Source organism: Kitasatospora sp. NPDC056651 (genome assembly GCF_042792155.1).
Lineage (GTDB): Bacteria > Actinomycetota > Actinomycetes > Streptomycetales > Streptomycetaceae > Kitasatospora.
Window position 1 is genome coordinate 1 of the sequence record NZ_JBHTWX010000013.1, and the last position, 104645, is coordinate 104645.

72 protein-coding genes are annotated in these 104645 nt (G+C 73.7%); 35 read left to right on the forward strand and 37 right to left on the reverse strand.

The annotated features are described in order from the left end of the window. Nucleotides 1-40: 40 nt before the first annotated feature. The gene (locus ACFRAR_RS07950; RefSeq protein ID WP_380695992.1) at nt 41-2674 is read right to left on the reverse strand and encodes an NACHT domain-containing protein; all 2634 of its coding nucleotides are present in this window, start codon (nt 2672-2674) and stop codon (nt 41-43) included. A 245-nt stretch (nt 2675-2919) separates the two neighbouring features. Between ACFRAR_RS07950 and ACFRAR_RS07955 the strand changes: the two genes are divergently transcribed. Together ACFRAR_RS07955 and ACFRAR_RS07960 are read left to right on the forward strand one after the other, a co-directional pair. After that, nucleotides 2920-3750 (forward strand): isocitrate lyase/phosphoenolpyruvate mutase family protein, encoded by an 831-nt coding sequence (locus ACFRAR_RS07955; RefSeq protein ID WP_380695994.1) that lies wholly within the window; start codon nt 2920-2922, stop codon nt 3748-3750. Nucleotides 3751-3951: 201 nt separating this feature from the next. Next, on the forward strand, nt 3952-5160 hold the full coding sequence (locus ACFRAR_RS07960) for an alpha/beta hydrolase family protein (RefSeq protein ID WP_380695996.1): 1209 nt from the start codon (nt 3952-3954) through the stop codon (nt 5158-5160). A 130-nt stretch (nt 5161-5290) separates the two neighbouring features. Here ACFRAR_RS07960 and ACFRAR_RS07965 read toward each other — a convergent pair whose 3' ends face one another. The 3 genes from ACFRAR_RS07965 to ACFRAR_RS07975 form a co-directional block, all read right to left on the reverse strand. After that, nucleotides 5291-5977, reverse strand: coding sequence for a response regulator (locus ACFRAR_RS07965; protein ID WP_380695998.1), 687 nt, complete (start codon nt 5975-5977; stop codon nt 5291-5293). Then, entirely contained in the window at nt 5974-7140 is a 1167-nt protein-coding gene (locus ACFRAR_RS07970; protein WP_380696000.1) for a sensor histidine kinase, read from the reverse strand. The genes ACFRAR_RS07965 and ACFRAR_RS07970 overlap by 4 nt, the downstream gene beginning before the upstream one ends. A gap of 590 nt (nt 7141-7730) precedes the next feature. Next, nucleotides 7731-8366 carry an NAD(P)H-binding protein gene (locus ACFRAR_RS07975; RefSeq protein ID WP_366335994.1) on the reverse strand — a complete coding sequence of 212 codons (636 nt, stop codon included), beginning with the start codon at nt 8364-8366 and terminating at the stop codon, nt 7731-7733. Nucleotides 8367-8468: 102 nt separating this feature from the next. On the opposite strand from ACFRAR_RS07975, the gene ACFRAR_RS07980 reads away from it, so the two are divergent. Beyond that, a complete protein-coding gene (locus tag ACFRAR_RS07980) occupies nt 8469-8846 on the forward strand; it encodes a winged helix-turn-helix transcriptional regulator (RefSeq protein ID WP_380696002.1) in 378 nt (125 codons plus the stop codon). A gap of 557 nt (nt 8847-9403) precedes the next feature. On the opposite strand, the gene ACFRAR_RS07985 is transcribed toward ACFRAR_RS07980, so the two are convergent. Continuing rightward, nucleotides 9404-12055 (reverse strand): ABC transporter permease, encoded by a 2652-nt coding sequence (locus ACFRAR_RS07985; RefSeq protein ID WP_380696004.1) that lies wholly within the window; start codon nt 12053-12055, stop codon nt 9404-9406. A 172-nt stretch (nt 12056-12227) separates the two neighbouring features. Here ACFRAR_RS07985 and ACFRAR_RS07990 point away from each other — a divergent pair, with 172 nt between their 5' ends. Beyond that, a complete protein-coding gene (locus tag ACFRAR_RS07990; RefSeq protein ID WP_380696006.1) occupies nt 12228-13442 on the forward strand; it encodes a sensor histidine kinase in 1215 nt (404 codons plus the stop codon). A gap of 11 nt (nt 13443-13453) precedes the next feature. Beyond that, nucleotides 13454-14119, forward strand: coding sequence for a response regulator (locus ACFRAR_RS07995; RefSeq protein ID WP_380696008.1), 666 nt, complete (start codon nt 13454-13456; stop codon nt 14117-14119). Nucleotides 14120-14199: 80 nt separating this feature from the next. Here the strand turns inward: ACFRAR_RS07995 and ACFRAR_RS08000 are convergent, their stop codons facing one another. Beyond that, on the reverse strand, nt 14200-14394 hold the full coding sequence (locus ACFRAR_RS08000; protein ID WP_380696010.1) for a hypothetical protein: 195 nt from the start codon (nt 14392-14394) through the stop codon (nt 14200-14202). Between the two features lie 236 nt (nt 14395-14630). On the opposite strand from ACFRAR_RS08000, the gene ACFRAR_RS08005 reads away from it, so the two are divergent. Both ACFRAR_RS08005 and ACFRAR_RS08010 read left to right on the forward strand, forming a co-directional pair. Beyond that, entirely contained in the window at nt 14631-14918 is a 288-nt protein-coding gene (locus tag ACFRAR_RS08005; protein WP_380696012.1) for a hypothetical protein, read from the forward strand. 108 nt (nt 14919-15026) lie between these two features. Next, entirely contained in the window at nt 15027-16361 is a 1335-nt protein-coding gene (locus ACFRAR_RS08010) for a M14 family zinc carboxypeptidase (RefSeq protein ID WP_380696014.1), read from the forward strand. 115 nt (nt 16362-16476) lie between these two features. Here ACFRAR_RS08010 and ACFRAR_RS08015 read toward each other — a convergent pair whose 3' ends face one another. Next, nucleotides 16477-17316 (reverse strand): SDR family oxidoreductase, encoded by an 840-nt coding sequence (locus ACFRAR_RS08015; RefSeq protein ID WP_380696016.1) that lies wholly within the window; start codon nt 17314-17316, stop codon nt 16477-16479. A 92-nt stretch (nt 17317-17408) separates the two neighbouring features. On the opposite strand from ACFRAR_RS08015, the gene ACFRAR_RS08020 reads away from it, so the two are divergent. After that, nucleotides 17409-17783: a winged helix-turn-helix transcriptional regulator gene (locus ACFRAR_RS08020; RefSeq protein ID WP_380696018.1), complete on the forward strand. Its 375-nt coding sequence runs from the start codon at nt 17409-17411 to the stop codon at nt 17781-17783. Here ACFRAR_RS08020 and ACFRAR_RS08025 read toward each other — a convergent pair. Next, on the reverse strand, nt 17780-17980 hold the full coding sequence (locus ACFRAR_RS08025) for a hypothetical protein (RefSeq protein ID WP_380696020.1): 201 nt from the start codon (nt 17978-17980) through the stop codon (nt 17780-17782). The genes ACFRAR_RS08020 and ACFRAR_RS08025 overlap by 4 nt on opposite strands. 152 nt (nt 17981-18132) lie before the next feature. Between ACFRAR_RS08025 and ACFRAR_RS08030 the strand changes: the two genes are divergently transcribed. From ACFRAR_RS08030 to ACFRAR_RS08060, 7 genes are all read left to right on the forward strand, one after another. Then, nucleotides 18133-18603 (forward strand): hypothetical protein, encoded by a 471-nt coding sequence (locus ACFRAR_RS08030; RefSeq protein ID WP_380696022.1) that lies wholly within the window; start codon nt 18133-18135, stop codon nt 18601-18603. Beyond that, nucleotides 18573-19991, forward strand: coding sequence for a hypothetical protein (locus ACFRAR_RS08035; RefSeq protein ID WP_380696125.1), 1419 nt, complete (start codon nt 18573-18575; stop codon nt 19989-19991). The genes ACFRAR_RS08030 and ACFRAR_RS08035 overlap by 31 nt, the downstream gene beginning before the upstream one ends. Next, nucleotides 19988-21451, forward strand: a complete 1464-nt coding sequence (locus tag ACFRAR_RS08040) for a VWA domain-containing protein (RefSeq protein WP_380696024.1) — start codon at nt 19988-19990, stop codon at nt 21449-21451. Before ACFRAR_RS08035 ends, ACFRAR_RS08040 begins: the two co-directional genes overlap by 4 nt. Before the next feature lie 73 nt (nt 21452-21524). Then, complete coding sequence (locus ACFRAR_RS08045; RefSeq protein WP_380696026.1) at nt 21525-22640, forward strand: AAA family ATPase; 1116 nt, start codon at nt 21525-21527, stop codon at nt 22638-22640. A 5-nt stretch (nt 22641-22645) separates the two neighbouring features. Then, a complete protein-coding gene (locus tag ACFRAR_RS08050; protein ID WP_380696127.1) occupies nt 22646-25468 on the forward strand; it encodes a hypothetical protein in 2823 nt (940 codons plus the stop codon). A gap of 354 nt (nt 25469-25822) precedes the next feature. Continuing rightward, nucleotides 25823-26833 (forward strand): AmmeMemoRadiSam system radical SAM enzyme, encoded by a 1011-nt coding sequence (gene amrS, locus ACFRAR_RS08055; protein WP_380696028.1) that lies wholly within the window; start codon nt 25823-25825, stop codon nt 26831-26833. Further along, nucleotides 26827-27060, forward strand: a complete 234-nt coding sequence (locus ACFRAR_RS08060) for a radical SAM-modified peptide, FtsH ternary system-associated (protein WP_380696030.1) — start codon at nt 26827-26829, stop codon at nt 27058-27060. The genes amrS and ACFRAR_RS08060 overlap by 7 nt, the downstream gene beginning before the upstream one ends. A 25-nt stretch (nt 27061-27085) precedes the next feature. On the opposite strand, the gene ACFRAR_RS08065 is transcribed toward ACFRAR_RS08060, so the two are convergent. From ACFRAR_RS08065 to ACFRAR_RS08125, 13 genes are all read right to left on the reverse strand, one after another. Then, the gene (locus ACFRAR_RS08065) at nt 27086-30232 is read right to left on the reverse strand and encodes a hypothetical protein (RefSeq protein ID WP_380696032.1); all 3147 of its coding nucleotides are present in this window, start codon (nt 30230-30232) and stop codon (nt 27086-27088) included. Then, entirely contained in the window at nt 30229-31872 is a 1644-nt protein-coding gene (locus ACFRAR_RS08070; RefSeq protein WP_380696034.1) for a hypothetical protein, read from the reverse strand. The genes ACFRAR_RS08065 and ACFRAR_RS08070 overlap by 4 nt, the downstream gene beginning before the upstream one ends. Beyond that, nucleotides 31865-32551 carry a hypothetical protein gene (locus ACFRAR_RS08075; protein ID WP_380696036.1) on the reverse strand — a complete coding sequence of 229 codons (687 nt, stop codon included), beginning with the start codon at nt 32549-32551 and terminating at the stop codon, nt 31865-31867. Before ACFRAR_RS08075 ends, ACFRAR_RS08070 begins: the two co-directional genes overlap by 8 nt. Then, entirely contained in the window at nt 32548-32826 is a 279-nt protein-coding gene (locus tag ACFRAR_RS08080; protein ID WP_380696038.1) for a hypothetical protein, read from the reverse strand. Before ACFRAR_RS08080 ends, ACFRAR_RS08075 begins: the two co-directional genes overlap by 4 nt. 7 nt (nt 32827-32833) lie before the next feature. After that, complete coding sequence (locus ACFRAR_RS08085) at nt 32834-33571, reverse strand: hypothetical protein (protein WP_380696040.1); 738 nt, start codon at nt 33569-33571, stop codon at nt 32834-32836. A gap of 90 nt (nt 33572-33661) precedes the next feature. Continuing rightward, nucleotides 33662-34837, reverse strand: a complete 1176-nt coding sequence (locus ACFRAR_RS08090; RefSeq protein ID WP_380696042.1) for an AAA family ATPase — start codon at nt 34835-34837, stop codon at nt 33662-33664. Beyond that, nucleotides 34834-36696: an ATP-binding protein gene (locus tag ACFRAR_RS08095; protein WP_380696044.1), complete on the reverse strand. Its 1863-nt coding sequence runs from the start codon at nt 36694-36696 to the stop codon at nt 34834-34836. The genes ACFRAR_RS08090 and ACFRAR_RS08095 overlap by 4 nt, the downstream gene beginning before the upstream one ends. After that, nucleotides 36693-37532 carry a hypothetical protein gene (locus tag ACFRAR_RS08100; protein ID WP_380696046.1) on the reverse strand — a complete coding sequence of 280 codons (840 nt, stop codon included), beginning with the start codon at nt 37530-37532 and terminating at the stop codon, nt 36693-36695. Before ACFRAR_RS08100 ends, ACFRAR_RS08095 begins: the two co-directional genes overlap by 4 nt. Next, nucleotides 37489-38544, reverse strand: coding sequence for a JAB N-terminal domain-containing protein (locus tag ACFRAR_RS08105; protein ID WP_380696048.1), 1056 nt, complete (start codon nt 38542-38544; stop codon nt 37489-37491). Before ACFRAR_RS08105 ends, ACFRAR_RS08100 begins: the two co-directional genes overlap by 44 nt. Beyond that, nucleotides 38534-40024 carry an effector-associated domain EAD1-containing protein gene (locus tag ACFRAR_RS08110; protein ID WP_380696050.1) on the reverse strand — a complete coding sequence of 497 codons (1491 nt, stop codon included), beginning with the start codon at nt 40022-40024 and terminating at the stop codon, nt 38534-38536. The genes ACFRAR_RS08105 and ACFRAR_RS08110 overlap by 11 nt, the downstream gene beginning before the upstream one ends. Then, complete coding sequence (locus ACFRAR_RS08115; RefSeq protein ID WP_380696052.1) at nt 40021-41097, reverse strand: ThiF family adenylyltransferase; 1077 nt, start codon at nt 41095-41097, stop codon at nt 40021-40023. Before ACFRAR_RS08115 ends, ACFRAR_RS08110 begins: the two co-directional genes overlap by 4 nt. Then, the gene (locus tag ACFRAR_RS08120) at nt 41097-41882 is read right to left on the reverse strand and encodes a hypothetical protein (protein ID WP_380696054.1); all 786 of its coding nucleotides are present in this window, start codon (nt 41880-41882) and stop codon (nt 41097-41099) included. Before ACFRAR_RS08120 ends, ACFRAR_RS08115 begins: the two co-directional genes overlap by 1 nt. Beyond that, on the reverse strand, nt 41879-42730 hold the full coding sequence (locus tag ACFRAR_RS08125; RefSeq protein WP_380696056.1) for an effector-associated domain EAD1-containing protein: 852 nt from the start codon (nt 42728-42730) through the stop codon (nt 41879-41881). The genes ACFRAR_RS08120 and ACFRAR_RS08125 overlap by 4 nt, the downstream gene beginning before the upstream one ends. 185 nt (nt 42731-42915) lie before the next feature. Here ACFRAR_RS08125 and ACFRAR_RS08130 point away from each other — a divergent pair, with 185 nt between their 5' ends. The 6 genes from ACFRAR_RS08130 to ACFRAR_RS08155 all read left to right on the forward strand — a co-directional run bounded on the left by ACFRAR_RS08130 (nt 42916) and on the right by ACFRAR_RS08155 (nt 49559). Further along, on the forward strand, nt 42916-43917 hold the full coding sequence (locus ACFRAR_RS08130; RefSeq protein ID WP_380696058.1) for a hypothetical protein: 1002 nt from the start codon (nt 42916-42918) through the stop codon (nt 43915-43917). Further along, a complete protein-coding gene (locus ACFRAR_RS08135; protein WP_380696060.1) occupies nt 43914-45062 on the forward strand; it encodes a hypothetical protein in 1149 nt (382 codons plus the stop codon). Before ACFRAR_RS08130 ends, ACFRAR_RS08135 begins: the two co-directional genes overlap by 4 nt. Beyond that, nucleotides 45059-46918: a hypothetical protein gene (locus ACFRAR_RS08140; protein WP_380696062.1), complete on the forward strand. Its 1860-nt coding sequence runs from the start codon at nt 45059-45061 to the stop codon at nt 46916-46918. Before ACFRAR_RS08135 ends, ACFRAR_RS08140 begins: the two co-directional genes overlap by 4 nt. Continuing rightward, nucleotides 46915-48069 (forward strand): hypothetical protein, encoded by a 1155-nt coding sequence (locus tag ACFRAR_RS08145; RefSeq protein ID WP_380696064.1) that lies wholly within the window; start codon nt 46915-46917, stop codon nt 48067-48069. The genes ACFRAR_RS08140 and ACFRAR_RS08145 overlap by 4 nt, the downstream gene beginning before the upstream one ends. Before the next feature lie 35 nt (nt 48070-48104). Next, a complete protein-coding gene (locus ACFRAR_RS08150) occupies nt 48105-48704 on the forward strand; it encodes a hypothetical protein (RefSeq protein ID WP_380696066.1) in 600 nt (199 codons plus the stop codon). A 210-nt stretch (nt 48705-48914) separates the two neighbouring features. Then, the gene (locus ACFRAR_RS08155) at nt 48915-49559 is read left to right on the forward strand and encodes a hypothetical protein (protein WP_380696068.1); all 645 of its coding nucleotides are present in this window, start codon (nt 48915-48917) and stop codon (nt 49557-49559) included. Nucleotides 49560-49607: 48 nt separating this feature from the next. On the opposite strand, the gene ACFRAR_RS08160 is transcribed toward ACFRAR_RS08155, so the two are convergent. The 5 genes from ACFRAR_RS08160 to ACFRAR_RS08180 all read right to left on the reverse strand — a co-directional run bounded on the left by ACFRAR_RS08160 (nt 49608) and on the right by ACFRAR_RS08180 (nt 54859). After that, nucleotides 49608-51095 carry a GMC family oxidoreductase N-terminal domain-containing protein gene (locus ACFRAR_RS08160; RefSeq protein ID WP_380696070.1) on the reverse strand — a complete coding sequence of 496 codons (1488 nt, stop codon included), beginning with the start codon at nt 51093-51095 and terminating at the stop codon, nt 49608-49610. Next, nucleotides 51092-51463: a hypothetical protein gene (locus ACFRAR_RS08165; RefSeq protein ID WP_380696072.1), complete on the reverse strand. Its 372-nt coding sequence runs from the start codon at nt 51461-51463 to the stop codon at nt 51092-51094. Before ACFRAR_RS08165 ends, ACFRAR_RS08160 begins: the two co-directional genes overlap by 4 nt. 86 nt (nt 51464-51549) lie before the next feature. After that, nucleotides 51550-52968, reverse strand: coding sequence for an aspartate aminotransferase family protein (locus ACFRAR_RS08170; RefSeq protein WP_380696074.1), 1419 nt, complete (start codon nt 52966-52968; stop codon nt 51550-51552). Next, complete coding sequence (locus tag ACFRAR_RS08175; protein WP_380696076.1) at nt 52965-54479, reverse strand: NAD(P)/FAD-dependent oxidoreductase; 1515 nt, start codon at nt 54477-54479, stop codon at nt 52965-52967. The genes ACFRAR_RS08170 and ACFRAR_RS08175 overlap by 4 nt, the downstream gene beginning before the upstream one ends. After that, nucleotides 54476-54859, reverse strand: coding sequence for a glycosyltransferase (locus tag ACFRAR_RS08180; RefSeq protein ID WP_380696078.1), 384 nt, complete (start codon nt 54857-54859; stop codon nt 54476-54478). Before ACFRAR_RS08180 ends, ACFRAR_RS08175 begins: the two co-directional genes overlap by 4 nt. A gap of 479 nt (nt 54860-55338) precedes the next feature. On the opposite strand from ACFRAR_RS08180, the gene ACFRAR_RS08185 reads away from it, so the two are divergent. Continuing rightward, nucleotides 55339-56220, forward strand: a complete 882-nt coding sequence (locus tag ACFRAR_RS08185) for an LLM class flavin-dependent oxidoreductase (RefSeq protein WP_380696080.1) — start codon at nt 55339-55341, stop codon at nt 56218-56220. On the opposite strand, the gene ACFRAR_RS08190 is transcribed toward ACFRAR_RS08185, so the two are convergent. The 5 genes from ACFRAR_RS08190 to ACFRAR_RS08210 all read right to left on the reverse strand — a co-directional run bounded on the left by ACFRAR_RS08190 (nt 56214) and on the right by ACFRAR_RS08210 (nt 63698). Next, the gene (locus ACFRAR_RS08190; protein WP_380696082.1) at nt 56214-57719 is read right to left on the reverse strand and encodes a phytoene desaturase family protein; all 1506 of its coding nucleotides are present in this window, start codon (nt 57717-57719) and stop codon (nt 56214-56216) included. The genes ACFRAR_RS08185 and ACFRAR_RS08190 overlap by 7 nt on opposite strands. A 94-nt stretch (nt 57720-57813) precedes the next feature. Beyond that, on the reverse strand, nt 57814-60957 hold the full coding sequence (locus tag ACFRAR_RS08195) for an amino acid adenylation domain-containing protein (RefSeq protein WP_380696083.1): 3144 nt from the start codon (nt 60955-60957) through the stop codon (nt 57814-57816). 29 nt (nt 60958-60986) lie between these two features. After that, nucleotides 60987-62234: an MFS transporter gene (locus tag ACFRAR_RS08200; protein ID WP_380696085.1), complete on the reverse strand. Its 1248-nt coding sequence runs from the start codon at nt 62232-62234 to the stop codon at nt 60987-60989. Beyond that, a complete protein-coding gene (locus ACFRAR_RS08205) occupies nt 62231-63466 on the reverse strand; it encodes an ATP-grasp domain-containing protein (protein WP_380696087.1) in 1236 nt (411 codons plus the stop codon). Before ACFRAR_RS08205 ends, ACFRAR_RS08200 begins: the two co-directional genes overlap by 4 nt. A 10-nt stretch (nt 63467-63476) precedes the next feature. Beyond that, nucleotides 63477-63698, reverse strand: coding sequence for a hypothetical protein (locus tag ACFRAR_RS08210; RefSeq protein ID WP_380696089.1), 222 nt, complete (start codon nt 63696-63698; stop codon nt 63477-63479). Nucleotides 63699-64163: 465 nt separating this feature from the next. Here ACFRAR_RS08210 and ACFRAR_RS08215 point away from each other — a divergent pair, with 465 nt between their 5' ends. The 8 genes from ACFRAR_RS08215 (at nt 64164) to ACFRAR_RS08250 (ending at nt 85599) form a co-directional block, all read left to right on the forward strand. Further along, nucleotides 64164-69815, forward strand: a complete 5652-nt coding sequence (locus ACFRAR_RS08215) for a condensation domain-containing protein (RefSeq protein ID WP_380696091.1) — start codon at nt 64164-64166, stop codon at nt 69813-69815. Continuing rightward, a complete protein-coding gene (locus ACFRAR_RS08220; protein WP_380696093.1) occupies nt 69796-70566 on the forward strand; it encodes a hypothetical protein in 771 nt (256 codons plus the stop codon). The genes ACFRAR_RS08215 and ACFRAR_RS08220 overlap by 20 nt, the downstream gene beginning before the upstream one ends. A 205-nt stretch (nt 70567-70771) precedes the next feature. Further along, nucleotides 70772-72565, forward strand: coding sequence for a non-ribosomal peptide synthetase (locus ACFRAR_RS08225; protein ID WP_380696095.1), 1794 nt, complete (start codon nt 70772-70774; stop codon nt 72563-72565). Then, nucleotides 72562-75750 (forward strand): amino acid adenylation domain-containing protein, encoded by a 3189-nt coding sequence (locus ACFRAR_RS08230; RefSeq protein WP_380696097.1) that lies wholly within the window; start codon nt 72562-72564, stop codon nt 75748-75750. The genes ACFRAR_RS08225 and ACFRAR_RS08230 overlap by 4 nt, the downstream gene beginning before the upstream one ends. After that, a complete protein-coding gene (locus ACFRAR_RS08235; RefSeq protein ID WP_380696099.1) occupies nt 75747-76568 on the forward strand; it encodes a thioesterase II family protein in 822 nt (273 codons plus the stop codon). The genes ACFRAR_RS08230 and ACFRAR_RS08235 overlap by 4 nt, the downstream gene beginning before the upstream one ends. After that, nucleotides 76565-78055 carry a hypothetical protein gene (locus ACFRAR_RS08240; RefSeq protein WP_380696101.1) on the forward strand — a complete coding sequence of 497 codons (1491 nt, stop codon included), beginning with the start codon at nt 76565-76567 and terminating at the stop codon, nt 78053-78055. Before ACFRAR_RS08235 ends, ACFRAR_RS08240 begins: the two co-directional genes overlap by 4 nt. A 5-nt stretch (nt 78056-78060) precedes the next feature. Next, the gene (locus tag ACFRAR_RS08245) at nt 78061-84528 is read left to right on the forward strand and encodes an amino acid adenylation domain-containing protein (RefSeq protein WP_380696103.1); all 6468 of its coding nucleotides are present in this window, start codon (nt 78061-78063) and stop codon (nt 84526-84528) included. A 105-nt stretch (nt 84529-84633) separates the two neighbouring features. After that, complete coding sequence (locus ACFRAR_RS08250) at nt 84634-85599, forward strand: TauD/TfdA family dioxygenase (RefSeq protein WP_380696105.1); 966 nt, start codon at nt 84634-84636, stop codon at nt 85597-85599. Nucleotides 85600-85663: 64 nt separating this feature from the next. Here ACFRAR_RS08250 and ACFRAR_RS08255 read toward each other — a convergent pair whose 3' ends face one another. Continuing rightward, a complete protein-coding gene (locus ACFRAR_RS08255) occupies nt 85664-86755 on the reverse strand; it encodes a methyltransferase domain-containing protein (RefSeq protein WP_380696107.1) in 1092 nt (363 codons plus the stop codon). Between the two features lie 39 nt (nt 86756-86794). Between ACFRAR_RS08255 and ACFRAR_RS08260 the strand changes: the two genes are divergently transcribed. Next, nucleotides 86795-86899, forward strand: coding sequence for a hypothetical protein (locus ACFRAR_RS08260; RefSeq protein ID WP_380696129.1), 105 nt, complete (start codon nt 86795-86797; stop codon nt 86897-86899). Between the two features lie 89 nt (nt 86900-86988). Here the strand turns inward: ACFRAR_RS08260 and ACFRAR_RS08265 are convergent, their stop codons facing one another. From ACFRAR_RS08265 to ACFRAR_RS08275, 3 genes are all read right to left on the reverse strand, one after another. Continuing rightward, nucleotides 86989-87444: a DUF6082 family protein gene (locus ACFRAR_RS08265; protein ID WP_380696109.1), complete on the reverse strand. Its 456-nt coding sequence runs from the start codon at nt 87442-87444 to the stop codon at nt 86989-86991. Between the two features lie 258 nt (nt 87445-87702). After that, complete coding sequence (locus tag ACFRAR_RS08270) at nt 87703-88044, reverse strand: hypothetical protein (RefSeq protein ID WP_380696111.1); 342 nt, start codon at nt 88042-88044, stop codon at nt 87703-87705. A 95-nt stretch (nt 88045-88139) separates the two neighbouring features. Then, on the reverse strand, nt 88140-88688 hold the full coding sequence (locus tag ACFRAR_RS08275; RefSeq protein WP_380696113.1) for a hypothetical protein: 549 nt from the start codon (nt 88686-88688) through the stop codon (nt 88140-88142). A gap of 108 nt (nt 88689-88796) precedes the next feature. Here ACFRAR_RS08275 and ACFRAR_RS08280 point away from each other — a divergent pair, with 108 nt between their 5' ends. Together ACFRAR_RS08280 and ACFRAR_RS08285 are read left to right on the forward strand one after the other, a co-directional pair. Beyond that, a complete protein-coding gene (locus ACFRAR_RS08280; RefSeq protein ID WP_380696115.1) occupies nt 88797-89624 on the forward strand; it encodes a Scr1 family TA system antitoxin-like transcriptional regulator in 828 nt (275 codons plus the stop codon). Beyond that, a complete protein-coding gene (locus ACFRAR_RS08285) occupies nt 89617-89817 on the forward strand; it encodes a DUF397 domain-containing protein (protein WP_380696117.1) in 201 nt (66 codons plus the stop codon). The genes ACFRAR_RS08280 and ACFRAR_RS08285 overlap by 8 nt, the downstream gene beginning before the upstream one ends. A 77-nt stretch (nt 89818-89894) precedes the next feature. Here ACFRAR_RS08285 and ACFRAR_RS08290 read toward each other — a convergent pair whose 3' ends face one another. Continuing rightward, complete coding sequence (locus ACFRAR_RS08290) at nt 89895-90305, reverse strand: hypothetical protein (protein ID WP_380696119.1); 411 nt, start codon at nt 90303-90305, stop codon at nt 89895-89897. Continuing rightward, nucleotides 90302-97609 (reverse strand): RHS repeat-associated core domain-containing protein, encoded by a 7308-nt coding sequence (locus tag ACFRAR_RS08295; protein ID WP_380696121.1) that lies wholly within the window; start codon nt 97607-97609, stop codon nt 90302-90304. The genes ACFRAR_RS08290 and ACFRAR_RS08295 overlap by 4 nt, the downstream gene beginning before the upstream one ends. 338 nt (nt 97610-97947) lie before the next feature. On the opposite strand from ACFRAR_RS08295, the gene ACFRAR_RS08300 reads away from it, so the two are divergent. Further along, entirely contained in the window at nt 97948-102945 is a 4998-nt protein-coding gene (locus ACFRAR_RS08300) for a LamG-like jellyroll fold domain-containing protein (RefSeq protein ID WP_380696123.1), read from the forward strand. Between the two features lie 505 nt (nt 102946-103450). Then, nucleotides 103451-104554 carry a serine hydrolase domain-containing protein gene (locus ACFRAR_RS08305; protein WP_380696131.1) on the forward strand — a complete coding sequence of 368 codons (1104 nt, stop codon included), beginning with the start codon at nt 103451-103453 and terminating at the stop codon, nt 104552-104554. The last annotated feature ends 91 nt before the right edge of the window (nt 104555-104645 follow it).

Genomic DNA, 104645 nt, shown 5'->3' on the forward strand with positions numbered 1-104645 from the left:
GGGCCTTCGCGGGGCCGGGCCCCCCCCCCCCCGGCCCGCGCTACGGACGCCAGCGGCCGCCGGCGAGCTCGGCCAGCGCCTGGGCGAGGTCCGAGGGCAACGCCCGGCCGATGCCCATGGACCGCACCAGGTACCACCCGTCCTTCCCCCGGTACCGCGCCGGGGGAAGGGGCGCGCCCGGCCGCAACCGGACGTGGATGCCGTGGGTGCGGACGTCCCGGCCGCGGACGTGCACCCGGCGGACGGCCACCTCGTCCACGTCGCGCCACTCGTAGCGGCACCGGTACCGGCCTTGCCGGGCGGCGATGAAGGTGTCGGTGACGTGGAGTTCGATCCGCCGCCGGGGCAGGAGGCTGATCAGCATCACCAGCACGCCGAGGGCGGGCAGCGCGGCCATCGGGCTCCAGGACACCGGCCGGTCCCAGGTGCCGGTCACCGTGGTCCGCACCAGGTGGAGGCCCAGCAGGGCGCCGATCGGGCCCCAGTGCGCCAGCATGACCGTGCGGACCCGGCCGCTGAGCAGGTACGAGCCGGGCTCGCGCCGCACGGTGAGACCGCGCCAGGTCGAGGCCGGGGGCAGGGGCGGCGGAGCGAGCGGATCGGTCGCGGCCGGCGCCCGCGGTGCGGGGATCCCCGCGCCCCCGGGGCCGGCGGAAGCTCCCGCGCCGGACTTGGCGGCCAGGTGCTGCTGGAGCCGCAGGTTGCGGAAGCGGTACGTCCCGGCGGTCCGCTGGAGCAGGCCGGCCCGGTGGGCGTCCCGCAGGAAGGTCATCAGCGGCCAGGGCAGCCGGCCCGCCAGCGCCAGCGAGCACCGCGCCAGCAGCCACCGGCTCCACGGGCTGAGCAGCAGGAACGTCGCGCCGGCCCCGCACCAGGCCGCCAGCGCGTAGGTCCAGTCCGCCTCGGCGTACCGGTAGCTCCGGGCCCGCGACCAGTCCATCAGCCCGACCCCCGCGCCGAGCAGCGGCGCGAGGACGACCGTCGTCACCAGGACCGAGGTCCGCTCCGAGCGCAGCAGCACGTCGGGGGTCGCGGCGTCCACGGTGTCCGAGGGGGCCGCCAGCACGATCATCAGGTAGGCGGCCAGCAGCACGGCCCCCGCCAGCGCGATGCCCGCCGTCGCCGGTGCCAGGAACTGGAACAGGCCCAGGGCGAGGATCACCGGCGGCCCGCCGATCACCACCGTGAGCCGCCAGGCCCGGCCCAGTCTCCCGGTGCGGCCGGCCGATCGCAGGGCCCTCGCGAAGCGCAGCGGATCGGCCCGCCGCCGGGGCGTCGAGGTCTCGTCCCCGAACCAGGCCCGCTGGACCGTCCGGACCGAACCCGCGAGGGCCACGCCGAGGCCCACGCCGGTGCCGAGGCCGAAGGGGTGGCGGGAGCCCGCGACGGACCGCAGCAGCAGGTCGAACAGCACCGACAGGGCGATGCCCACCACGATCAGCGCGGGCGCCGCCAGCGCCCGCGGCAGCGGCGCGCCGAACAGCCGCCACCAGGCGAGTTCGGCCGTCTCCTGGCGGTTCATCAGCCGGGCGAGGAAGGAGAGCCAGACCCGCGCCCGGTCCGGTTCCCAGCGCCGGGGCGGGTGCAGGCGGTCGGGCGCCGGCGGCAGTGGCGGGAACGACGCGGGCACGATCCGGTCGAGGAGGTGCTGTTCCACCTGCCAGGCGGTCGCGAAGCGCACGCGGTCCAGCAGCTCGCCCGGGTCGGCCGGCGCCCGCTCGTAGCCGCGCCGCAGCAGCCACACCATCAGCGGTGTCGACAGCGCCCGGCTCACCGGGCTGCCGGGCGCCGAGCGGAGCTCGGCCAGCAGCGGCGCCCACTGCGCGGCGCGCGAGGGCTGCCGGGCGCGGTGCAGGTAGGACGCGACGTCGGCGGGGTCGAGCGGCAGCGCCTCGATCGCCGAGTCCACCCGCAGCACGTCCCGCTGGGTCGCCACCAGCTCGCGGTAGGGCTCGGTCCGGCAGATCAGCACCACCCCGCCCTCCTGGCCCAGTTGGCGTCCGAGGGCGCCGAGCACGGCGATCCGTCGGTGCTCGGGCAGTTCGTCGAGGCTGTCCAGGACGGGCAGCAGGCGGCGCTCGCTCACCAGCCGGCGGGCGGGGTGGAGCCCGTCCACCCGCGGCAGACCGGGGTGTTCCTCGGTGATCCGGCCGATCAGCCAGTCGTGGAAGTTGACCCGCTCGGCCTCCCAGGACTCCAGCGAGAGCAGGACGGGCACCGGGACGTCCTCGCCGCGGGTGAGCCGGCGGGCGAGCAGCTCCAGGGTGAGCAGCACGGCGAGGGTCGTCTTGCCCGCGCCGGCCCCGCCGAGGATCAGCAGGCGGCGGCGGTCGAGCCCCAGCAGGGCCCCCGCCATCGTGCCGACCCGGTCGCCGCGCCCGCCGAGGTCCGCCCCCGGCCCGAGCGCGGTGCGGCTGTGCACCCAGCGGACGGCCAGCGGTTCGGGCTCGGCCATGTCCCAGGCGTCGGCCTCGGCCCGCCACTGGTACAGCAGGCTGCGGGCGAGCCGCTCCTCGGCGAGGCCGAGCGGGGTCCGGGGCTCCTCGGCTCGGGGCGGCACGGTGAGGTGCAGCTCGCCGTTGAGCACGCCGATCTGCACCAGGTAGTGGACCGTGCTGTCGGTGACGACGTTGCGGATGTTCGTGGGCCCGTGGCCGTGTTCGGATTCCGTCACTCCCCCGTTCCACCCCCGTGTCGACTGCTTCCCTCCCGGCTTCCTTTCTACCAGCGACGCCCTGATTCATTCGACGGACCGTCAGTTCCCGCCCACGATCGGCACCGTACGCTCACGACGACGGACGGCCTCCCACCCGTGCGAGCGCCGGCACCGCACACCTCGGTCGCGGGAGGGGATCGGCGGTGGCCGGCGGATCACGGCACCGACGGGGCCGTGATCGCTCCTCTGGCTCTCGTGGTGCAATGTTGCCCATGACAACACTTCTCGATGTCGCGCAGAGGTTCCGTTCCCTGCATGTACCGGGCACGCCGCTGGTCCTGCCCAATGTCTGGGACGGGACTTCCGCCCGTGTGGTGGCGGACGCGGGTGCTGCCGCGATCGCGACCACCAGCGCCGGGGTCGCCTGGTCACTCGGCCGCGGCGACGGCGATCACCTGACCCGCGACCAGGCGCTCGGTGTGATCGCCCGGATCACGGCCGCTGTCGACGTACCGGTCACCGCCGACATCGAACGCGGCTACGCGACCGACCCCGACGGCGTGGCCGAGACCGTCCGGGGCGTCCTCGCGGCCGGAGCCGTGGGCATCAACCTGGAGGACACCTTGCGTCCCGTCGCCGAGCAGGCCGAACGGATCGCAGCCGCCCGCGAGGCCGCGGACGAGACCGGTGTCCCTCTGTTCATCAACGCCCGCATCGACACCCACCGCCTTCCGCCCGGCGACCGCACGACCTGGCTGGACGAAACCCTCACCCGCGCCCGCGCCTACGCGGAAGCCGGCGCGGACGGCGTCTTCGTCCTCGGCACACCGGACGCCGAGACGGTCAGGACACTCGTGGGCTCCCAGCCGCTGCCGGTGAACGTCCTGGCCGGCCCCGGCACGCTGTCGGTGTCCGAGCTCGCGGAGGCGGGAGCCGCCCGCATCAGCGCGGGATCCTCCATCGCCGAGGCCGCGTACGGCCTGGTCCACCGGGCAGCCCGCGAACTGCTGGAGAACGGCACGACGACCACCCTGGAGGGCGGATTCGACCACCCCACCCTCAACGCGCTGCTCCTGGCCGATCCCACGCGCTGACACATGGTCAGGAGCGCGGGCCACGATCGGATCGCCGCCACGGTGACGTGGCGCTCGACGATGCCGGCGAAGGGAACCCCGCGCCGCACGGCATACTCCCGGCGGATTACTCCAGTACGTCGCGGGGGCTACGAACACCACCGGAACGTTTGCATCCACGGGCCGATTCGATACGGAGCCGCGGACCCTAGCGTCGATCCCATGAAACGCAATCGCCGCACAAGCGCCGTCGCGGTGCTGACGCTCGCCGCCCTCGTCACCGGAACCGGCGCCGGGTTCGCCGCCACGACCACACCGTCGGCCACACCGGTGGCCACGCACGCGTTCGGCACCGCACCGGCCACGGCCACGGCGCCCACGCAGTCCTTCCACGGCGCGCTCCCAGCGCCGACCGGCCCCTACGCCGCCGGCGAGGACGTCATCCACCTCACCGACGAGAGCCGTCCCGACCCGTGGGTGCCGTCATCCGGCCCCCGCCAACTGACCGTCACGATGGTCTACCCGGCCGTCCCCGGGACCGGAACCCCGGCCCCTTACATGACCCTCGGCGAGGCAGCCGGAATCCTCCAGCGCCGGAACGTGCCGGCGAGCTCCGGCGTCACCCCGGAGAGCCTTTCCGCCGTCACCACTCACGCCTTCGGCGGCGCGCGGCCGCAGCGCGGCAAGCATCCGCTGGTGGTCCTCTCGCCCTCGTCCGAGAACCCGCGCATGACGCTCACCTCGCTCGCGACCGACCTGGCCAGTCACGGCTACGTCGTCGCGCTCGTCGGCCACACCTACGAGGACAGCGGCGAGACGCTGGCGAACGGCCAGACGCCGCCGTGCGCGATCTGCGACGACCCGACGCTCGACTTCGACGCCGAAGCCGTCAACCGCGCGCGGGACGAGTCCTTCGTGATCGACCAGTTGACGCACGGCAATACCACGTGGCCCCTGGCACACCTCATCGACAAGCACGAGATCGGCACGGCCGGACACTCCCTCGGCGGAGCGGCGGCCGCCGACACGATGATCGCCGACCCGCGAGTACGGGCCGGAGTGAACATGGACGGCACCTTCCACCCGGTCCCGACGCCCGGCCAGATCGACCGGCCGTTCCTCATGCTGGGTATCGCCGACAGCCACACGCCCGGCAGTGGCGACGGCATCGTGTGGGACCGGGCCTGGGCCGCCCTCGGCGGCTACAAGAAGTGGCTGACGGTCACCGGCGCCGACCACTTCATCTTCTCCGACCTGGACCTGCTCCTGGAGCAGGCCGGATTCCCGACGCCGCCCTTCTCTCCGGAACGCGGGGTGGCGATCACCCGTGAGTACGTGACGGCGTTCTTCGACCAGACGCTGAAGGGGATCCACAGTCCGCTGCTGGACGGCCCCTCGCCGAACAATCCGGACGTGGTCTTCCAGCGGTAGGGCTCGGCGTCGTGTCCGTCGTAGGCCGAGACGACGGTGTCGATGGCCGCGGCCCGGGTGCGGGTGGGTGAGCCGGCGCGGCTCCGAACGCGGCGGACTCGTGGTCGGCGATCGTTCTTCTCGTCCTGCCCTACCGTCTACGCGGCACGAGTCCGGCCTCGAAGGCGATGATCGCCAGGTGGACGCGGTCCCGGGCCTCGAGCTTGGCGAACAGACGCGCGACATGGGTCTTCGCCGTCGCCGCGCTGATCACCAGCCGCTCGGCGATCTCACCGTTCGACAGTCCCTGTCCGACCAGTGCCAGCACCTCGCGCTCCCGGTCGGTGATGCCCGCGACGGGACTCGGGTCCGCGGCGGGCTCGGCGTCCGGTGCGGGGGCCGCGGGGGTGGCGGAGGTTCCGGCGAAGTCGGCGATCAGCCGTCGGGTGACGCTCGGCGCGATCAACGCGTCGCCGGCCGCCACCACGCGGATCGCGTCCAGGATCGCGTCCAGGGCCATGCTCTTGAGCAGGAATCCGCTGGCGCCGGCGCGCAGAGCGCCGTAGACGTACTCGTCGTCGTCGAAGGTCGTCAGCACCAGCACCTTGGGCGGGTCCGGCTCGGCGGTCGCCTGCCGGGTCGCCTCGATCCCGTCCATGCCCGGCATCCGGATGTCCATCACCACGACGTCCGGCCGCAGCTCACGTACCAGGCGCACCGCCTCGCGGCCGTCGCCGGCCTCGCCGACCACCTCCAGGTCGGCGGTGCTGCCGATCAGGATCCCGAGCCCGACCAGCATCAGCGGCTGGTCATCGACCAGCAGTATCCGCACGCTCATGCCGGGAGCCTCGCAGCCACCCGGAATCCGCCCTCCGGACGCCGGCCCGCGCTGAACTGGCCGGACAGCAGCGACACCCGCTCGCGCATGCCGAGCAGGCCGAAGCCGCTCCCGCCGGCCGCCGCCGGGGGCCTCGGACGGCCGGGCCCACCGGGACCGTCGTCCCCGTCGTCCACCACCTCGATCGTCACTCCCGTCGGCTCGTAACCCACCGCGACCCGGCACGTCCGCGCACCGGAATGCCGCACCACGTTCGTCACCGACTCCTGGACGATCCGGAACGCCGACAGCTCGATCTCCGGCGGCAGCGGACGCCGCTCGCCCCGCCAGGCCACGTGGACCCGCACCCCGGCGTCGGCCGTGCGTTCGGCGAGCCGCGGGATGTCGGCCAGGCTGCCGGCCGGCGCCAGCGGAGCGGCCCCCGGCATGGCGTCGTCCGGCTCGGCGCGGCGGAGCGCCCCGAGCATGCGCTGCAGTTCGAGCAGCGTCTGGCGGCTGGTGGTCTCGATGCCGGTCAGCGCCTGCCGCGTCTGCTCGGGCTTGGTGTCCACGACCCGCGCCGCCGCTCCCGACAGCACCGTGATGATCCCGATGCTGTGCGCGACGCTGTCGTGCAGTTCGCGGGCGATCCGCAGCCGCTCGGTGACGACGGCGCGGGCCGCCTTCTGCTCGTGCAGGGCTCCGAGGTATTCACGGCGTTTGCGGTACACCCCTCCGAAGACCCACGCGACCGCGAACCCCAACGCGATCCCCCCGGCCCACTGGACCGCGTCGCCGACGGACTGCTCGCGGTCGTGGATGTCGTTGACGAACGCGGCCGCCACGCCCGCGACGGAGGCGACGGCGGCGGCCTTCGGCCGCCGGACGGCGAGGTACCCGCCCAAGGCGACGAGCAGGACGAACATGACGGCGGGCCGGGCGCCGAAGGCGTCGCCGAGGACCGATTCGCCCAGGATCACCGCGAAGACGGTCGCCGGCAGGCGGCGCGCCAGCAGGACCGGAAGGGCGAGCACGACGTACAGACCCAGCATCTGGACGGGCTCGAGCTCGGGGAACCGGAACAGGCTGTACTCAGGGTCCGGGTCCCCCATCGTCAAGGGGAGCATCAGCGCGTAGAAGCAGGCGGCGGCCAGCACCACGGCCTGTGACGTCAGCCAGGTCACGCGTTTCGATGTCGAGAGACGCTGGAGAAGCTCTTCCATACGGAGATCGTATGCAGTGGCGTCGGCTCCGCGTGTCGCCCCGGGGATGTAGGGGTCCCGGTAGCAACGGAACGGGAAACCGGTGTTGCTGTCAAACTTTTTGACGGCCGGTGATCTGGTCCGCCAAGGTGCGTGGGTGAGCGATGACCCGACGATCGGTTTCCTGAAGGCGGACGTGGCGCGGTTCTGCGCCGGCCTCGAAGATCTGGCTCCGGCGATCCGGCTGCGGCTGGTCGTCCAGCTGCGGCAGGCGCTGGGCGAGGTAACGGATGCCGCCCTGGACGGCGGGATGGCCGCGGCGAAGGCGGAGGGCTGGGGGGCGGCGCGGACTCGTCGTCGTGTTCCTACTGCTCGCAGGCCCAGGCGTGGCCGGTCTGGCGGTACTGCTCGACGGGAATGGGGTCGACGCCGGTCCGCATCCGTGTGGTGTAGATCAGGCCATCCTCGTCGTGGAAGCCGGCGGAACCTGGAGCCGATACGCCCCCAGTGACCACTCAAAGTGACTCAGCCCTACTCGCTCGGCGACCTCTGGAGCCGCCTGTCCGCTTCTGTCATGCCCCTTCGACGCCGACGTGCATGCGGTGGTGACGAGGGGCGTCGATCTCGTCGAGCAGGGCGAGCGCGAAGTCACTGTGGGAGATGCGGCTGGCCATATTGACGCCGGCCATGGAGTACTGGCCGGAGCCCGCCCCGGCGTTATCAAAGTCACCGGCTGGGCTGACGATCAGCCAGTCCAGAGCGGTCACCGAGGCACGCAGCACAGCTGTCCCGGCCGCATGAGCGAGGCAGAAGGGCCGGTATTCCTGCGGAAAGCCCGGGGTGTCCATCAAAGGCATCCCGTCGCCGGTCTCAAGTGTTGCCGCCAGGCCGACGGCAACCAACCGTCCCACACCCGCTCGCGCCAGCCCATCGACGAGAGCGTGGGCAGCGGCTGTGAAGAAGACATCCGGCTGGGCGCCAGCATCGTAGGCGGCCATGATCGCGGCGTCATGCCCGGCCGCGAGATCGGCAACAGCGTCGGTGTTGGTGACATCACCGGTCAGGATGCGGACTCCCGCGCCTTCAAGGTCCTGGTACTTGGCTGGGTTCCGGACGACAGCAGTGACGTGGTGCCCCCGGTGGAGGGCCTCGCCGACAACTGCCCGCCCGGCGCGCCCGCCTGCCCCGAAAACAATGATCTTGCTCATGGACTACCCGCCTCGCCTCTCAAGAAGCTCTGCCTTTCGACGTGCCTGAGCAAGGTAGCCGCACTCATGGTTACCTCCTGGATACCGCACTACGATGCCTCTGTGACCAAGCCCCTGGACCCGGACATGTTTGACCCGCTCTGCCCCTCTGACCTGGTGCCGATCCGTGTGGGGGACAAATGGGCAGGAATGATCATCCAGTGCCTTGCGGGCGGCCCCCGACGGTTCTCTGAACTACGGGTCCCACTGCGGAGCATCACGCCCAAGGTGCTCACACAGTCACTCCGGGCGCTGGAGCGTGACGGCTTCATCGTCCGAACGGTCCATGCGGGACCTGCCCGGCACGTCGAGTACGAACTGACCTCGCTCGGCCGGAGTCTCCTTGACCTGCTGGACGCGGCACGTGCCTGGGCAGAGGCACACCTGGACGAACTCATCGACGCCCGCGAAGCGAGATCGCCCGCCAACCGCACCAGCTGATTCAGCGTTGCCCCGCCTCACTCACGGTGATCTCATCCGCGACATGGCAACGAATACGCGACACATCAACATGCGACCTCACCAGTCCCGAGGCCGGTGTACCTCCCCTGGTGCGCGGACTCAGCTGACCCAACTGCCCAATCCCGCCGCTGAAGTCCCGCGCCCCGCGCTGCACGCGCCCCTGCCGAGCTGCTGCACGTAACCCGCACCCGGCGGATCTCCATCGGCGGCACCATCGTGATCACGCGGCCCATCAGACCGAGGCGTGATCTGGGGGAACGACTGCGAGGCGATCAGCTGTCAAAAGGTTTGACAGCAACACCGGTTTCCCGTTCCGTTCCTACTGGGACCCCATGTACGCGGGGTACGCTCCCGGGCCGACCTGCCTGGGGAACGGTGACATCCACCGGCCGACGCGATGGACCACGGTCCGTTCCCGGGTTCATGGCCATGACGAACGCACCGGTGATCGCTCTCCGAGACGCGGCGAAGAAGGACGACGAGGGCCCGAGCGGATTGCCGCGGAACGAGACGCACATGCTCCGCCGGGCGGGACCCTAGTCGATCCCGATGGCCGACAGGACCCGGGTGCGGGCCGCGCGGCGGGCCGGCCAGAGGGCGGCCGGCAGGGCGGCGAGCACGGCCAGGGCCGGCAGGGCCGCGAGTCGCGGCACGGGGACGCTGTGGTGGTAGCCGGGCAGGTGGCGGGCGATCAGTTCGCCGCCGGCCCAGCCGAGGAAGAGGCCCAGGGCCGTGCCGAGCAGGCTGCCGAGGACGGCGATGAGGAGGGCTTCGTCCCGCACCATGGCGCGCACGCCCGCCCGGGTCAGGCCGATCGCCCGCAGCATGCCGATCTCGCGCCGGCGCTCGACGACGGACAGGGCCAGGGTGTTGACGATCCCCAGCAGGGCGACCGCGACGGACAGCGCTAGCAGGGCGTAGAGCACGTTCAGCATCCGGGTGGTGCCCTGCGCCGCGGCCCGGGCCAGGTCCTCGCCGCTGTCGACGCGCAGGGCCGGGCTGTCGCCGAGGGCGCGGGTGAGGGCGAGCCGCAGTGCGGGGCCGGGGCGGTCGCGGGTGGTGAGCAGGAGCTTGTCGGCGGAGTCGGTCGTGGCGGGCAGGGCGGCGGTGTCGACGAGGATGCCGGTCAGCAGGGCGTTGGACTCGTACACGCCCGTCACCGTCAGCCGGACGCTCCGACCGTCCGGGAGCCGGGCGTCGATCGGGCTTCCGGTGGTCCAGCCGTGGGCCCGGGCCTCGTCGGTGGTCACCAGGACCCTCAAGTCCCCGAAGGCGTCGGCCGATCCGCTGGTCAGGCGCAGCCGCAGCTTCTCGCGCACGGCCTCGGCGGGCAGGGCCAGGGCGGACTGCGGGGACTGGTCGATCGTCAGCCGGGTCTCGCGGATCGCGGCGGTGGCGGCGACCTCGGGGCCGGCGGCCAGGCGCTGTTCGACCTCGGCGGACAGCGGGCCGAGGTCCTGCATCGAGACGACGTAGTCGGCCTTGAGGACGTCGGCGCTCTGGGCGTCGGCGGCGGCGAGGCCGCCGGCCGCGACCATGGTGAGGGCGGTGACCAGGCTGGTGCCGACGACCAGGGCGGCGGCCGCGGCCGCGGTGCGGCGCGGGGTGCGGGCGCTGTTGCGGGCGGCGAGCCGGGCGCTGACGCCGGCCCGGGCGAGGAGCGGGTGGGCGAGGGCGAGGGCCGGACCGACCAGCATCGGCAGCAGGGTGAGGAGACCGGAGGCGACCAGGACGGCGCCGAGCGCCGTCACCGGTGCACCGTCCGCGATGCGCTCGGCGTTCGTCGCTGCCCACAGGCAGGCCGCGCCGCCGCCGGACAGCAGCAGACCGACGGCCGCCCGGAGCCGTCCGCCGCCCTCCCGCACCGGCGCGTCGGCGGTGCGCAGCGCGGCCAGCGGTGCGATCCGGGCGGCTCGGCGGGCGGGCAGCCAGGCGGCAACCAGCGTGGTCGACACCCCGGCGAGCAGCGGGAGGAGGAGCGCGTACGCGGGCAGGCTCAGCGGCCCGCCCGTGGGCAGCGGGCCGCTCTTCCCGAGGTCACCGGCGACGGGGCGCAGGAGCTCGGCGACGCCGATGCCAGCCGTGGTCCCCGCCAGGGAGGCGAGGATCCCGAGCAGCGACGCCTCGGCCAGCACCAGGCGGGCGACCTGCCGGCGCGAGGCGCCGACGGCCCTCAACAGGCCGGTCTCCCGGGTCCGTTGGGCGACGAGCATGCCGAAGGTGTTCGTGATCAGGAAGCAGGAGACGAACAGCGCGACGGCGGCGAAGGAGAGCAGCGTGGAGCGCAGCGAGGCGACCTGGGTCCGGGCGGCCAGCTCCTGGTCGCGGGCGAGGGACGCCGCCGTGAAGGCGACCGTGCCCGGGAGCGCCCGCTCCGCCGCCTGTCGCAGCCGCTCGACCGGGACGCCGGGGGCGGCCTTCACATGGAACTCGTTGAAGCCGCCGGGGCCGGTGAGGTGTCCCTGGGCGGTCGCGGTGTCGAAGAGCACCAGGCTGCCGCCGGTCGTGGCGGCGGGCTCGGCGCGGGTGGTGAAGACGCCGCTGATCCGCGCGGTGAGGCCGGGCCCGTCCACCGAGATCCGCGCGCTGTCCCCCACGTGGTAGCCGCACCGCGCGGCGCCGGCCCCGTCGACGGCGATCTCGCCGTTCCCGGCGGGCGGGCGGCCGTCGGTGAAGGTGAACCGGGGGTCCCCGGCGTCGTTCGCCGCTCCGCCGTCCGCCACCGTGCCGCCCGCCGCGTAGTTGCCGCCCCGGGTGGGGCCGCCGCGGCCGGCCGGACGGCCGTCCGGACAGCCCAGGGCCGTGAAGCCGGAGACGACGGCGAGGACGCGGCCCGTCTCCGGAAGGCCCCGCACCCTCAGCAGTTCGGCCGTGGTCAGGGACGGCGGCCGGTCGGCGGACGGCGGCCGGTCGGCGGACGGCGGCCGGTCGGCGGTCGCCGTCCGGGAGGTCCTGCCGTCGGGGCGGACCACCAGGTCGGTGTGGGCGAACGCCTGCCGGGAGGAGCCGACGAGCGCGTCGGAGACGGTGGCGGTGAACAGGAGGATCCCGGTGACGAAGGCGACGCCGACGGCGACGGCCAGCGCGGTCAGCGCCATCCGGGACCTGTGGGCGCGTACGTTGCGCCAGGCGGTGCGGATCAGGGGGCTGCGGAACACGGGGGTGCGGAGCATCGGCGTGCGGAACATGGGAGTCGACGTCCTGATTCGGCGGAGGTTCGGCGCGCGGTGGCGGCCCTGGCCGCCGATCCTTCCGGCGCGCACCGGCCGCGCGGATCCACCGGACGACCGGCTTCCCGCGCCGGGGCCTCGGCCGAACGGTGGAGGGGAGGACGCCCGGGCGAACGTACAGTGAACCGCCATGATCACCCTTCCGGCGCGCGCCGCGCTCGCCTCCTGGGCCCCCGCGCACCGCGGCGCGGCCGTCGCCGGCAGCACCCTGGCCCTGGCCGCGGTGACCGTCGAGGCCCTGGACACCGGCTTCCCGCCCACGACCGCCGCCACGATCGCCGTCGGCCTGCTGTGCGTCGCGGCCCTCCTGGCGCCGCCCCGGTACCTGACGTCCGCCGGGTGGGCCGCGGTCACCGCCTCCACCGGCCTGTCCCTGCTCACCTCCCAGCTGCACCACCGGCCGGAGCACTTCCCCGGCATCACCGAGACGGCCGTGTTCCTGCTGCTCGTCAGCCGTGCGGTCCGCCACCAGCCGATCGGCCGGATGATCCCGCTCGCCGGCGCCGCCTGGCTCGCCGCGCCGCTGGTGCTGCTGCGCCTGCCCGGCTCGGATCAGGCCCACGTGGCCCGGTACGTCGGACCCCCCTTGCTGCTCGCCGCACCCGTGATGGTCGTCCTCGGCCTCTACCTGCGGCTGCTCGACGGCACCCGCGAGCGCGAGAAGCAGGCCCGTCTGAACGCCCAGCGCCTCGAATACGCCCGCGAGCTGCACGACTTCGTCGGGCACCATGTCACGGCCATCACCGCGCAGGTCAAGGCCGTGCGCTTCACCACCGCCGCCGGACACCCGCCGACGGCGCGGGCGCTGGACGAGGCACTGGCGAACATCGAGGACGCCGCCGCCCAGGCCACCGACTCCATGCGGGCCATGGTCGCCCTGCTGCGCCGGCCGCACCACACGACCCCGCTGAACGCCCCCAGCGGACTGCGCGACCTCACGGCTCTCGCCGACTCCCTGCGCGCGACCGGCCCCGCCGTCGGCCTCACCGTCGATCCCCGGTTGCTCGCGGCGCCCCCGGCCGACCACATCGCCGCCACCGTGCACCACCTCGTCCGGGAGGCGCTGACCAACGTCCGCAAGCACACGGGCCACGCCGACACCGTCGCCGTCGACGTCCGGCTGTCCGCGGACCGCGGTGTCCTCACCGTCTGCGTCACCGACGACGCCACACCCCCGGACGACCTGTCACCCCGCCGCGGCCCGGAAGGATTCGGCCTCACCGGACTGCGCGAGCGCGTCGACGCCCTGGCCGGAAACCTGACGGCGGGCCCCGGGCCCGTGGGCGGCTGGCAGATCACCGCCGAGATCCCGCTCGGCCGTGACGCCGTCGCACGCCCGTCCTGACGGCTGGCACGATGGGCACCATGCCGATCCGCGTCCTCCTCGCCGACGACCAGCTCACCGTACGCGCCGCGTACCGGATGATCCTCGACTCCCAGCCGGACATCGAGGTCGTCGCCGAGGCCGCGAACGGCACCGCGGCCGTCACCGAGGCCCGTCGGCTGCGCCCTGACGTCTGTCTGCTCGACATCCGGATGCCCGGCATGGACGGGCTGGAGGTCACCCGGCTCCTCGCCGGCCCCGCCGCCGCACAACCGCTCAAGGTGGTCATCGCCACCACCTTCGACCTCGACGAGTACGTCCACACCGCGCTGCGGAACGGGGCCTGCGGCTTCGTCCTCAAGGACTGTTCGCCCGCCCTGCTCATCGAGGCCGTGCGCGCGGCCGCCGTCGGCGACTCGCTCATCTCCCCGTCCGTCACCGTCAGGCTGCTGCGGCACATGGCCGACCGGCCGGCCCGGCCGGGGCCCGACACTCCCCCGCCGTACGAGCCGCTCACCCCGCGTGAGTCGGACGTGGTCGCCATGGTCGCCCGGGGCCTGACCAACGACGAGGTCGCCGCCGCCCTCCACGTCACCCTCTCCACCGTGAAGACCCACCTCGGCAGCATCCAGCGCAAGCTCGGCGCCCGCAACCGCGTCGAAGTCGCCGCCCACGCCTGGCAGCACGGCCTGGCCTGAGCTCAACAGCCTTGACCGGCAGGGCTGTTGCCTGCCGCACGGCCGACCGCCGGGGAGCCCGTGCGGCACGGGTGTACCGGTCAGGCCGGCCCGGCTCCGCCGGAGGGCGCCGGCCGGTCGAGGCCGTGGCGGCGGTCGCCCGCCACCCGCTCACAGACGGCGGCCTCCGCCGCCGAGGTGAAGGCACCCCACGGACCTCCGGTCCGGCGACGGGCGGGCGCCGTGGCGGTGTCGGCCGGCAGCACGGTCCTGGAGTCGTTCGCGATCTCAGTCATGACGGCACCCTCGTCCGGCACCCCCGGCTCCGGCAAGGCCTCATGCCGTTTCAGCAAGAGACCCGGCACCGCTGCGGCCCGCCGCACCGGGCCGCCGTGCCCGCACCGCACCCGCCCCCGACGCGCCGGTCGGGCACACGAGCAGCCGATGCCCTCTTCGCGCCCACCGGGCGTTAGCATCCACACAGCCGCGGCCCGACGGCCCGGTACACGTGGAACGGAAGGCGGAGACTGCCATGGGAATCGAGATCCAGGTCGAGCCCCTGGGCGACCACGAGCACCTGGTCCGGGTCCGCGAGGGAGCCGCCGAGGCCGAGACCCGGATCCGGGTCACCGACGGCATCCTCGACCTGCCGCAGATCGCCGAGGCCGACGAGACCAGGATCATCCACGAGACGGTGGCCTTCCTCGTCGAGCGCCAGCCCGTGATCGACATCCCGCCGATGATCGACCTCGACGACCTCGCGGACGCCTACGGCTCCCCCTACGTGGACTTCCTCAGCCACCGCCTCACCGCCCGGTAGCCCGCAGGGGGCGCCGGGGCCGGCGAGGCGGGCGGGAGGTGCGGTTGACGGCCGGGCCCACGAGGTAGGCGGTACACCAGGACGGACGTACACCCCTGGGAGGCCACCGTGTTCACCGACGCTTCGACCGCCGCCGGCCGAGCCGTACTCGACGGCCGCTACCCCTCCCTGGATGAACTCGCCGACACCGCCCACCACTTGGCGGCACGACACCCGGACCGCTGCGCCGTGCGCACGCTCGGCACCTCCCGCGCCGGGCGCCCCCTGCCGCTGCTGACCGTCGGCCGCGGCGACGACCACGTACTGGTCGTCGCCGGAGCCCACGCCGACGAGTTCTCCGCCCGCGCGAGCGTCCTCGAACTGGCCCACCGCGTCCTCGCCCAGCCTGCCCCGCACTCCGCGATCACCTGGGACTTCCTGCTCTGCCTCGACCCCGACGGCGCGCACCGCGCCGAGGGCAGCCGACACGCCCGCACCCTGCCCGAGTACTTCGCGGCGTTCTTCCGCCCCGCCGCCGAGGAGCAGCCCGAATGGGCCCCGGCGGTCGGCGTCGACCTGCCCGAGAGCCGCGCCCTCCTCGACCTGATCGAGGAACTGCGCCCCCGCCTCCAGTTCTCCCTCCACTCCACCGACGTCGGCGGCGCCTTCGTCCAGGCCACCCGCGACCTGCCCGGCCTCGCCGAACCCTTCGCCGAGTCCGCCGCCGCCCTCGGCATCCCCGTCGACTCCGGCTCCTTCGACACGTTCTGGCTGCGCGAGCCCGGGCCGGGCGTCTTCGTCATGGACCCCGGCGACATCGACCGGCAGGAGAGCACCACCGGCATGCTCACCGCCCCCGGCAGCGCCGACGAGGAGCCGGACTCCGCAGGGGCGGGCATACGGGCCACCCCCTGGTTCACCCCCCGGCGCCACGGCGGCGACACCCTCATCGTCGAGGTCCCCCTCTGGGCCGCCCGTTCCGGCCCGGCCCCGGTCCCCGACGCCCGCGCCCACCTGAGCGCCTGCGCCGACCGGCTGCGCCACCACGGCCACCGGATCACCGAACTCCTCGACGCCTCGGGCCCCCACCTCGCCGACTCGCCCCTGCTGCGCGCCGCCCGTACCCCGCTGACCGCCGTACGCGAACTCGCCGACCAGTGGGACCCCCGGGCGGGTGGAGAACGCCTCCTGCGGTCCGGCCTCATGACCCCGGCCCGCCTCGACGGCATCGAGCTCTGGTCCCACCGCCTGCCGGTACGCACCGCCGCCCTGCTGCACCGCGCCCTCGGATCCGCCGACGGGCGCACCGCCCCGGCCGCCGAGCGGCTCGGCGACCTGCTGCGGGAGTGGACCGACGTGTACGAGCGGCGCTTCCGGCCCGTCTGGATCCCGGTGGCGCACCAGGCGGCCCACCAGGCGAACACCGTCCTCACGGCGGTGGAGCTCGGCCTGCGCGTGGCATGACGGAACACGGGCGGACAGGGCGCCGGCGAGTCCGGGTGGTCCAGGCCGCGTCCCACTCATTCCCGCCGGGCGCCCGACGCCGCGCGGCGATCCGACGCGAATGACGGGACGCGGCCTAGCGGAAGGCGGCGACGTTGCGGGCGGCCCAGGCGGAGAAGGGGCGCGGGGCGCGGCCGAGGACCCGCTGGACGTCCGGGCTGACGCGCAGTTCGGCCGGGTTCGGTGCGCCGAGGATGTCCAGGGTGTCGTCGGCGAGCTCCGCCGGCATGACCTGGCTCATGGCGGCCCTGGCCTCGGCGCGGGTGAGCTGGTGGAACCGCACCGGGGATTCCAGCGCCTCGGCGATCGCGGCGGTCTGCCCGCGCGGGGTGACCACCTCGGGGCCGGTCAGCTGGTAGACGCCGCCGGCGTGCCGGTCGTCCAGCAGGCAGGCCGCCGCGACCGCCGCGATGTCCGCCGGGTCGACGACCGGCACCCCGACGTCGCCGAAGGGCGCGGCGACGAGCCCCTGGGCCCGGACGGACTCGGCCCACCAGAGGGCGTTGGAGGCGAAGCCGCCCGGCTGGAGGATCGTCCAGTCCACACCGGATTCCCGCAGCGTGTCCTCGAGTTCGCGCATCGCGATCCGCGTCGGCCCGAAGGGCCTGGTCACCACGCCCTGGCTGGAGAGCAGCACGATCCGCCGGACCCCGGCGGCCGCGGCCTCGTGGATGAGGTCGGCGGGGCCGCCTTCGGCGGCGTGCTGGTCGCCGGAGAGCAGCAGGAAGAGCGCTGTCGCCCCGGCCAGCGCGGGCCTGAGCTCGGCGGGCCTGGTCAGGTCGGCCGCCAGGTGACGGACGCCGTCCGGTACCGCCGCCGGGTGTCGTGACACCGCCGTCACCCGCTGTCCCGCCTCGGTCAGCGCCCGCGTCAACGGGCGGCCGATGTTCCCGGTCGCCCCGGTCACCACGATCATGGTCGACTCCTCGTCAGATCTCCTCGGTGGCACCGACGTTAGGAGAACGGACTGACTCCCGGTAAGGACATACCTGGAGGTAAGCTCATGGCATGGCGGGAGGCGCGCAGCACAGGGGGACCGAGGCGGGCGGCAGGTATGACGTGTTTCACACCGACTGCCCCGCGCGCGACATGGTCGACCACATCACCAGCAGGTGGGGCGTCTGGGTGCTGATCTCCCTGCGGAGCAACGACCTGCGCTTCTTCGAGCTGCGCGAGAGCATCCACGGCATCAGCGAGAAGATGCTCGCCCAGACCCTGCGGGTGCTGGTCCAGGACGGCATGGTCTGGCGGAAGGTCGAGCCGACGACGCCGCCTCGGGTCACCTACGGCCTGACCGGGTTCGGCCGTGAGGTGAGCGAACCGCTGACGGAACTGTTCGACCTGATCACCCGACGGCTGCCGCCGCGCGACGGCGCGGACTAGGACAGGAAGCCGTCCCGGCAGCCCTGGTTCTCGTCGCCGATCACGAGCCGGTCTCCGCTCTCCACGACGTGGTAGTCCTCGGGTCGGCGAAAGAAGTTCTGCCGGCCGAGCAGCCCGGGGTGCCGCGCGGCGAGGCGGTGGAGGACGCGCAGGGCGGGCGGTACGGATCGCGGCGGCTCGGGCGGCGGCTCCGTCACGGGGCCGCCCCGGGGGCCGCGCCGCGAAACCGGCGGACTGTCAGTGATCACCGCTACGTTCCTCATCAGAAGCGCCGCCGAGCGGCGTTCACCCCCAATCCTGAGGAGACGGTGTGCTTTCGCCTGCCTGGGAGCATTCGAGTACGGTCCGGGTGGTCCCACCCGCGAGACCCCGCAAGCTCGCCAAGGTCCCGTTCGTGGAACTGGCCGACGGGCGCCTGCAGGGCGTGGTCTCCAGCGGTTCGGACATCAGCCGGGTCTACGTGTCGGCCATCGCCGCCGGCAGCCACGACTTCTCGTGCAGCACCAACAACAACCGGCCCTGCGGTGGTCTTCGCGGCGGCTTCTGCAAGCACCTGGTCACGCTGGTGGACGACGCGGTGCTCCAGTTCGGCGGCGAGCGCGTCGCCCGCTACCTGCGGGTCGACCTCGACACCGACGACCCCGGCGCCGGGGACCTCACCCGCGCCATGACCGCCGCCCATCCGGCCAAGGCCGAGACCTCCCCGGCCCCGGCGGTGTTCGCCCGGTTCCTGAACCACCTGCGGTACCTGGAGTTCGAACCGGTCACCACACCCGTCCCGGAGCTGCACTGGTTCCCGACGGCGCGGGCGGTGGCGTGATGCGCTTCGACGTCCTCTCCTCCCCGATCGCCGGCCTCGACGAGGCCCTCGCCGTGGTCGACGCCTTCGACTCGGTGCTGACGGTCGGCCTGCTGCGGCCGCAACCCGCCCAGGCGGGCGCGCTCGGCGAACTCGCGGCGGCCCTCGCGGCCTCCCCCCTGTCCGCCCTCGTCACCGAGGCCGTGGACAAGGCCTGCGCCGGCACCGCGGACGAGGAGCACCTGCTCGTCCTCGCCGCCGCCCGCACCGCGCTGCTCGGGGCCGCCCACGACGCGCTGCGCGACACCGTCGACGAGGCGACCGGCCGGGGCACCGCCCCGTCGCCGGCCACCGCGCCGGGCGAGCCGTACGCGCCGAACCTGCTGGCCGCGGCCCGGTCCTGGCTGGCCGACCTGGCCCGCGCCGGCTGGCACGGCATCGACCACGACCTCGTGTCCGCCTCGGCCCCGGTCGTCTCCGCGATGCTCCCGGATCCGGCGCTGCGCCGGCTCGCCCTCCTCCTCGACGGGTTCGCCGGCGAGCTGGCGGCGTCCTGCCCGGGGGCGAGCCTGGAGCGCGTCCCCGCCCGGCGCTGGGCGGACCTGTGGTCACGGGCCGTGCTGCTGACGGCGCCCGGCGCGACCGGCGCGACCGCCGTGGAGAACGTCACCGGCCGGCTGCTGCCGCTCGGCGTCGACCTGCACGAGCACGCCACCGCCGCGCAGGCACAGGTCCACGCGGTCCTGGAGCCCTCCGACGGGTCGGCGCCGCGGCTGGTCCGGGCCTCGGTATCGGCGCCGAAGCCGGACAGCGTCGTCGGCGCCGGGATCTGGCAGTTGCTCCGCCCGCGCCTGTCCCTGCTCGCCGCGCTCGGCGAGGGCCGCGCGATGGAGCTGACGGACATGCCGCTCACCGCCGGGGGCGACCTGCTGTGGCACGACGACCGCGCCCGGCCGGGCGTGAGCGCCGACCCGTTCGCGACCGCCCGCGTCGTCCTGCCCACCGCCGTCGCGGCGCCGCCCGCGCCGTTGGAGCGCCACCCGGTACGGCTCGCCGAGCCCGTCTTCCTGGAGGGCTACACCGCCCGGGAGGTCGACCGCGTACCGGTCTTCGCCCTGGCCGGGCACGAGGTCGCCGTCGACACCGGCCGCCTCCCGGAGGCCGGGCCGCTCACGCCGAAGGCCGTCGTCGCCTCCACCGCGTGCATCGGCCTGCTCCGCTGGGACGCCGGGGCGTTCGTGCTCCAGCCCCTCGCCGTGGAGACCGCCGTCAAGCGCCAGAGCGTCGCCGTGCACGCCGGGGCGTGGGCCGGGGGCACCACCGACAAGGCGGGTGCCAAGGGCGAGAGCGCCGCCGCCGCGACCGTGGCCGTACTGAGCGAGCGCGCCGGAAAGCTGCTGCGCAAGTGAACGACCCGATAGCCGCGGCCCCCGACGCCGCGAACGACGCCCCCGCCGGGACCACCGGCCCCGACACCACGCACGGCGCTCCCGACGCCGACGAGAACCGTCGGCAACTCCTGTACTGGCGGCTGCTGGCCCGCCTCTTCGACCCGGCCGAGCAGCCCGCCCTGGAGTCGGCCGGCCTGGCCGTCACCGAGGACATCGGCCTGCCCGCGAGCCTGCTGGACCCCCGCGTCTCCGTCGACTCCGTCGTCCAGCGCCACCCCGCGCTGGCCGCCGAGTTCGAGGGCCTGATGGTGCCACAGGCCAACGCCGACGCCGACGCCGCCGACCGCGACCGCGCGGCCGAGGTGCGCCGCGCCGCGCTGGTCTCCAAGGTCCTCCTCAACACCTTCGCCACCGGCTCCGGCATGGTGACGGCCGGACAGCTCGCCGCCTGGCAGTCCGACGCCGCCTGGCTGGAGCGCGCCCTGGGCTGCAAGCCCGGCGAGCTGCGCACCGGACGCGGCGCCGGCGCGGCCGCCGGGACCGGCACCGGCGGCGGCACCGGGAATCCGGACCTGTCGACGCTCATCCCGCAGATCGGCCCGGAACTCGCGGGCCTCGAAGCGGACCTGGTCAAGCGCATGCACCTGCGCGAGGTCCTCGCCGACAACGCGCTCGCCTCCCGGCTCACCCCGAGCATGTCGCTGATCGAACAGCTGCTGCGCGACAAGGACAACCTCGACGGCACCGCGCTCGCCAACGCCAAGGCGCTGATCCGGCGCTTCGTCGACGAGGTCGCCGAGGTGCTGCGCACCGAGGTGGAGAAGGCGAGCGTCGGAGAGCTCGACCGCTCGGTGCCGCCCAAGCGCGTGTTCCGCAACCTCGACCTCAAGCGCACCGTCGAGAAGAACCTCGTCAACTGGAACCCGGAGGACGAGCGCCTCTACGTCGACCGCCTCTACTACCGGCAGACCGCCCGCAGGACCACGCCGCAGCGGCTGATCGTCGTCGTGGACCAGTCCGGATCGATGGTCGACTCCATGGTCAACTGCACCATCCTCGCCTCGATCTTCGCCGGCCTGCCCAAGGTCGACGTCCACCTGATCGCCTACGACACCCGCGCCGTCGACCTCACCCCCTGGGTGGGCGACCCGTTCGAGGCGCTGCTGCGCACCGACCTCGGCGGCGGCACCGACGGCACCGTCGCCATGGCCCTCGCCCAGCCCCGGATCGCCGAACCGCGCAACACCGTCGTGGTGTGGATCTCCGACTTCTACGAGTGGCGCGGCGAGGAGCTGTTCGCCCAGATGGCCGCCGTGCACCGCTCCGGGGCGCGGTTCATCCCGGTCGGGTCGGTGACCAGCTCGGGGCGCGGCAGCGTGAACCCGTGGTTCCGCGAGCGCTTCAAGGACCAGGGCACCCCGGTGATCTCCGGCCACATCCGCAAGCTCGTCCACGAGCTGAAGACCTTCCTCACCTGACCCTCACCCGCCCCCTCGTCCGAACCCGCACGCACGCACATCTGCACGCCCGCACGCCCAGAAAGGCGACCGCATGTCCGACCTGCTCCGCGCCCCCTCCGAGATCAAGTACGCCGACGAGCTCGACTACCTCGAATCGGTCGACACCGGACCCAAGCCGTCCACCTGGCGGCTGTCCCCCAAGATGATCCGCACCTTCGTCCTCGGCTCCGAGCGCTCCGACGGCCTGGACCGCGCCGTCGAGCAGAAGTGGTTCGGCGAGCGCAGCATCGTCGAACGCGCCGTCGTCACCCTGGCCTCCGACCGCGGCCTGCTGCTGATCGGCGACCCCGGCACCGGCAAGAGCTGGCTGGCCGAGCTGCTGGCCGCCGCGGTGTGCCGCAACTCCACCCAGGTCGTGCAGGGCACCGCCGGCACCACCGAGGACCACATCAAGTACTCCTGGAACGTCGCCCAGGTGATCGCCAAGGGCCAGTCCCGGGAGTCGCTGATCCCCTCCCCGATCATGACCGCGATGGAGACCGGCACCATCGGCCGCTTCGAGGAGCTCACCCGCTCCACCAGCGACGTCCAGGACGCGCTGATCTCCATCCTGTCCGAGAAGTACGTGTCCGTGCCCGAACTCAAGGGCCCCGAGGGCACCGTGTTCGCCAAGCCCGGCTTCGCGGTCATCGCCACCGCCAACAGCCGCGACCGCGGCGTCAACGACCTGTCCTCCGCGCTCCAGCGGCGCTTCAACTTCGTCCGCATCCCCGTGGTGACCAACAAGGCCAGCGAGGCGGAGATCGTCCGCTTCCGCACCGAGGAACTGCTGCGCCGCCACCAGCTCGACCTGGACGTGCCGCCCACCCTGCTGGACGTGCTGCTGCGCAGCTTCGGCGACCTGCGCGACGCCGCCCGGCAGGCCGCGAGCGAGGACGAGAAGCTCGGGTCCGCGCTGTCCACCGCCGAGCAGATCGGCGTGCTGGAGGACGCCGTCCTGCACAGCGACTTCTTCGGCGATCGGACGCTGACCGCCCGATCCCTCGGCTCCTCGCTGGTCGGATCGCTCGCCCGCCGCGCCCCCGAGGACTCCGCCATCCTCACCAAGTACTTCACCGGCGTCGTCGGCCCGCGCGGCCGGCAGGAGGGCGGCGACTGGCCGGAGTTCCACCAGGCGGGCCTCGACGCCCTCAAGGCGCTCGCGTGAACGACGTGACCACCCGGGTGCCCGCCGAGGGCGGGCACCCCGCGCACCGGACCTTCGACGTGCTGCGCGCCCAACTCCAGGACGCCGCGGCCGCGTTCGCCGACGGACCCGGCGCCCTGGACGGCATCCTCCACGGCCTCGTCGACGACGTCGACCGCGCGCTGCGCGAACCGCTGGAGATCTTCCCGGTCTGCCACCACTCCCCCGCCTCCGCCACCGCCATGGCCCGCCGGCTGCGCGCCAAGCAGCCGAAGACCGTGTTCCTGGAGCTCTGCGAGGACCTGGCCCCGCTGCTCACCGAGCTGCGCAACTGCCGGCTGCCGGTCGCCGTCCAGGCGTTCGCCACCCGCATCGACGGCTTCCCCGCCGACTGGGCGCCGCTGTCCGTCGTCGCGCCGATCACCGAGGCCTCCGCCGAGTACCAGGCCATCGCGTACGCGCTGGAGACGCCCGGCGTCGAGCTGGTCCTCGTCGACCGCTCCTCCGACCACGTCTTCCAGTGGCAGCCCCGCGAGGACACCGGACCGGCCGAGCCGGGCACGGCGCCCGCCGAGCAGGAGGCCGCGCTGCACGGCGACGCCGTCGGCGTCGAACTCGGCGACCTGCGGCCCCGGTTCGCCGAGCTGGAACGGCACCTGCTGCGCCACGGCAAGGTGCGGCACTGGTCGGAGTGGTGGCACCAGTACGTCGAGCTGCCGCTCGGCGACGCCGACCACGCCACCTACCGGCAGGTCATGTTCCTGATCGGCAGCCTCTTCCGCCGCCTGGCACCCGGCGACGCCGGCCGGGTCCGGGTCGACGAGGACCGCGAGCGGTACATGTGGACCCGCATCCGCGAGCACCTGGCCGCCACCGGCGCCGACCCGGCCGACAGCGTGTACGTCTGCGGCGCCTTCCACGCCGCCAGCCGGGTCGAGGAGTTCGGCGTCCACGGCTCCTCCGGCTCCTTCACCATCCCGGCGCGCACCGCCACCGAGTGGCAGTACGGCCTGATCCCCTCCAGCCACACGGCCATCGAGGCCCAGTTCGGTCTGGAAGGCGGCTCGGTGTCCATCGCCGCCACGCAGTGGGAGAAGAACCTCAAGCGCACCCGGGTGCAGCCGTACCGGCTCAAGGGCCAGGCCGGCGCCAAGACCGGCCGGGGCCGGAAGGCCGCGGCCCCCGCCCCCGCCTCCGCGCCGGCGGCCGAGACGGACACCGCCGACCAGCTCTCCGGGTTCCTCCGGCGCCCACCGGTCCTCGACCGCCTCGACCAGCAGGAACTGCTCGGCTGGTCCGTGGAGATCGTGCGCGCCGCCCGCCGCAACGGCTACCTCGCCTCCACCGCCGACGCCATCGCCGTGTACGAGACGTCCATCCTGCTCGCCGGGATGCGCGACCGCGCCAAGCCGACCCCGTACGACTTCCTGGACGCGGCCGTCACCTGCATCGAGAAGGACCGCGTCCCCGGCCGCCGCGACGTGCGCCGCCTCGTCGAGATCATGATGGGCGGCGACCGGATCGGCCGGGTCGGCTACGAGTCCCTCCCGCCGCTCGCCCGCGACGTCCACGACCGGCTCGCCCCGCTCGGCCTCGACCTCCAGGCCCGGGGCGTCAAGCGGGCCCTGCTGGACATCAGGACGGACCCGCGGCTGAAAGCCTGCTCGGACGTGCTGTGGATGCTGCGCCACCTGCTCCCGCACGGCGCCGCCCGCCCGGTCATGGGCGAGCGCAAGCTCGGCGAACAGCCCGTGCAGGAGTCCTGGGACCTCGCCCTCGGCACCCACCAGCGGGCCCTGATCGAGCTCGGCTACGAGGGCGTCAGCCTGGAGCAGGTCCTCGAACAGCGGCTGCGCCGCGAGGCCAACGCCGCGAACGCGACCACGGCCGTGGTCCTGCGAACCGTCGAGGACGCCACACTCCTCCTCGGCAGCCGCCGCCTCGCCGACGAGCTCGGCACCCGGGCCCTGGACGTGCTGTCCGGCGAGCGAAGCGTCGACGGCGCCCCCGAGGTGCTGCGGCGGGTGCGCAAGCTGCTCGCGTACTACCGCACCAGCGAACCGGCGCTGCCGGAGTGGATCGAACGGTTCGCCAAGACCGGGTACGCGCACTACTGCACCCTGCTGCCGACGGCGTTCACCGAGGAGACGGCCACGGTGCGCCAGGTCGCGGCGATGCTCGGCTTCCTGTTCGGCATGGAGAGCCTGGCCCTCTCCCTGGGCGGCGACCGCGCCCAACTCGAACTCGCCGTCGCCCAGTCCCACCCGGAGGAGCCCGCCAAGACCGCCCTGCTGTGGGGCGCCCAGGTGCACATCGGCCGGCTCTCCCGGCAGGAGCTGCGCGAACGCTGCGACGCGCTGCTCTCCAACCCGCTGATGCTGCCCGCCTACCCGCACTACCTCAGCGGACTGCTGCACGCCCTGGAGCCGGTCCCGGGCCTGGTCGACATCGTCGTGGAGGCCGTCTCCAACGCCTTCGCCCGCCTGCCCGACCCCGTCCTGCTGCCGTGGCTCCCCACCCTGATCGCCACACTGCGCGGCAGCGGAACGGAGCTGGCGCCGCTGCTGACCCGCGAGGCCGGCCGGATCTTCCCCGGCCGCCTGGCCGAACTGGACACCTGGGTCCCGCCCTGGCGCGCCCCGGCCCCCGCACCCGCCCGACCCGCGGCCCCGGCCGCCGGGCGGGGGGCCGCTCTGCTCCTGGCCCACCGGGAGACGGCCGACGCCCTCGCGACCCTCGTGGGCTGCGCGGGCCCCTGGGCAGCGCCGGACGCGCCGCAGGGCTCCGCACTGCTCGGCCGGCACCCGGAGGCGGCCGACGCCCTGGCGGCCCTGCTCGGCGCGGCGTGAGCGCCCGGCCGGAGCCGCCTCCCCGGCGGCCCCGGCCGCCGCTCGGGCCCCGGCCGCCGGTGGACGGCAGCGAAGGGGCGACGTCACGGGTGGGCGTCACGGGTGGACGTGGGAACGGCCCTCGACGACGAGGTGGGGAGGCGCCGTCCCCGTGCCCGTGGGACGAGTCGCCACCGGCACCGGCACCCGCGACGCCCGCACACCGGCCCGCTCCCTGATCCGTCGCTGCCCGGCCCACGGGGAATCCGTGCGAACCGGCCCGGAAACGGTGGGGAGTTGGCAGGATGGGCGTGTCGTGCGGCGGGTGCGCGACGGTGCTCCTGACGGAGCGGAGACCGGAGGTCGGGGAGCGGGATGGAGTGGCGCCCGGCGGCGTTCCACAAGCCGATCGAACATGATCTGATCCAGTGTCATCTCTGCCCGCTGCGCTGCGGCCTGCGGGACGGCGAGGATGGTTCCTGCCGGGTGCGCCGGCGGCGCGGGGGCGGCCTGGAGACGGCCGCGTACAACACGAGTGCGGTCCACGTGCAGGCCGTCGAGCGCAAGCCCCTGTTCCACTTCCGCCCGGGCTCGGAGGTGGTGACGATCGCGCCGCCGGGCTGCACCTTCCGGTGCGACTACTGCGTGAACCACCGGGTGTCACAGTACGGCCGCGATGCCGACGCCATGGTCGAGCACACTCCCGTGCGGCCCGGCGAGATCGTGCGGGACGCCGCCCTGCGCGGTGCCGCCGTGGGCCTGTCGTACACCGAGCCGTCGCTGGCGGCCGAGGTCACGCTCGATCTGGCCGCCGCGGCGGCGCCCCTGGGGGTGCCGCTGGTCTGGAAGTCGAACGGGTTCCTCACCCCTGAGGCCCTGGACGTGCTCGCGCCCGCCCTGGCGGCCGTCAACATCGACCTCAAGGCGGCCGACGACGCGGCGCACCGCCGCCTCACCGGAGCACCGCTCGCCCCGGTGCTGGAGACGGTGCGGGCCCTGCACTCCGCGGGCGTGTGGGTCGAGGTCTCGACCCCGCTGATCCCCGGGGCGAGCGCGGAGCCCGGGGAACTGCGGCGGATCGCCGAGTTCGTGGCCTCCGTCGGCCCCGGGATCCCCTGGCACGTGCTGCGGTTGAGCCCGGCCTACCGGATGCGGTCGGTGTCCCCGTCGTCTCCGCAGGCGCTGGCCGAGGCCGTGCGGATCGGTCGGGCGGCGGGCCTGCGGCACGTCTACGTGGAGCGGGCGCTCGGCGACGGAGGACGCGCGACCCGGTGCCCGGGCTGCGAGGCCGAGGTGGTGCGGCGGGGGCTGTGGCGCCTCGAGGAGAACCGGCTGCTGGACGGCCGCTGCCCTGACTGTGCGATGCGACTGGAGGGACGATGGTGAACGACCGGGAGCCGGCGCGGGGAAGGTACCGGGTGGTTCCGGACCTCCCGGACCTCATCGAGCCCGAGGAGTACCCCGACCATCCCGACGGCCGCCTGGTCCGGCTGCGGATCACCTTCGGCCCCGAAGGCGTCGAGGTCCTCGGCGACGCGTTCCGGCCGGAAGTGTTGGAACGCCTCCTGGAGAGCCTCGGTCCGGACGACATCGAGCAGATGATGTGCGGCTGACGGCCCGCAGCCCGGCGCCGGGGGTTCACAGGGCGGCGAACACCTCGTCGAGTGCCCGGAGCAGTTCCGCCGGGCCGGAGGTCGGCGCCAGCACCCAGCAGCGGTCCTCGCGCACCGGCACCGGCCGGTCCGGGTAGTGCACCCGGACGGCCACGGCGCCGGGGACCGACAGGGCGGGCTCGAAGGGGTGCGTCAGCAGGACCGGCGTGGGCGGTCCGGTCACGGGGTCGTGGAGCTGCCCGGCCAGGACGCCGAGTTCGGCCAGCGCGCGGTCCCGGGCGGGCGGCCCCGGTGCGGACACGGACCACAGGGCGGCCAGATCGCCGGCCTCGTGGAGCCGCCGCGCTCCGGGCGGTCCACCGAGCGTGACCAGGCCGACGCCGCGCCCCGCCAGGATCAGCCGCCGCGCCAGCAGATGGGCGAAGAGACGCAGGGCGGTGCCCACCTGCCCGTGGGCCGCCGGCGTGTCGTCCAGGACCAGGACGGCCGGGCGCAGCCGGTCCGGGGGCTGCGCCCGGCGGGCGCGGTACAGCAGCGCGTCCTGGGCGAGCAGGGCCTCCCAGAGGTCTCCGGGCAGGGCGAGCTGTGACGCGAGCAGCCGCTGCGGCGGGCCGTGCCGGGCGAGCTCGCCCGGTGCCGCCGCTCCGGTGGCGGCGTCGACGCTGTCCCCGGCCCGGCCGGGACCCGGCACCCCCCACCGGGGGAGCCGCCGCCCCGCCGCGTCGACCGATCGCGCCCAGGGCTGCCGGAGCAGCCGACGGGCGAGCCCGGGGTCCTCGCGGACGGCGTCCGGACCCAGCAGCAGCACCAGCGGCAGCAGTTCGCGGTGGAAGTACCGCAGCGCCTCCCCGTACCGCTCCGGTGACACGGACCCGGGTGGGACGGCCGTCCCCTCGCCCCCCAGCCCCCACAGCAGGGCGTCCCGCAGCTCGCGGGGGCCCGCGGTGGTCGGGGCGGCCGTGTTCCGGTGGCCCGGCAGGTACGCGGCGATCATTCCCACCAGCGCGGGGTGGGTGGAGCGCGGCCAGGCGAGGGCCCGCAGGGCGGCCGCGGAGCGGTGCTCCCACAGCGGGCGCAGGTCGGCGGGCGGGTTCGGGCGGAGCAGTCCGCCCAGCGCGGCGAGGTCGGCGAGCGAGGCCCGCGCCCCGGCGGCGGCCGCGGCGACGGCGAGGTCGGCGAGCGCTTCGGCGGGCACGGGCAGTGGGGCGGCCGGCGCGGAGGACCGGCCGTGCCGCAGCGACCAGAGGCGGACCGGCCCCGCAGTGTGGGCGGTGGTGAGCCGTCGGCCGTCAGGGGACCACCGCGCGCTCCACAGGGTGCCCTGCTCGGCGGGCGGGCCGGGGAGGGTCAGCGCGACGGTCCTGGCCGCCACGTCCCACAGGTCGACGGCGGAGCCGTCCGTCCCGGGGGCGGCCAGCAGGGATCCGTCCGGTGACCAGGCGAGCGTCGCCGACCAGCCCAGCCCGCCGGACCGGCCGAGCCGGTACCGCGGCCTCCAGTTCCCGGTCGACCACACCGTCAGCGGTTCGCGGTCGCTCGCCGGCACGGCCGCGAGGTACCGGCCGTCCGGCGACCAGGCGACCCGGGAGACGAGGCCGATCGCTTCGCTCGTCGCGTGGGCGCGGAGTTCGAAGGCCGGCATGTCCCACACGACGACGCCGCCCCCGGTGCCCGCGGCCAGCCACTTCCCGTCGGCGGACCAGGCGAGCCGGCCGACGCCGGAGGCGACCGGCCGGTGCTGCCGGTCCGCCACCGAGCCGTCCGGGTCCAGTCGGTACAGGACGACGGTGGCGGGCCGGCTGCCGCCTTCCGGCACCGCGAGCAGCGGCTCCGTCAGCGGGGACCAGACCGCGCCCTGGCCGCCGTCCAGGCGGGCGGTCTCGCGGCCGTCCCGGGCGCGCAGCACCCGCACGGTCCCGATCTCGTTGCGGGTCGAGACCGCCAGGAGGGCCCCGGTCGGCTGGACGGCGATCTCCAGGCAGCCGGAGGGGATCCGGGCCTCCCAGGGCGGCCCGGGATCCCCGGCCGCGCGACCGGGCTGGTCCGGCGGGACACCGGTGCGCGTGCCGACCGGCCGCCGGACCAGCCGTCCGGGGCCGTCCGCGAGGTAGACGGCCCGGCCGGTCGGCAGCCAGCCGGTGTCCGGGATCCCCGGTACGGTTCCCGCGGCCACCAGGTCCTGATGGCGTTCCACCTGCGGGCGCGGGCCGTCCGGCCCGGGCAGCGCCCGGCCCACCGAGGCGCACATGGCGGCCGACCAGAGGCGCAGCGGTCGGCCGCGCCGCCGGTCCGGAGGGTTCACGCCGGACTCGGTCACCGCCCAGAGCTCGGCGCCGCGCGGACCGTTGAGCAGGAGCCGACCGCACCGCGCCAGCACGGCGTCGCCGCGGGTCCGCGGATCGCCCGCCCATCCGGCGGCCGGGGTGCGTCCGCTCGGGTCGACCACCGACAGGCCTTCGCCCGCCACGGTCGCGGCCACCCGGCCGTCCGGCAGGACGGTCAGGGCGAGGACCCGGCCGGCCGGGCGGGCCACCGGAACGGCCGGGCCGCCGCGCCCGTCGGTGCGGTGGACGCCCTGGTCGTCGGCGACGTACAGCTCCGCCCCGTCCGGGGACCAGGCCGCCGCGGTGATGCCGGACCGGTTCCTCAGGCCGCCCCGGACGAGTCGCCGGCCGTCGACGTCCCACAGCTGCAGGGTGTGCTCGGTGGCCCGGCACAGGACGTCGCCGCCGGGCCGCCAGGCGAGGTCGACGGTCCGGTCGGTCGCCGGGAGGTGGTGGGCGCTCCCGTCGGCGAGGTGGACGACCGCGACGCCGCGCTCGGCCGGGTAGGCCACCCGCGAGCCGTCCGGGGAGATCGCCAGACGGTGGGCCCCGGGCCCGGGCGGCAGCTCCGTGGTGAGCGGCCGGTGGCGCCCGGTGTCGGCGTCGAGGAGGTCGACGGTCCCGGCGCGCAGCAGCAGGATCTCGTCGCCGTCGTGGCTCCACGAGGCGTCGACGACCTGGTCCGGGTAGTCCGGCGCGGGCGGGGGCGCCGTCCACACCGGTCGGTCGTCGTCGTCGCGGCAGCGCAGCGCGTCCCGGTCGCAGAACAGCAGGAGCCTGCCGTCCGGGGCGAGGGCCAGGGCGCGGCCGTGGGCCCGGCCGGCGGAGAGCAGCGGCCGGGCGGTCACGGCTCGGCCACGGCCTCCGCCGCGGCGCGTTCGTAGAGGTGGCCGGCCCGGCGCGGGTCCCCGGCGAGGCGGTAGCACTCGGCGGCCTCGGCGTAGCGGCCCTCGGCGTGCAGCCGGGTGGCCCGGGCCAGCAGGTCGGTCGGGTCCGCCGGTGCCGCACCGGGCGGGGCCTGCACCGAGGCCGCGCCGAGCAGTTGCTCGGCGGCCGCGAGCAGGGCCCGGGCGGTGGGGGACAGGCCCGGTGGGCGCTGCGGCGGGGCGGGCGGCGCCCACAGCGTCCAGGCCGGGACCAGGTGCGTCAGGTCGAAGCGGTGGAAGCCGTCCGGCCGGGCGACCACCACGGTCTCGGCGTCGAGCCCGAGCGTGCGCACCAGCGCGCCGGGCGGCAGGGCCGGGGTGAGCACGTGCCCGGCGTCGACGAAGCAGTTCCCGACGCCGAGCCGGTAGCAGGGGTCGCCGAACGGCAGCGCCGCGATCAACGGGGTGGGTTCGAGCAGGAGGTGGAGCCCGTCCCCGAGGAGCAGGAAGGCCCGTTCGCCGAGCGGACGGCCGGGCAGGTAGCGGCGCAGCAAGTCGAGCCGGCCGTCGTCCAGCAGCACACCCGCCACCCGTTCGTCCGGGGCTCGGCCGGGGAGCACCCGCAGCCGGTCGAACGGGGCCGGTGGCGGCGCGACCGGGGCCGGGGCCGCGGCGTGGGCCGGTAGCGCCGGAACGGGGCCCGCGGGTACGGCGTCCGCGAGGTGCAGTGGTTCGCCGCACACCCGCAGCCGCTGGGGCGGCAGTTCGGTTTCCTCGGTGACCAGCCACAGCTCGCCGTCCGGGACGGCCGCGGGCAGCGGAAGCCGCCTGCCGGGCAGCCGGAGCCGGAGGTCGAGCAGCAGTCGATCGTCCGAGCCGTCCGGGCCGCAGACCGCGGTGCGCGGCAGCCGGGCGAGTGCGCCGACCAGGCGGGCGGGCAGCGCCGCCGCGGTGCCGCCCTCCCCGGGGGCGGACAGCAGGAGGAGGTGCGTCAGGGTTTCGGCGGCCTGCTCCCGGCCGCCGTGCAGCGGGCCGCCCACCACCGGGAGCAGGGATGCGTCGACCCCCGCGGCGGCCGCCCTGCGCAGCGCGGACGGCAGGAGCTGGGGGACGGTCAGGACGGCCACCCGCGCGGGCGCGACCGCCGGGGGGACCGACGAGACCGGGCAGCCGGCCGCCAGCTCCAGCGCGTCCACCGGCACTCCGGCGAGGACCGTCGGGAGCGCGAGGTCCCGGCCCGCCTCGCCGCCGACGATCCATTCCCGGGAGACGGCCGCCGGCCGCCCGCCGGCCGCCCGGATCGGCGCGTCGGCGGCCAACGGCCCCAGGGAGCTGAGCAGCCACCAGCGGGCGGGTTCGGTCCGGTAGCAGGCCCACCGTTCCCCGCCCGCGCCGGCCAGCGCCGATGCGCAGGCCAGCGCACCCGCCGCGGAGCCGAACCGGCCGGCCGTGCGCCACGGCGGGGGCCCGGTCGGTGCGTCGGGTGCGGACGCACCGGGGCCGGGGACGGCCCGGTCGGGGGCCGCCGGCCGGTGGTGCGCCGCGAACGGAGGCTCCTGCGGGGGCGTGGCGGATCCGGAGCGCGACCACGACCATGGGATCCCGGAGGGCCGGTCAGCCACCCGTGCCTCCCGTCCGGGCCGGTGCGGTCTCGGGCGAGGGCAGTCCCCAGGTTCCGCCCAGGTGTTCCCGCGCCCACTCCCGCCACTGGTCGAGCAGTTCAGGATCGGTTCCGGTCCGCTCGGTCCGCCGCCAGACCGCCGCGAAGAGCCGGCCGCCCAGGTCGAGCCGTCCGGTCCGGACGGCGGTCTCCAGGGACCAGGCGAGCAGGGTCTGCCGTTCCTGCCGGTGGTCCGGGCGGGAGAGCCGGTCCTCCGCGAGGGCCAGCGCCCGGACCGCCGGGCCCGGGTCGGCGTGCTCGGTCCACTCCTGGAGTCCGGTGGCGAGGGCGAGCCGTTCGGACGGGGCACCGGCCGCGACGGCCGCGGCGAGGAGGTGTCCGGCGGGCCGGCCGACGAGCAGCAGTTCCCAGGCGGCGTCGAGCGGCCGGTCGTGCTCCGCCCAGCAGGCCGCGGCCCGGTCGGTCAGCCCCAGGGCGCGGAAGCAGCGGGCCGCCTGCTCCGGGTCGCCCGCCAGCCGGTACGCCTCGCCCGCCCGCTCGGTCTCGCCCGCCCGCACGTACACGTCGGCGCTGGTCCGGAGCCGGCCGAGCGCGTCGTAGCAGCGGGCCGCGTCGGTGTACGCGCCCGCCTCGACGAAGCACTCGGCCGCCTTGCGCAGCAGTGCGGTCCGTCCGGTCATCGGTCGCGCTGCCGCTGTGGCTCGACGGAACGGTCGTCAGGCTCCTCGTCGAGCCAGGGCCGGCGCCCGCCCGGAACCGGCGGCGGCTCGTCGGGCAGCACCTCCACGACCCCGGGACTGCGGGCCATGACCCCGCCGAGCTCACCGGCGATCCTGTCGTGCTCGGCCTCGTGGTCGTCGCCCCGGCGCCCGGCGGCGGCGTCGACGTCGTCCACCTGGAAGAGTTCCACCTCACCGGTCCGGGTGTTGAGGCGGACGTTCACACGTACCCGCATGTCCGGATCACCCCTCGATCTCGAACTGGATCTCGATGACGCCGTCGCCCTCGCGCTGGTCGAGGCCGACCGCACCGTGGGCCAGCGCGTAGGCCACGATGGCGCGGCGCTGGGCATCGGCGAGCACCGAGTTGACGGCCAGCAGCGCCTCGTCGCGGAGCTCGTCGAGCCGGGCGCGGTTGCGCTCGTCCAGCTCCTGCCGCCGTCGCTGTTCGGCGGCGCGGTGCTGTTCCCGGGCGGCCCGGTCGGACCGGCTCTGGGCGTCCCCCGCGAGCCGGTCCTCGGCGGTGGTCCGCTCGTCGCGGGCCGCGGCGGCCACCTCGGCGGCCACGGCGGTGAGCCTGGCCGCGAGGTCGGCCTGCGCCGCCTCCTCACCCACGCCGCGGCCGAAGGCGTTCCCGGTGACCGTGCCGGAGTCCTGCAGCCGGGTGGTGACGGTGGTGTCGACGGTGTCGCTGAGCCGGGCGACCACCCGCAGGGTGCCGTCGGCGGGGTGGTAGCGGACCTCGCCGGCGTCGAGCGTCAGGAGGAGTTCGGCGCCCTGGTCGCTCCAGCGGTCGGAGGAGCGCAGCCCGGCCTCGAACGCGGCCCGGGTGGCGCGGGCCAGCGAGCTGCCGAAGGGGATCGTGGCGGCGAGTTCGGAGGTGACGTCACTGCTGAGCCGCGCGGTGCGGGAGACCTCGGCCTCCCAGGCCTCGGCGAGTTGACGTGCGGCGGTGATGATGACCCTGCGTGGATTGCACATGTGTTCCCCCGACGGGTTCCCTCTGTGGTCGGACGATCTGATGTTTCGTCAAGTTTATTGCGAGACAGTCGATGTGGTGGATCCCCGAGGTCACGGAACGGTCCACAGCTCCATCACCCGATCGATCCGCTCCCGCACCTCGGCGGCCCGGTGCCTGACGTCCGGGGCCCCGTTGAGCAGCTCCAGCCGGATCTCGTTCAGGCCGCGCAGCACGCGCTCCATCGCGGCGTCCGTCGAGTCCGGGCCGACCTGGCCCGCCAGGAAGCGGGCCCGGGCGACCAGGACCTCCGCGTCCGGCGCCGTGCGCATCGGGTTGCCGCCGTCCTGCTCCACCCGCTGGTCGACCAGCCGCCGCACCGTCTCCGCCTCGTCCGGGTCGCTCCAGACGTGGGCGAGCGGCCACAGGTCGCGCGGGGAGGCCTCGTCGGCCTCGCGCAGGGTCGCGGCCGAGGCGACCAGTCCCATCCCCCTGACGATCCGCCGGTCGGACAGCCGCACTCCCTCGTCGAGCAGTTCCCGGACCAGCTCCGTGTAGCCGGGCACCACCTTCTCCAGCCGCACACCGAGCCGCCGCCGGTGCAGCCGGTCCAGGTCCTCCACCCGCAGCGGGAAACCGGTCGGCTGCGCGGGCCCGGCCAGGAATCCCTGCTGCGCACCGCGGCCCAGACGGGACTCCACCAGCGCCTCCAGGTGGCGCCCGGCCACCGGGGCGACCTCCGCGCGCAGCAGGAAGCGGTCGGCGAACGCGGCCGTGGACGGGTCCCGGGGCAGCGCGTTGTCGGCGCCGACCAGCGTGACCAGCGGGACCGGCCGCGACTCGCTCCCGTCGTGGAACACCCGCTCGTTGAGCACCGTGAGCAGGGTGTTGAGGATCGGGCTGCCCCCCTGGAAGATCTCGTCGAGGAAGGCGATCGGGGCCTCCGGGAGCATCCCCGCGGTGCGCACCACGTAGGTCCCCGCGCGCAGCTTCGCGACGTCGACCGGGCCGAACACCTCGGCCGGCTCGGTGAACCGGGTCAGCAGCCGCGTGAATACCGGGAGCTGCATGCCCTGGGCGAAGCGGGTCACCAGCTCGGTCTTGCCGGTCCCCGGCGGGCCGAGCAGCAGGACGTGCTCCCGGGCGATCAGCGCGACCTGCAGGATCCGGAGCACCTCGTCCCGGCCCACGAAGTACTGCTCGACGGCGCGGGCCACCCCCCTGAGCCGCAGGAGCGACTGGCGCTCCAACTCCTCGCGGTCCGGCCGGCCCTCGTCCACCACGTTCATCTCCTCGCCGCCTTCTTGTCCCGGTGCGACTGCAGCACCTGTCCCACCAGCGATCCCAGCCGCCACGCGTCCGGCTCCTCCTGGCGGTACACCAGGCCCACGTACGCGTCCCGCACGATCGAGCGCAGCTCGTCGCCGTTGCACAGCTCGGCCGCGTTGGCGACCATGTCGAGCAGTCCGTGCCGCTCCAGCCGGGCATCGAGGCCGTAGCGCTCGGCGTGGTGCCGCAGGATCGCCCGGCGGGCCTCGACGTCCGGCAGGGCGATGGACAGGCTCTGGAAGCGGCTCGGGCGCAGCAGCGCCGGGTCGATCATGTCGATCCGGTTGGTGGTGCCGATCACCAGCATCTGGACGTCCGGCCGGAAGCCGTCCATCTCGGTCAGGATCTGCGCCACGATGCTGTTGCCCGCACGGCTGGCGCCGTCGCTGCGGCCGGAGCGCTCGGTGGCCAGGGCGTCGAACTCGTCGAAGACGATCACCGACGGGGCACTGCGCCGGGCCGCCGCGAACAGCTCGCGGATCTTGCGCTCGCTCTCGCCGACGTACATGTCGGTCATCTCCGGGCCCGACACCACCTGCACGGTCGCCTTCATCTCCCGCGCGATCGCCTTCGCGAAGAGGGTCTTCCCGGTCCCCGGCGGGCCGTGGAAGATGAAGCCGCGCGGAATCAGCTCGCCCTGCACCTCCCGCCGCAGACCGCTGTCGTCCCGCCGACGGTCCTGGATGATCCGCAGCGCCTGGCGGATCTGCGTCTTCACGTCCTCGTAGCCGCCGATGTCGTCCAGCGTGACGTTCGGCAGCTCGAAGTTCTGCGACTGCTGGGCCTTGAACTCCAGCAGGGTCTGCCGCAGGTCGTCGACGGTGGCCGGCTCGGGCCCGGCGTGCCGCTGATGGGCGTACCGCATGGCCTGCCGCAGCCGCACCGGGCTCATCCCGGCCACGTACTTGAAGAACTCCTCGGCGTCGAAGCCGCTGAAGTGACCGGCCTCGGCCTCGGTGACCAGGGCCTCGCAGAGCGGGAGCTCCGTCCCGGGGGAGCGCGACACCTGGGGCGGCATGCCGGACAGGCCCACCCGAACGCTGAACCGCTCGACGAGGACCTCGGGCAGCGGCAGGGCGGTGTGGGCGAACGCCAGCACCAGGCGCTCGGGGAACTCGTACAGGAGCTCCACCAGGTCGCGGCCCTCGGCGTGGACGCTGATGTCGGGTCCGCCGGACAGCAGGTCCAGGTGGGGCAGGACCAGCACCTCGGTGTGCTTCAGCTCGCGCAGCATCTCCCGGAGCCGGGCGAGCCGGCGCTGGCGGGGGTTCATGCCCACGCCGGCCAGCACGTCCTCGGCCGAGGCGGACGCGTCGGGCGTCACGGCCTCCGGCTCCAGCAGGACCGGCCGCAGCTCGGCGAGCAGGCTGATGGCCTCGTGCAGGTGGCGGGTCAGGGTCTTCTCGCAGACCACCAGCACCGGAAGGCGGTTGCGGAGCAGCGAGGCGATCTGCTCGATCTGCTGGGCGTAGGTGAGCCGGACGGCCTCCGCCTCCTCGATCGACTCCGGGTGGCCGCGGGCCGCGAGCCGGACGGCGGGCTTCGGCCCACCGGAGGGAGGGGCGGGCGGGGGTGCGGCGGGCACGACCTCGCCGGGGACCGGGTGGAGCACGGCCGAGGGCGGCAGCTCGTCGAGGGAGCGGAACTCCACGGCGAAGTCCTTCCACCGGCAGCCGTGCAACTCCTCCGGGAAGGGGGCGAGGAGCCGGAGGCCGCGGCCCCGCAGGGCCTCCAGGATCGGCGTGTCGTCCCGGACGCCGTGCAGCGCGGCGCCGCGCCGTTCCGCCGACAGCACGATCGTCAGGGGAAAGAGGCTCACCGGGGCACCCCTCCGGTCGAGTGACGACGGAACAGCCCGATGCCGGGCCGGTGGTCCACCAGCAGCGGGCGCGCCCGGAGCTCCACCACCCGGTTGCGGTGGATCCAGGCCAGCGGCCCCCACCAGGCGCACAGCGCGCGTGCCCAGGGGTCGTCCCCGGCGCGCAGCAGGCCGTCGGCGTCCCGTACCAGCCGCAGTGTCCGCGGGCCGTGCCGGAGCAGTGCGGTCTCGTAGACGTCCAGGACGAGGTGACGGCCCTCGGTGGTGCGCCGGTGGCCCTCCAGCACATCGGCACGCCAACCGACCGTCGCCGCCGAGTCGGGCTCCGGTTCCGCCAGGGTGCGGACGACCAGCCGGCGGGTGTCGGGCCGCAGCAGCAGCCGGTCGAGGAGTGCACCGCATTCGTCGGCGCGGTGCGGCCGCGGGTGCGTCAGGACCTCGGTGAGCGGGGACCGCGCCACCAGCAGGTCGGCCAGCTCCGGGTCCAGGCGCAGCCCGGAGGCCGGGCTCAGCGCCCAGGAGACCAGCCCGTGCCGGGCCAGCAGTTCGGCGCCGCCGGCGGTGGCCCGGACCTCGTTGACCAGCCTGGCCGCCCGCGCCACCGGGTCGGGGCGGGTCAGCGCGGCGGCGAGCAGCAGGACCTCGGCCCCCGGCGGCCGCGGCTCACCGAGCGGCGGGTGCCGCAGGCCGAGCCGGGCCGCGGTGACCGCCGCGAGCCGGGCCGCCGCGGCCGCCGGGTCCTCCTCCGTCGGCGGCCGCCAGGAGACGGCCGCGAGCGACGGTCCCGACGGCTCAGCGCAGGCCGAAGCCAGCAGTCGCGAAACGGACCGCTCCATCACGCTCATCGCGGCGTCCCAGCGGGCACAGCAGCAGCTCCTCGTCCCTGCGCGCGTAGCAGCGCAGCACTCGGGCGTCCTCGGTCAGGTTGATCAACGCGGCCACCTGCCAGGGACGCCGGAAGGTGTCCAGGTGGAGGTCCACGTCCGTGGTGGAGAGCCCGAAGTCGTCGGTGGCCGGGAAGAGATGGGTGTGGTACCAGCCCACCAGCCGCTCCCCGGGGAAGCGCTCCGTCAGCTCACGGCTCATCTCCCGGAAGGAGTCGCCGGTGAAGGTGAAGTGGGTCCGTGAGGCTCCGGAGAAGCGGGCCGGCAGGACGTGGTGCACGACGACGATCCAGCGTTCCGGGTCGTCCGGGTGCCGGAACGGCTGCCCCGACAGGAACCCGCCCTCCTCCAGGTCCCGCGAGAACCGCAGGCCCCGGCCCAGCTGCCGGGCGGCCTCGGGTGCCAGCAGCGCGGTGACCTCCGCGGTCGTCCTGACCGGGTCGATCCCCCAGTCCCCGGGGTCGAAGGGCGGCAGCTCGGGCTCCTCGGCGCGCCGGACGGTGAACGCGGGCGGCGACGCCGTCCCCGGGTCGACGACGACCGCGCCGCTGACCTCGGGGACGTGCCTGGCCGGCGGCTCGGCCCGGGCGGGGACGATCTCGAAGGCCCAGTTCTCCTCGGCCGGGTCGAGCCGGCGCGTCAGCGCGACCAGACCGACGGCCAGGGACTCGTTGACCGACCGGGACTGCTCCAGGACCACCCGCCCGCCCGCGCGGACCCGGACGGCCAGCTCGCCGAGCTCACGCCTGAGGTTGGTGATCCGGGGCGGACCGAGGATCTCCGAGTGGTCCGGGACGGCCCGCAGCGCGACCTCGATCAGCCACGGCTCGCCCGGGACGGCCTGCCCGGACAGGACCGGGGCCAGCGACAGCCTGAGGACGGTCCGCAGCGCGCAGGAGTGGCTCGGCACCAGCCGGGGGCCCTTGAACAGCCGGACGTCGTAGGACCGCTCCTCATCGCTCATCGAGCGCGCCCCTGCGCCGGATCCGGATCGCGGTCGACGTGGCGTCGAGCGACTCGGGCTCGATGTGCGGGACGCCGTCGTCGTCCACCAGGAGGGTCTTCCCGCCGAGCCGGGCGATGTGCGCCTGGCCCCGCGGCGAGCGGGCCCACCCGGCGGCCTCGTCGTTGACCCAGCCGCCGCCGCCCTCGTCCGTGTGGAGCACCTCGTAATTGACGTAGCGGGCCATGTCGACCAGGATCTGGCAGAGCCGTCCGAAGTCCATGGTCGGCTGGTACGCGGCCATCAGCTCGCCCAGGCACACCATGCCCTCCGGCGCGCTGGGGTGGTCCGCTCCCGTCACGTTCGGGTGGAACACCGGGCTCTCCCAGAGCACCAGCGGCGCCCGCAGCGGAAAGTCGTCGCCGAGCACGATCAGCACCCGGTGCTCGCCCGCGGGCAGCGGATCGTCCCCCAGGTAGCGCGGCGGGGCCAGGCCCACGGCGGTGAACTCGACCTCGAACTCGGTGGGGAAGGTGACGTCGTCGATGTGGACGACGGAGAACTCCTCGCTGTGGGCGGCCGCGTAGCGCTCGATCTCCCCCCGGACCCGGTGCACCGCGTCGAACCGCAGGGGGAGGGGCGCGCCCGCGGTGGACTCCGGGAACACGTTGAGCGTGTCACCGTTGCGGACCCCGGAGGAACCGATCGGGAGCGCCGGGTCGAGCCGCACGAAGCTGCCGTCCGGCTGGAGGTGGTCCACCACGGTGCGCCGCCGGCGACCGCGCCGGTCCCGCGACGCGGAGTCCTGGTACTGGCCGAGCACCGCCTGCGCCACCCCGCCGGCGGTCGTGGTGCTCGGCACGTCGGGGAGCTCGAAGGGCGCGTGGTCGGGTCCCTGGATGTTGATGCCGAGCAGGCGGGGCCGGTGGTCGAAGTCGTGCTGCTCGACGGTGCCGTTCCGACCGCCGGGGTGGCAGCCGAGCTCCTTCCTGAGCCGGGCCACCCGCTGCTCGTCCCAGTGATGGGTCAGCGCCATCGCCAGCTGCACCTGCTGCCCCCGGCCGTGGTAGATCAGTTCCGAACCGGGATCCGCCCGCTCCACGGTCTGGGCGAACCAGACGGCCGTCTCCTCCTGGCCGATGTACACGAGGGTGGGGTACGGCGGCTCCGCGGGGACCGCCCGGCGGGGTGACGGCGGAGCGGCCGACGGTGTGCCCGGATCGGGTTCGATCGTGTTGCCCAGGTCGTCCAGGCCGAGCTCCCGGCCGGCCTCCCGGTACACCCGGTTGTCCGGCCATTCCCGTATCAGCATGGCGATCAGCTTCCGGTAGCCGTCCCTCACCCGGCCGCCGTCCACCTGTCGCAGCACGTTGTCCCAGAAGTCCGAGGCCTTGCCGCTCTCCGGGATCTGGCCCTCCGGAAAGCCGATCGCCCTCAGCAGCATGATGCCGTCCTTCACCGACACGTACCGGCACAGCTCGTCGTAGAGCTCGGTGTTCACTGCGCGACGCCTCCCCAGCCCGTTCCGGGCCTCAGTTCCAGATAGCGCGACAGGGTCCTGCCGCGGTCGTCGAGCACGGGGATCAGCTCGCCCGGCGGGATGCCCAGGCTCCCCAACGACGCTCCGGGGTCCGCCGCGCGCAGCCTGGTGGTGGCGGGCACCGGTGATCGCGATCCGGGGGCGCTGAACCCGGCCCAGCTCATCGGCTGCTCCGCCGGGCCGACCAGGTCCAGCAGGGCGGACACCGGATCGTCCACGGTCAACGGCACCGCCCGCACCAGGCCGTCCGGGACCCGCTCGTGCAGGGGGCAGGCGGGCGACGGGTCGCCGCGCCCTCCGACGGTGGTGACCAGCGCGGTGCCGGACAGCGGATCGAGCCGCATCGCGCCCTCGGGAACCGGCAGGCCGAGCAGCAACCGCACCGCCCAGAGGCCCAGTTGGGCGCCGACGAGGGCGGAGACCGGTGCCGACGCGGCCTCGACGCGGGCCGGCCCGGGACTCGGCGCGGTGCAGCTCCACGGGTCGTCCCGGACCGCCAGCTCGCGGGGTGTCGACCCGCAGCCGAAGCAGGGGCCGCCGGGGCGGAAGTGCCGCACCTCCCCGCCCCACGGGTGGGTGCCGCCGTCCAGCATCGGCGCCGCCACCAGATTGACGCGGGAGGCCAGTTGGATCCGGGCGGCCCGGCTGTCCAGGCAGCTGACCACCAGGTCGGCGGCACGCAGTTCGGCCAGCCCGACGCCGGACAGCAGCGGCGCGCGGCGCGCCGTCGTCGCGACGCCGGGCGCCAGCTCCGCCAGTGCCGCCGCGGCGACCTCGGCCTTGGGCCGGCCGAGGTCGGCGGCGCGGAACAGCACCCCGCGGCTGAGGTTGCTCTCCTCGACGCTGTCGGGGTCGCAGAGCAGCAGCCGGCCCACACCGACCGAGGCCAGCAGCCGGGAGACCTCACTGCCGAGTGCGCCCATCCCGACCACCACGCAGCGGGCGGCGGCCAGCCGCTCCTGGTCCCAGCCGGGGACGGCCCGCTGTCGGGAGTACAGCTCCGCGGAGCCCGCGGCGGGGTCGCGGTCCGTCATCAGGGCTGCCCCCCGCGCTCGACGAGGAAGGTGAGACAGGACTTCCGGCCGGGGGTGCGGCTCCAGTGGTCGTAGCACATGAGTCCCTGGGCCGGATCGCGGTGGATGGCGCTCATGCAGGGCTCGGACTGGCCGCAGGGGCAGTGCACCACCACCTCGCCGGTGCGCAGTGTCGCGCCGCACACCCAGCACGCGAAGCGGCGCTGGTTCGCGCCGCCCGGTACGGACTGGTCGAAGCGGGCCAGCAGCGGGTGTCCCGGGTCCAGACGGGACAGCCGCAGGCCGTGCTCCGGCGGGTACGCCGCGTCGAGGCCCTCGTGGAACTCGGCCGCGGCCCGTGCGGCCTCACCGGCCCGCGGGTGCGCGTCCGACTCGGACGTGCAGAAGTCGGCGTCGTGGTGGCGCAGCAGGAACTCCTCGGTGGGGCTGCCGACCAGCGCCACCGCCTCGCCGAGCCGGAACGTGTGGCTGCACTCCTGGCAGGACCGGCCCGCCGCGCCCATCTGCTGCAGCAGCCGGTCGGTGACGGTGATCCGGGTGTTCCCGGCGCCTTCCCCGGTGCCGGAGGCGTCCCCGGCGGCCGCGGCGGGCTCCGGCGCGCCGCCGAGCCCGAGCCGGAACTGCCGCAGTGCCTCCACGGCCTGGGGGTCGGCGGTCTCCTCCGCCGCGCCCTGGGCCGCGGCGGCGGCCAGCCGGCGGCTGCGCCGCTCGCGGGCGGCGGCGGCCGCGCGGCGCTGGTCGGCCGCCGCCGACTCGGTGACCACGATGACTCTGGGCGTCGTCACCCGGATCGGCCCCCGGTCCTGAGTTCGAGCTCGACGGGGCCGGTGGAGTCCAGGTCGACCTGGTGCAGGCCGAGCCGGAACGAGTCGCCGACCGTCCGGGCGTGCCGCAGGCCGGTGTAGAAGCCACGGTCGAAGGAGAGGGCGGCGGGGTCCGGGAGCCGGTTGCGGCAGGCGATCACCGATTCGACCTCGGCCGGCAGCGGTGTGGTGACCGCCCCGAGGTGGCAGGCCGTCATGACCACGGTCCGGATCCCGCCGACGGTCTCGACGATGCCCGCCAGCAGGACCGACGACATCGCCCCGACCCCGCCGTCGTCCTGCTCCAGCATGAAGTAGCCGTTCGGGGAGCCGTGACCGCCCAGGTGCAGGACCTCGGGGCGGTGGCGGAGCAGAGCCGGCAGGATGTCGGCCGGCCTGGCGGCGGGCTGGACGGCGACCTCGATCGACTGCGGGCCGGGCTGCCGGGCGGTCTCCTGGATCAGCCGTGCCTCGGCGCCGAGGCGGAGGCGGTCCTGGCCGGGGCCGGCCGGGTCCGCGAACAGGAACAGCACCCGCAGCGGCGGCCGTTCGGCCGCGACGGAGCCGCCGGCGGTGAGGCCGGGGAGCTCCGCGGCAGCGCGGAAGACGCGGTTGTCCGGCCACTCGCGGACCAGCGCGCCGACCAGGCGGGCCTGTCCGTCCACCAGCCGGCCGCCCTCGATCTGGGTCAGCACGTCGGACCAGAACTGGCCGCTGGTCCCCGAGTTCTGCGGGATCTCCGCGGGCGGGAAGCCGATCGAGCGAAGGATGCGCCTGCCGTCCGCCACCGAGATCCACCGGGCCAGCTCGTCGAAGAGCTCGTTGTTCACCGTATGCCGCCCCCTAGCCGGATCGATGCGACCAACTGATCTTGAAAGTAAGGCAGTTGATCGCACGTCACTATAAGGGAGAAGAGCGGTTCATCGGGTGGAACCGGCGCGTGACGACCCCTCGGTGTGATACATCAGCGGGTGGCAGCGGGGCCCGGCCGGGCCCGGCGCCCGCAGGGGGTGCGATGCAGACAGATTTCTACGGCCGAAGACCACGCGGCCAGGCCGCGGAACCGGCCGCCGTCCGGATCGAGCTCGACGCGGAGGACCCCGCGGGCGCGGCCCGGGACGGCCTCCGGCTGCGGCCCGGCCGGCTGCTCCCCGCGAACGAGGCGGTGATGGTCGTCTCGTCCGCCGACCCGAGGCCGCTGAGCCGGATCATCGACGTCGCCGAGCAGCTGGAACTGTCCTGCCCCGAGGACCGCTACCCGCGGCAACTCGTCCGGGTGCTCCGCTGGGACGACACCCCCGGCGCCCAGCGCCTGCTGTGCTCCTGGCGCGGCCACCGGGCCGACGCGCTGCCGCCCGGAGTGACCCTGGCCGGCCCCCTGCTGCGCGAGGCCGCCCGGGACCTGTTCACCGCACTCGACTGCGTGCACCGGGCCGGGCTCGTCCACGGAGCCGTCACCCTCGACCGGCTGTGGTGGGACGACCTGTCGGGACTCCAGCTCGCCGGCCTCGAACACGCCAGGCCGCGGACCTCCCCCGGCCGGCACCAGGACCTCCGCGCGGCCGGACGGCTGCTGTTCCACCTCGCGACCGGCGAGGACCTGCGCCCCGGTGAACCACGCGGCGAGATCGAGCGGCGGCTGAAGCTGCTGGACGACTGGCCGTCCCGACTGCTGACCGACCTCCTCGTCGCCGACCAGCCGCCCGACGCCGGGAGACTCGTCCGGAAGCTCTCCCCGCGGCCCACGACGCCACTCCCCCGGATCTCGGCCGAGTACCGACGCGCGCTCGCCGACTTCGACGAGCTCCGAGCCGGACAGCGCCGGTTCCGGTCCTCGTCGCCCCCGCCCCGCCCGTGGCGGGCCCCGCAGCGGCGCCGGGCGGACGAGGAGCGGCCCCGGGGTGCCGGGCGGTGGGCGGGCAGTGGCGCGGAGCCCCCGGGCGCGTTCCGCCGCGGCGTGCAGTGGCTGCGCAACCTGGCCGGACTCTCCCTGCTGCTCGCGGCGGTGACGCGATGACGACCCCCGGCGGTACCGGGCTCGCCGGCGAGGTCGGCGTGATCGACTGCCCGATCTGCATCGGACAGCTCGACTGGGAGCAGGCCCCGCTGCTCACGCTCGACGCGGACGGCACCGAGACCCCGCTGGACCTGCGGACGGTGCGCGGCGACGCCAATCGGCAGCGGCTGCTGATGCACGCCTACCGGCGCTGCCCCGGCAACGACGCCCAGCCCTCGCACCTGCTCCCGGAGCGGTTCCCCGGACTGGGCACCCGGCCCGTCACCATCGGACTCGTCGGGGCCTCCGGAACGGGCAAGACGCACCTGCTGGCCGCGATGGTCAGCCGCCTCCACGACGCCGCGCTGATGGCCCGGATGGGCCTGACGGTGCAGGCACTGGACCTTCGGATGCACGCCGCCTACCTCGACGGCCACGTCAGCCGGTTCATCGACCGGCGCGAGCAACTGCCCGCCACCCGGATCGACGCGCCGGTCGAGTTCGCCGTCGGGCTCGTGGTCGAGGAACCCGGGACCGGACGCAGCCACACCGTGGTGATCTTCGACATGTCCGGGGAGCGGCTCCAGCGCAGCGACCGGGACCTCGCGTTCGTCAACCAGCTCAGCGGCCTGCTGTGCGTGGTGGACCCCACGGCCGTGCGCGACCTGACCGGGCCGGGGCTGGGCGGTGACGGCGGCGACCGGGCCTTCGACGCCACGATGGACCGGCTGCGGCAGGCCCGCTGCCGGCCCGGGGCGCCGTACGTCCCGATCCCCGCCGTGACCGTGGTGACCAAGGCCGATCTGCTCACCCGGCGCGGCTACGCGGAGATCAACCGGTGGCTCCCGTACGGACTGCACGAGGACCTCGACCTCGGAACGGTGGAGGAGGAAAGCCGGGCCGTCTACGCCTTCCTCGCCTCCCGCAACGGCAGGCGCTGGCTGGGCCCCACCCACGAGTGCTGGGACTCCACGCTGCACCTCGCCTCCGCCACCGGCACGTCGGCGGTCGTCGCCGAGGAGGGGCCGCGGGCGGTGGGACGCTTCCCCAAGGACTCCTTCCGTCAGCGGCGGGTGCTGCGGCCGCTCCTGACACTGTTCGCGCTGACAGGGGTGCTCGACATGGCGACCGCGCGGAACCTGGGCCGCCCCGAGGCCGCGCGGTGAGCGCCGCCGACGGTGACCTGATCACCTACCGCTGGTCCGAGCGCTCCCTGCTCGGCCGGAACGGCGTGGGGCCCGTGGTGACCTCCCTCGACCCGGACGCACTCGTCCGCTGGGACGACCGGCTTCGCTCGCTCGTCTGGGCGGCCGTGCCCGGCGAGGAGCGACCGGCCCGGCCTGGCCACGTCTACCGCCGCTTCGGCGACCGGGCCGTGCTGCTGCGCAAGGAGTCGGTCCGGGACGCCAAGGGCAGGGTCGGTTCCACCGAGGCCCACGTCCTCATCGCCCCGGCGGACCGGCTGACGCCGCGGGCGGCCCTCGCGATCTGCGCCACCCCCTGGCAGGAGTGGCTGCCCCCGGAGACCGGGGCGGCCGGCCCCGGCGCACCGCCCGCCGACCACCTGCGGCCCGTCCGGCTGGACCGGCTGCTCGCCTTCGCCGAGAGGTTCGAGACCGACGCCCTCGACGAGCTCGACGAGGTGCCGCACCGGCTCGCGGTCCGGCTGGGCGCACTGCTGCTCGCCGAGCCCGACCGCCCGCTCACCGTCATCGGGAGCCCCGCGTCCGGCGAGGCCGTGGTCCGGACGCTCGCCCGGGTGCTCGGCGGATTCGTGGCCCACAGCTGGGAGTTCGCCACCCTGGAGGAGAGCGACACCGCCGCGGAGCTGCCGGCCCTGGTCTTCCTCGACCAGTCGCCGCCGGCGAGCCTGCACGGCGGGCACGGCCGGCTCAGGGTCAGGGCCGACGCCGCGATCGACCCGCCCGCCGGGTCCGCCGGCGGACCCGGGGACCGCGGCGCCCGCGACCTGGCGGAGCGGCTGTTCTCGCTCGCCCACCGGCTCGGACCGCAGATCCTGGACCGACTGCGGCCCGAGCACGCCGCGGCGAGCGGCGCCGAGGTCCTCCGGCTGGGGGAACGGCTGCTCCTCGCCCCGGGCGTGCTCGGCGACGTCGACGTGCTGCTGCGGATGGCGGCTCTCGGCGACCTCACGCCGGAGGAGTCCGGCTACCTGACCGCGCCGCGGTTCATGGCCGGGATCGAGGACGGCCTGCACAGACTTCCGCCCGGCGAGCTCGCGGCGGTCCTCCGACTCTGGGCGCAGCACCCGCGGGCGGTGGCGGGCTTCGCCGACGCGCGCACCCTGCTGCACACCGAGGCGCTCGCCCGCTGCCTCGCCGCGAGGCCCGGCGGGGAGGCGGGGCTGCGCGCGGTCCTCGCCGCCGGCACGCCGGATCCCCGCGCGGTGCGACGGGCGCTGGACGAACGGATCCTGCCCCGGATGCACCAGTGGGACCCTCAGCACGGCCTCCTCGTGCTGGACGTGCTCGCCGAGCTGCGCGCCGAGGACCTGCCGACGGAGCAGCAGGGCGCCCAGCTGGTGGCCCGGCTGGGCCCCGAGAGGCTGCTCGACGGCGCGCTGCGCCGGGTGCGGCACTCGCCGGGCACGGCCCGGATACTGCTACGGGGCCTCGGCCCGAACCCCTCCCGCCGTACCCGGAGCCGGTTGAGCGAGGTGCTGGAGCGCTCCGGCGCGGTGCCGGACCTGCTGGCCCGGCTGTGTGTCGACGTCGAGCGCGGAGACGGGTCACCGACGGCCCGGCACCTGCTGACCACCCTGCTCGACCTCGCCCTGGGGCCCCGCGCCGATGCCGACCGGCTCCGCCGGCTCCTCGCCGCCTGCGGGCCCGTCCCACCGCCCGCGCTCCTGCGCGCCCTGCTGCACCGGGCGGGCTCCCGGCGCGGCCGGGAGGTGGTGAGGTCGGCGGCGGCCGACCTCTACCTGTTCGGCCGGCTCGGCCGAGCCGACGGGCCGCGTGCCCTGACCCACCAGGACCACTCCGAGGAGTCGCCCCGATGACCGAGCCCACGGCCAAGGACAACCTGCCCGGCATCGCGGACGAGCTCCAGCGCCTGGCGGAGCGGTGCCGGAAGCCCCCTCTGCCGGGCCGAGTGCTGGATTCGGTCGCCACGGCCCTGAGGGAGGACCCCGGGGCCCTCGCCGGCATGGACCTGGTCACCGCCTATCCGCCCGACCTGTTGGCCCCTGACGGCACGCCGAGCCAGGGCAAGGTCGCGGACGCCGTCGAGGTGGTCCGGGACGGCCTGGTGTTCCTGCCGATCGCCGTGACCTGGGCCACCCTCTGGATCGACCTCGGTCGCTACCGCGCTTCGAAGACCCAGGCCAACTTCCTGCGCCTGTGGTTCGACGGGGCCGGGCAGGTCGCGGTACCGACGGTGGTCGTCCTCGTCCTGCTGGTGATCCTCCTCAACGCCTGGCTGCACCGCCACGCCTCGGCCCTGAGACGGTCGGCCGACCGCCACGAGCTGCGCCAGAGCATCGCGTACGAGCTGATGCGGGCCACCCACTTCCTCACCGTCTCCGTGTCGGACCGGACGAAGGAGCTCTCCACCAAGGAGCTGGAGCGGACCGCACGGCTGCTCGCCCGCAGTGCGGACCAGCTGGAGAAGGGCCTGGGCGGCCTGACGGACCGGCTGCTGACGGTCCTCAGCCCGGGCCCGGAGGGGCAGTTCTCCACGGCTCTGCGGGAGTGGACGGCCTCCGCCCGGGAACTCGGCGCGCTCGGCCGGTCGATGACCACGCCGCAGGAGGTGCTCCACCACTTCGTCACGCTGCGCAACCAGCTCGCCGAGGACGACCGCGTGCTCCGCGAGGCGGTCCTCCGGCTCACCACCGAGGTGCGGGACACCAGCGCGGTGTCCCAGGTCTCCGCGCAGGCCCACCAGGCGGTGGCGATGGAGGTGATGGAGGACACCCGGCAGCTGGGAGCGGCGATGGAGCGCTTCGTCCGGCACAGCGACGGGCTGCAGGACCTCATGGACGGCCTGATCCGGCTCGTCGAGCACCTCCAGGAGCGGAACGAGGCCGCGATCACCGGTCCCGGGGGAATCCCGCCGGCGCTGAGCAACGCACCGGACCACGGGAGCGACCCGTTCGGCTCCGACGAGACCGGGCGGTCCCGCCGCTCCGAAGGACCGGAGCTCTACTGATGAGACCGCCGCAACGCCCCTCCGGAGAAGGCCGGATGGCTCCCCGCCACCTGGCGGGGTGGCTGTTCGCCGACCTCTTCCTCGTCCTCATGCTGCTGGCCTTCGGGGCGACCACACCCGAGAAGCCGGACGACTCCGCCGCAGACGGGGCGCCATCCGGCGCACCGTCGGGATCGGCGTCCGCCTCCGGGGCGCCGACCGCCTCCGAACCACCGACCGGATCCGGGTCACCCACCGCCTCCGGGCCGTCGGGCAGCGGGCTGACGTCAATGGGCCTCGATCCGCGCTCCGTCACGGTGACCGTCGTGGTCGGCAGCGGGCCGGTGCGCAGCGGCAGCCTGCCCGAGACCGTCGCCGGTACGGTCCTGGGCGAGGTGGGGGCGGCCGTCGAGAAGGACGGTGCGCGGCGGGGCGTGGGACTCGTGATCACCTCGGGGCTGGCGCCCACCGCCGGGCAGGGGCCGGCCCAGCAGCTCGCCGCCGCGGTGAACACCGTGCTCCAGAGCCGGCTCAGGAGCGCCTTCTGCGGACAGAGCGACCAGCAGGTCGTGCTCCGTGACGCCTGGCGCGGAGCCTCGACCTCCGACTCGGTCCAGGTGGAGTTGTTCTTCGTGAACGGCTGTCGGCGCCAGTGAGCCGCTGACATACTCGGCCCATGCCTGAGGAAACGGGAACCGAGGATCCGTCAGAAACACGGCCCGACCCGGTCGAAGGGGACGTCCGGGTGGGGCCGGGGGGCGTCGAGTACTTCGACGGGAGTGCGTGGAAACCGTACGGGGCGGTGCCGGATCCCGGTGGCGGGCCGGTCTTCCGGGACCGGCCCGCGGCCTTCGACGGGAACGCCGATGACTGAACCGCTACCCGACGTCACCCCGGGTCCTCGGACGGGTGCGGTGGTCGACAGCGTCGCGGACATGCGCAGCACCGCCCGCTGGACCATCGGCGCGCTCGGGGCGGTCGGCGGCCTGGTCCTCGGCGGCCTGCCGCTCGCCGGGGTGAGCGAGGTCCACGGCAGCACCGGACTCTGGCTCGCCTTCTCCGGGCTGGCCCTGACCGTCCTCGGCGTGAGCTGGGCGGTGTACTGGACCGGCGACGTGCTGACGCCCCGGCTCACCACCCCGGCCGCCTGGAACTCCCCGGCGGTCCGGCCGCTGCGCGCCGTCGCGGAGGCCGAACCGTCCCTCTTCTTCGGCCCGTTCGGCCGCAGCCCGGCCGACCTGGTCAGGGCCTGCGAGCTGCACGCGACCGTCCTCGCCAACCTCACCTCCGCCCTGGCCGCGCAGCCGGCGGCCGCGGAGGCGGACGAACTCCGGGCGGCACGCGCCATCGCCGAGGCCAACCTCGCCGGCGCCCGGCGCCGACTCACCGATCTGCTGGACCTCATGCACGCCTGGAGCGTGCGCGCGGCACTGGTCACGGCACGCTGGCACACCCTCGCCGGTGGCATCGCGGTCGCGGGCGGGGTGACGCTCTTCCTGCGGGCCCTGTGACCGTGCCGGGCTCCCGCCCCCGAGCCGACAAGGTCGGGCCGCGGCTGCTCAGCGACCACCGGGCCGGTGACCGGTGGGCTGCTCCAGGTACCGGGCCGTCATCAGGTGGGAGAAGCCCATGATGGTCTCCTGCGGGCTGATGCCGGTGGCGCCCGGCAGGACGCTGGCGTCACACAGTCGCAGGTTCGTGAAGCCGTGCGGGCGGCCCTGGGCGTCGCACACCCCGCCCAGGGCGGGTGGGCCCATCCGGCAGGACGCCATGGCGTGGACGGAGATCAGGTCCCAGCTCTCGGGCCGGCCGTGGAGCGCGAAGTCGGCCGCCTGCGCGGCGGTGGTCAGGCCGGCGGGCGCGGGCGGCAGCAGTTCGACCGCGCCGGCCTCCAGGAGGAGTTCGGCGGTGTGCCGGAAGGCTGAGCGGAGGAGGTCCCGGTCGCTCCCGGTCAGGCGGTGCCGCAGGACCGCGCCGAGGCCGGGTACCGCCAGCAGCCGTGCGGTGCCCTGGACGCTCACCTGGGTGGTGTAGACCGCGATCCGGTCCAGCTGGGCCAGCATCCGGTCGACGGTCCCGGCGGGGTGGGCGGCCAGCGCCGCGGCGAGCGACCCCGGGGTGAGGTTCGCGGGCATCACCCGCACCCCCCGGTCGGCGAACTCCTGGAGTTGCGCGGTGAAGATGGTGCCCTCGGTGGCGCGGACGGGCTCGCCGAACCGCGCCACCGTACGGAAGTTGACGTGGAACGCGATGGCCCGGCCCGGGCCGCGTCCACCGATGCCGCTGCGCCGCAGCAGCAGCGCGCTGCCGATCGGACCCGCGGCCAGGAACACGGTCCGCGGGAGGTAGCGCAGTCGGCGGCCGTCGCGCAGGGCGTGCACGGCCGTGACCCGGGTGCCGTCGTGTTCGAGTCGGACGACCCGGGTGTCGGGCTCGATGACCGCCGCGAGCCGTTCGGCGGCGGGCAGGTAGCTCACCAGCATGCTCTGTTTGGCCCCGGTGGGGCAGCCGGTGACGCACCGGTTGGCGTGGCGGCAGCCCCGTACCGCCCGGCGGGCCGGTGCCCAGCTCCAGCCGAGTCGGTCGGCTGCCTGGGCGAGCAGCACCGAGTCGTGGTTCCCCCGTCCGGGCGGCTGGTCGATGACACCGAGGCGACGCTCCGCCTCGGCCAGGTGGGGGGCGAGGTGGTGGGCCCGGAAGCCGTCGACGCCGGCGGACGCCCAGCGTTCCAGCAGGTGTTCGGAAGGACGCCAGAGCAGCCCTCCGTTGACGACGGTGGTTCCCCCGACGCAACGCCCCTCCCCGAAGGGGATGGTGGGCGCGCCGTGGATGGGCACCAGACCGCCCTGGCGGTAGAGCAGGCGCAGGTTCTCCGCCGGGGACGCCCGGGTGATCCGCTCCTGCGGGACGAGCGGGCCCTCCTCCAGGACGCGGACCTCCCGGCCCGCGCCGGCGAGCTCCAGGGCCGCGGCGCTGCCTCCGGCTCCCGAGCCGATCACCAGGGCGTCGCAGCGGACGGTGCGGGCGGCGCGGGCGGCCCCGGTCATCCGGGATCCCGGCGCGGCGTGCTGGAGGGCTCCTCCAGGGCGCTGTCCACAGCGCCGTCCAAAGCGCCGTGCAGGGCCAGCGCGAGGCTCACCCTGAGCAGTTCGGCGCAGCCGGGCACCGTGGACAGCCGGTCGACGACCCGTTGCAAACCGGCCCGGTCCGAGGTGCCCCGCAGCGGGATCGCCGGGTCCGCGAGGACGACGGCGACCGGGAACACCCGCATCAGCAGGGCGAACACCAGGCGGTACGGCGTCGGGAGGGCGGCCAGGGTGGCGGCCGTGTGGCGGACCGCGGCGGCCTGGCGGGACGGCTCGGCCAGGGCCGCGCAGCGGCCCGCCCAGAGCGGCGGAAGCCCGGCGGAGCGCACGCGCCGTTCCCAGACCCGCAGGCGACGGTGCTCACGCGCGGTACGGCACCCTTCGGCGGGTGGTGCGGGACGGCCCGTCGGGGCCCTCATGCGGTGACCTTCTCCCTGACCAGGCCCGCCAGGAGACGGGGCATTCCCTTGGCCAGTACCGCGTCCAGGGCTTCCAGGAAGACGTCGACGTCGGAGTCCTCGGCGACCAGGGGAGGCGCGGCGATCAGGGGGAGGTCGTGGTTGGAGCCGTAGTAGGTGAGCACCCCGTGGTCGCGGTAGAGGGCGGCGACCACGGCGGCGGTGGCCAGCTTGGCCCCGGCCTGCGGGTCGCGCGCGAAGGAGGACGGCAGCAGCCGCAGCGCGTGGTCGAGGGCGGCCGGACCGTGACGCAGGATGACGCCCTGGAGGGCGCCGGCGCCGCGCACCTCCGAGACCAGGTGCGGGTGGCCGGCGGCGAGGGCGGTGAGGCCGCGGTGCAGCCGCTCGCCGAGGCGGCGGGCTCTGGCGGGGTAGTCGTCCTCGACCGCGATCGCCACGGCCTCCAGCGCGGTGACCGTCTCCTCTCCGAACCCGTAGTAGGTGGTGCTGTGCAGGGTGGCGTCGGGGAGCGAGTCGTAGGCCCTGTGGAAGACGGGCTCCCTGGCCACGTAGCCGGAGATGGACGCCTTGCCGCCGCCGAAGGACTTGGAGGTGGTCACCACGTCCGGGACCAGGCCGGGGTGGCGCATGAAGTGGAAGAGCGAACCGGTCCGGCCCCAGGCGGTGTAGACCTCGTCGAAGATCAGGACGATGTCGTGCCGGGTGCACAGTCGGCGTGCCTCGCGCAGGAACTCCTCCGAGCACTCGCGGAGGCTGGAAGCGCTGAAGGGTTCCAGGACCAGCGCGTAGACGTCGCTCCCGCCCTCGGGCGCGGTGTGCCGCTCCAGGGCCAGTTCGAGGGAGGCAAGGTCGTCGAAGGCGAAACCGTCCGTGCCGGGGATCCGCGGGAAGGTGAAGTGCACCTCCGGCGAGGCGGTCAGGCTTCCCGCGCCGAGCAGCTTTCCGTGGAAGGCGATGTCGGAGTGCAGGACGGTTCCGCGATGGCCGCGGTGGTACTTGTAGGCCATCTTGAGGGCGCCCTCGACGGCCTCCGCGCCCGAGTTGGGGAAGTAGCTGACGTCGAGGTCCCCGGGCAGCAGCTGGGCCAGGTTGTGCCCGAGCGCGGCGACGTACGGTGAGAAGTAGTTCTTGTGCACCTCCATGCGCCCCCGTTCCTGGAAGCGTCGGCGGGCGGCCAGGATCCGGGGGTGGTTGTGGCCGTGGTTCAGGACGCCGATCCCGCCGGTGAAGTCCAGGACCCGCCGCCCGTCGCGCAGGGTGATCCAGCACCCCGAGGCGCTGTCCACGGCATCGCGGCCGAATCCGAAGGCGGAGAGCAGCGTCACCTGGCCCCGGCTGACATGACGGCGGTAGAGCTCGTGCACCCGCTCGATGGGCATCCGCTCGCAGTCCTCGGTGCTGATCAGGGAGTTCATGGCGTCCCCTCCTCGGGGCCGGACCGCGGACCCGTGCCGTTCCCGGCGTCGGGGGGCCGCGGATCGGGGGCGGTGCGGCGGGCGGTGCGGTCGGCGGTGCGGTCGGCGGTGCGGCGGGCGGTGCGCATCCGGTCGGCGATCAGGCGGCCGACGTGCCGTCCCTGCCGCACGGCGTAGTTGGTGCCCCGGTCCTGGGGGTAGATCTGGGCCATGCCGGCCAGGTAGAGCCCCGGCACCTCGGTCTCCATCGCCGGGATGCGGTCGGAGTAGCGCGGGGTGATGACCGGCTGGGCGTGATCGGCCCGCCAGACATGGTGGCTCCGGACCCAGTCGCGCCGGAACCGCGGGAACATCCGGCGCAGGTGCGGCAGGCTGGCGTGGAACACCGCGTCGTCGTCCATCCGGTACAGCTCGGCACTGGTCGGGAGGTAGGCGGACAGGTAGACCAGGTGGCGCCCGGCATAGGCGTCGGAGGCCTCCAGGTTGGTGTGCTCGATGACGCCGACGTAGGGGAACGACGGATCGGTGACGTTGAGCCAGTAGGTGTCCGACAGGGACCGGTCGTTCTGCAGCACCAGGCACAGATTGGCGAGGTAGGGGATGCCGGACAGCCGCCGGCGGACGGCGGGCACGTCCGGATGGGGCGGTGGCCCGGCGGGGGCGGGGGCGAGGAAGCCGGCGAGCAGGTCCGGCGCCGTGGTGGCCAGCACCCGCCGTGCGGGCAGTACGCCGCTGTCGGTGCGGACCCCGCACACCCCGTGGGCGTCGGTCAGCACCTGCCGCACCGGGGTGTTCGTGCAGATCCGGACCCCGAGTTCGGAGAGGCGCGAGACCCACGCGTCCAGCAGGGCGGCGCAGCCACCCCTCAGGTAGTAGAGGACCTCGCGGCCGCTGTGCGACCGGCTGCCACCGCGCAGGTGGAGCTTGGTCCACATCCAGGTGGCGCCGACCTCGGTCGCGTACTGGCCGAACTTGCCTTCCAGCAGCGGACGCCAGACCGTCTCGTAGACCTGCGGCCCGCTCAGCTCCAGCAGCCACTCACGGGCCGTGAGGTCCTCCAGGTCCCGCCAGTGCTTCACCCGGTGGGCACGCACCGCGGACCAGCCCAGCCGGACCCGGTCGGGCAGCGGGAGGGGGGCGAAGCGCAGCACGTCCCACGGGCTCGACAACCGGTACACCGAGTTCGCGTAGTAGACGCCGGTCCGGGTCCGGTGCGGCTGGAGCAGGTCGGAGCAGCCGAGTTCCGCGCACAGCCCCCGGATCTCCAGATCGGAGGAGAACCAGTGGTGGTAGAAGCGTTCGAGCCGGGCTCCCCCGACCTCGAACGACCCCGCCAGGCCGCCGACGTACGGCTCAGCCTCCAGCACCCGGCAGGCCACCCCGGCCAGGGCGAGCTCATGGGCGGCGGCCAGGCCGGTGAACCCGCCGCCGATCACCAGGACCTCGTCGCCGGACGCCGGGGCCGGCTCCCGGCCGTCCCGCGGTGCCGCGCCCGCCATCGGGCCGCTCACGAGGCCGCCGCCCGGTCGTCGGGGTCCGTCGGGCCCGCGGCGGCGCGGGCAGGCGGATCCGCGTCGATCATCACCACCGCGTCGCCGGCCGCCTCGCGCAGGCCCGCCGGCAGTCCGCACTGGTGGCCGACGTTCCGGCTGAACCGCACCAGGTGGACCCGGGGGTCGTCGGCGGCCGGCTCCCGCAGCACGTCCCAGGTGCGGTCCGTGCCGCCGTCGTCCACGAAGACCAGCTCGTGGTCGCAGCCGGCCAGACGGCTCATCACGGTGGTCAGCCGCCCGAAGGTCGCGGGCAGGACTGCCTCCTCGTTGAAACACGGGACCACGACGCTGATCAGGTACCGCGGACCGAGTCCCGAGGCCGCGCTGTTCTCGGACATCGCTGCTCCCCTCGAACCCTCCGGTGCTGTTCCGTCCGAAGGCGATGGGTCTGGGAGGTGTGGAAGGTCTGGGCGGCGCGGGCCGGGCCCGGCCGCCGTCGAAGGTGCCCTCCGCCCCGCCGCGGCCCGCGGCGGGCGGGGGACTCCGGTCGATCACTGATGTCGAGGAGGGTGACGTGCCGCCTCGCCGAAGGAGACGCCGTCCGCGGGGAGGGCATCGGAACCGCCGCCGGCGATCCGGGCTCCCAGTGGACCGTAGCACCGCACCCGGCTCCCGGCCTGCGGAGGGGCCGCTGACCTGCGGTGGTGCGGGGGAACACGGCTGTCGGCGCGCCTGCGCGCGACTGTCCGGGCGAGTGGTCCCCCGACGCCGTTCCGGTTGCCCGGGTCGTCGCGCAGCCGACATCATCGAGGCTGGAGCCGGTCGCGTCAGCGACCGTCGTATCCGACCGGGAGGGCGACCGGGAAGGCGGCGACCGATGGACGCCACGCCACAGCAGCCGCTGCGCTACGCCGTCGGACTGCCCAACAGGCGCGAGTACGCGGATCCCCGCCTGCTCCGCGAACTGGGAGCACTGGCGGAACGGTCCGGCTGGGACGGCTTCTTCCTCTGGGACGGCCAGGTCGCGGACCACCCGGACGAGCACCTCACCGACTCCTGGACCGCCCTCGCCGCGATCGCCGCCGACACGGAGCGGCTGCGACTCGGCGTCATGGTGAGCGTGCTCGCCCTCAAGCGTCCCGCCGAAGTCGCCCGCGCCACCGTCGCGCTGGACCTCCTCAGTGGTGGACGGCTGATCTTCGGCGCCGGCCTGGGGTCCTCCGCCGCCGAGTTCCAGGCGCTGGGCCAGGATCCGGACCCACGGGTGCGGGCGGAGAAACTGGACGAAGCCCTCCACGTCCTCGACGGGCTGTGGGCGGGCCGACCGTTCACCTTCCACGGCCGCTGGTTCACGGTCACGGACCTCTCCTTCCAGCCGGTGAGCCCGCAACGTCCCCGCATCCCGGTGTGGATCGCCGGCACGTGGCCCTCGCGACGCCCCATGCGGCGGGCCGCGCGCTGGGACGGCGTCTTCCCCACCCGGACGGGGGTGGGCCACACCCAGATGATGCCCCCTGCCGACCTGGAAGCCGTGGTCTCCTACGTCCGCGACCGACAAGCCCTCCGGAACGGGCCGTTCGACGTCGTCATGGAGGGCCAGACGCCCGGGCTCCGGCGGGACGCCGACGCGATGGTCGTCGCCCCGTACCGGGCGGCCGGGCTCACCTGGTGGGTGGAGAAGCTGGGCTGGTTCCGGGGCCCGGTCGAACTCGTCCGCGCCCGGATCGGATCCGGCCCCCCTCGTCCGACCGGTCAGTAGCGGTCGTCCGCCGCCACGGCCCTGCCGCCGCCGTAGGCCTCGGCCACAAGCCGCAGGGGGTCCGACCGCACGCCGAAGCGGTCGCGCAGCGCGCGCCGCGCGGCGTGCACCCCGCACATCCCGTGCACCGCCTGGCCCGGTGGGGTGGAGGCGGAGCACAGGTAGACGCCCGGCAGCGGGGTCCGGTAGGGATCCCAGCGGGCGGCCGGGCGCATCACCAGTTGCCAGGCGGTCGTCGCGCCGCCGGAGATGTCACCGCCCACGTAGTTCGGGTTGTGCAGGCCCTGCTCGGCCGCGGTGACGACGTGCTCGGCGAGGATCAGGTCCCGGAAGCCGGGCGCGAACCGTTCCACCTGCTGCTTGACCTGTTCGCTGACGTCCCGGGCGGACCCGTTCGGCACGTGGGCGTAGGTCCACAGCACCTGCCCGCCGGCCGGGGCGCGCCCCGGGTCCACCACCCCCGGCTGGACGGCCAGCACGAACGGACGGACGGCGTGGCGGCCGGCCGCCACGTCGGCCTCCGCCCGTACCGCCTCGGCCCGTGAACCCACCAGGTGCAGCGTGCCCGCCTTCGCGCAGTCCGGCGCGGACCACGGCACCGGGCCGGACAGGGCGAAGTCCACCTTGCAGGCCGCGCCGCCGTGCCGGAAGCCGCGCAGTTGACGGCGGTACCGTTCGGGCAGCCGTCGGCCGGCGATCTCCACCAGGGCACCCGGCGCGACGTCCAGCAGGACGGCCCGCGCGGGCGGCAGTTCGTCGAGCGAACGCACCCGGTGGCCGGTGACGACGCGGCCGCCGTGCCTGGTCAGCTGCCCCACCATCACATCGGTGATGGCCTGGCTGCCGCCGATCGGCAGCGGCCAGCCGACGGAGTGGGCGAGCGACCCCAGGAGGAGGCCGACGCCGGCCGAGGCGAGCGTGCGCGGCGGCGCGATCGAGTGACAGGCGACGCCCGTCAGCAGGGCCGGTGCGAGATCGCCGCGGAACCGCGCGTCCCACCACGGCGACGCCTGTTCGGCGACGCGCAGTCCGAGGCGTGCGAGGGCCGTCACCTGCGGGGGGACCCCGCGCAGGTCGGACATCGCCGCCTCCACCAGCGGCTGCGTCCGCTCGACCAGCGGGCCCAGCAGCCGGGACCAGCCGGGACCGTCCGGTCCCAGCTCGGCGGCGGTGCGGTCCAGGTCGTGCCAGGCCACCGCTGCCCGGCCGCCGTCCAGCGGGTGGGCGTACGACGCCTCCGGCCGGGCCATCCGGACGCCCTGGGACGCCAGGTCGAAGGCGCGGAAGAAGGGGGACGCGACAGCCATCGGGTGGACCGCCGAGCAGACGTCATGGTGGTAGCCGGGCAGGGTCAGTTCCCGGGTGCGCACACCGCCGCCCACGCTGTCGGCGGCCTCGTGGACCTGGACCCGCAGTCCCGCGGCGGCCAGGACCAGGGCGGCCGCCAGCCCGTTCGGGCCGGAGCCGACCACGACCGCGTCGATGTCCTTGTCGCCCACACTCGTCTCCAGTTCACTCGTCCGGGAACGGCCCGGTCCCACCCGCCCGCGCTCACCCATCCCATCCCACCCACCCCGTCTCACCCGCCCGCGCTCACCCGCCCGATCGCACGCGGGCGGCCATCGCGCGCACCGTGCGGACCTGGTGCACCTCGGCCACCGGGATGGTCACGCCGAAGCGCTTGCGCACCTCGCTGAGGAGCCGGATGACGGTCAGCGAGCCGGCCCCGAAGTCGTCCAGGTCCGCCTCCGGGGTGATCGAGGGCACGCGCAGGACGCGGGACCACACGCCCGCCAGCTCGGTCTCCACGGAGCCGTCCGCCACGGGCCCGCCCGGCGGCGTCGACTCCGCCGCGACCGGCGGGGCGGGCTGAGCGGGCGGGGCAGGCGGGGCGGGCGGCGTGGCAGGTGTCCGCGGCTCGTGCCGCATCGTGGTGAGCCGGCCCCGGTCGACCTTGCCGTTGCGGGTGAGCGGCAACGCGTCGTGCCACACCACCACGCTCGGGATCATGTAGCCGGGCAGGTGCACGGCCAGCCGCTCGCGCAGCTCGGCCAGTCCGGGGCGGTCCGCACCGGCCGGGACCACGTGGGCCACCAGGCGGTCGCCGTCCGTCCCGGCCTGCCGGACCACGACCGCCTGCCGGATCCCGGGCACGGCCGTCAGTCGCGTCTCGACCTCGCCCGCCTCGATCCGGTAGCCGTTGACCTTGATCTGGAAGTCGCTGCGGCCGAGGATCTCGATCGACCCGTCCGGCAGGAAGCGGCCCAGGTCACCGGTGCGGTACAGCCCGTCCGCGAAGCGCTCCGCGGTGCGCGCGGGGTCGCCGTGGTAGCCCCGGGCCACGCCGGTGCCACCGGCCCAGATCTCTCCGACCACCCAGTCCGGCCGGTCCCAGCCCTCCGGGCCGCGGACGTGGGCGGTGTTGTTGCGGTTCGGCCGCCCGTACGGCACCGGCCGGCTGCCGTCGTCGGCGGCGTCCACCGGGTGGAGGATGTTCCAGATCGTCGTCTCGGTCGGGCCGCCCAGCGAGACGACCTCCAGGTCGGGCTTGAGCCGCAGGAGCGCCGCGGGGAAGTCCGGCGGGATCCGGTCGCCGCTCAGCATGACCAGGCGCAGCGCGCCGAGCCGGCCCGGCTCCGGCTCGGCCTGCTCGCGCAGCATGGCCATGATCGCCGGTACCGAGTTCCACACCGTCACCCGGTGCTCCGCGCAGAGGTCCAGCCAGTGGGCGGGATCCGCCGCCCGGTCCGCGTCCGGCAGCACGATCGCCGCGCCGGCCGACAGCCCGCCGAACACGTCGTACACAGACAGGTCGAAGGTGAACGCGCTGATGCCGAAGAAGCGGTCCGTGGCGTCGACGCCGAACCGGGCCGCGCAGTCGGCCACCACGTTCGCCACGTTGCGGTGACTGACCATCACGCCCTTGGGCCGTCCGGTCGTGCCGGACGTGTAGAGCACGTACGCGAGGTCGTCGACGTGTGCCCCGGCGGGCGGCTCCACCGGCTCGACGGGCACCACCGGCCGCGCCATGTCGAGCAGCAGCGTGTCCGGCTCCGTGCCGGTCACGCTGGTGGACGCGTTGGTGGTCGCGCTGGTGGGCACGTTGGTGAGCACGCACCGGGCCCCGCCGTCACGCAGCAGGTACGCGCGCCGCTCGTCGGGCAGTCCCGCGTCGACCGGCAGGTACGCGGCCCCGGCGAGCAACGCGGCCAGGATGCCGACGATCTGCTCCGGCCCGCGCCGCATGACCAGCCCGACCAGGTCGCCGCGGCCGACCCCGCGCTCCCGCAGCCAGGTGGCCGCGCCCTGCGCGCGGTGGAGCAGTTCGCCGTAGCTCACGACGCCGCCCGTGGTGATCACCGCCGGCGCGTCGGGCCGCGCCGCGGCCTGGGCGACGACGCCCTCCCACAGCATCCGCGTGGGCTGCGGCGCCGCAGTGTCGTTGGTCTCTGCCCGCCGCCGCCGCTGCTCCTCGGGCCGCAGGTCGTGCGTGGTCCGCGTCCAGCCCTCCGCGTCGCCGAGCTGGTCCAGCAGTCCCTGGAGGCCGGCGACCAGGGCCGCCGCGAGCCCCTCCGGATACAGCCGGTCCACCGAGTCGACGTGCACGAGCAGTTCGCCCGCCCGCTCCGTCGCGAGGACGTTGAGGTGGGTCCGCGGGATCTGGCCGGCCGAGAACACCTCCCGGCCGAACAGCCCGATCGCGGAGCCGTCGACGCCGGACCGCTCGGACCCGAGGGCGGAGGTGAACGTGTACGGCGCCGGCGGGTACCCGGTGACGGGCCCGGCCGCCAGGCGCAGCGCGGCACCGAAGGCGTGCCCGTGTTCCGCGGCGGCGCGCATCGCCTGCCGCACCGGGGCGCAGCGCTGCGCGAACGTGGCCGCCGGGTCGATGGCGACCTCGACGGGCAGGAGCTCCGGGAAACCGCCGATCGCGTCGCGGGTCGGCGGCGGACTCACGGGGCCGCGCTCCACCGTCGTGGCGATCGTGAACCGCTCGCCGCCGCCCCAGTACGCCAGCACCTGGCCGTAGGCGGTCAGCAGCGCCGCGCTCGGCGTGATGCCCAGTCGGCGCGCGTGCGCCTTGAACTCGGCCCAGCGCCCGGCGGGCAGCCGTACCTCTCGCCGTGTGAACCGCGGCCGGGCCGCCGGGGGATCGGAGGCCGGCGGCAGGTCCGGCGCGGGCGCGAGGTCGTCGAGGCGCTCGCGCCAGAAGGCCAGGGAGCGCTGGACGGTGGCCTCGTCACGGGGGCGGTCCGGTTCCGCGACGTCGGCCTCCAGGGGTGCGTCGCCCGCCGCAGAGGACTCCGCGGAGCCCTCGTAGGCCCGCCACCATTCCCGGAAGAACGGGAACGCGCCGCCGGCGTCCGTGGCCGACCGGTCGTGGTTGACGTGCAGCACCATGCGGTCGTCGGCCAGCACGCTCACCTCGACGTGCACCGACGGCGCCCGGTCCGGCGGGGCGACCCGGTGCGAGGCGCGCTCCCGATGGGCGGCTCGCGCCTGGTCGCGTGTCCGGGCCGGCAGGTCCCGCAGGTCCCGGACCCGGACGTGCACCGGCACGTCGTCGCGCACCACCCGGCTCCCGTCGGAGGCGACCGTGGTGGAGAGCGTCGGATGCCGCGCCACCACGGTGCGCAGCGCCGCCTCCAGCCGCGCCACGTCCCAGTGCCCCTCGATCTCGTGGTAGACGTTGCCGGCGCCGCCCGGTTCGACCGGGCCGTAGCTGTTGAGGATCATGACCGACCTTTCGGAACTGACCTTTCGGATCACGCGGGGGCGGCCTGTCTGCGCCCGGCCCACCTGGTGGTCGGCACCGCCGCCAGGCCGGCTCCCAGCAGCAGGAGCCCCAGGATGATCCAGCCCGCCGTACCGACGGTCAGGCACAGCGCGGTGACCAGGGCCTGGGAGGCGAGCCGCCCGATCGCCGAGCCGTTGGAGAGCATCCCGAGGTACTCGCCCTGTGCCTCCGCCGGGGCGAGGCCGAAGCTCAGCTCGTAGATCGACGCGGCCGACCAGATCTCCCCGACGGTGTACACGACGATGGCGAGGGCGAGGGCGACTGTGGCCGGGACCGCCGGCAGGTGCCCCAGGAAGCCGATCAGCGCGAGCGAGAGCAGCAGCGCGAGCCCCGCTCTCACCATGACCCGGGCTGCCGACAGCGGCGTGTCCATCCCCCGCGACAGGCGTACCTGGAGGAGCACCACCAGGACGGTGTTGACCGGGACCACCAGCCCGACGACCCAGTGCGGTACCTGGGTGTGCAGCGAGATCCACAGCGGCAGGACCAGGGTGAGGACCGGGAACTGCTGCATCATCACCGCGTTGATCCCGACCAGCGCCAGGTACGGGCGGTCGGAGAAGACCTGCCACCGCTTGCCCTCGCCGGTGCCCTTGGTGCCCGGTACGTGCGGCATCCTGCGCATCATCAGCGCGCACAGGGCGAACGACAGGGCGTCGAAGGCGATCATCACCTGGTAGGCGAACGGGCTGTCCACGCTGATGGCGACCGCCGCCACCGGGCCGACCAGGGTGATGCCCAGGTTCATGGCCGTCCGCAGGCGGGAGCGGAGTTCGGCCGCCCGCTCGCCGCCGGCGGCGCGCACCAGCGGCCCGCGCGCGGAACTGCTCGCCGAGGCCGCCAGGAAGGCGAGGGTGATGACGGCCACGAACGAGACCAGCGAACGGGTGAGCAGCAGGCCCGCCGTCGCGAGCGCCTCCACCACCAGCGCCACGACGTAGGTCTCCCGGGCCCCGTGGCGGTCGGCGATGCGCCCCACGGGGACGCCCGCCAGCAAGCCGATCAGGCCGGAGACCGTGAGCCACAGCCCGATCTCGGCCGGGGCGAGGCCCACGCAGCGCACGAAGTAGAGCGAACTCGTGGTCAGGAACAGGCCGTTGCCGGCGGAGTTGATCAGCGTGGACCAGTAGAGGTCCCGCCCCGGGCCGCGCTCCGGAAGGACGGACGCGAGGGCCCGGCGCAGCGCGGCCCCGCTCGGCGTCGCCGTCCGGTTCACACCGGTTCCGCCGTTTGCAGGACCACGGACTCCGAGAACCACGCGGCCGCGGCGAGGGTCCGTTCCCGGACCTGCTCCTCGCTGTCGCCGACGACGATCACGGCCCCGGCCTTCACGTTCGACGCCGCGCTGAACTCGGGGATCCGCGAGCCGGGGCCGATGCTGATGACGGCCTCCACGCAGCCGGGCTGCTCCAGGAGCTCCGCCTCGTCGGGCACGTGCTGCGCCACGCCGGCCGGTGCTTTGAGGTGCACCCAGCCGACCTGCTCCGTGCTGGGTGCGGCCGGCGTGCCCGCGGGCAGGCCCAGCGCCGCCCGGGCCCACTCGTCGCACAGGTCGACGCCGAAGCGTCGCAGCACGATGTCCTGGATCGCGCCGCCGCCCAGGCGGCCGCCGCATTCGCTGAAGACGAGCGAGCCGTCCTTCTCGAAGGCCTCGGCGTGGAAGATCCCGTCCTCGTGGCCGAAGGCGTCGAGGGTCGCGGTCACCAGGGCCTCGGCCTTCGCGTAGAGGTCCGGGTTGTGTGCCGGGTCGAGCAGGATCGATCCGACCAGTCCGCCCGACTTGATGTCGATCACGTTCTGGAGGTAGCGCGACACCGACAGCGCCCGGACGACTCCGTCGCGGACGACCCCGTCGAGGTGGAGCTCCTCGCCCTCCATGAACTCCTCCACCAGCCAGGGGCCGCGGACGGGCGTCCGGTAGGTCTCGACGAGGGACGCCAGCTCCGCGGGGCCGGAGACGACGTGGGTGTCCTGCGAGCCGGCGCCGCTGAGCGGCTTCACCACGACCGGGTAGGACAGCTGCTCGCCGTCCAGGTCGGACAGCAGGTCCGGCACCAGCACCTGGGCCACGGGCAGGCCCGCCTCGCGGACGAGGCGCTTCTGGACGGACTTGTCCCGCAGGGCTATCGCGGTGGAGAGCTTCATGCCGACGGCTTTGCCGTGCTCGGCGAGCAGCGCCGCGGCGACGATCGGCCATTCGCCGATCGTGCAGACGAAGTCGAATTCGTCGAGTGCGATGCCGGCCCTGGCCAGGCCGGCCAGCACCTGCTCCACGTCGCCGTCGTCGGGCACGACCACGTGGGCCGCCTCCGGGGCGTGGGCCTTGGCCCGGCTCACGTGCCGGGGGCCGATCACGGACACCACGTCGGCACGGTGCTCTTCGAGCGCCCTGAACGCGGGGGTGTTCCAGCCGATCATCAGAACGCGGGGAGAAACAGTGGTGGACATTTGTGCACGCCTATCCATAGGTCGTCGACCGATCGCCCGCGCCACCGGCGGCAAGGGCGATCGGTTTGTTCGCCGGCGCGATCCTTCGCGGCGGGACGGCGAACACGGAATTCGCGAGGGAATGCGCCCCGGCACTGCGGCAGATCTTCGGCTTCGCGATGCCCGTCGCCGCCGTTTTCTCCAGCCAGGCGCTCCATTCGTGGGAATCTTCTATCAGTCTGCTGATGATCATGTCAATGAGTAAAGCGTCGCGGCACATTCCTTCCATCTGTCCCGAAAGCGGCTTTTGCGATGCCCCTCGGAGGGCGGCCACGCACACCGACAGTGAAAAAATCTTGAAGATCCCCGGCCGTGCACACCGGTGTCTACCGGGGCAGAAGGTGGTGAAACGGTCAGCCCAAAACGGCATCAAACGCCCGCGCGGCGCCGGCTCCCGACCACGGAGCGCCGCGTCGACCCTCGCCGTCCCCGCGATCTTGTGCTCTACTCTCTCCCCAGCGCAGCACGGGGCGGACCGGAGGTACACGCATCGAGCCCACCCCGGTTGGGCACAAGCCCATCTGACTGGGCATCGGTAGCGCGGGCGGACGCGCTGCGGACCGATTTCGAACCGGGGCCTCTCTTGCCCCGTCCAGCCGGGGGGCATCCAGGACAATTCCCCGCCGGCCATTTGGTGACGATCTAGAAGGGGTGGACTATGACTTCGGACGGGGGCGTCCCGAAGATGGCGGAGATCCCGGCCACGGAACGCGACGTGGCTGTCATCGGGATGGCCGTCCGAATGCCGGAGGCCGATGACCTCTCGCAGTTCCTGGCGAATCTCCGGGACGGGCGCGACAGCGTCCGCGAGTTGTCCGCCGAGCGCCGTAGCCGAACTTCCCTTTCGGTCGACGCGCGGTACCAAATCAACGGCTATATAGAGGACATCGACTCATTCGACGACCTGGTCTTCGGGATATCCCCGGGTGAGGCGCGGAACATGGCGCCGGAACACCGGCTGCTCCTGCAGAGCGCGTACCAGGCGGTGGAGAACGCCGGATACGATCCGACCTCGCTCGACGGCACCCGGACGTCGGTCTACGTCGGCGACACCCGGCTCGTCTACCAGCAGCTCGCCCGCCGGGTCGAGCCGACCATGGTGATGGGCACCCACGCCTCGGCCACCGCGGGCCGGATCGCCCGGTTCTTCGGGCTGCGCGGGCCGGCCGCCATGGTCGACTCCTCCTGTTCGTCGGCCCTGCTCGCCGTCCACCACGGGGTGAACGACCTGCTGCTCGGCGACGCGGACCTGGCCCTGGTGTGCGGCGTCAACCTGAACCTCCTCGGCGATCCGAAGGACGACGAGGACGAGTTGGACCTCGGCATCCGGTCCGCGGACGGCAAGACCCGCGCGTTCTCGGCCGACGCGGACGGCACCGGCTCGGGCGAGGCCGTCGTCAGCGTCATCCTCAAGCGGCTGGACCGGGCGCTGCGCGACGGGGACGTCGTCCACGCCGTCATCAAGGGCATCGCGGCCAACAACGTGGCGGGCCGGTCCGGCAGCCTCACCGCGCCGGACAGCTCGGCGCAGGCCGAGGTGATCGAGCGGGCGTGGGCGAAGGCCGCCGTCGACCCGACCACGATCTCCTACATCGAGGCGCACGGGACCGCCACGCGGCTCGGCGACCCGATCGAGATCGAGGCCATCGACCTGGCCTTCGGCCGCGTGACGGACCGCAAGCAGTTCTGCGCGCTCTCCTCGGTGAAGAGCAACATCGGGCACACCTGGAGCGCGTCGGGCCTGGCCGGCCTGGTCAAGGCGGTGCTCGCGCTGCGGACCCGGCAGCTCTTCCCCAGTCTCCACGCGCAGACGCTGAGCCCGTTGATCGACTTCGCGAACTCGGCGGTCACCGTGACCCGGGAACTGACGCCGTGGGAGCCGGCCGCCGGAGTCCGCCGGGCCGGTGTCAGCGCGTTCGGCGTCATGGGCACCAACGTGCACGCCGTCCTGGAGGAGGCACCCGTCCGCGACGAGCCGGCCCCCTCCCCGAACACCGGGAGCTGGATCCCCGTCTCGGCCAGGACCGCCACGGCTCTCGCGGCCAACATCGACGCCTTGCGGTCCTGGCTCGTCGAGCACCCGGACCTGCGCGTCGAGGACGTCCAGCGCACCCTGGTCGCGGGCCGCCGGCACTTTCCGTACCGGGCCTGCGTCACCGCGGCCGACACGGCCGGGCTCACCGCCGCGCTCGCCGCCCCCGCGCGGACGGGCCCGGAGGAGAGCGCGGCGGTCACCGTCATCCTGGTCTCCGGACGGTGCACGGCGTCGGCCTCGCTGACCGCCTCGCTGCGCGCCGCGCACCCCGAGTTCGACCGGCTGTACGTCCTGGCCGAGCGGGCCGCCGGCGTCCACGCCGGGCATCCGAGGGTCGGTCGGTTCGCCTTCCAGTATGCGATGTACGGCCTGCTGGGCCACATCGGTGTGGAGTCCCGCCACGTCGTCGGGGAGGGCACCGGCAAGCTGGTGATCGACGCGAGTCTCGGCCGCGTCGAACTCGCCGAGGCGATCCGGCTGGCGGTGAACGCCGAGGACGCCGATGCCGGTGACCTGGACGCCCGCGTCGACCGCCTGCTCGCCGCGCTGGGGGACCAGCGGGTGCTGTTCGTCGAGGCCGGTCCCCTGTCGACGGTCTCCTCGGCGGTCGCGGGCCGCGGCGGCGCCGCACGTTCCGTCGTGGCGCTCACCGAAGGCCCCGACGCCTTCCCGAGCCTTCTGCGTGACATGTATCTGACAGGCGCCCGCTGGCGGTGGGCCGAGACCGCCGGCGACGGCCGCAGGATCGAGCTGCCCTCCTACCAGTTCGACCGCACCCGCTGCTGGCTGGACCCGGCCAACACGGTGGCGCCCACCCCGTTGACCGGGGACGAAATCACCACCGACCCGGCGCAGGCCCCTCAGCCCACCGATGTGCTCGGCTCGGTCCTGGCGGCGTGGCAGGGCGTGCTGGGCATCGAGACCATCGGTCCCGACGAGTCCTTCTTCAACCTCGGCGGCGACTCGATCGGCGCCACCCAGGTGCTCAACCGGCTCCAGACGGTGCACGGCGTGGAGCTCGACCCGTTCGCGATCTTCGATCACGAGACGCCGGCCGAACTCGCCGCCTACCTGGAGAAACTGACGGGCGTCACCACCTTCGGCACCACGACGCCCGCCGTCGAGAGCACGCCGGCGCACCTCGACACCGCGCCGACGGCGTCCGCGGCGCAGCCAGCGTCCGCGGAGCAGCCGGCCGTGCCGACGTCCGCGGAGCAGCTGACCATGTGGCTCGCGGCCGAGTTCGCGGGCGGCTCGGTGGCCTTCAACCTGATCCGCAGCTTCGAGCTGACCGGGACGGTCGACACCGAGGCGCTGCGGCGCGCCCTGGACGCGCTGGCCGCACGGCACGACGCGCTGCGGGCCGTCTTCTCCTACACGGGAGAGGAGCTGACCCAGCGGATCCTCCCGGCGGCCGGATTCACGGTCCCGCTCGACACACCGGAACCGGCGCCGGGCGCGGACGCGCACGGCACCGCGGACAGCGTCGCGCTGGCCAAGGCCTTCGCGGCCCGTCCGTTCGACCTCGCGAAGGGCCCCCTGCTACGGGCCCAGCTGGCGCCCATCGGCGCCGGCCGCCACCTGCTGACCCTCTGCACCCACCACGCCGTCGTCGACGGGTGGTCGCTGGGGCTGCTGGTCCGGGACCTGGGCGCGTACTACGCCTTCTTCGACCGGGGCACGCCCCTGGACCTGCCGGAGATCGGCATCGACTACAGCGAGCACTACCGCAGGCTCGCGCAGCAGGCCGGCGGCCGCCACGAGGACGCCGCCGCCTACTGGCTGGACCGGTTCCGGACCCCGGTGGCGGCCCTCGACCTGCCGGCCCCGCCCGCCTCGCAGGGCCTTCCCTCCTACCGCGGCGCCTACCGGCACTACGCGCTTCCCGTACCGCTGTGGCAGCGGCTGAAGTCGTTCTGCCGGACCACCGGGGTCACGGTGTTCACCGCGATGCTGAGCGCCGTCGCCGCCGCGCTCCACGGCCGCAGCCGGGACGGGGAGCTGGTCATCGGCACCCTGATCGCGGGCCGGAACAGCGAGTCGCTGGAGCAGCTGGTGGCGATGCTGATCCGGTCCCTGCCACTGCGGCTGAAGGTCGACGCCGACGGCAGCTTCGAGCAGTTGTCGGACACGGTCCGTGCCACGTTCGTCGACGCCCTGCGCAACAGCGACTACCCCTACGAGGAGCTGGTGGAGGAGCTGCAACAGCGCGGCCTGCTCCGGTCGTCGGGCCTGTTCGACGTCATCGTGGCGTTCCAGCAGTTCGGCGAGGACGGCGAGGCGTCGCCGAGCGCTCTCGCGGGCCCCGACCTCGCGGTCCGGCCGATCGAGGTGAACCTCGACACCCGGGACGTCCCGCTCAACATCATGCTGGCGGAGGAGGCGGGCACGGTGCGCTCGGCCATCCGCTACGACAGCGGCCGGTTCACCGCGGAGACGATCGACCGGCTGTGGGCGGACATCAGCGGCCTGCTCGACCGGGCGCTCGACGACCCCTCGGCCCCGATGCGCCTCGCCGCCGGCCCGGCCGACACCGACCCGGCCGACACTGACCCGGCCGACACTGACCCGGCCGACACTGACCCGGCCGACGCCGCGACGACCGACGCCACGACGGCCCAGCCGGCCGGTACTCCCGCCCCCGGCCCCGCTCCCGTCGGGGAACAGGACCCCTCCGAGGCCGTCACCCAGGCCCTCGCGGGAATCTGGTGCGAGGTGCTGGGCGTCTCCGACGTCACCCCGGACGACCGGTTCTTCGACACCGGCGGCAACTCCCTGCGGGCCATCAAGCTGCTGGCACGGATCCAGAGCCGACTGGGCGTCACCCTCGACCTGCCGACGTTCTTCGCCCGTCCCACGATCGCCGGCCTCGCCGAGGCCCTGACCGAGGCCCGGCGGCAGGTGGTCGCACCGATCCCGAGCCTGGGCGGCCCGGGGAGCTACGACGGCGCCCGCACGCAGGACCTGCTCATGGAGATCGACCACGGGAGCGCGCACCCCGGCGCCTTCCACCGCAACGACCTGCACGAACTGCGCGGCCCGGTCGACCCGGCACTGCTGCGGCGCGGCTTCGAGCTGCTGGTCGAGCGGCACGAGAGCATGCGCACGACCTGCGACCTCGTCGACGGGCGGACGGTGCAGACCGTGCACGCGCCGGGTGCCCTCCCCCTCAACTACCGCCTCCACGACCTGACCGGCAGCTCCCCGGAGCAGGTCCACGCGTTCGTGGTCGCCCGCAAGGACGAACCGTTCGAGACGGCGCGGGAACCGCTGGTGCGGGCCGACCTGATCCGCCTCGACGACGACACCCACCTGCTGCTCACCTCGATCCACCACGTGCTCGCCGACGGCTCGTCCGCGCGGGTGCTGTACCGCGACTGGCGCGAGCTGTACGAGGCCCTGGTGGCCGGGCGCGCCGCCGACCTGCCCGAACTCCCGATCCAGTACAAGGACGCCGCGGCCTGGCGCAACGGCCGGCTGACCGCCGAAGCCCGCACCGGGCACCGGGAGTTCTGGCGCCGGGAGCTGAGCGGGCTCGCCCACCCGGTCCGGGTGCCGGCCGATCTGCCGCGGCCCGACGTCAGCGCGCTCGACGGCGAGCGGCTGTACCTGCCGCTCCCGGCCGACCTCGCCGAGCGGTTCGGGGCGCTCGCCCGGCGGCACTCGGTCACCGAGTTCACCGTCGGCTGGTGCGCGGTCGCCCTGCTCCTCGCCACCACCGGGGTCACCGACTCCCTGGTCGGGACGTACTCCCTCGGCCGGGACCGCCAGGAGTTCGAGGACCAGATCGGCACCTTCATCGGCACCGTCCCGCTGCGCCTCACGGTGGCCGCGGACGACGAGGTGCCGGCGCTGCTCGCCCGCGCCCAGCAGACGATCCTCCGGGCGTTCGAGCACGACGAGTACCCGTACGGCGAGATCATGCGCGATCTGGGCTGGCAGCGGGGCCCCGAGCGCAGCCCGCTCTTCGACGTCGTGGTCAACCTGGACCAGATGGAGTCCGGCTGGGACGCGGCACCGGCCGCAGCGACCGTCGACTTCGTCCCCCGGGACATCCCCCGGCGGGCCAAGCAGGCCGATCTGCAGTTCGTCTTCCAGCGCCACGCGGACGGCCTGGTCCTGGCGATGAGCTACAACACGGAGATCTTCTCCCCGAACCGGGCGCACCTGATCCTGCGGCGCCTGCGGGCGGTGCTCGACGCCATGACCACCGCACGACCCATCAGCGACATCCTGACCCAGGAGGAATTCCCCCATGACCGGTCCGACGAGTAAGAACTTCCTGGCCGCCCTGGACCACGGGCGGGCGGCCACCGGCGAGAGGGCCGCGCACGGCGGCGTGGTGCGCGAGTTCGCGGAGGACGGCTCGTCGTGCCAGATCCGGTTCTCCCGGCTCTCGGCGGACGACGCCGACGCCGTGATCGAGGCGGAGAAGGCCCTCGCCAACGAGGGCGGGTACGAGCTGGAGTGGAAGCTCTACACCCACGACACCCCCTCCGACCTGGCCGAGCGCCTGGAGGCCGCCGGCTTCGTGGCCGACGACCTGGAGAAGGTCCTGGCCCTGCCGCTGGACGCGGCGACGATGGCCACCTTCGACACCACCGGCTTCGACGTCCGCCGCGTGGTAGACGAGGAGGGCCTCGCCGACTACGCCGAGATCGCCCGCGAGATCGGCCGTAGGAACGCCGACGCGGAGCGGCAACGGCTGTGGGCCTGCCTCCAGGAGACGCCGGACCTGATGAGCGTCCACGTGGCCTACGTGGGCTCGGAGCCCGTGGCCGGCGGGCGGGTGCACTACCCCGAGGGCAGCGGCTACGCCGAACTGGCCGGCGGACGCACGAAGACGACGCACCGGTTGCGCGGCCTGTTCACCGCGGTCGTGGGCTCCCGGCTGGCGGAGGTGTCCGCGCGGGGTCTCGACCTCGTCTTCACCGACGCCCTGCCCACCTCGGAGCCGATCCTCGCCAAGCGCGGGTTCCGGACCGTCGTCGGGACGCGGCCGTTCGTCCACACGCCGTCGTCCTGACCCACCGGGCAGCCGTCCTCGCCCCTGACCGCGGCCCCGATCGCGTGACGGCCGTCCGATCGGGGCCGCGCGGCCCGCGGCGATGACGTGATCCGCGTCGGCACCGGCCGGGTCGTCCACACCGCCGGTCCCCCGGATCGCCGGATCGCCCGAATTCCACGATGAGATCGCACGCCGCTTCCGGGCACGCGTGCGGGAGGAAGCTGTGAAGACAACGAACGAACGCGCCGGCACCCTGGTCGAGCTCTTCGCCGACTCGGTGCGGCGCCACGGGCGACGGCCGGCCGTCGGCGACGGCACGACGACGCTCACCTACGAGGAACTGGACCGCAGGTCGGACGCCGTGAGCGCCCTTCTGCGCGACCGCCGGGTCGAGGTCGAGGACCGGGTCGGGGTCTACCTGCCCCGCTCCGTCGACTTCGCCGTCGCCGTGCTGGGCGTGCTCAAGGCCGGCGCGGCGTACGTCGCGGTGGACCAGCGCTACCCCGACGCCCGGCGGGACCGGATGCTGACGGACAGCGGCGCGAAGGTCGTCCTCGGCGACCGGGCGTCGGCCGACTCGCTGACGGCGGTCCCCGCCGAGATCGTGCCGTTCGCCGACTGGTCCGGGTTCGACGGCCGGAGCGCGGGCGTGGCGCCGCTGCCGGAGAACGCGGCGAGCGTCCTGTTCACCTCCGGCTCCTCGGGCCTGCCGAAGGCGATCGTGCTGGAGCACCGCAACCTCGTGTCGTTCGCGACCAACCCCGGCCTGCCGCGGCTCCACCCCGAGGACCGGACGGGGCAGATCTCCAACGTCTCCTTCGACGCCTTCCACTTCGAGATGTGGAGCACCCTCGCGGCGGGTGCCCAGATGGTCGTCCTGCCGCCGGTACCGGACCTGCTCGCCGCGGGCTTCCGGCGGCGGATGGAGGAGTACGGCGTCTCGGCGATGCTCGTGCCCACCATGGTGGTCAACCACGTCGTGCGGGAGGACCGGGACGCGTTCGCGTCGCTGCGGGTGCTCTGCGCCGGCGGTGACGTCCTCCAGCCCTCCGCGTGCCGGGAACTGCTGGCGGGCCGTTTCCAGGGGCGGCTCTACAACCTGTACGGGCCGGCCGAGATCACCACGGCCTGCACCGCCCACCGGGTGACCGAGCCGGACGCGCGATCCGGCGCGGTGCCGATCGGGACCGCGCTCGCCGGCGTGACGGTCCGGCTGCTCGACGCGGACCTGCGGGAGGTCCCCGCGGGCGAGCGCGGGGAGATCTTCGTCGGCGGCCCGGGCCTGGCCCGCGGCTACCTCGGCCGCGCGGACCTCACCGCCGAGCGCTTCGTGACGGTCACCGTCGACGGCGCCCCGATGCCGATGTACCGCACCGGCGACCTGGCGCAGCTGCGCGCGGACGGGGCGCTGCTGTTCGTCGGCCGCGCCGACGACCAGGTGAAGATCCACGGCTACCGGGTGGAGCCCGGCGAGGTCGAGCAGTCGCTCCGCAACCACCCCGAGGTGCGCGACGCCGTCGTGCTCGCCGACGGCGAGGGCGACGACCGCCGGCTGGTCGCCTTCGTCGTGCTCGGCGAGGAGCTGGGCACCGGGGAGCCGGGCATCGGGGAGCTGCGGGCCCGGTTGGAGCGGGACCTTCCCGGCCACATGGTGCCGAGCGCCTTCGTCGTCCGCAGCGACATACCGTTCACCCAGCACGGCAAGCGCGACAGCGCGGCCCTGCGGGCGGCCCTGGCCGAGCACGACGCCCGCGCCGAGGGCTTCGCGGAACCGCTGGGCGAGAGCGAACGCTATGTGGCCGCCCTCTGGGAGGACCTGCTCGGTGTCGAACGCGTCGGCCGCGACCAGGACTTCTTCGCCCTGGGCGGGCATTCCATGCTCGCCTTCCGGATGAGCCACCGGATCAACCGCGAACTCGGCACCCGGCTCCCCTTCCCGGTCGTGCTCGACCACACCACGGTGCGGGGCCTGGCCGAACAGCTCGACCTGGTACGGACGCCGGCGGCGGGCGCGTGAGCACGGCAGCCGACCTCCACCCCGTCCTGGCGGGCACGGCCCTTCCCGATCCGTACGTCCACGGCGAGCGGATCGAACTCGTGGTCGCCCACCACGCCCGGCTCCGTCCCGACGCCGTCGCGGTCCGGCAGGGCGAGGAGACGATCAGCTACGGCGCGCTCGTCGAACGGGCCGAGGCCGTCGCCGCGGAGCTGCGCGGCCGGGGCGTACCCGTCCGCGCCCAGGTGGCGGTGGCGATGGACCGCTCGATCGACCTGGTGGCCACCCTGCTGGGGGTCCTGCGGGCCGGCGCCGCCTACGTGGCCGTCGACCCGGGGTGGCCCCGGATCCGGATCGCGGACGCCGTGCGCGGATCGGGCACCTGCCTGCTCGTCACCGACGACGGCGGTCTCGCCGAGGCGGTGGGTGCCGAGACCGGCGTCCGCGCGGTCACCCCGGGCGAGCTGTTCGCCGGTGACCCCGCCGCCGCGCCTCCCGCGGAGACCGACGGCACCCGGACCGCGAGCGTCTTCTACACCTCGGGCTCCACCGGCCGGCCCAAGGGCGCGCTGTCACCGCACCGGGGCACCCTGCGGACGGTCGTCGGCTGTCCCGCGATCCCGGTCGGCGCCGACACGGTGTTCCTCCAGGCGTCACCGCTGCCGTGGGACGCGTTCTCGCTGGAGCTGTGGGCGCCGCTGCTCAACGGCGGCCGCAGTGTGCTGCTGGACGGCGGTGCCACCGCCCTGGACGCGGAGCTGCTGAAGGCCGCCGTCCGCCGTGGCGTCAACAGCGTCTGGCTGACGAGTTCGCTGTTCGCCGCCCTGGCCGAGGACCGGCTCGACGTCTTCACGGGACTGCGGCTGGTACTGACCGGCGGCGAGCGGGTGCCGGTGGCCGCCGCACGACAGGTCCTCGCCGGCCATCCGGGTCTGCACCTGGTCAACGGCTACGGCCCGGCGGAGTCGACGATCTTCGCCACCCACCACGTCGTCCGGCCGGCCGACGTGGCCGAGGGCAGCACCGACGTTCCCATCGGCACGGCCCTGCCCAGGACCGTGGTGCGGCTCCTGGACCCGGACGGCCGCCCCGGCCCCGCCGCGGGCGAGTACGAGGGCGAGATCGCGGTCGGCGGCGACGGCGTCGCCCTCGGCTACGCCGGCGACCCGGAGGAGACCCGACGGCGCTTCTTCGACATCGACGGCGAACGCCACTACCGCACCGGTGACCTCGCCCGCCGGGACGCCGACGGGCTGCTCCACTACCGAGGACGCCTCGACGACCAGATCAAGGTCCGCGGGATCCGCGTCGAGCCCGGCGAGGTGGCGGCCGTCCTGGAGACGCACCCGTCGGTCACGACGGCGTGTGCCGTGGTGGTCGACACCCCGCCGGCCCACCGTCGGCACCTGGTGGCCGCCTACACCACCGCCGACCGGCGCCCCCTGGACCCGCCGGAACTCAGGGCCTTCGCGGCGGCCCGGCTGCTGGACGCGATGGTTCCCACGCTCCTCCACCACGTCGACCGGATGCCCCGCAACGCCAACGGCAAGACCGACCGCCGGGCGGTGGCCGCGCTGCTCCGGGAGCACCTCGCCGCCGCCGACGCCCGCCCGACCGACGCCCGCCCGACCGACGCCCGCGCGACCGACGCCCGTGCGGGCGAGGCGCCCGGCGGTCCGCTGGCCGAGGCGCGCGCACTCCTGGGCTCGGCCGCGCTGGCCGCGACCGACGACCTCCTCGAAGCCGGGGCGAACTCCCTGGACGTCATCCGGCTGGCGGCCCGTCTGGGCCGGCGACTCGACGCCCGGTTGACGGCCGCCGACGTCTACCGGCTGCGTTCGGTCGAGGCGATCACCGCCCACTGCGCCGGCGCGGCGCGGGCCGACGAGCTGCCGGAAGCAGTCGACGAAACGGGCGACGAAGCGAGCGACGGCCCGCTCTCCCACGCCCAACGACGTTTCTGGCTCGCCGAGATGGCATCGCCGGGAGCGGCGGACAACACCGTCGTGCCGGCCTACCTGCTGTCCGGGCCGCTCCGGCCGGACGTCCTCGCCGAGGCCCTCGCCGAGTGCGTGCGCTCGCACGCGGCGCTGCGGACCGTCTACCTGTGGGGCGACGAGGGAGCCGTGCAGCGCGTCCTGCCGGCCGAGCGGGCCGACAGCGCCCTGGAACTGGTCGAGCTGCCGCCCGACGCCGCCGGACGTGAGCCGCGGGAACTCGCCGAGGCCCTCGTCGCCGACTGGTGGGACCGGCCGTTCGCGCTGGACTCGGAGATCCCGGTGCGGTTCCGGCTCGCCCGCATCGACGACGAACGGCACCTGCTCTGCGTCCAGGTGCACCACATCGCCTTCGACGGCAGTTCGGAGCACGCCTTCGTGGCCGACCTGCGGACCGCCTACGAAGCCCTCCGCGCCGGACGACCCGTCCGCCCGCAGGAGGGAAGGCCGAGCTACCGGCGCTACGCCGCCTGGGAGGCGAGCCGGCTCGCCGACTGGGCCGACCGGGACCTCCCCTACTGGTCCGACCAGCTGCGGCCGGCCCCCGAGCCGTTCCTGCCGGCGCCCACCGGCGGTGGCGAGGCCACCCGACGGGAACTGGTCACCCGCGTCGACGCCGACACGGTGACGGCGCTGGCGGCGGCCTGCGCGGGTCTGGGCGGTCCGGTCCTGAGCGGACTCATGGCCGCCGCCGGGCTCGCCCTGGCCCGCACCTTCGGGGCCGCCGACGACCAGGCGCTCGGCACCGTGACGGCCGGCCGGTCCGGCCCCGTCCCGGAGTCGACCGTCGGCTACTTCGTCAATCCGTTCGCCGTCCGCCTGGCGGCGAAGCCGGACGAGGACGCGGGCACCGTCCTCGCCCGCGCGGTGCGGCTGGTCGTGGACGGCCTCGACCACGCGCGCACACCGTTCGACGAGGTGGTGGGCAGGCTGGCACCCGCCCGAGGGCGCCATCCGTTCTTCCAGACCTTCGTCGTCCTCCAACTGCCGCCGCCGAGCGGCACCCTGGGCCCCGGTGTCGAGCTGACACCCCTCCGGGTCCGGCCGCCGCGCACCGCGCTGGAGCTCGTCATCGAGGCGATCCCCGGCACCGACGGCTCCTGGACGGTCGTCACCCAGTGGCGGGAGGACGGCATCGGTGCCGACACCGCCGCCCGGCTGGAGGCCGAGCTGCGGCGCTGCCTGGCCGAGACGGCGGGCCGGGCATGACCACCGACACCCGGCCCGGCACCGGGCGATGGCTGCGCAGGTTCCACCCGGCACCGGGGCCTGCGGCCCCGCGCCTGGTGATGCTGCCGCACGCCGGCGGCTCCGCCAGCTTCTACTTCCCGTTCTCGCGGGCGCTGTCCGGCGACGTGGACGTGCTGGTGACGCAGTACCCGGGCCGGCAGGAACGCCACGGGGAGCCGTCGATCACCGACATCCGGGAGCTGGCGGCGGCGGTGCTCGCCGCGCTGACGGCGGACGGACCCGGCGACGCGCCGCTCGCGCTGTTCGGACACAGCATGGGCGCCCTCGTCGCGTACGAGCTGGCCGGGCTCCTCGAGGAACGCGGTGTGCCGCTCGCGCGGCTGTTCGTCTCCGGGTGCCGTGGCGCGGCCGTGCCCGACGACGATCCGCGGTGGCTGCGCGCCCACGACGACGACGCCCTGCTCGCCGAGCTGGCGGCGATGGGGGGAACCGACGCCGAACTGCTCGACCACCCGGACATCCGGCAGCTGGTCCTGCCGCCGCTGCGCGCCGACCTCCACGCCGTGCGGACGTACCGCCACCGGCCCCGGCGGCCCCTGCGCGTCCCGGTGACCGCCCTGACCGGCGACGCCGACCCCCGGGTGCGGCCGGACACCGCCCGGGCCTGGTCCGAGCTCACCCTCGGACCGTGCGACCTGCGGACCTTCCCCGGAGACCACTTCTACCTCGTCGCGCCGGGGACGTTCGACGAGGTGGCCGGGCTCCTGCGCGACCGGTTGACCGGACCGGGTCCATCCACCACTCACACCCCTCACGGTGAGGAAGAAACCGCATGATCACCCATTGGTGGCTCCATCAGATGCCCCCGGTCTCCGGCGTTCTCAGGGCGGTCCTCTACACGGGGCTGCTCGCCCTCTGTCTGACCCAGCCGCCCACGCCGATGTTCGCGCCGAAGATCATCGCGAGTACCGAGCCGGCCTTCTACACCCCCGTCCTCGCGCTGCGCGCCCTGGGCATCCGCTGGGTCCGCCCGGCGGTGCTCGTGGTGGTCAGGAACCTGACCGTCGCCGCCTGGATCGCCGCGGCGGCGGGCCTGCTGCAACCGGCCACCGGGATCCTCACCTTCCTGGGCTTCGCGTTCCTGCACGCGGTGAACGCCGGCGCGCTGGGGGCCAACCACTCCAGCCACGCGGCCCTCTACACCCTGTTCGCCATGTGCTTCTCCGTGTCCTACGACTTCTCGCTCGACGGGCTGCTCGCCGAGCACACCGCCTGGCCCCCGCTGCTGGCCCGCGACTCCGTACTCACCTCGGGATTCGCGCCGACCCTGCTGCTGGTGGCGCTCGCCTACACCCTCTTCGCCGCGGGCGTCGCGAAGCTGCGCTTCGGCCGGCGGGGCTGGTTCGACGGCACGGCGCTGAACTTCTACCTCCGGATCTCGAAGCCGGCGGCACGCTGGCAGTGGCTGTCGACCCTGATGATCTCCAAGCCGTGGATGTGCCGGCTGGCCGCCTGGGGCACCCTGGTCGTCGAACTCGGCGCGGTGGGGGCCGTCTTCGACTGGCAGCTGCGCATGCCCATGGTCCTGGCGTGGATCGCCATGCACGTCGTCATCCTCTGGGTCATGTTCCCGGCCTACTACATCCAGATGTGGTGCTACCTGCTGCTGTTCGACTGGCCCTGGCTGATCGGGCAGGTCACCGGCGACCGCCCGGCGACGCACGCCTTCACCTCCGAGGGGACGGCCGCCACGGCCCTGGCCGTCGTGGGCTGCGCCGTGTCCGCCGCGCTCCTGTACGTACTGGTCGCGAGCTCGGAGCAATGGCCGTTCACCAGTGTGCCGATGTACTCCAACGGCACCGCCGAAGCGGACCTGATACCCCTGCCGGCCCGTGCCGAACTCCACGCGCGCGCCACCCTGGCGGCCCGCGGCCGGCACACCGCCTGGGGCCGCGCCTGGGTCGACGAGGAGTACCTGGAGGACATCTGGGTCCGTCCGGCGGACCCCGACGCCGAGCCGCGGCGCATGTTCCACCTGCTGATGGAGGAGGGCACCACGACCTTCGTCCGCTGGTCGCAGTACGCCAAGGTGGTCCGCGAACTCGCCATCGAGGACGTCCTCGCGAAGCCGCCGAACAGCCCCGAGCACACCGAGGACCGGCTCTACCCGGCCACCGCGTTCCTGCGGCAGGTCACCCCGCTGTTCCGCGCGGCGCTGCCGACGTGGGAGCGGTACGAGGCACTGGAGCTGGTGTGCCGCACCGGTTGCGGTGGCGTCCTGATCGGCCGCGCCGAACTGGCCGAGTCCCGAGTCACGAGGTGAACCCGATGACCGCACCCCAGAACACCACCGAGATCACGCCCGCCCCCGCCGCGGAGTGGTACCCGCTGTCGTCGGCACAGCTGACGATGTGGCTGGCCGTCCAGTCCGGCGACGCCCACGCCGCGTACACCGTCCCCGCCGTCTACCGGCTGGACGGCGAGCTGGACGTCGAGGCGCTCAAGGACGCCTTCACCGGGCTGCTGCGGCGCCACGAGGCGCTGCGCACCGTGTTCGGCAGCGTGGACGGCGTGCCCCGGCAGCGGCCGGCCGCCGACGCCGAGCTGGACTGGACGTACCGGGTGGCCGCCGAGGGCACCGACCGGCTGGTCGACCACTTCGTGTCGCGCCCGTTCGACCTGGCCGCCGGGCGCCTGCTGCACGTGATGCTGGTGCGGGAGGCGGCCGACCGACACGTCCTGGTCCTCTCCGCGCACCACATCGCGGTCGACGGATGGTCGTTGACCGTGCTCCTCGACCAGGCGCTGGACGCCTACCGCAGGGGCGTGCGCGGCGCCCCCCGGGAGGACGCGGACGAAGCCCGCCTCCAGTACAAGGACTACGCGCTCTGGCAGCGGAACCTGCTCGACAGCGGCGCCCTGGACGCCTCCCGGGAGTACTGGCGGCAGCGCTTCCAGGAGCCGGTGGAGCCGCTGGACCTGCCCTCCGACCGTCCCCGCCCGGCGGTGCGCAGCCACCTCGGCGCGAACGCCACCCGCGTCCTGCGGCCGGAGACGGCGGCCGCCGTCAAGGACCTGTGCCGGCGGGAGCGGACCACGACGTTCGCCGCGCTCAGCGCCGCGCTGCGGGTGCTGGTGTTCCGCTACAGCGGGAAGCGGGACATCGCCCTGGGCACCTCGGCCGTCAACCGGCCGCTGCCCGAGCTGTTCGACCAGGTCGGCTGCTACATCAACAGCGTGGCGCTGCGGGACCCGGTGCCGGTCGGCGGCAGCTTCCGCGAGCTGCTGCGCAGCGGCCACCAGGCCGTGCGCGGCGCCCTCGGCCACGCCGAGTACCCCTTCGACCGGGTGGTCCGTGACGCGGGCGCCGACACCGAAGCGGGGCGGGGCGCGCTCTTCGACATCATGATCATGTCCGACGAGGGGTTCGGCGAGCCCAGCGAACAGCTGCCCGACCTCGCCGTGCACCCGGTCCGCGTCGGCAACGGCCACAGCAAGATGGACCTGACGCTGTTCTTCGCGCAGACGCCCGAGGGGCTGCTCGCCAGCGTGGAGTACGCCGTCGACCTGTTCGACGCCGACCGCGTCGAACGGCTGCTGCGCCACTTCGAGGTCCTGCTGGCGGACGCGGTGGCCAGGCCGGACGAGCCGGTGGAGGACCTCGAACTGCTCGACCCCGCCGAGCGCGAGCTGGTGACCCACGGCTTCAACCGCACGGACGCACCGTACGACCTCGACACCACCGTCGTGCGGCTGTTCGAGGAGCAGGTCCGGCGCACCCCGGACTCCGTCGCGGTCGTCGACGAGCGGCGGTCCTGGACGTTCGCCGAGCTCAACGCGAGGGCCAACCGGCTGGCGTGGACGCTGCGCGACGAGTACGGCGTGGCCGCGGGCTCCCTGGTGGCGCTGCGGCTGGCCCGGTCCGTCGACCTGACGGCGGCGGTCCTCGGCGTCCTGAAGGCGGGCGGCGCGTACCTGCCGCTGAGCCTGACCGACCCCGACGACCGGGTCCGCGACGTCCTGGACGACAGCGGGTGCGCCCTGGTGCTGCGGCTCGGGGACGGCCCGGACCCGGCACTCGCCGGCCGGCCGGTGCTGGACCCGGCCGGGCCGCTGTCGGAGCGCACCGACGACCCGCCGCCCGCCGCCGGACCGGACGACCTCGCCTACTGCATCTACACCTCCGGGTCCACCGGGCGCCCCAAGGGCGCCCTGGTCGAGCACCGCTCCGTGGTCAACCGGCTGCACTGGATGGTCGAGGACCTGGGCCTCGGCCGGGACGACGTCATCCTGCAGAAGACGCCGTACACCTTCGACGTCTCCGTCTGGGAACTGCTGCTGCCCGGGATCATCGGCGCCCGCCAGGTCATGCTCCCGCCGGGCGGAGAGTCCGACCCCGAGCTGATCCGCTCGACCGTCCGCCGCCACGCCGTGACCGTGGTGCACTTCGTCCCGTCCATGCTCAGCCAGTACCTGAAGACCTGCCAGGACGGTCTGCGGGCCGTGCGGTTCTGCGTCTGCAGCGGAGAGGAACTCGACGCCGGTCTCGCGCGGAGCTTCTTCGCCGCCGTCGGCGACGACGGCGCGCGGCTGGTCAACTACTACGGCCCGACCGAGGCCGCCGTGGACGTCACCACCCTGCACGTGGAACGCGACCGGCCGGTGACCCTCGGCCGTCCGGCGCCCAACAACCGCCTCTACGTCCTCGACGACCGCGGCCGCCCGTGCCCGGTCGGCGTCACCGGCGAACTCTGCATCGGCGGCGTCCAGGTGGCCCGCGGCTACCTGAACCGCCCGGAGCTGACGGCGGAGCGGTTCGTCACGGACCCGTTCGGCAGCGACCCGTACGGCAGCGACCCGTTGGGCAGCGGCCCGTCGGGCAGCGGCCGGATGTACCGCACCGGCGACCTGGCCTGCTGGTCGCCCGACGGACAGCTGCGCTACCTGGGGCGACGCGACAGCCAGGTCAAGATCCGCGGCCAGCGCGTCGAACTGGGCGAGATCGAACAGGCCCTGCGGGACGAACCCGGGATCGAGCGCGCCGTGGTCCTCCCGCGCGCCGCAGGCGGGAAGACCGGACTCCTCCGCGCCTACCTGGAGTCCACCGCTTCGGCCCCCTCCCACGAGGCCCTGCGGGCGGCGCTGCTGCGCCGGCTGCCGGCCCACATGGTGCCCTCCCACTTCCTGCGCGTCCCCACCCTGCCGCTCACCGCCAACGGCAAGGTCGACCGCCGGGCGCTGTCCCGGCTCGGGGACGGGCAGGCGGCGACCGCCGAGCGGGTGGCCGCCGCCACCGCGACCGAGCAGGCGGTGGCCGCGATCTGGTCCGCCCTGCTCGGCGGCGACGCCCCGGGCAGCACGGACGACTTCTTCGTGATCGGGGGCCACTCCCTGCTGGCCCTGCAACTGGCCAGCAGGGTCAACGAGCACTTCGGCCTCGACCTGCCGTCGGCCGCCTACTTCGCCCACCGCACCGTCGCGGCCCAGGCCCGCCTGGTGGACGAGACGGCCCCGCGCGCCCACACCGGGATGCCGGTGGTCCCGCGCACCGACGGCCACCCGCTGTCCTTCGCGCAGGAGCGGATGTGGTTCCTGTCCCAGCTCGACACCGACAGCACCGCCTACCACATCCGTACACTGGCGACCTTCCGCGGCCCGCTGGACGTCCCCGCGCTGCGCCTCGCCCTGGCGGACCTCCTCGCCCGGCACGAGTCGCTCCGCGTCACCTACGACGCGGCCGGCGGCACACCGACCCAGCGGGTCCGGGACGGACTGCCCCTGGTCTGCGCCGAACACGACCTGACCGCGTGCGATCCGGCCGAGCGGGAGGACGCCGTCGCACGCCTGGTCCAGGCCGACGACCTCGTGCCCTTCCGGCTCACCGAGGAGGCGCCGGTCCGGTTCGCCGTGTTCCGGACGGGCCCGGCCGAGCACCGGCTCCTGGTCACGCTCCACCACATCGCGGGTGACGGCTGGTCCATGCGGCTGCTGATGCGCGACATCGCGGCCCTGTACACCCGCCGGACGGATCCCTCCCGGCCGCCGCTGGCGCCGTCGCGGCTCCAGTACATCGACTACGCCGCGGCCGTCCGGGAACGGGTGGCGAGCGGGGCGGTCGAGCCCGACCTGCGCTACTGGCTCGCCAGGCTCGCGGACGCGCCGCAGCTCGAACTGCCGACGGACGTGCCGCAACCGCCGGGCGGCGGCCGGGCCGACAGCCGCGCCGACGGACGCCTCGCGCGGAGCGTGCCCGTGGAGACCGGCGCGGCCCTGCACAGGCTCGCGGCGCACACCTCGACGACCCCGTTCGAGATCGCCATGGCCGCGCTCAACCTGCTCCTGTCCCGCCTCGGCGGCCAGCCGGACGTGGTGGTCGGCTACCCGGTCGCCAACCGCGACGCCGTCGAGACGGAGAACATCGTCGGCCTGTTCCTCAACACGCTCGTGCTGCGGACCGACCTGTCCGGCAACCTGACCTTCCTCGACCTGCTCTCCCGGGTCAGCGCCGGACTCCACGAGGGGTACGCCCACGAGGCCGCGCCGTTCGAGCTGCTGGTCGAGCGGCTCAACCCGGTGCGGCGCCTCGACCGCAGTCCCGTGTTCGACGTGCTGCTCAACTACCTCGGCCGGCTCCACGAGGAAGCGGCGATCGACGGCCTGGAGACGTCGTTCGACGACACCCTCTGGGAACCCGAGGCCAAGCTGCCGTTCACGTTCTACGTCTCGGAGCGGGACGACGCCGCCCTGCACATCGAACTCGTCTACCGCACCGAGTCCTGCTCGGCGGCCCGGGCGCAGGCCATGCTGGGGCAGTTCAGCGCCCTGCTCACCCAGGTCGTCGCCGCACCGCACCGCCCGCTGGACGCGTACTCCCTGGTCCTGCCCGGTGACGCCCACTCCGGCGCGGCCCTGGCGACGCCGATCGAGGCGCCCGCCCAACCACCGGTGACCGAACTGATCGCGGCCCGGGCCGCGATCGCACCGGACGCCACGGCGGTCAGCCAGGGCGGCTCCTCCCTGACCTACCGGCAGCTGGTCGACCGCGCCGAGAAACTCGCCCGGCAGCTGGTCGCGGCGGGGTGCGAGCCGGGACAGGTCGTCGCGGTGACGGGGCCGCGCAGCCCGGGGTTCGTCGTGGCGATGCTGGCGGTACTGCGCAGCGGCGCCGTCTTCTTCCCCGTCGACCCGGCCCTGCCCGCCGGGCGGCGCGCGCACCTCGTCGACGTCGGCGCTCCGGTGTTCCGCGTCCTCGTCGAGGACGCCGGCCGGGCGCGGCCCGCCGTCACCGACGGCAGCGACAGCAGCGACAGCCTGCCGCAGGCCACCGTGAACGCCGCCACCGGGCTGTCGCCGTCACCGGCCCGCGAGGTGCCACTCCCGCCGGTGGACCCCGACTCCCCCGCGTACCTGTTCTTCACCTCGGGAACCACGGGCACGCCCCGCGGGGTCCTGGGCCGGCACGCCTCGCTGACCCACTTCCTGCGCTGGCAGAGCCAGGAGTTCGGCGTGACGTCGCAGGACCGGTGCGCCCAGACGACCAGCTCCTCCTTCGACGTGATGCTCCGTGACACGCTCGTCGCCCTGGTCGGCGGCGGCACCACGGTGCTACCCGGACCCGAGGACCTGCTCGGCGGCAAGGCGGTGTTCTCCTGGCTGGCGCGGGAGCGGATCACGGTCCTGCACGCGGCACCGACGGTGCTCCAGTCCTGGCTGCTGGACGCACCGGCCGGGATCGTCCTGCGCGATCTGCGGCTGGCCTTCCTGGCCGGCGAACCGCTCAAGGCGGCACTCGTCGAGCGGCTGCGGGCGGTCCTCCCCGACTCCGCCGAGGTGGTGAACCTCTACGGTCCCACCGAGACGACGATGGCGAAGTTCGCCTACCGCGTCCCCCGGGACGCCGCGCTGCCGCAACTGCTGCCGGTGGGCTCGCCGCTGCCGCAGTGCCAGGCCGTCCTGATGCGCGACGGCGAGCTGTGCGGGGTGGGCGAGTTGGGGGAGATCCACATCCGCACGCCGTTCCGGACCTTCGGCTACTTCGGGAGTCCCGAGGCGAACGAGGCGGCCTTCCTGCCGAACCCGCAGCGCGCCGACGCCTCGGACCTGCTCTACCGGACCGGCGACCTGGGCCGGCTGCGGCCCGACGGGCTGCTGGAGGTCCGCGGCCGGATCGACGACCAGCTCAAGATCAACGGAGTCCGGCTGCACCCCGCCGAGATCGAGAGCGTCGCCCTGGCGCACCCGTCGGTGTCCGCGTGCGTCGTCGTGGCGCACCGCCGCGCCTCGGAGGAGTACCACCTGGTGGCGTACCCGGTCCCCCGCGCGGGCGCCGACGCCCACCGCCTGCCGTCGCAGCTGCGCTCGCACCTCGCCGAGCAGCTGCCGCCGGCCCTCGTCCCCGCCGAGTTCATCGTGATCGAGGCGATCCCGACGACGGCGAACGGCAAGCAGGACCGTGCCGCCCTGCCGCTCCCGCGCTTCCTGTCCGACCAGCCCGTCTCCGCCACGCCACCGCGCTCGGCGACCGAGGAGCGGATCCGCGCCATCTGGCAGGACGTCCTCGGCTGCCCGGTCGCCGGGGTCGACCAGGGCTTCTTCGAACTCGGGGGCTCCTCGCTGAAGGTGCTGCGCCTGCACGCGCTGCTGAACGAGCACTTCTCCGGCACGGTCCGGGTGGCGCAGCTGTTCACCCACGCGACCGTCGCCGGCCAGGCCGAACTGGTCGCCCCGCGCCAGGTCCGCCACGCCCGCCAGGACGAGAGCCTCCTCGGCGAAGGGGTCATCGTGCTGGATTTCTAGAGCCGGACAGGGCCCAGGGCCCCAGCCCCCCATGGGCATCCGGGATTCCCGGACCACGGAAGTTTCGAACAGCACCGGCACGGCCGGCGTGACGAAGGACGGACGATGACAGCGGTCGGCAACGGCTCCCCGTTGGTTGTACGGCATGTGAACGCACCCGACGGAGCCCTCGGCTGGGCCCGGCGCAACAGGGAGGAGCTGAGGGCGGCCGTCACCGAGCACGGCGCCGTGCTGGTGCGGGGCCTCGAACTGGGCGACCCGGAGACCTTCGCCGAGGTCGCCAGAGCGCTCGCCGACGAGCTGATGCCGGAGCGGGAGGGCTTCGCCCACCGCGACGAGTCCCCCGGGCCGGTCTACTCCTCCGCGAGCTGGGACGACGACCAGACCATGTGCATGCACCACGAGCTGAGCTACGCCCGCGAGTTCCCCGCCGTACTCGTCCTGGGCTGCCTGACCGCCCCGGAGCAGGGCGGCTGCACCGCGGTGGCCGATTCCGGCGCCGTGGTCGACGCGCTCCCCGCCGCGGTGGTGGACCGGCTGGAGACCGAGGGCTGGCTGCTCACCCGCACCTACGGCGGCACGGTCGGGCTGCCGTGGACGGAGGCCTTCGGCACCTCCTCCCGGGAGGAGGTGGAACAGTACTGCCGCGAGGGCGGCATCGCGTACGAGTGGCGCGGCGACGAACTGCGCACGCGCCAGCGCCGCCCCGCCCTGATCAGGCACCCGCTCACGGGACGGCGGTCGTGGTTCAACCAGATCGCCTTCCTCTCCGAGTGGAGCCTCGATCCGGACGTCCGCGAGTACCTCGTCTCGGTGCTCGGGCCCGACGGGCTCGCCTTCAACACCGCGTGGGGGAACGGCGAACCCTTCACCGCCGACCTCATCCAGGTGATCAACGAGGCCTACGTGCGCGCGACCCGCCGCGAACCCTGGCAGACGGGCGACCTGCTGGTGGTGGACAACATCCGGATGGCACACAACCGGGAGGCCTTCGAGGGCGACCGACGGATCCTGCTGGCCCTCGCCGACCCGGTCCGCGCCCGGATCCCCGAGACCGCGCCCGGCATCTGACCACGAGCGCTCTCCGGAGCGACACAGAGGCCCCGCCGGAACGTATCCGGCGGGGCCTGCCGGCTCAGGCCAGGAGCAGGAGCAACTTCCCTCCCACCCATGCCCGTTGCTGATCGGGGGCGACCGTCAGCCGGTAGTCCTCCCGGTCGGGCTTTCCCGCGGCCTCGTACGCGGCCAGGGCGGTTTCCACCGTGTCGAGAATTCGCCGGGGTCCGGCCTGTCGGGCGATTCCGCCCCGTAGCTCGGCCCATGACCCGTCGGGCTGCCAGATGTGCACAGCGGTGATCACGCCGCTGTCGCCATACGTGAATCGTTGCATGGCACCGGGAACGGCAAGGCTGAGAAGGAAGTGGACTCCGTCGTCGGTGAAGACGGTGGGTTCCAGAGAGCACGGCCGGGACGTGCAGGTGTCCGGCAGGGGCGGGGGTACGGATGTCGCGGGGCTGTCGGTGAGTTCCCGCACCGGCATGAAGAACGCGGGGTCCGGCAGGAACTCTCCGGCGGCTTTTCCGCCTTCCTCGACCACCAGCCGTACGACGCCCCCGCCGACCGGGCACACGATGATCCCGCCGGGGTTCATCTGGGCCGGCCATGCCGGGGGGATGCTGGAGAAGCCGCACGTTGCGATGATCCGGTCGTGCGGCCCTCCGTCGGGGTGGCCGGCTCGTCCGTCGCCGGAAAGGACCGTGGGACGGTATCCGGCGCGGTTGAGCCGCTGTTCCGCGGCACGGGCCAGATCCGGGTCGACTTCGATCGTGGTCACGTTCTCGTCGCCGACGCGGTGACTCAGAAGCGCGGCGTTGTACCCGGTGCCGGTGGCCACTTCGAGGACCCTGTCACCGTCGGCCACGTCCAGGGCTTCGAGCATCAACGCCATGAGGGTGGGCAGCGTGGAAGAACTCGTGGGAACGCCGTCCGCGCTGAACTGCGTCAACAGGCTGTCGTCCGTGTAGACCGTGTGCAGCCACCGGGCGTCGTCCGGTTCCAGGTGGACGGGGCCGTTGGGGGAACCCACGGCGAAGGCCCGGACGAATGCCTCACGCGGGACGGACGCGAACGCCTCGTGCCACCTGTCGGACCGAAGGGCCCCGGTGCTCCGGAGGTGGTCGGCCAACTTGAGACGGAGCCCGGCCGCCGACGACGGGACAGGGATCATTGGGGTACTCCTTCGAGAAGGCTCGCCAACGCGTGAGCGATCGGGTCGCGGAGGTCCGGAACGAAGCCGAACCGACCGTTGGGGTTGAGGTCCACGAAGAACCACGTCCCGTCGTCACCAACGATGAAGTCCAGTGCGGCGTAGCGGAGTCCGAAGACTGCCATCACGGAACGGATGCCGTCAGCGACCGTTTCGGGCACGGCGCACACCTTGTACGTCAGGTTGTGGGTTGGTTACGCGGCGGGCTCGACGTCCGCGCGCTCGAACGTCCTCTTCAGGTGCCGGCCGAACTCGCGGACGCGCGGTGCGCCCGAGGCGGTCTCGCTGATCCAGTGCGAGCCCGACCGGACCCAGTACGCGCGCGCCGCGGGGACATGGACCATCGACACCAGGTTGTGGAGCAGCTCGTCGTCGCCCATGACCGCAGACTGGTACTTCGCGCACAGCAGCGCGAGCATCCGGTTCGTGCGCAGCGCGTCCCATCGCTCGGTCTCGGACAGCTGCCCGAGCGTGGGGTGATCGGCGTAGCGTTCCGGGTGGGCTTCGCCGTCCCGCATGAGTTGCTGGTGCATGTCCGCGGCATCGAGGACGAGTTGGCGGTTTCGGTCCTGGTGGTCGACCGCCAGGCGGACAGCGTTGACTCCGGCGAGCAGTCCGGCGCCGAGCAGTACGGCGTGGGCGGTACGCATGGGTGTATCTCCTCGATGGGTTGGTCCTGCGGGCCCGCCCCGGCTCGGGCGGGATAGCAGGACCATCGCGTTCCTCGGTGAGGGTGGGTGGGGTCAGGAGCCCCGCCCCGGGCTGGAGTGGACACCCCACCCGGAGCGGGAGTCGGTGGAGCCGGTCCCCGGCCGTCCATGCTTGTCAGAACATCGGCGGGGACCGGCGTGCGCCCGGACAGCCCCGTCCGGAACGCGACCCGGCAGAGCTTGCCGGGAGTCTGGGAGTCACGCGGGTTCCTCGGCATCGTCGTCCTCGGGGTCGAGGATGACGCCCTGGTCGAGCAGACGCGCCAACCGGGCCTCGGCGGGCGTCGGACGTCCCACGTCAGGGACGGGGCAGTCCCACACCGGGCTGACCGTTCCGGCCTCGCGCAGGTAGACCACTCCCGCGTCCACGCCGCGTACGATCCCGAGCCGCCCGCCGGCCCGGGTGTCGCGTGCCACGGAACCCGGCGACGGACCGTGGATCAGCGCGTCACCCGTGAGCCGGGGCTCGTTGGCCTGCGCCCTGCGCTTGCGGGCCCTGTATTCGGCCCACGCGGCGCCCCGCAGCACCTTCTTCGCCATGCGGCCCCTCCCGAGAGTTGGTTGTCGTCGTGCCCCGCCCCGGCCGTCGGGGCCGTCTGATTCCCCTCACCGGGGCCGGGGTTGTGGTCCCTCCGTCATCCGACCCTCCCCGCGCGGTGGCGCGCGGTGGTCAGGGCCGCTTCGGCCCGCAACCGGTCGGACACGTCGGCGGCGCGAACCCCCGAGGGGTCCACGGGCCACGGTTCACCGCCGGCCGGCGGGCGCAGCAGCCACCGGCCGGCGTCGTCCAGGCCGTGGAACGAGCCGACCTTGTCGGCCGCGATGTCGTGCACCAGGTCGCCCACGGCCGGCGCCCACATGTGGGTGACGGTCGCGGGCTCCGCGGCCTCCTCGGCGGCGACAACGGCGACCCCGATGCGGAGAAGAACCGCGAGCCGCGCCGCCGTTTCGGGGGGCACCCCGCCGAGCTGGACCAGGAAGTCGGTCCGGCCCCGGACCGGGATCTCCATACCGAGCGAGGGCAGTACCAACCCGGCCGACTCGGTCGCCCCGACCAGGTCGGCGAGTGCGAGCAGCGCCGTCGCGTGCTCGGCGCTGCGCAAGTTGTCGAGCAGCGAGCGGGGTTCGGTCGTGGGCGCCGGCTCGGCCTGCGAGGGGGACGCGGGGGTACGTTCACGTGCCATGGGTGGCTCCGTTGCGTAGTGCTTTGACTACCGGGTGCGCCAACTGTGCTCTACGCTGGAGCAGTTAGCAACCAATCCCAGCTGGTTAGATTGGTAGGACGAATCTCTATGAACAAGCGCGACCTGGACCCTCATGGCGGCCCCGACGCCGAGTTCGGCGTACTTCTCCGCAAGTCACGCGAGGCGCGAGGCTGGACACAAGAACATCTTGCGGGGCTGGTTGGCTGCTCATCGGCCTACATCTCGGCCATCGAGAACGGGCGAAAGAAACCAAGTCGCCTGCTTGTAACCAAACTTGACCGCGTGTTTGAGTCCGGGGAAAAGTTCCTCGGGGAGTGGACCGGGCAGCGAGTCCTGTTCGAGGGCTTCACCGAGTACCTGAGCTACGAGGCGAAGGCTGTCGCAATGCGGCTGTTCGAGATCAACATCGTTCCGAGCCTGCTTCAAACCCCGGAGTACAGTCGAGCCTTCCAGGAGGCTCCCGTCCGGCGAGGGATGGCCACGCAGGAACAGGCCAATGAGCGAACCGAGAAGGTTCTACTGCGACAGCGGGCCCTCGACCGAGAGCCGGCACCGCTTGTGCATGCCGTGATAGACGAGGGAGCGCTGCGAAGGCCCATCGGCGGCCGGGACATCATGGTGGCGCAGCTCAGGTACCTGGAGGAGCTCGCTTCGCGCCCCCGCTACCTTGTCCAGGTCTGCCCTGCCTCGGCAGGTGAGAACCGGCCATTCGGGTACCCGATTACCTTGCTGACCATGACCAATCGCGCCATCGTGGGATACGGCGAGACAGAGCGGAGAGGCTTCCTCGAACGTGATCCGGCAACGCTGGCCGCGTGGACCAGTGAGTACGATCACCTCCAGGCGGAGGCGTTGCCGCGGGCGCCGAGCATCGAGTTCATCCGAGACGTGCGGAGAGGCTTTGAGCATGAATGATCTACGCAGTACTACGTGGTACCGAAGCTCGTACAGCACCCAAGGAGGGAACTGCGTCGAGGTCATCAGGGGTGTTCGCACCGTCCCCGTCAGGGACTCCAAGGACCCCGAGGGGCCGGCCCTGGCCTTCCCCGCCGGCGCATGGTCATCCTTCGTCGCCGCCGTCCGCTCCGGCGAGTTCGGCGACGTCTGACGCACGCGAAGCCACAGGGGCCCCACCGGAACGTATCCGGCGGGGCCCCTGTGGCTTCAGAAGCGACTCGGCCTCACCTAGTGGCGCATACCGAGAACGTTGAAAACGACTTCCTGAGCCAGCGAAACGAGTTCGTCCTGCGGGAGGACCGGGACTTCGTACTTCCCGGCCCGAACGTGTTCGACGAATTCAGGATCGAGGCGGAGGTGATAGCGCTTCAGGTAGTAGGGAAGATCCAGGCGCCAGATCCATGAGCCGTCGGAAAGCACCGACGAGCAGCCCTCGATGTACTGGTCCTGCGAGATGACATCCTGGCAGGCCTCCATGATGTCGAGCAGCTCGATGCCCCGTTCCAGATAGCCGATCAGTTCCGACTCGTCCGAATACGGCTCCGCACCCATGGCATCACGGATGCTCCCCTGGTACAGGTCGGGTTTGGCAGGGTCGAGCTCACTGTAGAAACCGACGCGACGCACCACAGCGATCACCCTCTCTGCCCCGACGGGCGGAGCCACATCCAGACGCCTTCATTGTCGATGACCGGAGTCTGGCCTCGCCCCAGCGCGGCAATCGTACCAACCCGGTCACTGGGCGCCAGAACGTAGACGCCGAGCTCGTTCGCGACCTGCTGCCCGACACCCGAGACTCCCGAGTGGCAGACCATGAGTCGACACGGCTGGCCCTCGACGTAAGCCGGATTGGACCTGACCGCCTCGACGAGCTGGCCACCGTTGGTCAGTTCCCCGTCGAGGGAGATGTAGCCGTCGCGAGTTCCATGGGCGACGATGTCGTGGATGCCCGTGTTGAGCACCTTGTTGTAGTTGTTGATCGTCCGCTGGTCGCTGCCGACCGCGGTGGCGGTCGGGCTGTGCCTCACGGCGTGCCCGCCGGGGGTGTAGTTGTCAATCGGACCGGCGGGCGTGGAGGCGTGTCCGCCGCCACTGCCCCCACCACCGCCACCACCGCCGCCGCCGGCGTCCATGGTTTCGGGAGCGGCGCCCGGCGCCTTGCCTCCGCCGCCGCCCGTGCCTGCCTCCGGGGCCGTGGGCTTGGACGGTGCCGGGGGCTTGACCGGTTCGGGCTTCGGGGGTGTGATGGTCGGCTTGTCCTTGCCGAACAGCCGCTTCACCCAGTTGATGACGCCGCCGGCCTCGTCGACCGCCGCCTTGGCGCCCTTGAACGCCCGCCAGCCCCACTTGGCGCCCTTGAAGATGGCGACGCCGTCGACGAAGAGCGACCCGATGTCGCCGATCCAGCGGCCCGCCTTGTAGGTCTTGGAGTTGGTGTCGGCGTTGAAGAGGTGGCCGATCGGCTTGTCGTCGACGGTGCCGGTGTGCCCGAGGTGGACTCCTGGGATGCCGGAGTAGCCGGTGTACCTGTTGAACAGCTCGTTGTCGCCGTTGATCACGTCGGCGGTGGAGTTCCAGCCGGCGGACAGGTGGTTGACGACGAACTGGAACGGCTGGCCGACGACCGAGTCGATGGTGCCCGCCATGACGGTGCCCGCCTGGTTGGCCTTCTTGTGGAGCCAGCTGAAGATGCTCAGGCCGCTCGGGTCGCTGAAGGTGACCGGGTTGTCGCCGGAGTAGGTGTAGCCGCCCATCTGGTTCGGGTCACCGAGCTGGAAGACCGGGTCGGGTGACAGGAAGCGGCCGATGGTGGCGTCGTACTGCCGGGCGCCGAGCAGGTTGAGTCCGCTGGTGGTGTCCAGCGGCTTCCCGAGGTAGCCGTGGTTGTCCGCCCACAGGGGCGGGGTCGTGCCGCGCGGGTTGCCGTACGGGTCGTAGGCGCGGCGGGTGACGGCCAGGGAGACGGAGTCCACCTGGAGCTGGGCGGTGCCCTGGGTGTTGGTCGGCTGGTAGGCGATCGCCCCGTTGCTGGAGCGGACGGTGGTGGTGCCGTCGGGTGCGGTGTAGTACCGCTGGCCGGTCACCGGGTGGGTCGGGGCGACGTTGTCGACGCTCAGCTGCTCGGCGCCGCCGAACAGGTAGAGCGTGTTGCTGCCCGGTCCGCCCTGGAGCAGCAGGCTGCCGTCCGCGCTGTACAGGTAGGTGGTGGTCTTGCCGTCGGTGGTGACGGCCTTGGTGCGGCCCTCCTCGTCGTACTCGATGGTCTGCGACGCGTTCTTGCTGCCCGTCGTCGCCCGGGACTTGACGTTGCCCGCGGGGTCGTACTGCGGGGTCTGGGTGAAGGTGCCGGTGGTGGGGTTGGCGGTGGTGATGGCGCTGACCGCGCTCGGCGTGGCCGCGGCGGTGGTGCCGTTGCCGGGGAACACCGAGGTCTGGGTGGTGTTCTTCGCCGCGTTGCCGCTCACGTCGTGGGCGACCTGCTGGGTGCGGTCACCGAGCCGGTTGTACTGCCAGTCCTGCCAGTACGGTGCCGGGCCGCCGACGGTCGCGGCGGTCGGGTTGGCGGTGGCGCACCCGCCGAGCTGGCCGGCCGTCACACCGGTGAGGCCCTTGGTGTCGGTCCACGCCGTGGCCAGCCGGCCCTGGGCGTCGTACCGGTAGCACTGGGTGTCGGTGGCCCGGTCGGTGCCGCCCGAGGACTGCACCTCGCTGACCGCGGTGGGGTTGCCCGCCTGGTCGTAGGTGAGGGTGGAGTTGGAGATCGGGTTGGCGGTGTTGTTCTGGAGGGTGACCCGGTTGGTGGCGAGTCGGCCGGTCGCGGCGTCCCAGGTCTGGGCGGTCCGCAGCTGCTTGGTCAGGTCGTCGCCGACCGTGGTCTGGAGCGTCTGGCCGAGCGCGCTGTAGGTCACGCCCGCGAGGTAGGTCGTGGTCGCCGAGCCGATGCCGGTGATGCCGCCCTGGAGGTTGTAGCCGTAGCCGACGGTCTCGGCCGGCAGCCCGGCCTCGGTGCCGTAGGTGGTGGAGGCCAGCAGGCCCGCGTTGGTGGTGTAGGCGCTGGTGGCCGTGTAGGTGCCGGCGAGCTTCCCTTCGGCCGCGGGGATCACGGTGGTGGTGCTGGTGGGCTGGTTGGTGGCGTTGTAGGAGTCGATCCGCTGGACGTACGCGCTGCCGCCCTTGCCGCCGACGTACCGGGTGGAGGCGTCCGGGTAGCCCTTCAGCTTGCCGTCGAAGGTCCACTCGGCGAGCAGCTTGCCGCTGTCGGTGGTCGACGTCCCGGAGTACTCGCCGGTGCGCCGGCCGAGCGTGTCGTAGGTGAAGCTGAGCACCTGCTGGCGCGGGTCGGTGAGGGACGCGACGCGCCCCAGGGTGTCGTAGGTGGTGGTCGACGTCCCGGTGCCCGGGTCGGTCTGGGAGATCCGCCGGCCGCGGAAGTCGTAGGAGTAGTTCCAGGTGTTGCCGGCGGAGTCCTTGACGGTGGCGAGGTTGCCGGCCGCGGTGTACGTGTACGCGGTCGTGACGTCGTTGGGCGACGCCGCGTTCGCGGTGTTCGTGCTCCACAGCGCGGTGTTCGCCGCGTCGAAGGCCACGACGTTCGCGTCGCCCTGGACCTTGACGTAGCCGCCGGTGTGGCCGCCGGTGCCCGAGGTCCACAGCGCGGTGGTCTTCGCGGCGTTCCACACCACGAAGTTGCCGTCCGCCTCGACGGAGGCGAAGGCGCCCGGGTTGCCGCCGGTCTTCGACGACCACAGCGTGGTGTCGCCCACCAGCGCGGTGAGCACCAGGTTCCCGTCCGCCTGCATCGCCAGGCGGGTGCTCCGGGAGAGGACCGAGGACCCGGACGCGATGAGCGTGCCGGAGGTCAGCTTCTTGTCGGCGGTGGTGTCCCGGACGACCGTGGAGGTGACCTCGCCCAGCGCGTCGGTGAAGGTGGTCGTGGCCTTGCCGCCGGTCGGCGGGGTCACGTCGACCCGGTCCGCGCCCTTGTACTCCGTGGTGGTCGACCACAGCGAGCTCGCGCCCGACACCAGCGTGCTGGTGGTCGGCCGGCCCAGTCCGTCGAAGGCGGTCCGGGTGACCGACGGGCCCGTGTTGTTGCTCTCGACGAACAGCGTGCCGTTCGGCGCGGCCGTGGTGTCCGCGTACGGGGCGATCGAGGAGACGGCCCAGCCGTGCGAGTCGTAGGACGTCGAGGAGATCAGCCGGCCGGCGGAGTTGTTGGCCGTGGTGGTCTGCACCTGCCGGGGTTGCAGCATGCCGTCGTAGATCGACACCGAGACGCCGTACGTCTCGTCCTCGCGCAGGGCCTCGGTGGTCACCGTCGACGGGTCCGGGTTGGCGCCGGCGCCGTGCACGGCGTAGCCGAACCGGGTGTCGGGCGACTGCTTGGCCTTGTCACGGCCCGGGTACCACACCGCGGTGCGGCGGCCGAGCGCGTCGAAGGTGCTGTCGGTGGTCTTGCCGTTGGCGTCCACCGAGCGGGTGACCAGGCTGCGGGCCGGGGCCGCGGTGCTGGACGAGGTCCAGCCCAGCGCGTTGGTGGTGGTGACCGTCGACGGCGGCGTCCCGGTGGCCGGGCTGTAGGCCGTGGTGGTGGCCGCGCCGGCGGTGTCCAGGGTCTTCACGGGCCGCCCGTACCCGTCGTACTCGACGGCGCCGAGGGTCTGGAAGACCGGGTTGTTCGAGGCGTCGTACGAGGCGGCGGCCTGCGAGGCGGTCGGGTAGCCGAGCGAGCTGCCGTTCTGCCCGATGACCCCGTAGGCGCCCGGAGCCGTGACGCTGGCCGGGCCGTCGTAGACGAGCCGCTTGTGCGACAGCACGGTGGACGCGCCGGCCGGGGTGCCGCAGGGGCCGGCGATGCTGACGACCTCGCTCGGGTAGCCGATCATCATCGGGTTGCCGGCCGGGGCCGCGGCGTAGGAGGTGGTGGTGCACACCTCCTGGGCCGGGGCACTGACGTCGCCCTTGTCGTCGACCTGGGTGGTGCGGCCCCAGCTGTCGTAGGAGATCTTCGAGCTGGTCGTCCGCCAGGTGTTGTCGGACAGCAGGGACATCGTCCGCGAGGACGTCGAGTCGGTCCGGCGGACCGTCAGGTCCGGCAGGGTGGACAGCTTCGCCGGGGCCGGGTCGGCCGAGGTCCAGGCGGTCCGCGCCCTGCTGGTGACGGTCGAGACGGCGGGTTCGTCGATCAGCGCCCTGCTGGTGACGGCGCCGCCGGCCTGGGTGTAGGCGGTGCTCTCCTGCTGGAGGCCGGACAGCCAGGGGCTGTCGGTGATCTGCTCGCCGAGGGAGTTGGCCAGCTTCACGCTCCGCCGGGTGCCGTCGGCCTTGTAGTCGCCGTCCATGCCCTGGAGGTAGGACACCACGTTCTGGGTGATCGGGTCCGGCGCGGCGCCGGACGTGGAGGTCACCGTCCGGAAGCCCCGGAAGTCGTTCCAGGTCCGGTACTTGTCGTCGGTGAGGTCGGAGTCGTCGCGGTGCCAGGCCGCGCCGCCGCCGTAGGTGTAGTTGGTGACGTGGGCGGGGGAGCCGGCCTTGGTCAGGTCGCTGGCGCTGATCTGGGAGACCAGCGTCTTGTGGAACCAGTCGGAGATCGGGTCCTTGGCGCCGGGGGTCGTCCACCACACCGGGTAGCACGCCATGGTGTTGGAGTCGGCGCTGGCCGGCATCCGCTGGTTGACCCGCGAGCACTCCGGGGCCCGGTAGGTGACCGCGATGGACTCACCGGTCTCGGTCTGGACGCTGGAGATGCGCGGGTGGTAGAGCGCGGGCGCGGCGGGCGTCAGCCCGTCCACCCGGTTGTCGACCTCGATGCCGGTGAACGTGATCGGGTCCAGGGACAGCGGTCCGCTGCCGCCGGCCGTGGTGTCCTTGCCGGTGTGCTTGATCGACTGGAGCCACATCACGGACTGGAGCGCGCCCGCGGACTGCTTGTTCTGGGTCTTGCCGGTCACCGGGTCGTAGGTACCGCCGGCGTCGGAGAACACCTGCGTCAGCTCGTACGAGTCGACGTCCTTCCAGCCCGAGGCGTCCCGGACCTTGGTGTCGATCGACTTGAGCCGGTAGGTGGACCAGAAGGTCGGCGAGCCGACCAGGCAGACGTCGTTGCCGGTGCCCGAGGTCTTGTACGTGGACGGGCAGTTCAGGTCGTACGGGGTGTCCGGCCAGCTCGCCGCGGTGGCGCCGGACAGGTTGGAGGCCTGGCAGGTCGCGTCGGACACCACGCAGCGCTGCGCGGAGTTGAAGACCACCTTCGCCGACGGCTCGCGCCCGGCGGTCTCGTCGGCCAGCTTGTAGCCGTAGGAGATCTGGGTCAGGTAGCCGCCGCGGGTGTACTGGGTCAGCGTCCCGCCGCCGCCGGAGGCCGCGACCTGGCCGAAGCCCATGTTGTAGTAGTTCGACTCGGTCGCCCAGTCGTAGCGCTGGACGTTGCCGTTCGGATCGACCACGAAGTCCAGGTTGAACCGGTAGCCCATCTGCTGGGCGCACTGCGACTTGTTGCCCTTGGCGGAGTCGTAGCACGGGTCGCCCGGCTTCGGGTGGTAGACCGGCACGCCCCAGGCGCTGTTGGTGGCGCTGTCGGAGGTCGTCCCCGGCGCGTGGTTGAGGCCCAGGTAGTACGCGGTGCCGTCGGTCGTGGTGACCTTGAAGTACTCGCCGTCCCACAGCCCGTTGCTCGCGCCGGACAGCCGCTCGATCTTCGTGCCGTCGTCGGACTGGAGGTGGTACGCGCCGTTGGCGTCCCGGACGAGCTCACCGGTGTGCTCGCCCAGCGAGATCGTCGCGTTCCAGCCGGCCCAGCAGGAGTCGTTGGAGTCCTTGACGCCGTCCGTGTCGCACGACCGGTAGCTGCGCTCGATGAAGCCCGGGTGGTAGTCCCAGCCGTCGCCGACCGGCGAGGACTGCGAGTTGCGGGCCGAGGTCTCGCCGTCGACCGCCTGCGAGTTGTACGACAGCGACACCCCGGGTGCCGCGCCGGACATGGCGGCCGGAACGCCGATCGGGTACGCGTAGGTGAACGCGCCCGACGCGGTGCCGGACCACGAGCCCGAGGCCGACAGCGAGGTCGCCGCGTAGGTGCCCTGGGAGCCGCCGGCGCCGGCCACCGCCGCCACCGCCGTCCCGGAGGCCGCCGCCGACAGCGCCGCGGGCGCCGACAGCGTCATGGGCGCGGCGAGGCCGCTCTTCGCGGCCGGTTCGGGGGCCGCGGGCGAGGGGGCCGCGGGCGAGGAGGCGGCGCCGGCCAGCTCGACGGTCCCCGAAATGCTGTGGCTGGACGGGTCGTTGACGAACTCGACCGGTGTCTGTCGGCGGCACTCGGCCAGCTGCGGAGTGGTCAGGGCACAGCCCGGCAGCGCGACGAGCCGCAGGCGCGAGGCCCAGCCGCCGCCGTACGCCTGCTCGATGGCGCTGTAGTCCAGCGACACCGACACGCCGCCGGCGCCGTCCTGCCCGTCCGCCCGGGACAGCCCGACCAGCAGGCCGTCCACGTTCGCCGCGCGCGCCTGGTCGCGGTCCGCGACCTGGACGTCGACCGACGACACCGGATCGGCGGCGGGGGCCTGCGGCGCGTTGTTGCCGCGCGCCGCCGACGGCCGGTCGGCGGCGGTGACCTTCACCGGCGACGGGTCGGCCTTCAGCCGTGCTTCGACCGCTGAAATCCCCTTGGCGGCCTTATTGTTGAGCTCGACCGTGCTCTTTGAGCGGGTCGGCCACTTCGGTTCCTCGACCTTATGCGGCGTCAATTCCCTCGATCCCGGCGGCGGCAGCGCGGTCGCTGCTTTTCCGGGTGCGTCGGCCGCGCGCCCCGCGACCTTAGGCTGGTCGGGCAGCGGATCGGCCGCCCACACCTTCCCTCGGTACCGGAACGGCCCGACCATGTCCTCCGCCACTGCGGCCGGTGCGACCAGCGAGAACGTCAGAACGGTCGCCAGTGCGACCGTCACCCGTCTCGTCGCTCTCCGCCCGCGCGCTCCCGCGAACCGGCGAAACGCTACTTGCACCTGACAACCCCCCAGGTAAGCCCCCCTCACAACGAATTGGGGGGCGATCTTCACTTGAGCGCCAGGAACGGTATTGCCACACACTTTCGATAGCAATAGCCTTCCCCGCCGGGGGGAAATGGGGTCGGCGTCGCCACGGCCGCACGAGCGACCAGACGATTCGGACATTCAGTCCGTACAGCCGACGGACCGGACACTCCCGCGAGGCTCCTTGGCAAAACCATGGCCAAGGATCGCCGGTTTTATTTGACGCAACTTTTACCGATTTAAAGGAAACCATCATGTTCGCTGCCGTTCCACGGCAGAGCTCCAGACGGTCCGTCAGGCGGCGGATCGGCCTGGCGGTCGCTGCCGCGACCGTCGTCTCGGGCCTGTCCGGCCAGGCGTTCGCCGACACCGCCCCGGAGCCGCCCGCCCCCGGGAACACCACCGCACCGGCCGGGATCCAGCAGCCGCCGGCCGACGGCGGCGGCCCGGTCGCGGTGGCCCGCGCCGCCGCGAAGCAGAGCGGAAAGCCGGTCACCGTCGAGGAGTTGACCACCGAGACGAGCACCACCGTCGCCAATTCGGACGGCACCCTCACCCGGACCGACCACCACCGGCCGATCCGGGTGCGCAAGGGCGGCGCCTGGGTCCAGGTCGACGCGAACCTCGCCAAGAACACGGACGGCTCCTGGTCGCCGAAGGCCACCCCGTCCGGGGTGCGGCTGTCCGGCGGCGGCAACGGGCCGCTGGCCACCTTCACCGACGCGAAGGGCCGCACCCTGTCCTTCACGCTGCCGTTCACGCTGCCGGCGCCCGCCGTGTCCGGCGACGGCGCCCTGTACACGAACGTCCTCCCGGGCGTCGACCTCCAGGTGAGCGTCACCGACCAGGGCGCCTTCCGCGAGGTCCTGGTCGTCCACGACGCCAAGGCGGCCGCCAACCCGGCCCTGAAGAACCTCCGGCTCGCCACCACCACGCACGGGCTGACCACCAGCGCCGACCAGGACGGCAACCTCACCGCCACGGCCGCGGACGGCACCGCCGTCTTCACCGCGCCGACCCCGGTGATGTGGGACTCCGCGACCGCTCCGGCCGCGCCGGCCGCACCGGCCGCACCGGCCGCACCGGCCGCACCGGCCGCGCCGGCGGGAGCTCCGGCCAAGGCCCAGGCCGCGCCGTCGGGAGCCCAGGCCAAGGCCCAGGCCGCGCCGGCCGCCCCGGCCGCGCCCGAGCGGCCGGCCGACGCCCAGCCGGCGCCGGCGACCGCCGCCGACCACGCGGTGGTGGACACCACCGACGCCGCCACCTCCTCCGCCAAGCGGCCGGGCCAGGGTGCCCGCGTCGCCCCGCTGAAGGTGACGGCCGACGCCACCGGCCTGACGCTCACCCCGGACGAGGCCCGGCTGAGCAGCCCGGACACGGTCTGGCCGCTCTACATCGACCCCTACGTCAACCCGGCCACCGGCGGCACCAACCACTTCGCCGAGGTCAAGGAGGGCTGCTCGGGCCAGAAGCTCTACGACAACGGCCAGGAGAACGGCGAGGCCTTCGGCTACCAGCAGTACTCCAGCGACTGCTTCGGCCTGTACCGCTCCTTCTACGAGTTCGACATCAGCAACCTCAACTCGCGGATGGCGATCTCCAAGTCGACGCTCTACTTCACCGAGACGCACGGCGCCGACAAGGGCTGCAACAACACCTGGCCGGTGACCCTGAAGCTCACCGGGGGGATCAACTCCAACACGGTCTGGCCCGGCCCGGGCGTCGTCTCGACGATCGGCACCCAGTCGGCCAAGAGCGCCAACGTGTACGTCCCCTGCGGCAACCAGCCGGTCAACTTCGACGTCACCGGGGCGGTCTCGCAGTACAAGACGTACGGGAACCTGACCTTCGGCCTGTACGGCGACGAGGGCAAGTACTCGACCAACTACGGCTTCATGCGGTTCGCCCTCAACCCGTACATCCAGACCACCTTCGACATCGCCCCGAACACCCCGGACCAGCTCGGCACCACGCCGGCCACCGCGTGCGGCGGCGGCTGGATCGGCAACACCGGCTCCACCAACGGCAAGTCGAACATCACCCTGAACTCCCGCCTGAGCACGGACATGCAGGGCGTCAACCTGTACGCCCAGTACCACGTCTGGGACAACATGGTGAACAACGGCAGCGGCTCCCCGGCCGACGCCAGCTGGCCCAACAGCGGCTGGGTCGCCAACGGCACCACCGTGTACACCAACGTCGGAGGCATGGTCACCGACGGCCACACCTACGGCTGGAACGTCTCCGCGCAGGACGGCACCCTGGGCAGCCCGGGCTCGCCCTACTGCTACTTCAGCGTGGACCTGACCCCGCCCACCGTCCCGGCCATCGCCCCGTCGGCCGTCTTCCCGGAGCTGGGCGGCAGCGCCGCGCCGACCGGCCACGCCGGTGACGCGGCCACCGTCAAGGTGACCGCCTCCGACCCGACGCCGACCGGCTGCAACCTGTCCGCCTGCGTCAGCAGCGGCATCGCCCGCTTCGAGTACTCGCTGGACTCCAACATCCCGGGCAACGGCGCGCTCTCCAAGCCGGCCGTGCAGACCGGCGGCGGCAGCGCCACCGCCGACATCCCGATCAACGTCAGCACCGTCCAGTGGGGCACCCACACCCTGTTCGTCCGCGCCGTCGACGCGGCCGGCAACACCCAGGCCACCGTCGGCCAGTACTCCTTCTTCGCGCCCTGGAACCCGAACGCGAAGGTCACCGAGGGCGACCTGGACACGGACGGCATCCCGGACCTCGCCGCGGTCGGCATCGACGGCAACCTCTACCTGGTCAAGGGCGACACCGACCCGTCCGCCCTGCCCGAGCAGTCCTCGCCGCGCGCCTCCAGCCCCGACGGGACCAGCTGGAACAACTACCTGGTCACCCACCGGGGTTCGGCGACCACCCAGGTGGACGACCTGTTCGCGTTCCAGAAGAGCACCCACAAGCTCTACCTGTACAAGAACGACGCGATCTCCGGCGGCACCCCGGGCCACTTCACCGACCAGGCGAACGTCTATCCGATCAACACCTCGTCGAGCTGCCCGGCGTCCGGCTCGGACGGCACCTGGAACCAGGTGACGCAGATCCTCGCCACCGGGAAGCTGTCCGGCTACACCACCGCTCCGGACCTGATCACGGTCGACAACAAGGAGCTGTGGTACTACCCGGGCACCAAGCAGGCCGGCTGCTTCCTCGCCGCCGGTGTGAAGATCGGCACCGGTGACTGGTCGAACACCACCCTGCTGGCCCCCGGAACCGTGAACGGCGTCCCCACGCTGTGGGCCCGCAACAACGTCACCGGAGCGGTCAGCAGCTTCCCGCTCGACTTCGACGCCTCGCACCGGCCGACCAGCAGGATCACCGCACCGACCCGGGCGCCGCTGGTCAGCGGTGTGCTGGACACCGCGGGCAAGAACATGTGCCTGGACATCAACGGGTCGTTCACCGACAACGGCACTCCGGCGCAGATGTACTCCTGCAACGGCACCGACGCGCAGAACGCCTCGCTCGGCACCGACGGCACCGTCCACATGCTCGGCAAGTGCCTGGACGTCAACGGCGGCGGCACCGCCAACGGCACCCTGATCCAGCTGTGGGACTGCAACAACACGGAAGCCCAGCGGTGGCTGCCGGGGCCGTTCGCGGGCTCGCTCCTCAACCCGCAGTCCGGCCGCTGCCTGGCCGACCCGGCGGCGTTCAACACCCCGAAGACCCAGCTCATCCTCTGGGACTGCCTCACCGGCAACCCGGAGCAGACCTGGGCCGCCACCACGCCGGGCAAGGCCCTGCCCGCCGCGCAGCCGGTCATGCCGATCGCCGTCGGCGACCGGCTCGCGCCGGCCGTGGCCTCGCCCGGCGACGTGGACGGTGACGGCAACCCCGACCTGTACGCGACCTCCGCCACCGGCACCATCACCCTGATCCCGGGCGCCCGGACGCCGACCGCGCAGGCCGTCGACCGGTGGAAGCTGACCGGCACCGCCGACAGCGTCCGCGGCAACGACCTGACGCTGACCGGCGGGGCGGCGATCGTCTCCGACCCGGCCCGCGGCAACGTGCTGGCGCTGGGCGGCGGGACCGGGGCCGCGAGCACGGCGGGCCCCTCGATCGACACCTCGAAGAGCTACACCGTCTCCGCCTGGGTGAAGGACAACGACCCGTCGGTCTCGGCCGTCTTCGTCAACCAGGGCGGCAACAACGGCGTCGGCTTCCAGCTGTACTACTCGGCCTACGTCCACGCCTGGGCGTTCGGCCGGAACATCGACGACAACGCCGCCGACAACTTCAACGCCGTCTACGGCCCGACCAGCGGCCCGCTGGCCGTGCAGCCGGGCGTGTGGACGCACCTGACCGGTGTGTACGACGCCGACGCCAAGCAGTTCCGGCTGTTCGTCAACGGCGCCCCGGCCGGCACCGCCGCCTACGGCGGGACCAACTGGAACGCCACCGGCCCCGTCCAGCTGGGCCGCCGGGTGATGCCGGGCGGCGCCTTCGCCCAGTACACCAACTCGGTGCAGGTCAGCGACGTCTCGATCATCCCGGCCGCACTGCCGGGCGCCGCGACCGCGCTGATGACCGACACCGCGCAGTTCGGCGCCCCGGTCCTGCTCGGCAACGTCCGCAAGCCCGCCGACCGGTGGCGGCTGAGCGACCCGAGCGACGACATCCGGGCGAGCAACAACCTCAACGTGGCCGCCTCGGCCTCCTTCGTGTCCGATCCGGTCCGCAACGCCAAGGTGCTCTCCCTGCCGGGCACGTCGGACGCCCTCGTCTACACCCCCGGCCAGGTCCTGGACACCAGCAAGAGCTACTCGGTGGCCGCCTGGGCGTACCTGAACAACACCTCCTCCTGGTCGACGGTCGTGGGCCAGTCGGGCAGCGGAGCCAGCTCCTTCTACCTCCAGTACAGCAAGTCGTTCAACGCCTGGACCTTCACGTCGCCCAACGGCGACTCGACGAACCCGAGCAGCTGGTCCAACGCGTACGCCAAAACCCCGCCGGCCCTCAACACCTGGACCCACCTGGTCGCCACCTTCGACGCGCCCAGCCAGACCATGTCCCTGTACGTCGACGGCAAGCTCGCCGCCACGGCCACCAACCCGTCCCCCTGGGCCTCCACCGGCCCCCTGACCATCGGCCACGCCAAGACCGGCGACTACTTCCCGGGCCGGATCAGCGACGTCCAGGTCTGGGGCGCCGCCCTGTCCCCGGCCGCCGTCTCCGCGCTCGGCACCAGCAAGCCCGTCCTGACCCAGCTCAGCTGAGCCGGTCGGCCGACCACGGCCTCCGTCCGACCACGTCGGACGGAGGCCGTTTCCGTCGGTCTCCGAGCCGCGGCTCAGCCGGGGGGCCGGCCGAGGACGTAGCAGCGCAGGTCGATGTCCTCGGGCAGGGCGCGCGCGCCGCCGGGAAGGGCCCGACCCGCGCCCGGTGGCGGCCAGTTCATCGTGCCATTCACGCCCGACCTCCGACGGTCCGTCAATGTGCGGGAGGGAGAGGACACCGGTGGCGCGCGTGAGGAGCGGGCGAGGAGCGGCGAGCCGATCGGCACCGGTGGCCAGGAGCACGGTCCTGGTCGGGGGGTGGCTCCCGGAGCCTGCTCCCGGGCGCGGTTCGTCCTGGGTGCGGACGAACTCCCCCGCCCCCGAATGGTCCTCTTGATCGAGGCCGGGAATCACCGGCGCCGATCATCGGAGGGGACCTCTCGTGTACCAGCACGCACCGCACAACCGCTTCCCGCTCTCCCGCCGGGGCAGCCGGCACCGGGCGATGGCGGTCGTGACCGCCGTGGCCGCCGGGGTCATGACGGCCGGGGCACTGGCACCGACCGCGGCGTTCGCGGGCGGCAAGCCGGACAGCGTCCAGACGAGCCTCAACGCCCTGGTGAAGGACGACGGCCTGCCCGCCGCGCTGGCCTCCGTCAAGGGCCGCGACGGCCGCACCAGCGCCTACACCGCCGGCGTCGGCGACGTCGCCACCGGGGCCAAGGTCCCCGTGGACGGGCAGGTACGGATCGGCAGCAACACCAAGCCCTTCACCGCCGTCGTGGTGCTCCAGCTCGTCGCCGAAGGAAAGGTCGGCCTGGACTCCCCCGTCGACACCTACCTGCCGGGTCTGCTGCGCGGCGACGGCATCGACGGACGCACCATCACCGTCCGTCAGCTGCTCCAGCACACCAGCGGCCTGCCCGACTACGTGAACCAGGGCGCGATCCTCAGCAATCCGACGCGGTACTACGAGCCGCGTGAACTCCTCGACGCGGCCCTCGCCCAGAAGGCCCGCTTCGCCCCGGGCACGCGCTGGTCGTACAGCAACACCAACTACCTGATGGCGGGCCTGATCATCCAGAAGGTCACCGGACGGCCGCTCGGCGAGGAAGTCAACCGGCGCATCGTCGACCGCATCGGCCTGCGCCACACCTACTTCCCCACCCCGGGGGACACGAGCATCCGCGAGGCCCACCCCAAGGGCTACAACCGGGACGCCGACGGCTCGCTGCGCGACTACACCGAACTGGACCCGTCCTGGGGCTGGGCGGCGGGCGCCGCCGTCTCCACCACCAGCGACATCAACCGCTTCTACGCGGCGCTGCTCGGCGGTCGCCTCCTCCCGGCGGCCCAGCTCGCCGAGATGCGCACCACCGTCCCCGCCGACGAGGTGACTCCGGGCTTCCGCTACGGGCTGGGCCTGGCAAGCCGGCCGCTGTCGTGCGGCGGCGTGTACTGGGGCCACGGCGGGACCATTCCGGGCTACTACACGGCCGGGGGCGCCACCGACGACGGCCGCGCCACCAGCATCGCGGTGACCATGATCCCGGGTGACGCGGCCGAGAAGCACGTGGCGGCCGCGGTGGACTCCGCCCTGTGCCGCTGACCCTCCCCGATCAGGCCAGGGGGTTTCGCCGGGGCCCCGCGGCGGGTCCCGCGCCCCCAGGCCAATTGGCCTTGCAGCAGCTGTGTTGGGG

What these genes read in the sequence shown, in the direction of transcription:
- ACFRAR_RS07955 (WP_380695994.1), top strand. Translation starts at nt 2,920, where the DNA reads ATGTTGCCCATGACAACACTTCTCGATGTCGCGCAGAGGTTCCGTTCC.
- ACFRAR_RS07960 (WP_380695996.1), top strand. Translation starts at nt 3,952, where the DNA reads ATGAAACGCAATCGCCGCACAAGCGCCGTCGCGGTGCTGACGCTCGCC.
- ACFRAR_RS07965 (WP_380695998.1), bottom strand. Translation starts at nt 5,977, where the DNA reads ATGAGCGTGCGGATACTGCTGGTCGATGACCAGCCGCTGATGCTGGTC.
- ACFRAR_RS07975 (WP_366335994.1), bottom strand. Translation starts at nt 8,366, where the DNA reads ATGAGCAAGATCATTGTTTTCGGGGCAGGCGGGCGCGCCGGGCGGGCA.
- ACFRAR_RS07985 (WP_380696004.1), bottom strand. Translation starts at nt 12,055, where the DNA reads ATGTTCCGCACGCCGATGCTCCGCACCCCCGTGTTCCGCAGCCCCCTG.
- ACFRAR_RS07990 (WP_380696006.1), top strand. Translation starts at nt 12,228, where the DNA reads ATGATCACCCTTCCGGCGCGCGCCGCGCTCGCCTCCTGGGCCCCCGCG.
- ACFRAR_RS07995 (WP_380696008.1), top strand. Translation starts at nt 13,454, where the DNA reads ATGGGCACCATGCCGATCCGCGTCCTCCTCGCCGACGACCAGCTCACC.
- ACFRAR_RS08000 (WP_380696010.1), bottom strand. Translation starts at nt 14,394, where the DNA reads ATGACTGAGATCGCGAACGACTCCAGGACCGTGCTGCCGGCCGACACC.
- ACFRAR_RS08005 (WP_380696012.1), top strand. Translation starts at nt 14,631, where the DNA reads ATGGGAATCGAGATCCAGGTCGAGCCCCTGGGCGACCACGAGCACCTG.
- ACFRAR_RS08015 (WP_380696016.1), bottom strand. Translation starts at nt 17,316, where the DNA reads ATGATCGTGGTGACCGGGGCGACCGGGAACATCGGCCGCCCGTTGACG.
- ACFRAR_RS08020 (WP_380696018.1), top strand. Translation starts at nt 17,409, where the DNA reads ATGGCGGGAGGCGCGCAGCACAGGGGGACCGAGGCGGGCGGCAGGTAT.
- ACFRAR_RS08045 (WP_380696026.1), top strand. Translation starts at nt 21,525, where the DNA reads ATGTCCGACCTGCTCCGCGCCCCCTCCGAGATCAAGTACGCCGACGAG.
- amrS (WP_380696028.1), top strand. Translation starts at nt 25,823, where the DNA reads ATGGAGTGGCGCCCGGCGGCGTTCCACAAGCCGATCGAACATGATCTG.
- ACFRAR_RS08060 (WP_380696030.1), top strand. Translation starts at nt 26,827, where the DNA reads ATGGTGAACGACCGGGAGCCGGCGCGGGGAAGGTACCGGGTGGTTCCG.
- ACFRAR_RS08075 (WP_380696036.1), bottom strand. Translation starts at nt 32,551, where the DNA reads ATGACCGGACGGACCGCACTGCTGCGCAAGGCGGCCGAGTGCTTCGTC.
- ACFRAR_RS08080 (WP_380696038.1), bottom strand. Translation starts at nt 32,826, where the DNA reads ATGCGGGTACGTGTGAACGTCCGCCTCAACACCCGGACCGGTGAGGTG.
- ACFRAR_RS08085 (WP_380696040.1), bottom strand. Translation starts at nt 33,571, where the DNA reads ATGTGCAATCCACGCAGGGTCATCATCACCGCCGCACGTCAACTCGCC.
- ACFRAR_RS08090 (WP_380696042.1), bottom strand. Translation starts at nt 34,837, where the DNA reads ATGAACGTGGTGGACGAGGGCCGGCCGGACCGCGAGGAGTTGGAGCGC.
- ACFRAR_RS08100 (WP_380696046.1), bottom strand. Translation starts at nt 37,532, where the DNA reads ATGGAGCGGTCCGTTTCGCGACTGCTGGCTTCGGCCTGCGCTGAGCCG.
- ACFRAR_RS08105 (WP_380696048.1), bottom strand. Translation starts at nt 38,544, where the DNA reads ATGAGCGATGAGGAGCGGTCCTACGACGTCCGGCTGTTCAAGGGCCCC.
- ACFRAR_RS08115 (WP_380696052.1), bottom strand. Translation starts at nt 41,097, where the DNA reads ATGACGGACCGCGACCCCGCCGCGGGCTCCGCGGAGCTGTACTCCCGA.
- ACFRAR_RS08130 (WP_380696058.1), top strand. Translation starts at nt 42,916, where the DNA reads ATGCAGACAGATTTCTACGGCCGAAGACCACGCGGCCAGGCCGCGGAA.
- ACFRAR_RS08135 (WP_380696060.1), top strand. Translation starts at nt 43,914, where the DNA reads ATGACGACCCCCGGCGGTACCGGGCTCGCCGGCGAGGTCGGCGTGATC.
- ACFRAR_RS08145 (WP_380696064.1), top strand. Translation starts at nt 46,915, where the DNA reads ATGACCGAGCCCACGGCCAAGGACAACCTGCCCGGCATCGCGGACGAG.
- ACFRAR_RS08150 (WP_380696066.1), top strand. Translation starts at nt 48,105, where the DNA reads ATGGCTCCCCGCCACCTGGCGGGGTGGCTGTTCGCCGACCTCTTCCTC.
- ACFRAR_RS08155 (WP_380696068.1), top strand. Translation starts at nt 48,915, where the DNA reads ATGACTGAACCGCTACCCGACGTCACCCCGGGTCCTCGGACGGGTGCG.
- ACFRAR_RS08160 (WP_380696070.1), bottom strand. Translation starts at nt 51,095, where the DNA reads ATGACCGGGGCCGCCCGCGCCGCCCGCACCGTCCGCTGCGACGCCCTG.
- ACFRAR_RS08170 (WP_380696074.1), bottom strand. Translation starts at nt 52,968, where the DNA reads ATGAACTCCCTGATCAGCACCGAGGACTGCGAGCGGATGCCCATCGAG.
- ACFRAR_RS08180 (WP_380696078.1), bottom strand. Translation starts at nt 54,859, where the DNA reads ATGTCCGAGAACAGCGCGGCCTCGGGACTCGGTCCGCGGTACCTGATC.
- ACFRAR_RS08185 (WP_380696080.1), top strand. Translation starts at nt 55,339, where the DNA reads ATGGACGCCACGCCACAGCAGCCGCTGCGCTACGCCGTCGGACTGCCC.
- ACFRAR_RS08195 (WP_380696083.1), bottom strand. Translation starts at nt 60,957, where the DNA reads ATGATCCTCAACAGCTACGGCCCGGTCGAACCGGGCGGCGCCGGCAAC.
- ACFRAR_RS08205 (WP_380696087.1), bottom strand. Translation starts at nt 63,466, where the DNA reads ATGTCCACCACTGTTTCTCCCCGCGTTCTGATGATCGGCTGGAACACC.
- ACFRAR_RS08210 (WP_380696089.1), bottom strand. Translation starts at nt 63,698, where the DNA reads ATGATCATCAGCAGACTGATAGAAGATTCCCACGAATGGAGCGCCTGG.
- ACFRAR_RS08215 (WP_380696091.1), top strand. Translation starts at nt 64,164, where the DNA reads ATGACTTCGGACGGGGGCGTCCCGAAGATGGCGGAGATCCCGGCCACG.
- ACFRAR_RS08220 (WP_380696093.1), top strand. Translation starts at nt 69,796, where the DNA reads ATGACCGGTCCGACGAGTAAGAACTTCCTGGCCGCCCTGGACCACGGG.
- ACFRAR_RS08235 (WP_380696099.1), top strand. Translation starts at nt 75,747, where the DNA reads ATGACCACCGACACCCGGCCCGGCACCGGGCGATGGCTGCGCAGGTTC.
- ACFRAR_RS08240 (WP_380696101.1), top strand. Translation starts at nt 76,565, where the DNA reads ATGATCACCCATTGGTGGCTCCATCAGATGCCCCCGGTCTCCGGCGTT.
- ACFRAR_RS08245 (WP_380696103.1), top strand. Translation starts at nt 78,061, where the DNA reads ATGACCGCACCCCAGAACACCACCGAGATCACGCCCGCCCCCGCCGCG.
- ACFRAR_RS08250 (WP_380696105.1), top strand. Translation starts at nt 84,634, where the DNA reads ATGACAGCGGTCGGCAACGGCTCCCCGTTGGTTGTACGGCATGTGAAC.
- ACFRAR_RS08255 (WP_380696107.1), bottom strand. Translation starts at nt 86,755, where the DNA reads ATGATCCCTGTCCCGTCGTCGGCGGCCGGGCTCCGTCTCAAGTTGGCC.
- ACFRAR_RS08265 (WP_380696109.1), bottom strand. Translation starts at nt 87,444, where the DNA reads ATGCGTACCGCCCACGCCGTACTGCTCGGCGCCGGACTGCTCGCCGGA.
- ACFRAR_RS08270 (WP_380696111.1), bottom strand. Translation starts at nt 88,044, where the DNA reads ATGGCGAAGAAGGTGCTGCGGGGCGCCGCGTGGGCCGAATACAGGGCC.
- ACFRAR_RS08275 (WP_380696113.1), bottom strand. Translation starts at nt 88,688, where the DNA reads ATGGCACGTGAACGTACCCCCGCGTCCCCCTCGCAGGCCGAGCCGGCG.
- ACFRAR_RS08280 (WP_380696115.1), top strand. Translation starts at nt 88,797, where the DNA reads ATGAACAAGCGCGACCTGGACCCTCATGGCGGCCCCGACGCCGAGTTC.
- ACFRAR_RS08285 (WP_380696117.1), top strand. Translation starts at nt 89,617, where the DNA reads ATGAATGATCTACGCAGTACTACGTGGTACCGAAGCTCGTACAGCACC.
- ACFRAR_RS08300 (WP_380696123.1), top strand. Translation starts at nt 97,948, where the DNA reads ATGTTCGCTGCCGTTCCACGGCAGAGCTCCAGACGGTCCGTCAGGCGG.
- ACFRAR_RS08305 (WP_380696131.1), top strand. Translation starts at nt 103,451, where the DNA reads ATGGCGGTCGTGACCGCCGTGGCCGCCGGGGTCATGACGGCCGGGGCA.